116 protein-coding genes (2 of these 116 only partly in view) are annotated in these 108,829 nt (G+C 72.6%); 64 read left to right on the top strand and 52 right to left on the bottom strand.

Features of this window, described 5'->3' with window-relative positions:
• A protein-coding gene (locus HDA32_RS13955; protein ID WP_179643597.1) for a serine/threonine protein kinase crosses the window boundary here: on the top strand, window positions 1–1,669 show its 3' portion. 65 nt of this gene lie to the left of the window's left edge; only the last 1,669 of its 1,734 coding nucleotides appear in the window; the start codon falls outside the window, past its left edge; it ends in the stop codon at window positions 1,667–1,669.
• Window positions 1,670–1,766: 97 nt separating this feature from the next.
• On the opposite strand, the gene HDA32_RS13950 is transcribed toward HDA32_RS13955, so the two are convergent.
• Together HDA32_RS13950 and HDA32_RS13945 are read right to left on the bottom strand one after the other, a co-directional pair.
• Complete coding sequence (locus HDA32_RS13950; RefSeq protein WP_179643596.1) at window positions 1,767–2,708, bottom strand: MerR family transcriptional regulator; 942 nt, start codon at window positions 2,706–2,708, stop codon at window positions 1,767–1,769.
• 34 nt (window positions 2,709–2,742) lie between these two features.
• Complete coding sequence (locus HDA32_RS13945) at window positions 2,743–3,774, bottom strand: helix-turn-helix transcriptional regulator (RefSeq protein WP_179643595.1); 1,032 nt, start codon at window positions 3,772–3,774, stop codon at window positions 2,743–2,745.
• Window positions 3,775–4,275: 501 nt separating this feature from the next.
• On the opposite strand from HDA32_RS13945, the gene HDA32_RS13940 reads away from it, so the two are divergent.
• The 3 genes from HDA32_RS13940 to HDA32_RS13930 all read left to right on the top strand — a co-directional run bounded on the left by HDA32_RS13940 (window position 4,276) and on the right by HDA32_RS13930 (window position 7,953).
• Entirely contained in the window at window positions 4,276–6,141 is a 1,866-nt protein-coding gene (locus HDA32_RS13940; protein WP_179643594.1) for a glycoside hydrolase family 15 protein, read from the top strand.
• 70 nt (window positions 6,142–6,211) lie between these two features.
• Complete coding sequence (locus HDA32_RS13935) at window positions 6,212–6,883, top strand: maleylpyruvate isomerase mycothiol-dependent enzyme family protein (protein WP_179643593.1); 672 nt, start codon at window positions 6,212–6,214, stop codon at window positions 6,881–6,883.
• A gap of 125 nt (window positions 6,884–7,008) precedes the next feature.
• Window positions 7,009–7,953: a threonine ammonia-lyase gene (locus HDA32_RS13930; RefSeq protein ID WP_179643592.1), complete on the top strand. Its 945-nt coding sequence runs from the start codon at window positions 7,009–7,011 to the stop codon at window positions 7,951–7,953.
• Window positions 7,954–8,195: 242 nt separating this feature from the next.
• On the opposite strand, the gene HDA32_RS13925 is transcribed toward HDA32_RS13930, so the two are convergent.
• Window positions 8,196–8,411 carry a hypothetical protein gene (locus tag HDA32_RS13925; RefSeq protein ID WP_179643591.1) on the bottom strand — a complete coding sequence of 72 codons (216 nt, stop codon included), beginning with the start codon at window positions 8,409–8,411 and terminating at the stop codon, window positions 8,196–8,198.
• 298 nt (window positions 8,412–8,709) lie between these two features.
• Between HDA32_RS13925 and HDA32_RS13920 the strand changes: the two genes are divergently transcribed.
• Window positions 8,710–9,150 (top strand): TIGR03618 family F420-dependent PPOX class oxidoreductase, encoded by a 441-nt coding sequence (locus HDA32_RS13920; RefSeq protein WP_179643590.1) that lies wholly within the window; start codon window positions 8,710–8,712, stop codon window positions 9,148–9,150.
• A gap of 119 nt (window positions 9,151–9,269) precedes the next feature.
• The gene (locus HDA32_RS13915) at window positions 9,270–10,286 is read left to right on the top strand and encodes a nitronate monooxygenase (RefSeq protein ID WP_312863184.1); all 1,017 of its coding nucleotides are present in this window, start codon (window positions 9,270–9,272) and stop codon (window positions 10,284–10,286) included.
• A 10-nt stretch (window positions 10,287–10,296) separates the two neighbouring features.
• Here the strand turns inward: HDA32_RS13915 and HDA32_RS13910 are convergent, their stop codons facing one another.
• On the bottom strand, window positions 10,297–11,157 hold the full coding sequence (locus tag HDA32_RS13910; RefSeq protein WP_179643589.1) for an alpha/beta fold hydrolase: 861 nt from the start codon (window positions 11,155–11,157) through the stop codon (window positions 10,297–10,299).
• A 155-nt stretch (window positions 11,158–11,312) separates the two neighbouring features.
• Between HDA32_RS13910 and HDA32_RS13905 the strand changes: the two genes are divergently transcribed.
• Entirely contained in the window at window positions 11,313–12,233 is a 921-nt protein-coding gene (locus tag HDA32_RS13905) for an oxygenase MpaB family protein (RefSeq protein WP_312863183.1), read from the top strand.
• A gap of 44 nt (window positions 12,234–12,277) precedes the next feature.
• Here the strand turns inward: HDA32_RS13905 and HDA32_RS13900 are convergent, their stop codons facing one another.
• The 3 genes from HDA32_RS13900 to HDA32_RS13890 are packed head-to-tail and all read right to left on the bottom strand — an operon-like array spanning window position 12,278 to window position 15,236.
• A complete protein-coding gene (locus tag HDA32_RS13900) occupies window positions 12,278–12,940 on the bottom strand; it encodes a response regulator (protein ID WP_179643587.1) in 663 nt (220 codons plus the stop codon).
• Window positions 12,937–14,202: a sensor histidine kinase gene (locus HDA32_RS13895; protein ID WP_179643586.1), complete on the bottom strand. Its 1,266-nt coding sequence runs from the start codon at window positions 14,200–14,202 to the stop codon at window positions 12,937–12,939. Before HDA32_RS13895 ends, HDA32_RS13900 begins: the two co-directional genes overlap by 4 nt.
• Window positions 14,202–15,236 (bottom strand): DUF418 domain-containing protein, encoded by a 1,035-nt coding sequence (locus tag HDA32_RS13890; protein ID WP_179643585.1) that lies wholly within the window; start codon window positions 15,234–15,236, stop codon window positions 14,202–14,204. The genes HDA32_RS13895 and HDA32_RS13890 overlap by 1 nt, the downstream gene beginning before the upstream one ends.
• Before the next feature lie 504 nt (window positions 15,237–15,740).
• On the opposite strand from HDA32_RS13890, the gene HDA32_RS13885 reads away from it, so the two are divergent.
• Window positions 15,741–15,962, top strand: coding sequence for a DUF3099 domain-containing protein (locus tag HDA32_RS13885; protein ID WP_179643584.1), 222 nt, complete (start codon window positions 15,741–15,743; stop codon window positions 15,960–15,962).
• Window positions 15,963–16,022: 60 nt separating this feature from the next.
• Here HDA32_RS13885 and HDA32_RS13880 read toward each other — a convergent pair whose 3' ends face one another.
• Window positions 16,023–17,120: a pyridoxal-phosphate-dependent aminotransferase family protein gene (locus HDA32_RS13880; protein WP_179643583.1), complete on the bottom strand. Its 1,098-nt coding sequence runs from the start codon at window positions 17,118–17,120 to the stop codon at window positions 16,023–16,025.
• Between the two features lie 166 nt (window positions 17,121–17,286).
• On the opposite strand from HDA32_RS13880, the gene HDA32_RS13875 reads away from it, so the two are divergent.
• On the top strand, window positions 17,287–17,844 hold the full coding sequence (locus HDA32_RS13875) for a GNAT family N-acetyltransferase (protein ID WP_179643582.1): 558 nt from the start codon (window positions 17,287–17,289) through the stop codon (window positions 17,842–17,844).
• Between the two features lie 163 nt (window positions 17,845–18,007).
• Window positions 18,008–19,525 (top strand): aminopeptidase P family protein, encoded by a 1,518-nt coding sequence (locus HDA32_RS13870; RefSeq protein WP_179643581.1) that lies wholly within the window; start codon window positions 18,008–18,010, stop codon window positions 19,523–19,525.
• A 131-nt stretch (window positions 19,526–19,656) separates the two neighbouring features.
• Here HDA32_RS13870 and HDA32_RS13865 read toward each other — a convergent pair whose 3' ends face one another.
• The gene (locus HDA32_RS13865) at window positions 19,657–20,328 is read right to left on the bottom strand and encodes a lysophospholipid acyltransferase family protein (protein ID WP_179646687.1); all 672 of its coding nucleotides are present in this window, start codon (window positions 20,326–20,328) and stop codon (window positions 19,657–19,659) included.
• A 244-nt stretch (window positions 20,329–20,572) separates the two neighbouring features.
• Between HDA32_RS13865 and HDA32_RS13860 the strand changes: the two genes are divergently transcribed.
• Window positions 20,573–20,878 carry a 4a-hydroxytetrahydrobiopterin dehydratase gene (locus HDA32_RS13860; protein WP_179643580.1) on the top strand — a complete coding sequence of 102 codons (306 nt, stop codon included), beginning with the start codon at window positions 20,573–20,575 and terminating at the stop codon, window positions 20,876–20,878.
• 22 nt (window positions 20,879–20,900) lie between these two features.
• On the opposite strand, the gene HDA32_RS13855 is transcribed toward HDA32_RS13860, so the two are convergent.
• Window positions 20,901–21,830 carry a threonine/serine dehydratase gene (locus HDA32_RS13855; protein ID WP_179643579.1) on the bottom strand — a complete coding sequence of 310 codons (930 nt, stop codon included), beginning with the start codon at window positions 21,828–21,830 and terminating at the stop codon, window positions 20,901–20,903.
• 224 nt (window positions 21,831–22,054) lie between these two features.
• Between HDA32_RS13855 and HDA32_RS13850 the strand changes: the two genes are divergently transcribed.
• Window positions 22,055–22,963, top strand: a complete 909-nt coding sequence (locus HDA32_RS13850; RefSeq protein ID WP_179643578.1) for a LysR family transcriptional regulator — start codon at window positions 22,055–22,057, stop codon at window positions 22,961–22,963.
• A 55-nt stretch (window positions 22,964–23,018) separates the two neighbouring features.
• Here HDA32_RS13850 and HDA32_RS13845 read toward each other — a convergent pair whose 3' ends face one another.
• On the bottom strand, window positions 23,019–23,672 hold the full coding sequence (locus tag HDA32_RS13845; RefSeq protein WP_179643577.1) for a TetR family transcriptional regulator: 654 nt from the start codon (window positions 23,670–23,672) through the stop codon (window positions 23,019–23,021).
• Between the two features lie 51 nt (window positions 23,673–23,723).
• On the opposite strand from HDA32_RS13845, the gene HDA32_RS13840 reads away from it, so the two are divergent.
• Window positions 23,724–24,227 (top strand): GNAT family N-acetyltransferase, encoded by a 504-nt coding sequence (locus HDA32_RS13840; RefSeq protein ID WP_179643576.1) that lies wholly within the window; start codon window positions 23,724–23,726, stop codon window positions 24,225–24,227.
• 388 nt (window positions 24,228–24,615) lie between these two features.
• Here the strand turns inward: HDA32_RS13840 and HDA32_RS13835 are convergent, their stop codons facing one another.
• The 8 genes from HDA32_RS13835 to HDA32_RS13800 all read right to left on the bottom strand — a co-directional run bounded on the left by HDA32_RS13835 (window position 24,616) and on the right by HDA32_RS13800 (window position 34,868).
• On the bottom strand, window positions 24,616–25,266 hold the full coding sequence (locus tag HDA32_RS13835; RefSeq protein WP_179643575.1) for a trimeric intracellular cation channel family protein: 651 nt from the start codon (window positions 25,264–25,266) through the stop codon (window positions 24,616–24,618).
• A 158-nt stretch (window positions 25,267–25,424) separates the two neighbouring features.
• The gene (locus HDA32_RS13830; RefSeq protein WP_179643574.1) at window positions 25,425–27,155 is read right to left on the bottom strand and encodes a dihydroxyacetone kinase family protein; all 1,731 of its coding nucleotides are present in this window, start codon (window positions 27,153–27,155) and stop codon (window positions 25,425–25,427) included.
• Between the two features lie 97 nt (window positions 27,156–27,252).
• Entirely contained in the window at window positions 27,253–28,128 is an 876-nt protein-coding gene (locus HDA32_RS13825) for a dihydrodipicolinate synthase family protein (protein ID WP_179643573.1), read from the bottom strand.
• Window positions 28,129–28,183: 55 nt separating this feature from the next.
• Complete coding sequence (locus tag HDA32_RS13820; RefSeq protein ID WP_179643572.1) at window positions 28,184–29,707, bottom strand: tripartite tricarboxylate transporter permease; 1,524 nt, start codon at window positions 29,705–29,707, stop codon at window positions 28,184–28,186.
• Window positions 29,704–30,216 (bottom strand): tripartite tricarboxylate transporter TctB family protein, encoded by a 513-nt coding sequence (locus HDA32_RS13815; RefSeq protein WP_312863182.1) that lies wholly within the window; start codon window positions 30,214–30,216, stop codon window positions 29,704–29,706. Before HDA32_RS13815 ends, HDA32_RS13820 begins: the two co-directional genes overlap by 4 nt.
• Before the next feature lie 5 nt (window positions 30,217–30,221).
• Window positions 30,222–31,199, bottom strand: a complete 978-nt coding sequence (locus HDA32_RS13810) for a tripartite tricarboxylate transporter substrate binding protein (RefSeq protein WP_179643571.1) — start codon at window positions 31,197–31,199, stop codon at window positions 30,222–30,224.
• Window positions 31,200–31,661: 462 nt separating this feature from the next.
• Window positions 31,662–32,330 (bottom strand): GntR family transcriptional regulator, encoded by a 669-nt coding sequence (locus HDA32_RS13805; protein WP_179643570.1) that lies wholly within the window; start codon window positions 32,328–32,330, stop codon window positions 31,662–31,664.
• 219 nt (window positions 32,331–32,549) lie between these two features.
• The gene (locus HDA32_RS13800; protein ID WP_179643569.1) at window positions 32,550–34,868 is read right to left on the bottom strand and encodes an FdhF/YdeP family oxidoreductase; all 2,319 of its coding nucleotides are present in this window, start codon (window positions 34,866–34,868) and stop codon (window positions 32,550–32,552) included.
• 367 nt (window positions 34,869–35,235) lie between these two features.
• Between HDA32_RS13800 and HDA32_RS13795 the strand changes: the two genes are divergently transcribed.
• Window positions 35,236–35,439 (top strand): cold-shock protein, encoded by a 204-nt coding sequence (locus tag HDA32_RS13795; RefSeq protein WP_179643568.1) that lies wholly within the window; start codon window positions 35,236–35,238, stop codon window positions 35,437–35,439.
• An 82-nt stretch (window positions 35,440–35,521) separates the two neighbouring features.
• Complete coding sequence (locus HDA32_RS13790; protein WP_179643567.1) at window positions 35,522–36,004, top strand: AAA family ATPase; 483 nt, start codon at window positions 35,522–35,524, stop codon at window positions 36,002–36,004.
• 478 nt (window positions 36,005–36,482) lie between these two features.
• Here the strand turns inward: HDA32_RS13790 and HDA32_RS13785 are convergent, their stop codons facing one another.
• The 5 genes from HDA32_RS13785 to HDA32_RS13765 all read right to left on the bottom strand — a co-directional run bounded on the left by HDA32_RS13785 (window position 36,483) and on the right by HDA32_RS13765 (window position 42,701).
• The gene (locus HDA32_RS13785) at window positions 36,483–37,082 is read right to left on the bottom strand and encodes a TetR/AcrR family transcriptional regulator (protein WP_179643566.1); all 600 of its coding nucleotides are present in this window, start codon (window positions 37,080–37,082) and stop codon (window positions 36,483–36,485) included.
• An 86-nt stretch (window positions 37,083–37,168) separates the two neighbouring features.
• Entirely contained in the window at window positions 37,169–37,594 is a 426-nt protein-coding gene (locus HDA32_RS13780; protein WP_179643565.1) for an ester cyclase, read from the bottom strand.
• Window positions 37,595–37,692: 98 nt separating this feature from the next.
• Window positions 37,693–38,547: an SAM-dependent methyltransferase gene (locus HDA32_RS13775; RefSeq protein ID WP_179643564.1), complete on the bottom strand. Its 855-nt coding sequence runs from the start codon at window positions 38,545–38,547 to the stop codon at window positions 37,693–37,695.
• A 147-nt stretch (window positions 38,548–38,694) separates the two neighbouring features.
• Entirely contained in the window at window positions 38,695–39,537 is an 843-nt protein-coding gene (locus HDA32_RS13770; RefSeq protein ID WP_179643563.1) for an SWIM zinc finger family protein, read from the bottom strand.
• A complete protein-coding gene (locus tag HDA32_RS13765; RefSeq protein ID WP_179643562.1) occupies window positions 39,534–42,701 on the bottom strand; it encodes a DEAD/DEAH box helicase in 3,168 nt (1,055 codons plus the stop codon). Before HDA32_RS13765 ends, HDA32_RS13770 begins: the two co-directional genes overlap by 4 nt.
• A gap of 264 nt (window positions 42,702–42,965) precedes the next feature.
• On the opposite strand from HDA32_RS13765, the gene HDA32_RS13760 reads away from it, so the two are divergent.
• On the top strand, window positions 42,966–43,958 hold the full coding sequence (locus tag HDA32_RS13760) for an ion channel (protein ID WP_179643561.1): 993 nt from the start codon (window positions 42,966–42,968) through the stop codon (window positions 43,956–43,958).
• Window positions 43,959–44,243: 285 nt separating this feature from the next.
• Here the strand turns inward: HDA32_RS13760 and HDA32_RS13755 are convergent, their stop codons facing one another.
• Window positions 44,244–45,134, bottom strand: coding sequence for an NAD(P)-dependent oxidoreductase (locus tag HDA32_RS13755; RefSeq protein WP_312863181.1), 891 nt, complete (start codon window positions 45,132–45,134; stop codon window positions 44,244–44,246).
• Between HDA32_RS13755 and HDA32_RS13750 the strand changes: the two genes are divergently transcribed.
• The gene (locus HDA32_RS13750) at window positions 45,123–45,296 is read left to right on the top strand and encodes a hypothetical protein (protein WP_179643560.1); all 174 of its coding nucleotides are present in this window, start codon (window positions 45,123–45,125) and stop codon (window positions 45,294–45,296) included. The two genes, HDA32_RS13755 and HDA32_RS13750, sit on opposite strands and share 12 nt — an antisense overlap.
• Window positions 45,297–45,443: 147 nt before the next feature.
• Here HDA32_RS13750 and erm read toward each other — a convergent pair whose 3' ends face one another.
• Window positions 45,444–46,271, bottom strand: coding sequence for an ErmE/ErmH/ErmO/ErmR family 23S rRNA (adenine(2058)-N(6))-methyltransferase (gene erm, locus HDA32_RS13745; RefSeq protein WP_179643559.1), 828 nt, complete (start codon window positions 46,269–46,271; stop codon window positions 45,444–45,446).
• Between the two features lie 566 nt (window positions 46,272–46,837).
• On the opposite strand from erm, the gene HDA32_RS13740 reads away from it, so the two are divergent.
• On the top strand, window positions 46,838–48,172 hold the full coding sequence (locus HDA32_RS13740; RefSeq protein WP_179643558.1) for a DUF5685 family protein: 1,335 nt from the start codon (window positions 46,838–46,840) through the stop codon (window positions 48,170–48,172).
• Window positions 48,173–48,362: 190 nt separating this feature from the next.
• Here HDA32_RS13740 and HDA32_RS13735 read toward each other — a convergent pair whose 3' ends face one another.
• Together HDA32_RS13735 and HDA32_RS13730 are read right to left on the bottom strand one after the other, a co-directional pair.
• Window positions 48,363–48,770, bottom strand: coding sequence for a DUF3037 domain-containing protein (locus HDA32_RS13735; RefSeq protein ID WP_179643557.1), 408 nt, complete (start codon window positions 48,768–48,770; stop codon window positions 48,363–48,365).
• Entirely contained in the window at window positions 48,770–49,432 is a 663-nt protein-coding gene (locus HDA32_RS13730) for a HipA family kinase (protein ID WP_218883052.1), read from the bottom strand. The genes HDA32_RS13735 and HDA32_RS13730 overlap by 1 nt, the downstream gene beginning before the upstream one ends.
• Window positions 49,433–49,627: 195 nt before the next feature.
• Between HDA32_RS13730 and HDA32_RS13725 the strand changes: the two genes are divergently transcribed.
• The 3 genes from HDA32_RS13725 to HDA32_RS13715 all read left to right on the top strand — a co-directional run bounded on the left by HDA32_RS13725 (window position 49,628) and on the right by HDA32_RS13715 (window position 51,297).
• Window positions 49,628–50,344, top strand: a complete 717-nt coding sequence (locus HDA32_RS13725; protein ID WP_179643555.1) for a class I SAM-dependent DNA methyltransferase — start codon at window positions 49,628–49,630, stop codon at window positions 50,342–50,344.
• A 126-nt stretch (window positions 50,345–50,470) separates the two neighbouring features.
• Window positions 50,471–50,905, top strand: a complete 435-nt coding sequence (locus HDA32_RS13720) for a MarR family winged helix-turn-helix transcriptional regulator (RefSeq protein ID WP_312863180.1) — start codon at window positions 50,471–50,473, stop codon at window positions 50,903–50,905.
• Between the two features lie 152 nt (window positions 50,906–51,057).
• Window positions 51,058–51,297, top strand: coding sequence for a hypothetical protein (locus HDA32_RS13715; protein ID WP_246334337.1), 240 nt, complete (start codon window positions 51,058–51,060; stop codon window positions 51,295–51,297).
• An 80-nt stretch (window positions 51,298–51,377) separates the two neighbouring features.
• Here the strand turns inward: HDA32_RS13715 and HDA32_RS13710 are convergent, their stop codons facing one another.
• Window positions 51,378–52,502, bottom strand: coding sequence for a 5-methyltetrahydropteroyltriglutamate--homocysteine S-methyltransferase (locus HDA32_RS13710; RefSeq protein ID WP_179643554.1), 1,125 nt, complete (start codon window positions 52,500–52,502; stop codon window positions 51,378–51,380).
• 384 nt (window positions 52,503–52,886) lie between these two features.
• Between HDA32_RS13710 and HDA32_RS13705 the strand changes: the two genes are divergently transcribed.
• The 4 genes from HDA32_RS13705 (at window position 52,887) to HDA32_RS13690 (ending at window position 58,735) form a co-directional block, all read left to right on the top strand.
• A complete protein-coding gene (locus HDA32_RS13705) occupies window positions 52,887–54,149 on the top strand; it encodes a multidrug effflux MFS transporter (protein ID WP_376766959.1) in 1,263 nt (420 codons plus the stop codon).
• 384 nt (window positions 54,150–54,533) lie between these two features.
• On the top strand, window positions 54,534–55,808 hold the full coding sequence (locus HDA32_RS13700) for a multidrug effflux MFS transporter (protein ID WP_179643552.1): 1,275 nt from the start codon (window positions 54,534–54,536) through the stop codon (window positions 55,806–55,808).
• A 192-nt stretch (window positions 55,809–56,000) separates the two neighbouring features.
• The gene (locus HDA32_RS13695) at window positions 56,001–57,947 is read left to right on the top strand and encodes an AMP-dependent synthetase/ligase (RefSeq protein WP_179643551.1); all 1,947 of its coding nucleotides are present in this window, start codon (window positions 56,001–56,003) and stop codon (window positions 57,945–57,947) included.
• 167 nt (window positions 57,948–58,114) lie between these two features.
• The gene (locus HDA32_RS13690; protein ID WP_312863179.1) at window positions 58,115–58,735 is read left to right on the top strand and encodes an SRPBCC family protein; all 621 of its coding nucleotides are present in this window, start codon (window positions 58,115–58,117) and stop codon (window positions 58,733–58,735) included.
• Window positions 58,736–58,895: 160 nt separating this feature from the next.
• Here the strand turns inward: HDA32_RS13690 and HDA32_RS13685 are convergent, their stop codons facing one another.
• Together HDA32_RS13685 and HDA32_RS13680 are read right to left on the bottom strand one after the other, a co-directional pair.
• Window positions 58,896–59,549: a response regulator transcription factor gene (locus tag HDA32_RS13685; RefSeq protein ID WP_179643550.1), complete on the bottom strand. Its 654-nt coding sequence runs from the start codon at window positions 59,547–59,549 to the stop codon at window positions 58,896–58,898.
• Between the two features lie 128 nt (window positions 59,550–59,677).
• Entirely contained in the window at window positions 59,678–60,940 is a 1,263-nt protein-coding gene (locus HDA32_RS13680) for a sensor histidine kinase (protein WP_179643549.1), read from the bottom strand.
• Window positions 60,941–61,186: 246 nt separating this feature from the next.
• Here HDA32_RS13680 and HDA32_RS13675 point away from each other — a divergent pair, with 246 nt between their 5' ends.
• Window positions 61,187–61,945: an SDR family oxidoreductase gene (locus HDA32_RS13675; protein ID WP_179643548.1), complete on the top strand. Its 759-nt coding sequence runs from the start codon at window positions 61,187–61,189 to the stop codon at window positions 61,943–61,945.
• Window positions 61,946–61,999: 54 nt separating this feature from the next.
• Here the strand turns inward: HDA32_RS13675 and HDA32_RS13670 are convergent, their stop codons facing one another.
• Together HDA32_RS13670 and HDA32_RS13665 are read right to left on the bottom strand one after the other, a co-directional pair.
• The gene (locus HDA32_RS13670) at window positions 62,000–62,167 is read right to left on the bottom strand and encodes a hypothetical protein (protein WP_179643547.1); all 168 of its coding nucleotides are present in this window, start codon (window positions 62,165–62,167) and stop codon (window positions 62,000–62,002) included.
• Window positions 62,158–62,349 (bottom strand): hypothetical protein, encoded by a 192-nt coding sequence (locus tag HDA32_RS13665; RefSeq protein WP_179643546.1) that lies wholly within the window; start codon window positions 62,347–62,349, stop codon window positions 62,158–62,160. The genes HDA32_RS13670 and HDA32_RS13665 overlap by 10 nt, the downstream gene beginning before the upstream one ends.
• Window positions 62,350–62,499: 150 nt before the next feature.
• Between HDA32_RS13665 and HDA32_RS13660 the strand changes: the two genes are divergently transcribed.
• The gene (locus tag HDA32_RS13660; RefSeq protein ID WP_179643545.1) at window positions 62,500–62,721 is read left to right on the top strand and encodes a GntR family transcriptional regulator; all 222 of its coding nucleotides are present in this window, start codon (window positions 62,500–62,502) and stop codon (window positions 62,719–62,721) included.
• Here the strand turns inward: HDA32_RS13660 and HDA32_RS13655 are convergent.
• Entirely contained in the window at window positions 62,684–63,082 is a 399-nt protein-coding gene (locus HDA32_RS13655) for a MerR family transcriptional regulator (protein WP_179643544.1), read from the bottom strand. The two genes, HDA32_RS13660 and HDA32_RS13655, sit on opposite strands and share 38 nt — an antisense overlap.
• 118 nt (window positions 63,083–63,200) lie before the next feature.
• Here HDA32_RS13655 and HDA32_RS13650 point away from each other — a divergent pair, with 118 nt between their 5' ends.
• A complete protein-coding gene (locus tag HDA32_RS13650; RefSeq protein WP_179643543.1) occupies window positions 63,201–63,692 on the top strand; it encodes a DUF2243 domain-containing protein in 492 nt (163 codons plus the stop codon).
• A complete protein-coding gene (locus HDA32_RS13645) occupies window positions 63,689–64,501 on the top strand; it encodes a cytochrome c oxidase assembly protein (protein WP_179643542.1) in 813 nt (270 codons plus the stop codon). Before HDA32_RS13650 ends, HDA32_RS13645 begins: the two co-directional genes overlap by 4 nt.
• A 138-nt stretch (window positions 64,502–64,639) precedes the next feature.
• Here HDA32_RS13645 and HDA32_RS13640 read toward each other — a convergent pair whose 3' ends face one another.
• Together HDA32_RS13640 and HDA32_RS13635 are read right to left on the bottom strand one after the other, a co-directional pair.
• The gene (locus HDA32_RS13640; RefSeq protein ID WP_179643541.1) at window positions 64,640–65,227 is read right to left on the bottom strand and encodes a recombinase family protein; all 588 of its coding nucleotides are present in this window, start codon (window positions 65,225–65,227) and stop codon (window positions 64,640–64,642) included.
• A 195-nt stretch (window positions 65,228–65,422) separates the two neighbouring features.
• Entirely contained in the window at window positions 65,423–65,740 is a 318-nt protein-coding gene (locus HDA32_RS13635; protein ID WP_179643540.1) for a hypothetical protein, read from the bottom strand.
• Window positions 65,741–65,836: 96 nt separating this feature from the next.
• Here HDA32_RS13635 and HDA32_RS13630 point away from each other — a divergent pair, with 96 nt between their 5' ends.
• From HDA32_RS13630 to HDA32_RS13615, 4 genes are all read left to right on the top strand, one after another.
• Window positions 65,837–67,003: an acyl-CoA dehydrogenase family protein gene (locus tag HDA32_RS13630; RefSeq protein ID WP_179643539.1), complete on the top strand. Its 1,167-nt coding sequence runs from the start codon at window positions 65,837–65,839 to the stop codon at window positions 67,001–67,003.
• Between the two features lie 28 nt (window positions 67,004–67,031).
• A complete protein-coding gene (locus HDA32_RS13625) occupies window positions 67,032–68,555 on the top strand; it encodes an acyl-CoA synthetase (protein WP_179643538.1) in 1,524 nt (507 codons plus the stop codon).
• A 122-nt stretch (window positions 68,556–68,677) separates the two neighbouring features.
• Entirely contained in the window at window positions 68,678–70,000 is a 1,323-nt protein-coding gene (locus HDA32_RS13620; RefSeq protein ID WP_179643537.1) for an MFS transporter, read from the top strand.
• Window positions 70,000–71,178, top strand: a complete 1,179-nt coding sequence (locus HDA32_RS13615; RefSeq protein ID WP_218882448.1) for an MBL fold metallo-hydrolase — start codon at window positions 70,000–70,002, stop codon at window positions 71,176–71,178. The genes HDA32_RS13620 and HDA32_RS13615 overlap by 1 nt, the downstream gene beginning before the upstream one ends.
• A gap of 101 nt (window positions 71,179–71,279) precedes the next feature.
• Here the strand turns inward: HDA32_RS13615 and HDA32_RS13610 are convergent, their stop codons facing one another.
• Entirely contained in the window at window positions 71,280–71,756 is a 477-nt protein-coding gene (locus HDA32_RS13610; RefSeq protein ID WP_179643535.1) for a MarR family winged helix-turn-helix transcriptional regulator, read from the bottom strand.
• Between the two features lie 116 nt (window positions 71,757–71,872).
• Between HDA32_RS13610 and HDA32_RS13605 the strand changes: the two genes are divergently transcribed.
• The 3 genes from HDA32_RS13605 to HDA32_RS13595 all read left to right on the top strand — a co-directional run bounded on the left by HDA32_RS13605 (window position 71,873) and on the right by HDA32_RS13595 (window position 74,927).
• Window positions 71,873–72,784, top strand: coding sequence for an SDR family NAD(P)-dependent oxidoreductase (locus HDA32_RS13605; protein ID WP_179643533.1), 912 nt, complete (start codon window positions 71,873–71,875; stop codon window positions 72,782–72,784).
• Window positions 72,781–73,668 carry an amidohydrolase family protein gene (locus HDA32_RS13600; RefSeq protein ID WP_179643531.1) on the top strand — a complete coding sequence of 296 codons (888 nt, stop codon included), beginning with the start codon at window positions 72,781–72,783 and terminating at the stop codon, window positions 73,666–73,668. Before HDA32_RS13605 ends, HDA32_RS13600 begins: the two co-directional genes overlap by 4 nt.
• 254 nt (window positions 73,669–73,922) lie before the next feature.
• On the top strand, window positions 73,923–74,927 hold the full coding sequence (locus tag HDA32_RS13595; RefSeq protein WP_179643529.1) for an MBL fold metallo-hydrolase: 1,005 nt from the start codon (window positions 73,923–73,925) through the stop codon (window positions 74,925–74,927).
• A gap of 116 nt (window positions 74,928–75,043) precedes the next feature.
• Here HDA32_RS13595 and HDA32_RS32215 read toward each other — a convergent pair whose 3' ends face one another.
• The 3 genes from HDA32_RS32215 to HDA32_RS13580 all read right to left on the bottom strand — a co-directional run bounded on the left by HDA32_RS32215 (window position 75,044) and on the right by HDA32_RS13580 (window position 78,227).
• Entirely contained in the window at window positions 75,044–75,808 is a 765-nt protein-coding gene (locus HDA32_RS32215; RefSeq protein ID WP_246334949.1) for a Tn3 family transposase, read from the bottom strand.
• A 941-nt stretch (window positions 75,809–76,749) separates the two neighbouring features.
• Entirely contained in the window at window positions 76,750–77,028 is a 279-nt protein-coding gene (locus tag HDA32_RS13585) for a DUF4158 domain-containing protein (RefSeq protein WP_179643527.1), read from the bottom strand.
• Window positions 77,029–77,189: 161 nt separating this feature from the next.
• Window positions 77,190–78,227: a GlxA family transcriptional regulator gene (locus tag HDA32_RS13580; protein ID WP_218882447.1), complete on the bottom strand. Its 1,038-nt coding sequence runs from the start codon at window positions 78,225–78,227 to the stop codon at window positions 77,190–77,192.
• 168 nt (window positions 78,228–78,395) lie between these two features.
• Between HDA32_RS13580 and HDA32_RS13575 the strand changes: the two genes are divergently transcribed.
• From HDA32_RS13575 to HDA32_RS13565, 3 genes are all read left to right on the top strand, one after another.
• A complete protein-coding gene (locus HDA32_RS13575) occupies window positions 78,396–79,175 on the top strand; it encodes an NAD(P)H-dependent oxidoreductase (RefSeq protein ID WP_179643524.1) in 780 nt (259 codons plus the stop codon).
• 176 nt (window positions 79,176–79,351) lie between these two features.
• Entirely contained in the window at window positions 79,352–80,149 is a 798-nt protein-coding gene (locus tag HDA32_RS13570; protein ID WP_312863177.1) for a helix-turn-helix domain-containing protein, read from the top strand.
• Window positions 80,150–80,361: 212 nt separating this feature from the next.
• Window positions 80,362–80,814, top strand: a complete 453-nt coding sequence (locus HDA32_RS13565) for a DUF6653 family protein (RefSeq protein WP_218882445.1) — start codon at window positions 80,362–80,364, stop codon at window positions 80,812–80,814.
• 69 nt (window positions 80,815–80,883) lie between these two features.
• Here the strand turns inward: HDA32_RS13565 and HDA32_RS13560 are convergent, their stop codons facing one another.
• The 3 genes from HDA32_RS13560 to HDA32_RS13550 form a co-directional block, all read right to left on the bottom strand.
• Window positions 80,884–82,089: a sigma-70 family RNA polymerase sigma factor gene (locus tag HDA32_RS13560; RefSeq protein ID WP_312863176.1), complete on the bottom strand. Its 1,206-nt coding sequence runs from the start codon at window positions 82,087–82,089 to the stop codon at window positions 80,884–80,886.
• A gap of 8 nt (window positions 82,090–82,097) precedes the next feature.
• A complete protein-coding gene (locus HDA32_RS30205) occupies window positions 82,098–82,283 on the bottom strand; it encodes a YciI family protein (RefSeq protein WP_312863175.1) in 186 nt (61 codons plus the stop codon).
• Between the two features lie 407 nt (window positions 82,284–82,690).
• Entirely contained in the window at window positions 82,691–83,263 is a 573-nt protein-coding gene (locus tag HDA32_RS13550; RefSeq protein ID WP_179643520.1) for a TetR/AcrR family transcriptional regulator, read from the bottom strand.
• 99 nt (window positions 83,264–83,362) lie between these two features.
• Here HDA32_RS13550 and HDA32_RS13545 point away from each other — a divergent pair, with 99 nt between their 5' ends.
• The 6 genes from HDA32_RS13545 (at window position 83,363) to HDA32_RS13520 (ending at window position 87,995) form a co-directional block, all read left to right on the top strand.
• On the top strand, window positions 83,363–83,821 hold the full coding sequence (locus HDA32_RS13545) for a nuclear transport factor 2 family protein (RefSeq protein ID WP_179643519.1): 459 nt from the start codon (window positions 83,363–83,365) through the stop codon (window positions 83,819–83,821).
• A gap of 120 nt (window positions 83,822–83,941) precedes the next feature.
• Window positions 83,942–84,385 (top strand): SMI1/KNR4 family protein, encoded by a 444-nt coding sequence (locus tag HDA32_RS13540; RefSeq protein ID WP_179643518.1) that lies wholly within the window; start codon window positions 83,942–83,944, stop codon window positions 84,383–84,385.
• A 106-nt stretch (window positions 84,386–84,491) separates the two neighbouring features.
• Entirely contained in the window at window positions 84,492–85,463 is a 972-nt protein-coding gene (locus HDA32_RS13535; protein WP_179643517.1) for an aldo/keto reductase, read from the top strand.
• Window positions 85,464–85,650: 187 nt separating this feature from the next.
• On the top strand, window positions 85,651–86,349 hold the full coding sequence (gene def / locus HDA32_RS13530) for a peptide deformylase (RefSeq protein WP_179643516.1): 699 nt from the start codon (window positions 85,651–85,653) through the stop codon (window positions 86,347–86,349).
• Entirely contained in the window at window positions 86,330–86,629 is a 300-nt protein-coding gene (locus tag HDA32_RS13525) for a YrhK family protein (protein WP_179643515.1), read from the top strand. Before def ends, HDA32_RS13525 begins: the two co-directional genes overlap by 20 nt.
• Before the next feature lie 328 nt (window positions 86,630–86,957).
• On the top strand, window positions 86,958–87,995 hold the full coding sequence (locus HDA32_RS13520) for a zinc-binding dehydrogenase (RefSeq protein ID WP_179643514.1): 1,038 nt from the start codon (window positions 86,958–86,960) through the stop codon (window positions 87,993–87,995).
• A 66-nt stretch (window positions 87,996–88,061) separates the two neighbouring features.
• Here HDA32_RS13520 and HDA32_RS13515 read toward each other — a convergent pair whose 3' ends face one another.
• Both HDA32_RS13515 and HDA32_RS13510 read right to left on the bottom strand, forming a co-directional pair.
• Window positions 88,062–89,240, bottom strand: coding sequence for an alpha/beta fold hydrolase (locus HDA32_RS13515; protein WP_179643513.1), 1,179 nt, complete (start codon window positions 89,238–89,240; stop codon window positions 88,062–88,064).
• Window positions 89,237–90,847 carry a flavin-containing monooxygenase gene (locus tag HDA32_RS13510; protein WP_179643512.1) on the bottom strand — a complete coding sequence of 537 codons (1,611 nt, stop codon included), beginning with the start codon at window positions 90,845–90,847 and terminating at the stop codon, window positions 89,237–89,239. The genes HDA32_RS13515 and HDA32_RS13510 overlap by 4 nt, the downstream gene beginning before the upstream one ends.
• Before the next feature lie 108 nt (window positions 90,848–90,955).
• Here HDA32_RS13510 and HDA32_RS13505 point away from each other — a divergent pair, with 108 nt between their 5' ends.
• The 6 genes from HDA32_RS13505 to HDA32_RS13480 all read left to right on the top strand — a co-directional run bounded on the left by HDA32_RS13505 (window position 90,956) and on the right by HDA32_RS13480 (window position 95,563).
• Entirely contained in the window at window positions 90,956–91,747 is a 792-nt protein-coding gene (locus tag HDA32_RS13505; protein ID WP_312863174.1) for a MerR family transcriptional regulator, read from the top strand.
• A gap of 99 nt (window positions 91,748–91,846) precedes the next feature.
• A complete protein-coding gene (locus tag HDA32_RS13500) occupies window positions 91,847–92,380 on the top strand; it encodes a hypothetical protein (RefSeq protein WP_312863173.1) in 534 nt (177 codons plus the stop codon).
• Between the two features lie 178 nt (window positions 92,381–92,558).
• Window positions 92,559–92,945 carry a VOC family protein gene (locus HDA32_RS13495; RefSeq protein WP_179643510.1) on the top strand — a complete coding sequence of 129 codons (387 nt, stop codon included), beginning with the start codon at window positions 92,559–92,561 and terminating at the stop codon, window positions 92,943–92,945.
• Window positions 92,946–93,118: 173 nt separating this feature from the next.
• Window positions 93,119–93,262 (top strand): hypothetical protein, encoded by a 144-nt coding sequence (locus HDA32_RS30700; protein WP_312863172.1) that lies wholly within the window; start codon window positions 93,119–93,121, stop codon window positions 93,260–93,262.
• Window positions 93,252–94,154: a calcium:cation antiporter gene (locus HDA32_RS13485; RefSeq protein WP_312863171.1), complete on the top strand. Its 903-nt coding sequence runs from the start codon at window positions 93,252–93,254 to the stop codon at window positions 94,152–94,154. The genes HDA32_RS30700 and HDA32_RS13485 overlap by 11 nt, the downstream gene beginning before the upstream one ends.
• Window positions 94,155–94,351: 197 nt before the next feature.
• Entirely contained in the window at window positions 94,352–95,563 is a 1,212-nt protein-coding gene (locus HDA32_RS13480; protein ID WP_179643508.1) for an agmatinase family protein, read from the top strand.
• Window positions 95,564–95,635: 72 nt separating this feature from the next.
• Here the strand turns inward: HDA32_RS13480 and HDA32_RS13475 are convergent, their stop codons facing one another.
• Window positions 95,636–95,812: an HTH domain-containing protein gene (locus tag HDA32_RS13475; RefSeq protein ID WP_246334335.1), complete on the bottom strand. Its 177-nt coding sequence runs from the start codon at window positions 95,810–95,812 to the stop codon at window positions 95,636–95,638.
• A 187-nt stretch (window positions 95,813–95,999) separates the two neighbouring features.
• Between HDA32_RS13475 and HDA32_RS13470 the strand changes: the two genes are divergently transcribed.
• The 3 genes from HDA32_RS13470 (at window position 96,000) to HDA32_RS13460 (ending at window position 98,886) form a co-directional block, all read left to right on the top strand.
• On the top strand, window positions 96,000–96,563 hold the full coding sequence (locus HDA32_RS13470) for a dihydrofolate reductase family protein (RefSeq protein WP_179643507.1): 564 nt from the start codon (window positions 96,000–96,002) through the stop codon (window positions 96,561–96,563).
• A gap of 276 nt (window positions 96,564–96,839) precedes the next feature.
• Window positions 96,840–97,754: a phosphotransferase gene (locus HDA32_RS13465; protein WP_179643506.1), complete on the top strand. Its 915-nt coding sequence runs from the start codon at window positions 96,840–96,842 to the stop codon at window positions 97,752–97,754.
• A 274-nt stretch (window positions 97,755–98,028) separates the two neighbouring features.
• Entirely contained in the window at window positions 98,029–98,886 is an 858-nt protein-coding gene (locus HDA32_RS13460) for an MOSC domain-containing protein (protein WP_179643505.1), read from the top strand.
• A gap of 7 nt (window positions 98,887–98,893) precedes the next feature.
• Here HDA32_RS13460 and HDA32_RS13455 read toward each other — a convergent pair whose 3' ends face one another.
• On the bottom strand, window positions 98,894–99,541 hold the full coding sequence (locus HDA32_RS13455; protein ID WP_179643504.1) for a TetR/AcrR family transcriptional regulator: 648 nt from the start codon (window positions 99,539–99,541) through the stop codon (window positions 98,894–98,896).
• 102 nt (window positions 99,542–99,643) lie between these two features.
• Here HDA32_RS13455 and HDA32_RS13450 point away from each other — a divergent pair, with 102 nt between their 5' ends.
• Together HDA32_RS13450 and HDA32_RS13445 are read left to right on the top strand one after the other, a co-directional pair.
• Window positions 99,644–100,033, top strand: a complete 390-nt coding sequence (locus HDA32_RS13450) for a DUF1761 domain-containing protein (protein WP_179643503.1) — start codon at window positions 99,644–99,646, stop codon at window positions 100,031–100,033.
• A 57-nt stretch (window positions 100,034–100,090) separates the two neighbouring features.
• Window positions 100,091–100,498, top strand: coding sequence for a DUF1801 domain-containing protein (locus HDA32_RS13445; RefSeq protein WP_179643502.1), 408 nt, complete (start codon window positions 100,091–100,093; stop codon window positions 100,496–100,498).
• A gap of 98 nt (window positions 100,499–100,596) precedes the next feature.
• Here the strand turns inward: HDA32_RS13445 and HDA32_RS13440 are convergent, their stop codons facing one another.
• Window positions 100,597–100,740 (bottom strand): hypothetical protein, encoded by a 144-nt coding sequence (locus HDA32_RS13440; protein ID WP_179643501.1) that lies wholly within the window; start codon window positions 100,738–100,740, stop codon window positions 100,597–100,599.
• 211 nt (window positions 100,741–100,951) lie between these two features.
• On the opposite strand from HDA32_RS13440, the gene HDA32_RS13435 reads away from it, so the two are divergent.
• Window positions 100,952–101,206 (top strand): sigma factor-like helix-turn-helix DNA-binding protein, encoded by a 255-nt coding sequence (locus tag HDA32_RS13435; RefSeq protein ID WP_179643500.1) that lies wholly within the window; start codon window positions 100,952–100,954, stop codon window positions 101,204–101,206.
• A gap of 50 nt (window positions 101,207–101,256) precedes the next feature.
• Window positions 101,257–101,424 (top strand): aldo/keto reductase, encoded by a 168-nt coding sequence (locus HDA32_RS13430; protein WP_218882444.1) that lies wholly within the window; start codon window positions 101,257–101,259, stop codon window positions 101,422–101,424.
• A gap of 37 nt (window positions 101,425–101,461) precedes the next feature.
• Here the strand turns inward: HDA32_RS13430 and HDA32_RS13425 are convergent, their stop codons facing one another.
• Window positions 101,462–102,253, bottom strand: coding sequence for a maleylpyruvate isomerase family mycothiol-dependent enzyme (locus HDA32_RS13425; RefSeq protein ID WP_179643499.1), 792 nt, complete (start codon window positions 102,251–102,253; stop codon window positions 101,462–101,464).
• 216 nt (window positions 102,254–102,469) lie between these two features.
• Here HDA32_RS13425 and HDA32_RS13420 point away from each other — a divergent pair, with 216 nt between their 5' ends.
• On the top strand, window positions 102,470–102,739 hold the full coding sequence (locus HDA32_RS13420; protein ID WP_179643498.1) for a hypothetical protein: 270 nt from the start codon (window positions 102,470–102,472) through the stop codon (window positions 102,737–102,739).
• Window positions 102,740–102,820: 81 nt separating this feature from the next.
• The gene (locus HDA32_RS13415; protein ID WP_218882443.1) at window positions 102,821–103,456 is read left to right on the top strand and encodes a class I SAM-dependent methyltransferase; all 636 of its coding nucleotides are present in this window, start codon (window positions 102,821–102,823) and stop codon (window positions 103,454–103,456) included.
• A 103-nt stretch (window positions 103,457–103,559) separates the two neighbouring features.
• Here HDA32_RS13415 and HDA32_RS13410 read toward each other — a convergent pair whose 3' ends face one another.
• Window positions 103,560–104,201 carry a DUF4360 domain-containing protein gene (locus HDA32_RS13410; RefSeq protein WP_312863170.1) on the bottom strand — a complete coding sequence of 214 codons (642 nt, stop codon included), beginning with the start codon at window positions 104,199–104,201 and terminating at the stop codon, window positions 103,560–103,562.
• 477 nt (window positions 104,202–104,678) lie between these two features.
• Between HDA32_RS13410 and HDA32_RS13405 the strand changes: the two genes are divergently transcribed.
• Window positions 104,679–105,140 (top strand): helix-turn-helix domain-containing protein, encoded by a 462-nt coding sequence (locus HDA32_RS13405; RefSeq protein WP_218882442.1) that lies wholly within the window; start codon window positions 104,679–104,681, stop codon window positions 105,138–105,140.
• Window positions 105,133–105,501: a DUF4180 domain-containing protein gene (locus tag HDA32_RS13400; protein WP_179643496.1), complete on the top strand. Its 369-nt coding sequence runs from the start codon at window positions 105,133–105,135 to the stop codon at window positions 105,499–105,501. Before HDA32_RS13405 ends, HDA32_RS13400 begins: the two co-directional genes overlap by 8 nt.
• 66 nt (window positions 105,502–105,567) lie before the next feature.
• Here the strand turns inward: HDA32_RS13400 and HDA32_RS13395 are convergent, their stop codons facing one another.
• Both HDA32_RS13395 and HDA32_RS31795 read right to left on the bottom strand, forming a co-directional pair.
• Window positions 105,568–106,212 (bottom strand): response regulator, encoded by a 645-nt coding sequence (locus HDA32_RS13395; RefSeq protein ID WP_179643495.1) that lies wholly within the window; start codon window positions 106,210–106,212, stop codon window positions 105,568–105,570.
• Window positions 106,209–107,252 carry a sensor histidine kinase gene (locus HDA32_RS31795; protein WP_312863169.1) on the bottom strand — a complete coding sequence of 348 codons (1,044 nt, stop codon included), beginning with the start codon at window positions 107,250–107,252 and terminating at the stop codon, window positions 106,209–106,211. The genes HDA32_RS13395 and HDA32_RS31795 overlap by 4 nt, the downstream gene beginning before the upstream one ends.
• A gap of 171 nt (window positions 107,253–107,423) precedes the next feature.
• Here HDA32_RS31795 and HDA32_RS13385 point away from each other — a divergent pair, with 171 nt between their 5' ends.
• Both HDA32_RS13385 and HDA32_RS13380 read left to right on the top strand, forming a co-directional pair.
• Window positions 107,424–108,161, top strand: coding sequence for an ABC transporter ATP-binding protein (locus HDA32_RS13385; RefSeq protein ID WP_179643494.1), 738 nt, complete (start codon window positions 107,424–107,426; stop codon window positions 108,159–108,161).
• A protein-coding gene (locus HDA32_RS13380; protein WP_179643493.1) for an ABC transporter permease crosses the window boundary here: on the top strand, window positions 108,158–108,829 show its 5' portion. 96 nt of this gene lie beyond the right edge of the window; the window shows 672 of its 768 coding nt (coding positions 1–672); its start codon is at window positions 108,158–108,160; its stop codon lies off the right edge, out of view. Before HDA32_RS13385 ends, HDA32_RS13380 begins: the two co-directional genes overlap by 4 nt.

Raw genomic sequence — 108,829 nt, 5'->3', positions numbered from 1 at the left:
CGCCGGGGGAATGGGTCAGGTGTTCTTCGGTCGCTCCGCCGGCGGGCGGGCCGTGGCGGTCAAGCGGATCCACCCGCACCTGGCCACGGACCCCTCCTTCCGGGAGCGCTTCGCCCGCGAGGTCACCGCGGCGCGCCAGGTGAGCGGCGCGTTCACCGCCCCGGTCATCGACGCCGACCCCGAGGGCGAGGTGCCCTGGCTGGTCACCTCCTACGTCCCGTCGCTGCCGCTGGACGACGCCGTGCGCGCCCACGGCCCGCTGCCCGAGCAGACGCTGCGGGTGCTGGCCGCCGGGCTCGCCGAGGCGCTGACCGAGATCCACCGGGTCGGACTGATCCACCGCGACCTCAAGCCGGGCAACGTGCTGCTGGCCGAGGACGGGCCGCGCGTCATCGACTTCGGCATCGCGCGCGCCACCGACGGCACCGCCGCCACGCAGTCGGTCATCGGCACGCCCGGTTTCATGTCGCCCGAGCAGATCCAGGGCGCGCCGCTGACGCCCCGCAGCGACATGTTCGCCTACGGCGCGGTGCTGGTCCACGCGGCGGGGGGAGTCGGCCCGTTCGGCGAGGGCGCGATGCCGACCATGGTGATGCGCGTCCTGCAGCACGAGCCGGACCTGTCGGCGGTGCCGCCGTCGCTGCAGCGCCTGGTCTCGGCGTGCCTGGCCAAGGACGAGCGCTACCGCCCGGGGCCGGGCGACGTGCTCGACGCCCTGGGCGACATCCCCGCCGGGACCTCCTGGCTGCCGCCGGTGTTCATGCACGGCGTGCAGGAGCAGGTCAACAAGGTCAACGCGGCGCTGAGCGGCGCACCGGCCACGTCGCCGACCAACGCCGACGGCACCACGGCGGTCCTGGGCGCGGCGGGGGCCGCCGGCGCGGGAGCCGCCGCGGGCGCCGCGGCGGCGGGGGCGCTGGGCGACCACCAGGCGACGCGGGCGGCCACCGGGTACGGGGCGGCGGATCCGACGTCGGTCATCGGCGCGGAGTCGGGCCGGACCGCCGGCTACCCCGAGACCGCGGTCTACGGCGGGGACGGCCGGCACGCCGCGCCGACGTCGGCGATGCCGCCCACCGGCCAGGGCGCGCACACGCGGGGGGCCGCGGACGAGGACGCCTACTCCGACCTGTACCGGGGCTCGCGCAGGGACGAGCTGTCGCGCCGCCGCGGGCAGGAGGAGGAGCAGCTCCGGGCCCGGTACCGCCAGGAGGAGGAGCAGCGGCTGCGGGAGGAGGAGCGGCGCCGCCGCGACGAGGCCGAGCGCGCGCACCAGGAGCGGATCCGCGCCGAGCGGGCGGCCGCCCGGCGAGCCGAGTACAACGCCCGCACGGCCGAGCAGCCGGGCCTGTGGAGCTTCGCCAGGCTGCTGCCGCTGCTGATCATCCCGCTGATCCAGATCCCGCTGGGGTGGGGCGCCTCCCACGCCTGGCAGTGGTTCACCACCACCGATGTCTACTGGGGCGCTCCCTGGTCCTACGGGGGCATCCTGACCGGCGAAGGCTTCTTCCACGCGCTCTTCCTGGGCTACTTCCTGCTCAACAACGTGGTGGCGCTGGAGTACCTGGTGCGTTCGGCGCGCACGAGCTTCGTCACGGGCGTGATGCTGGCGCTGGCGGTGATCGCCGGCACCAACGGTGTGCTGTGGTACTTCGGGTTCTTCGGCTGATCCCGGCCGAGCCGGGATCGACCGGGACCGGACCGGTCGGCGGCCCCCGCCCGCGGATGCGGGCGGGGGCCGCCGTCTTCGCGCGGCCGGGCGCCGGTCAGCTCCGGGCTCCGGCGCGCAGGGCGGCGATGAACCACTCCCAGGCCGGGACCCGCGCCTCGAAGGGCGGCCAGCCGTTGATGATGCCCATCAACTGGTAGTACCGCTCGACGCGGGCGTCGGTGTAGGCGGCGAACTCGTCGGCGAGCTCGGCCCACCGGTCCGGGGTGTCGGCGCGGCCGTGCGCCTGGGCCAGGGCGGGCATCACCTCGGCCACGACGGCCTGTCCGGCGGGTGAGGCCGGGTCGAGGCCGGCGTTCAGCGCGGCCCCGGCCCTGCCGGAGACGAGCTCGGCGACCTCCTGCGGCGGCTGCCGGTAGACGCCCTCGGCGCGCGCACGGGCCTGGCCGAGGGCCATCTCGCGGACGCGCTCCCGGTAGGCCGGGTCGGAGACGAGTTCGGCGAGCTCGACCCAGGCGTCGACCTGTTCGGCGGTCGGCTCGTCGGGCAGGTCGGGTCCGATCGAGCGGATCCTGGCGACGAACTCATCGTCCATGTCGAGGCCGCCGAAGACGGCGTCGTGGTAGTCGTCGATGATGTGCTGCCGCTCCTCGGCGGAGAGCCGGGCGAGCTTGTTCATGAGGCTGATGTCCCTTTCTGTCGGGTCTCGGTGGGCGACGGTGCGCAGCACGGCCCGGCGCAGGCGCAGCAGGCGGATCTGGGCGTCCAGCGCATCGGCGTGCGCGGCGGCGACCTGTCCGAGGTCGGCCTCGTGCGCCAGGACCCGGCCGATGGTGGCCAGATCGATGCCGAGATCGCGCAGGGTGCGCACCAGGTCCAGGCGCGCGGTGGCCTCGGCGTCGTAGAGGCGGTACCCGGCGGGGCTGCGCCCGGTCGGCGGCACGATGCCGGCGTCGGCGTAGAACCGGATGGTCTTGACCGGCAGGCCGGTGCGTTTGGCCAGTTCGCCGATGGTGTGCAGGCCGTGGTGCGGTTCCATGGCCCCAAGCCTGGTGTCTCCCCTTACTGGAGGGTCAAGCCGGTTTTTCGGGTTTTTGGCCGGCCGCGGCGGCTCGATCGTAGAGCCGGAGGGTGGCGCGGACGGTCTCGGCCATGCGTTCGCGCAGTTCGGGTGGTTCGAGAACCTCGATCTCGGGGCCGTAGCCGCAGAACTCCACGAGGGCGTGCTCGACGGATTCGATGGGCAGCACGGCCTCGATCCGGCCGTCGCCGGCGGTGGGGGCGTCGTCATCGGGCAGGGCGGCGGCGGTGATGGGGGAGGACAGCGTCCGCACCATGTCGCGCCCGTACCGGGTGAGGCGGACCCGCGCGAGCATGCGGTGCCTGCTGAGTTCGAACTCCCGCGACCACTCGTCCCAACTGGCCGCGAGGTCGAATCCTTCGGGCCGGTGGAAGGTCCGGCCGGTGTCGGTGAGCTCACGGACGCGCGTCACCCGGAAGGTGCGCGGCGCGGGGTCGGGCCGGTCGGGCCGGTGGGAGTGCGGTCGGGCGAGGAAGTACCAGGAGCCGCCTTTGAGGACGAGGCCCAGCGGGTCGAGGGTGCGCTGCACGCGGATGGAGTCCCAGCGCTCGTAGTGCACGTCGACGGTGTGCTCCTCCCACACGGCGGTGGCGATCGCGGCCAGGTGCGGTGTCGGTTCGGGGGCGCGGAACCAGCCGGGCGCGTCGAGGTGGAAGCGGCCGCGGACGCGTTCGGCGCGCTCGCGCAGCTCCTCGGGCAGGGCGGCCAGGAGTTTGAGGTTGGCGGCGGCCATCTCCGCGCCGAGGCCGAGTTCGGCGGCCGCCGTGGGCAGGCCGGCGAAGAACAGGGAGTCGGCTTCGGCGCCGGTGAGCCCGGTCAGGCGCGTGCGGTAGCCGGCGAGGAGCTGGTAGCCGCCGCCCGTTCCGCGGTCGGCGTAGACGGGGATGCCGGCCGCGCTGAGGGAGTCGACGTCGCGGTAGACGGTGCGTTCGGAGACCTCGAGCTCCGCGGCGAGCTGGGCGGCGGTCATTCGGCCGCGGTTCTGCAGCAGCAGGAGCAGGGACAGCAGTCGGCTGGCGCGCATGGGGCCAGTCTTACCGCATCGCCTGACAGCAGGTGTCAGGTAGGGGCAGGAGGATCGATGCGGGCGCGGACGGGGGCGCCGGACGCGGGACGGCGCCGACGCGCGGCGTGCGCCTGCTGCCCCCGGTGGATCCGTTCCTGCAGGCGCGGGGCCACCGACGTCGCCGTGGACCACGCCGGCCAGCGGCAATGCGGTGAAGGTAAGAAGTGGGCGGGGCCGTCGAGGGACGTTGACGAGAAGGCCGGGATTGTTTCCAGGCCCTGCCGGACCCGTGTTGGCCCAGGTGGGACGGCGGCGCCTCGGGGGCTTCGATGCCGGGCTCCCCGCCGCCGGCAGCCCGAGGAGGCGCCGTATCGGGAGGGCCGTGAGGAGCGCATGAAGGGGGACGGGTGCGGGTAGGCGGCACGGCGTCGCCATCGCACGTGGCCAACCGTCATGAGCAGGGGGTACGGGGATGCGGGTACCGCGATCGCGCTTGGTCGAGGGGCCGGGGCGGTCCCGATGAACGGGAACGGGTGCCCGCCGATCGGTGAGTACGTGTTCCTCTCCGACTGCCACACCTGCGCGCTGGTCGGTCCCGACGGGGCGGTCGACTGGATGTGCGCGCCGCAGTTCGACTCCCCGAGTGTCTTCGGCCGGCTGCTGGACCGCGGCGGAGGAGGAGCGTGGGAGTTGAGCGTGGCCGACGCCGGCGCCCCGGAGCGCGACTACGCCGGCGCCGGCCTCGTGCTGCGCAGCCGCTGGCGGACCCCGTCGGCGACCGTGCTGGCCCACGACTTCCTGGCGGTCCGTCCCCGCGGGGCCGGACCCGACGGGGAACTGGCCTCGCGGGGATTCCTGGTGCGGCTGGTGCGCTGCGAGGAGGGCCGGGCCCGTGTCCTCTCGCGGCTGCGGGCGCGGCCGGACCACGGTCGGCGCGCTCCGCGGTGGCGGGGCGGCGAAGGCGTACTGCACACCGAGCACGGCGGCCTGTGGCTGTCGGGCGACCCCGGCCTGCTGTCGGTGGACGGCGAGGGCGACGTCGGCGTCGACGCCGACCTGCGCGCCGGCGACACCCTGGCACTGGTCATGGGCTATCGCGGGGGGACCGGCGAACGCATGGCCGTGGAGGACGCCGAGCGGCTGCTCCGGGAGACCCTGCGGACGTGGCAGGACTGGACGGACCGCTCCGACTACCAGGGGGTCGGGGCCGAGCAGGTCGAACGCAGCGCCGTGGTGCTGCGCGGGCTCCTGTTCGAGGAGACCGGCGCCCTGATCGCCGCGCCCACCACCTCACTGCCGGAGTGGCCCGGCGGCGAGCGCAACTGGGACTACCGCCACGTCTGGCACCGCGACGCGGTGCTGGTCGTGCTCGCCCTGCTGCGGCTGGGCCACAAGGAGGAGGTCGGCCGCTACCTGGCCTTCCTGAACCGGCACTGCGCGCAGGCCGAGGGGCCCGTGCCGCCCATGATGGCCCTGGACGGCGGCGTGGAGGTGCGGGAGGAGACGCTGGAGCACCTGCCGGGTTACGCCGGCTCACGCCCGGTGCGCTCCGGCAACGGGGCCAACGCCCAGGAGCAGCTCGACGTCTACGGCCACATCCTCGGCGCGGCGTGCGCCTACCACCAGGTCACCGGGGAACTCGGCGACGACGACATCGCCCTGATGTGGCGGGTCGCCGATACGGTGTGCAAGCGCTGGCGCGACCCCGACCACGGCATCTGGGAGGTCCGGGGCCGGCCGCGGCACTGGACGCACTCCAAGCTGCTCGCCTGGTTCTGCCTGGACCGCGGCATCGCGCTCGCCGAGTTCCGCGGCGACACCGGCGAGGTCCCGGTGGACACGTGGCGCAGGGAGCGCGACGCGCTGCGCCGCGACATCCTGGAGCGCGGCTACAACGAGGAGGTGGGGGCGTTCACCCAGTCCTACGGCTCCACCAACCTCGACGCCGCGCTGCTGCAGGTGCCGCTGCTGGGCTTCCTGGACGGGGACGACCCGCGGGTGCTGTCCACCCTGGACCGGATCGACGCCGAGCTGGGCGAGGCCGGCTTCCTCGTCCGCCGCTACGACCCCGTCGCCACCGACGACGGCCTGGACAGCCCGGAGGGCGCCTTCCTGCTGTGCTCGTTCGCGATGGTCTCGGCGCTGGTGCTGGCCGGGCGGGTGGAGCAGGCGAGGGAGCGCTTCGAGGCCCTGTGCCGCAGCGCCGGGCGCCTCGGGCTGTTCGCCGAGGAGATGACCGCCGACGGCACCATGCTGGGCAACTACCCGCAGGCCTTCACCCACCTGGCCCTCATCGAGGCGGCGATGAACCTGGAGGAGACGGGCCGCCGCGACGCCCTGCACGGCTGGGCGGGCCGCCACGCTGGCGCCGGGGGCGGCGGGTAGGGGCGGGGCGCGGTCCCGTCCGCCGGACCCTGCTGCGGGCCGACGGGGAGGCCCGGACTAGGTTTCCGCCATGGACACCGCACGCGTTTACGCCCGATCGCAGGCCCGCCTCCTGGACCTGGCCGCCCGGATGAGCTCGTCCCAGGAGCGGACCCCCGTGCCGGCGCTGCCCGGCTGGACGGTGCGCGACACCTACGCCCACCTGGCCGGGGTGTGCGCCGACACCGTGGCCGGCACGGCCGACCCCGACATCGGTGCTGAGTGGACCGCCGGCCACATCGAGCAGCGCCGCCACCTCGACCTGGCCGCCGTGTGCGAGCGGTGGGGCGCCGACGGCCCGGCCGTCGCCGGGATGCTGCGGGCCGCCCCCGGCTTCCCGCTGGTCCGGGCGGCGCTGGACGTCTGGCACCACGAGCACGACATCCGGGGCGCGCTGGGGCTGCCGGGCGGCCGCGAGGACGCCGCCGAGGTCGCCGACGTCCTCGCCCGCGGGCGGGCGCGCGGTTGGGAGCCCGATGCGCCCGCGGTCGTCCTGGTCGCCACCGATGCCGGCGCCCGATGGAGCCTGGGCGAGGGGGAGCGGGCCCTCGTGCTGCGCGCGACGGCCTTCGAGCTGGCCCGGATGCTGATCGGGCGCCGCAGCCGGGCCCAGGTCCTCGCGATGGACTGGAGCGGCCCGGCCGGGGCGGTCGCGGACCGGATGAACAGTTTCCCGATGCCGACCGCCGACCTGGTGGAGTGAGCCCGGCCCGGGGCGCTTCGGGCCCCGCGCCCTCCCGGCCCGGGTGTCCCCGCTCCGGGAGGGCCGCCCGAGCGGCCGCGCCCGGAAGCGGTGGCGCCGCGGTCGGGGCGGGCATACTGGCGGGCATGGAGCTGATCGGGATCGACGACGTCACCGCCGCCGCCGGGCGGCTGCGGGGCCGGGTGCTGCGTACGCCGCTGCTGGAGTGCCCGTGGGCGCCGGGCGGGCTGTGGTTGAAACCGGAGAGCCTGCAACCGGTCGGCGCGTTCAAGATCCGCGGCGCCACCAACGCCCTGGCCCGCCTGGACGAGCGGACCCGCGCGGCCGGGGTCGTCACCCACTCCTCGGGCAACCACGGCCAGGCGCTGGCCTACGCGGCCCGTGCCATGGGAGTCGGGTGCACGGTCGTGGTGCCCGAGGGCGCGCCGGAGGTGAAGGTCGCGGCGATGCGCCGGTTCGGCGCGCGGATCGTCATGGTGCCGCCGGCCCAGCGGCGCGCCAGGGCCGAGGCGCTCGCGGCCGAGCACGGCGCCACCCTGGTGCCGCCCTTCGACCACGCCGACGTCATCGCCGGGCAGGGCACGATCGGGCCGGAGATCCTTGAGGACCTCCCCGACGCCGACGTCGTGCTGGTGCCCGTGGGCGGCGGAGGACTGGCCTCGGGGGTCGCCACCGCCGTCACCGCGCTGCGGCCGGGCGCCAAGGTGATCGGCGTGCAGCCGGAGCTGGCCGCCGACGCCGCCGAGAGCCTCGCCGCGGGCAGGCTCGTGTCCTGGCCGCCGGAGCGCGCGCAGCGCACCGTCGCCGACGGCGTGCGGGTGTCGTTGTCGGAGCTGACGTTCGCGCACCTGCGGGCCCGCCTGGACGGCGTGGTCACCGTCACCGAGGAGGAGATCCTCGCCGCGATGGGCGTGCTGGCCCGCCGGGCCCGCGTGGTCGCCGAGCCCAGCGGGGCCGTCGCCGCGGCGGCCCATTTGGCGGGCCGGACCCCGCCCGGCCGCGCCGTCGCCGTCGTCTCCGGCGGCAACGTGCAGCCGGACCTGCTCGCTCGCGCCATCACCGAGTTTTGACCTCGGCCACTGGGGGCTGTGAAGCCTCAGCCGAAGGAGGGATCCGCGGTGACCGGGCGATCCCTGTCAAGGGCCTTCGGCCACGCGGGAGAATCGCCCGCCCGCGCGCCGTCCCTCCTGGGGTTGGGCTTGAAGACCCCCTGTGGCCGAGGTCAAAACCCGAGATCGAGATCGCCGCCGGACTCGTCGCCCACCAAGGGGCCGGCCCCCGACTTCTCCAGACCTCGGAAGGGGAGCCCGAATCAGGGCCGGTGGAGGACGGGCTGCCCGTCTCGGGAGGTCTGAGCGGTCGCGGTGCGGGCGTCCTCGGCGGGAGCGGCCGCGGCGGCGGAGCCGCGGGGGCCGCGGTCGTTCCGGAGCCGTTCCCTGATGACGACGACCGCGCCGCCGGCGAGGACGACTCCGATGCCGGCGAAGGCGATGGCGAGTACGCCGGTGATCAGGCCTGCGTCGATCATTTCCGCTCGTCCCTCCTGCGCCGCGCCGGCGGATCGCGCGTGGACGGCCGCGGTCCGCGTCCTGCCTCCGATCGTAATCACCGTTAACTTCTCTTCGTCATGTTCTCTGAAGTGAACCGCGTCATAGGCGTGCCGGGCGCGCCCGCCACGCCGGGAAGGCACCGGTCACCGGCCCCGGTGCGGGCTTCCGCGAACGGGCGTGCGACGCGTCTCACATCGCCGCCGCGCGCTCGGTAGGGTTCACGTGTGCGGGAGGCAGAGTTCCCGCCCACGTGAACCGACCGGCAGGGAGCCCACCGTGGCCACACTCGACGACGTCCGGACGCTCATCGACCGCGGCGGCCACCGCGGCGTCGTATCCACCGTGCGCGCCGACGGCTCGATCCAATCCAGCGTCGTCGCCGCGGGCATCACCCGGCACCCCGTCACCGGCGAGGAGGTCGTCGCCTTCACCACCTCCGGCGACGCCGTCAAGCTGCGGTTCCTGCGCGAACGCCCCAAGACCACGTTCGTCGTCCAGCCCGACTACCACTGGGCGGCCGTCGAGGGCGAGGCCGACCTCATCGGCTACGGCGACGCCCACGAGGGCGTCGACGCCGAAGGGCTGCGGCTGCTGCTGCGCGAGGTGTTCACCGCGGCCGGCGGCACCCATGACGACTGGGACGACTACGACCGCGCGATGGCCGAGCAGCGCCGCAGCGCCGTCCTCATCCGGCCCACCCGCATCTACGCGATGTAGCCCGCGCCGCGGCTCCCGGCCCCCGGGCGGCTCCCGGCCGCCACCGGTGTGCGACCCTGTCCCCGGGCGAGGGCGGCGACCCGCCGCCGCGGCGCGGCCAACGGCCAAGGGAGCGAACGGTGCAGGTACTCGGTGGAGTCGGCGTCCCGGTGGTGGCGGCGCCCATGGCGGGCGGCGCGAGCACGCCCGAACTCGTCGCGGCCGTGGCCGCAGCGGGCGGGCTGGGCTTCCTCGCGGCCGGCTACCGCGGCGCCGAGGCGATGGCCGGCCAGATCGCCCGGGTGCGCTCGCGCACCGGCGCCCCGTTCGGCGTCAACGTGTTCGTCCCCGGCCCCGACGACGCCGATCCGGCGGCGGTCGAGGCCTACCGCGCCAGGATCGCCCCCGAGGCAGCCCGCCTCGGCGCCGAACCGGGAACCCCGCGGTGGAGCGACGACGACTTCGACGCCAAGGTCGATGCGCTGCTGGCCGATCCGGTGCCGCTCGTGGGCTTCACCTTCGGCTGCCCGCAGGCCTCTGCGGTCGCCGCGCTGCGGCGCGCGGGCAGCGCCGTCGTCGTCACCGTGACCGACGCGGCAGAGGCGCGCGCGGCGGTCGAAGCCGGCGCCGACGCCCTGTGCGTGCAGGGCGCCGAGGCGGGCGGCCACCAGGGCTCGTTCGACGACGCCGAGGAGCGCACCGCGCCCTTGGCGGAGGTGCTGGCCGCGGTGCGCGCCGCCGTGGACGTCCCGCTGATCGCCGCCGGCGGCATCACCGGGGCCGTCGGAGTGCGCGCCGTCCTGGCCTCGGGGGCGATCGCGGCGCAGATGGGAACGGCCTTCCTGCGCGCGCCGGAGAGCGGGGCCAACGCCACCCACAAGAACGCACTGGCCGACGGGCGCTTCACCGCCACCGCCGTCACCCGCGCCTTCAGCGGGCGCCGCGCCCGCGGCCTGGCCAACCGCTTCATGGCCGACCACGGTGCCGCCGCGCCGGCCGCCTACCCGCACGTCCACCACCTGACCGGCCCGCTGCGCGCCGCCGCGGCCCGCGCCGGTGACGCCGACAGCCTGCACCTGTGGGCCGGCACCGGCCACCGCGCGGCCGCGGAGCGCCCCGCCGCCGAGATCGTCACCGAGATCGCCCGGGGACTGTGACCCGCGCGTCTCAGGCGTGCGCGCCCAGGTGCTTCAGGAGGGGGCCGGTCACCCGGGCCGGGTCCTCCTCGGGCAGCCAGTGGCTCGCCCCGGGCAGGGGCGCGTACTCGTAGGGGCCGCTCACCCACGACGCCGTCTTCTCGGCGGCCAGGGCGGTGAAGGCCAGGTCGTCCTCGCCCCAGGCGTACAGGGTCGGCACGGTGATCGCCGGCACCTCCGAATCGGCGCCGCGCAGCGCCCGGTACCAGTTCAGCGCCGCCGTCAGCGCGCCGGGCTCGCGCAGCCGGCGCACGTTGTCGGCGACGAGGTCCTCGGGCACCCGCCCCTCGTAGACCGCGCCGAGCCCGGCCGCGCCGTCCTTCAGCAGCACGTCCTCGGCCTTGCCCTCCTGGCGGAAGAGCTGGATGTAGGCCAGGCGTTCGCGCTGCTCCGCCGAGGTCGCCGCCGCCTCGGTCAGCGCCTTGGGGTGCGGCGTCGACAGCACGCTCAGCGTGATCAGCCGTTCGGGGCGGCGCGCGGCGGCCGGCCAGGCCAGCACGCCGCCCCAGTCGTGGCCCACCAGGTGGAAGCGCTCGGCGCCGAGCGCGTCGGCGAAGGCGAACACGTCGGTGACCAGGTCGGCCACCGCGTAGTCGGCCGTCCGCGCCGGGCGGGCCCCGGGGGAGTAGCCCCGCTGGTCCACGGCGACCGCCCGGTAGCCGGCCCGGGCCGCTGCGGCGATCTGGGACCTCCAGGAGGTCGCGAACTCGGGAAAGCCGTGCAGGAACAGCACCAGCGGCCCGTCGGCCGGGCCGGCGGCCAGGGCGTCGAAGGTCATGGCGGCGTGCTCGATCGTGCACGCTTGGGCATCGGGGACGAGGTCGTGGGACATGGTCCGCCTCTCGCTGGGGAACAGACCGCCGGACGGGGCGTCGGCGGGCAGTACGACCGCGCCCGCAGCCTATGTCCGACCGAGCGGTCGCTAAAGTGGGGGGTGGCCGACCGCGCCGCCCCGTGGGCACGAGCGCGAGTGGGAGTGTGCCAGCCGTGAGACCGACCGTCGCCCCGCCCGAGAGCGTCACCTGGCGGGTCCAGACCGACCGGGCCATGTGGGTCGCCGGGGTCCGGGGTCTCATGCTGCAGGCGCTGCACCCCGTCGCGATGCAGGGCGTGTGGCAGCGCTCGGACTTCATGGACGACCCCATCGGGCGGCTGCTGCGCACCGCCGACTTCGTCGCCACCACCACCTACGGCAGCCCCGAGGAGGCCGAGGAGCTGGGCCGGCGGGTGCGCGCGGTGCACCGGCGGCTGCGCTTCACCGACCCCGCCACCGGTCGCGGCCACCGGGCCGACGATCCCGACCTGCTGGTCTGGGTCCACTGCGCCGAAGTGGTCTCCTATCTGGAGGTCGTGATGCGGGCCGGACTGCGGCTCACCCGGGCCGAGGCCGACCGCTACTTCGCCGAGCAGACCGCCACCGCCGGATACGTCGGGCTCGACCCCGGCGACGTGCCCGGCTCGGTCGCGCAGATGCGCCGCTACCTCGCCGGCGTCCGCCCGCGGCTGAGGGCCACCGAGGAGGCCGCGGCGGCCGTGCGGTTCCTGCTGTGGCCCAAGATCCCCCGGCGGCTGAGGTGGCTGGTCCCGCTCAAACCGCTGTGGCTGCCCGTCGGCTCCCTGGCCTACTACGCGCTGCCCGGCTGGGCGCGGCGGGAGTACCGCGTCCTGCCCGAGCTCCCCGGGGGGCAGGCCGCGGCGACGGCGGCCCTGCGCGGCCTGCGCGCGGGCCTGAACGCCACGCCCGACCCGATCTATGACCGGCTCTTCGACGAGGTCACGGTCTGGCGCGCCGCGGCGGCCCGCGAGCGGCTGGCCGCGGCCGGCTACGACGTCAGCGGCGGCTTCGTCGGCCTGAGGCATCCCCGGACCTGGCCCGCTCGCGCACGCGGGCGCCCCTCGCCGGCCTGAGCGGGCGCTCCGACCGCGCGGGCCGGTGGCGCGGGCGGGCGGCGTCAGGGGCCGGGTTGGACGATTCCGCGCTCGTAGGCGTAGACGACGGCCTGGACGCGGTCGCGGCAGCCCAGCTTGGTGAGCAGGTTGGCCACGTGGGTCTTGACGGTGGAGACGCTGACGAAGAGCGACTCCGAGATCTCGGCGTTGGACAGGCCGCGGGCGACCAGCACGAGGATGTCCCGTTCCCGCTCGGTGAGCCTGGGCACCGGCCCGGTACGGAGGGCCGGCCGCGCCGTCCGGGCGAATTCGGAGATGAGCCGGCGGGTCACCTGCGGCGCGACCAGCCCCTGCCCCGAGGCCACGACCCGGACCGCCTCCACGAGCCGGTCGGGTTCCACGTCCTTGAGCAGGAACCCGCAGGCCCCCGCGCGCAGGGCGGCGAACACGTACTCGTCGAGGTCGAAGGTCGTGATGACGAGCACCGCGAGCGGATCGCGGACGGCGGACCCGGCGAGCCGCTCGGTCGCGGCGATGCCGTCGAGCCCCGGCATGCGCACGTCCATGAGGACGAGGTCGGGGCGGGTCTCCTCGGCGACCCGGACGGCCTCGGCGCCGTCGGCGGCGGCACCGACGACCGCGATGTCGCCCTCGGACTCCAGGATCACCGTGAAGCCGGCCCGCACGACGGCCTGGTCATCGGCGAGTACCACGCGGATGGTCACGGCCGCTCCGGTGCCGGGACGGTGAAGCGGGCCTCCACCCGCCAGCCCCCCGCGGCCAGGGGGCCGGCGATGAGGCTGCCGCCGGCGTGCAGCACGCGTTCGCGCATGCCCAGCAGCCCGTGCCCGCCGGGCGAGGAGTCGTTCCACGCGGGTTCCCTCGCCGGTGTGTTGCGCACGGCCACGCGCAGCTCCTCCTCGTCGAAGACCGTCGACAGGGTCACCGTCGCCCCCGGCGCGTGCCTGCGGGCGTTGGCCAGCCCCTCCTGGACGATACGGGAGGCGGCGAGGTCGACGGCGGGCGGCAGCGGACGCGGCGCGCCGCGGGCCTCCACCTCCACGCGCATGCCGCTGTCGCGGGCGCGCCGCACGAGCTCGTCCAGGCGGGCCAGCGTCGGCTGCGGGGCGCGGTCGTCATGGCCGGGGTCGTCGCCGGGGCCGTCCGCGCGGGGATCGCCGCGCATGATCCCGACCAGGCCGCGCAGCGCCGTGAGGGTCTCGCGCCCCTGTTCGCGGATTCCGCGCAGGACGGCCCTGGCGGCGTCGGGGTCCTGGTCGAGCAGGCGGTCGGCGGCTCCCGCCTGGACGACGATCGCCGACAGGTCGTGGGCGGCGATGTCGTGCAGCTCGCGGGCGATCCGGGTGCGCTCCTCGGTCACCGCGGCGCGGGCGCGCTCCTCCCGCTCCCGTTCGAGGCGGGCGGTGTGCTCGGCGGCGTAGGCCCGCCGGGTCCGCGCGTAGGAGCCGATCAGGGCCGCCACGAGGTAGGGCGCCGCCGGCGCGACGACCCTGTCCAGGAGGTCTCCGTGGGCCGCGCCCCAGAACGTCAGCAGCCCGCCGAGGTCGCCCCCCGCACTCGCCACGGCGACCCCGCCGAGCACGTGCGCCGCCAGGCACGCGGCGATCAGCGGGGCGGCCTCGCGCCGCGGCAGCAGGGCGGCGACGGTGTAGGAGCAGACGGCCAGCCCCACACCGATCAGCGGCGGGCGGGTGGGCAGGACGGCGCTCACCAGCGGGATCACCGTTGCGATCACCAGCGCGGCGCGGGGGTGGCTGCGGCGGACGGCGATGGTGCCGAAGTCGAGCGTGGCGAGCAGGTGGCCGGCGAACAGCGCCCAGAGCGCGAAGGGCGGGGCAGGGGCGAGGACGGTGACCAGGGGCAGCCGGGACAGCCCCACCGCCGCGAGCACGGCCGCGGCCGCGGTGTCCCGGCCGGTGGCCGTGCGGATCCCCAGCCGCGCCGACCGGTCACGCCACCAGGTCATCACGCTCCGTGTGCTCGTTGCACCGGCCGCGGCCCTCGCCGTCCCCGGATCGGCAGCGGTCGCCAGTAGGTGACGCACCGCCACGCCCACTCCAGGGGGCCGTAATCGAATCTCTGCAGCCAAAGGATACTCCAGACCCCCTGCACGACCAGGATCGCGGCGCCCAGCAGCGACGCGGTCGCCCAGTCGGCGGAGCCGCGCAGCCCCAGCGCCGCCCCGATCGGGACGAACAGCAGGGCGGCGGAGAAGTAGTTGGTCAGCGCCATCCTGCCCATGGGGGCCAGCGCCCGGAGGAGCAGCGGCGCCGCCGGCGTGCGCAGCAGCAGGAGGAACAGCGCGGCGTAGGCCGCGGCCATCGACACCGACAGCGCCATGCCGATCCGGATCTGGGCGGTGTCGGGCAGGTCGGCGAAGGCGAGCCCGGCCGAGACCAGGGCGGCGGCCACCGCCGCGGCGGCGACCGCGGCCAGCTGCGCACTCCGCTCGTGCAGCGTCTCCGGCACCCGCAGCTCGGCCAGCGCGAACCCCAGGGCGAACAGGCCGGGGAGCAGTCCCAGGCCGCCGACGCCGGCCAGCAGCCCCGCCACGGTGAGGAGCACCCCGGCGACCAGGACGGCGCGCCCGCGCAGGAGGCTCAACGGCAGCAGGACGACCAGGCCGGCCACCGCGAACGGCAGCAGCACCTCGCCCGGTTGCAGCAGGTGCAGGACCGCGCCCAGGACCGCCAGGGCGACGAACCGCCGGACCAGCAGCACCCGCGGCCTGTCCGTACGCCGGATCGCGGAGCGGAAGAAGATGCCGAAGCCGACGCCGAACAGCAGGAAGAAGATCGGGTAGAAGCGGCCGAGGACGAACAGCCGCAGTCCGTCCGGCATTTGGCCGGCGTAGGCGAACATCTCCATGGTCTGCGGGATGTTGATGAAGACGATCCCGCAGAGCGCGAAACCGCGCAGGGCGTCGAGAGCCTCGATGCGGGCACCGGGCGCAGCGGGAGCGGGAGCCCCGGCAGCGGGCGGGGCCGGTCGGTCTGCCATGTCCACCATGATCCCCGCCCGGGGCGGTGCCCCGCCTCCCCCTCCCGGCCACTCCCCCTCCGCCTGCGGGACTAGACCACCGAACCGGACCGCGAGAAAAGGGACATTACCGAGGTCTGCGGAAGTTGCGCTTGGTCGGCCTCGGACCGTCTGCGGTCGGCGGCCACGCTCTGCTGTGCGGCCGTGTGGTCGGCCGGGTGAGGGGGCGCCGTCAAGAGAAGCAGCGGCGAGGGCGGTGGCTTTCTCACCGACCTTGACCTTGGATTCCAACCTCGGCCCCGGGATGGAGTGGGCACACGGGCGGGCCCCCTCCACCTCGACCCCCGATGGCCGAGGTCAAAACTCGCGTTGAAGATATGGGGCCTGAAAACGTCGCGATAGCCCCGACAAGGCCAAGACCGCCGGAGGAAGGCCCGGGGTACAAGGCCGCACAGCAGACCTGAGCCGCACATTCACCGAAAGCCGAGGCCACGCGACTTTCGCAGAGCTCAGTAGGCTGGCGGTATGAAACGGCGAGTCCGCCGCTACGGGTGGCTCATGGGGGCCTGTCTGACGCTGTTCGCCGGGTCGCTGCCGGTGTGGTACCTGTTCGGCACCGGCTGGGCGGTGGCGATGTGCCTGGTGGCGATGGTGATCCCGCCGATCGCGGTGATCATCGCCAACTCCTCCGACCCCACCGACCCCGCCGACCACGACGCCCGCTACGGCCCCAACGCCGAGGAGTAGCGCCGCGGGGTCCGAGCCCCGGGCGGCGCCGATGCCGCCCGGGCGGGCCCCTGCGGCCCGTCAGCGCCGCAGCACCCGGCGCAGCGCGCCCAGCACCAGCTCGGCGCGGTCCATCCGGGCGTTGTGGCCCATCAGCCCGATCCGCCACACCGAGGACGCGTACTCGCCGGCGCCCGCGCCGATCTCGATGCCGTACTCGGTGAGCAGCTGCTCGCGGACCTTCGCCGAATCGACGTCGCCGGGCACCCGCACCGTCGTCAGCTGCGGCAGGCGGTGGCCCTCGGCGGCGAACAGCTCCAGGCCCATCTCGACCAGGCCCTCCTGCAGCCGCCGGCCCGCAGCCCGGTGGCGCTCGGCGACGGCGTCCACGCCCTCTTCGGCGATCCGCTCCAGCGCGGCGTCCAGCGACGCGATCATCGCCACCGGCGCGGTGTGGTGGTAGGTGCGCCCGCCGGGGCCGCCGCGCACGTAGGCGCCGAGCAGGCCGAGGTCGAGGTACCAGATCGGCGGCGCCGTCACCCGCCGCTGCCAGGCCCGCTCGGAGAAGCTGAACGGCGCCAGGCCCGGGGCGACCCCCAGGCACTTCTGGGTGCCGGAGTAGGCGATGTCGACGCCCCACGCGTCCAGTGCGATCTCGGTGCCGCCCAGCGAGGTCACGCAGTCGGCCAGCAGCAGCGCCTCGGGCGAGCGCTCCCGCAGCGCCGCGCCGAGCGCGGCGATGTCGCTGCGCACGCCGGTGGAGGTCTCGGCGTGCACCGCGGCCACGATCGCGGGGGCCGGGTGCGCGGCCAGGACGCGTTCGACGTCGACGGGCTCGCCCCACGCGTGGTCGACGCGCACGACCTCGGCGCCGTAGCGGGCCGCGACCTCGCACATGCGCGCGCCGAAGAGGCCGTTGACCGCGATCACGGCGACGTCACCGCGCCGCACGGTGTTGGCGAACGCGGCCTCCATGCCGATGGATCCGGTCCCCGACAGCGGCAGCGTCAGGGGGTTGGCGGTGCCCCATACGGCGCGCAGCCGGTCGCAGGTCCGCTCCAGGAGGCCGATGAACTCGGGGTCCAGGTGGCCCAGCAGCGGTGCCGACAGCCCCGCGGTCGCCTCGGGGTAGGGGTTGCTCGGCCCGGGGCCGAGGAGGGTGCGCTCGGTCAAAGCCATGGCGATCACTCTAGGACCTCGCATCGGGTGCGGCCGACACCACCCCCGACCGGCTCCGGAAATAGCACCCGCCCCTCCGGCGTTGCCGACCGTTGGCGGTGCGCCCGGATCCGGCGGGCGCCGGCGCGGCGGAGCGGCAGCGGAGCAGGAGCAGGAGGCGGCCGGCATGACGGTGGGCGAGGTGCGGCGCGGCGCGGACGGATCCGGCGGCGACCCCGGCGGCGGCCCGGGCGGCGGCCCCGCCATCCGGGCCGTCGCGGTGACCGACCCCGCGGCCCGGCCCATGATCAGCGACCTGATCGCCGAGTACACCGACCGCTACGGCGCCGAGGCCGCGCGCGAGGAGATGGCCGCCCACCCCGCGTCCGACTTCGCCGCCCCGCACGGCGCGTTCCTGCTTGCGGTGGCCCGCGGAGCGGCCGTGGCCGGCGGCGCCTTCCGCCGGTTCGACCCGCGCACCGCCGAACTCAAGCGGATCTGGACCGCCGCGACCCACCGCCGCCGCGGCCTGGGGCGGCGCATCGTGGCCGCCCTGGAGGCCGAGGCGGCCGCGCGCGGCTACACCCGGGTGTTCTTGACGACGGGTCCGCACCAGCCCGAGGCCGTCGCGCTGTATGCGGGGCTGGGCTACCGGCTGCTCGAAACCGAGGGCACCGACGAGGCCGGGCGCCGCCGCTACTACGCCTTCGACAAGGAGTTGGGGCCGGACCCGGACGGTGCGTGAGGCGGCTCCGCCCGGGCGCGCCGCCCCGGACCCCGCCGCACCGCCCGGCCGCCCAGTCGGAAGCCGCAGACCCTTCGCGCGCCCGCGCTCACTACGATGGGAAGCGGGCCGCCACAAGCGGGCCGACCACCGCACGCACTTTTCGACCGAGGAGAGCCGAACCGTGACCGAACACCAGCGTCCCCGTGCCGAGACGGAACAGAGCAGCGCCGCCGGCGGTGACGCCCCGGTGTTCAAGCCCCGCAAGAACGGCCAGTACCAGAGCGTCTCCGAGGAGCTCGCCGCGTGGATGCGCACCGGCTGGGCCGACACCGAGCGCCGCGGCCTGGAGCCCCTCGACCAGGCCCCCTACGCCGCCAAGCGCCGCGCCGCGCTGAGCGCGCGCTTCCCCGGCGAGCGCATCGTCGTTCCCGCGGGCAACCTCAAGGTCCGCTCCAACGACACCGAGTACCCCTTCCGCGCCGCCTGCGACTACGTCTACCTCACCGGCGACCAGTCCGAGGACGGCTGCCTGGTGCTGGAGCCGCGCGCCGAGGGCGGCCACGACGCCACCGTCTACCTGCTGCCGCGCTCCGACCGCGGCAACGGCGAGTTCTGGCTGGACGGCCACGGCGAGCTGTGGACGGGCCGGCGCAACAGCCTCACCGAGGCGAGCCGGCTGCTCGGCCTGGCCTCCCGCGACGTCCGAGAGCTGCCCGAGGTGCTGCGCGAGGCCCCGGCCGCGCCCACCCGCATCGTGCGCGGCCACGACGCGGCCCTGGAAGAGGTGCTGGCCTCCCTGCGCGAGGGCGGCGACGAGGCCGAGGGGGCCGCGGCCGAGCGCGACGGCGAACTGAGCGTCCACCTGCACGACGTCCGCCTGGTCAAGGACGACTGGGAGGTCGGCCAACTGCAGCGGGCCGTCGACTCCACCGTGCGCGGCTTCACCGACGTGGTCCGCGCGCTGCCCGAGGCCCAGGCCACCTCCGAGCGCTACATCGAGGGCACGTTCTTCCTGCGCGCCCGCGTGGAGGGCAACGACGTCGGCTACGGCACGATCGCCGCCTCCGGTCCCAACGCCACCACGCTGCACTGGGTCCGCAACGACGGCCCGGTGCGCGCGGGAGAGCTGCTGCTGCTGGACGCCGGGGTGGAGACCACCACGCTCTACACCGCCGACGTCACCCGCACGCTGCCGATCTCGGGCACCTTCACCGACGTCCAGCGGCGCGTCTACGACCTCGTCCACGCCGCGCAGGAGGCCGGCATCGCCGCCGTCGCCCCGGGCCGGCCGTTCCGCGCCTTCCACGAGGCCGCCCAGCGCGTGCTGGCCGAGGGGCTGATCGAGTGGGGCCTGCTGGAGGGGCCGCTGGAGCGCGTGCTCGAACTGGGGCTGCAGCGCCGCTACTCCCTGCACGGCACCGGCCACATGCTCGGCCTGGACGTGCACGACTGCGCGGCCGCCCGCACCGAGGGCCACGTCGACGGCGTGCTCGAACCCGGCATGGTGCTCACCGTCGAGCCGGGCCTGTACTTCCAGCCCGACGACGAGACGGCGCCCGAGGAGCTGCGCGGCATCGGCGTGCGCATCGAGGACGACGTGCTCGTCACCGCCGAGGGCAGCCGCGTGCTCTCCGCCGCGCTCCCGCGCGCCTCCGCCGACGTCGAGGCGTGGCTGGCCGACCTGCTGCCGCGGGGCTGACGCTCGTCGAGCTTCGAGCGTTGAGTCCGCGGGGCGGGGCGGAACCTCCAGGGCGCGGATCCGCTGTGCCGCCGGCGGCTTGCGCGCACTGCGACAGCCGGCCCTGTGCGCACCCGATCGTCGAACATCGGTCAGGCGTCGCCGCCCCCGTGGTTGTTGTACTCTCCGGCCTGCTCCTGGCCGGAGAGGGCGTGGATCGCGGCCATGACCTCGTCGGTGATCACACGGCGGGCCCGCCCGGGCTTGAGGTGGCCGTAGCCGGTGGAGAAGTCCAGCGGGGCGCCGAAGCGGATCGTGATCGGACGCACGCGCGGCAGCCGCGCGCCGATCGGCTGGATCTCCCGGGTCCCCGCCAGCGCCACCGGCACCACGGGTGCGCCCGACGTCAGCGCCAGGTGCGCCACGCCGGTGCGGCCGCGGTACAGCCTCCCGTCGCGCGAGCGCGTCCCCTCGGGGTAGATCGCGAAGACCTCCCCGTCCTTGAGGACGCGCAGGCCCAGGTCCAGGGCGTCCAGCGCCTCGCGGCCGGTGCCGCGCCGCACCGGCACCGCGCCCAGCGAGGCGAACGTCGCCTCCGACAGCCGTCCCCGCAGCCCCGTGCCCTCGAAGTACTCCGCCTTGGCCAGGAACCGCACCCGGCGCCGCACGGCGAGCGGGATCACCACGCTGTCGCAGAAGGACAGGTGGTTGCTGGCCAGGATCACCGGCCCGGTGTCCGGGATGTGCTCCAGCCCTTCGATCCTCGGCCGGTACAGCGCCCTGCCCACGACCGAGCCGACCCTCCGGAGCGTCTCGTAGAGCACCCGGTCTTCCCCCCCGTCCTCAAGCATCCCCGACCAGCGATCGCGTAGCTAGAACCTACCCGCAGCGGCTCCCCGGCGCAGGCCCGGGGGCAGGGGGTCACCGGTGGTCATCGCGCGTGCGCTTATCGGACCGGGCGCGCGTCCGCTGGTTCGCGGCCGCCCAGGACGGGGGATTGCCCGGCGGCTCCTGGGTAGTGGGCGGGCGCAAGGCAGCACCGACCGACATCGACGAGGAGAGCCGACGATGCGGACCCTGACCGACAACGAGATCTCCGTCGCCCTGGCGAGCCTGGCCAACTGGGAGCACCAGGTCGACACGCTCGCCCGGCTCGCCCCCACCGACGACCCCAAGGGCTTCGACGAGGTCATCGAGCGGGTCGCGGGCGAGGACCGCGACCACATCTCCACCGTCGACACCCCCAACGGGGTGGTGTTGCGCGTGGCCACGCCCGAGGCCCGGGGGATCACCGCCGTGGACGTCGAACTCGCGGCCCGCATCGAGCAGGCGATCGAGATGGGCGGCGCCGACGCCGTGCCGCCCTCCGCCTGACCGGTCCCGGCGCCGGGACCGGTCAGGCCGGGGTCCAATCGGTGTTGGCGCCGCAGATCACCAGGCAGGGGTGCTCGCCGGGAACGCGCCCGGCGAGCCATGCGGCGAAGGGGACGGCCGCGGCCGGTTCGGCGGCGATGCGGAACTCCTCCCACAGGCGGTCCCGCGCGGCCAGGATCTCGGCGTCGTCGACCAGCACCGGCGTCACCGGATGCTCGCGCAGCACCGCGAAGGGGACGTCACCCAGCCGGGAGGCGCCCAGCGCCGAGGAGGCCACGGAGTCGACGGGGGTCTCCACCGGCTCGCCTGCGGCGAGCGCGGCGTGCAGGCTCTGGCATCCCTCCGGCTCCACCGCGACCGCGCGCCGGTCCGGCCCGATCGCCACGCTGACCCCGGCGACCAGCCCGCCGCCGCCGACGGCGACCACCACCGAGTCGCACTCGGGCGCGTCGGCCGCGATCTCGTGGCCGAGCGTTCCCTGCCCGGCCACCACGTCGGGGTCGTCGTAGGCGTGCAGGTAGCGCACGCCCTCGGCGTCGGCGCGCCGCCTGGCCGTCGCGGCGGCCACGGCGTAGTGCTCGCCGACGCGGACCAGTTCGGCCCCCGAGTCCGCCAGCCGCCTGGCCTTGGCCTGCGGAACGGTCTCGGGCACGTACACCACCGCCTCGATGCCGAGCAGCCGCGCGGCGGTGGCCACGCCCAGGCCGTGGTTGCCGCCCGAGGCGGTGATCACCCGCTCGGTCCGCTCCCCGGCCAGCAGCGCGTTCAGCGCGCCGCGCAGTTTGAACGCGCCGGTCAGTTGGAGGTGCTCCAGCTTCAGCGACAGCGGCCGCCCGTCGATGCTGGTGCGCAGCATCGGGGTGCGGCGGGCGTAGCCGGCGATGCGCCCGGCCGCGGCTTCGACGTCGACGGCCGACGGTACGGGTGTGGGGACTGCCGTGCTCGGTGTCATGTTCTCCACTCTGCCTGCACTCATCATTAAGTTAAAGTTGGGTCTACTAGGGATGCGTTAAGCAGATCTTTGCACCGGAGGATGTCGCGCCGGCGGGCCGCGGTCGGTCGGCCCGCCGTGGCCGGGGGACGCCCGGCCACGCGAATCCGCACAGCCTGGCTGCACGCACCCGCGGGCGGGGGCGGTTTCGCCGCTCCGGTCGGCGGCGCAGGGAAGGGGCGCGCATGGTCTTGGACGCCAACCGGCTGCGGGTGCTGGTGGAGGTCGCGCACACCGGCTCCATCGCCGCCGCGGCCAAGCGCATGTCCTTCACCCCGCCGGCGCTGTCGCAGCAGTTGACCAAGCTGGAGCGGGAGCTCGGCTGCGTCCTGGTCGAGCGGGGCCGCACCGGCGTGCGCCTCACCGAGGCGGGCCGGGTGCTGCTGGAGCACGGCGAGCGCGTGCTCGGCGAGCTGCGCGACGCCGAGGCGGCGGTGCGCGCCACGGCGGGGGAGCGGCCGCACCGGCTCTCCCTGGGCGCGTTCGCCAGCGCGGGCAAGGCCCTGGTGCCCAGCGCGCTGGCGGCGTTCGGCCGCGCCCAGCCGCACGTGCGCCTGGCGCTGTCCGACGTCGAGCCGCCCGACGGCTACGGGCTGGTCGCCTCCGGCGACCTCGACCTGCTCATCACCCACCGCTACCCGGGGGTGGCGCTGCCCGCGGTCACCGGCCTGCACCGCGAGGAACTGCTCGTCGACCCGCTGCTGCTGGTACTGCCCGAGGGGCACCCGCTGGCCGGCGCCGCCGAGCCGCGCCTGGCCGACCTCGTCGACGAGGAGTGGATCTGCGGCGCCCCCGGCATCTCCAACCGCGTCGCGCTGGACACCGTCGCCCGGGCCCAGGGCGCACGGCTCAACGTGGCCTACGAGACCCGCGACTACGAGGTCACGCTCGCCCTGATCCGGGCGGGCGTGGGGGTGGGCCTCATCCCCCGCACCATTCTGGGCGCGGCCCCCTCCGGCGGCTGGGTCCACCGCACCCTGGCAGGTGCGGACCTGGCCCGCGAGATCTACCTGGTGCACCGCAACCGCCCCCGCGACCCGGTCCTCACCATGGTCGCGACCCTGCGTCAGGCGGCGCGCGGCGCCTTGGCGTGAAGGCGCCGGGCGGTGCTTCTCCGAACGGGTGGCGGCGCGGAACCGGATCCGGGGTTCACCGGTCCGGTCGACGGGTGTGCCCGGTTGCGGCCGTCGGCGTGTCGCCGTCGGCGCCGGAAGGGCGCTCGGAGCGCAGAACCGCGAGCTGGGTCCGGACGGCGGCGGTGGTGCGTTCCTCGTCGCCGGTGGCCAGCAGATCCAGCAGCGCCCCTCGCAGCACGGCGAGCACCAGGGTCCGCTGCCGTGCACCGAGGGGGGCGTCGCGGTGCTCGGGCGGTTGTGCCGCAGCCAGCACGTCGAGCCAGTCCTCGACGGTGGCCCGGGCGAAGCCGCCCCAGGGCCCCTCGGGGTCGATCAGCGAACGGCTGTAGCCCTCCGCCCACAGAGTCAGCAGCGGCCGGTGTTCCGGCGCGGCCAGCCAGGCCCAGATCTGCTCGGCGACCGTATCGAGCCCCAGCGGCCGCCGGCCGTTGAGGTCGCGGAGCCGGTCCAGGAGGGCGAGCTCATCGGCGCGGGCCCGGGCCAGCAGAGCGCGCACGAGACCGTCCTTGCTGCCGAACAGATACAGCAGGACCCGGGGACTGGACCCGATCGCCGAGGCCAGCGGGCGCAGCGAGAGTTCGGCCAGACCGTGGTCGAGCGCGTACCGGTAGGCGCGTTCGACCAGGTCGATCTGGCGCGCGGAGGGGGGTGGTCCGTCGCCGGGCATGACGCTACCGTAGCAGCACTGAAACAGTCGTGTCAGTGAGGAGCTGTCGGGATGCACTCCATCGGCGAGGGGCGAGTGACGGTGCGGCCGCTGGACCGGCCCGGCGATCTGGGATGGGTGGTGCTGGCCCACGGGGAGGTCTACGCCGACCAGTACGGGTGGGACACCGGTTTCGAGGTCCTGGTGTCGCGAATCGTCGCCGACTACGCCGGCGACCACGATCCGGCACGGGAGGCGGCCTGGATCGCCGAGGTCGACGGCCGGCGAGTCGGCTGCGTCTTCTGCGTCGCCGCGGATGCGCGCACGGCCAAGCTGCGGATCCTGCTCGTGCACCCGTCCGCGCGGGGAATGGGCATCGGTTCCCGGCTGGTCGACCGATGCCTGCGGTTCGCCGAGGAGGCCGGGTACCGGCGGATCACGCTGTGGACCAACGACGTACTGGTCTCGGCCCGACGGATCTACGAGGCCGCCGGGTTCGAGCTCCTCGACGAGGAGCCTCACCGCAGCTTCGGTCGCGACCTCATCGGACAGAACTGGTCCAGGGAGCTTCACTGAGCTTCGCGGAAGTCGCTCGGGCCGTCGATGATCAGGCGGTTACGGTCTGCTGTGCGGCCTTGTGCGCTGCCGGGCGGCGGGTGGCCTGCACGGGAAAAGCAGCGGCGAAGGCGGCGGCGGACCCGGGCAGGCGCGCAGGGGACTCTCTCGGCGATCTTGACCTTGTAAGGCCTGAAATCGCTCAAATAACCCTGACAACGTCAACGTGAGTTGTGACCTCGGCCTCAGGGGGCTGTGAAGCCTCAGCCGAAGGTGGGATCCGCGGTGACTGGGCGATGGTGCACGCCGTCCCCGGCCCCAGGGGGTCGTGAAACCTCAGCCCAAGGTGGGATCCGCGGTGACTGGGCGATCCTCTCGCGTGGCCGAAGGCCCTTGAGGCGAAAGTGCGTCAGTAGCGGTCCTCGGCGCCGGACGGGCGGGTGCCCGGCGGGCCCGGGGCGTTCCACCGGTAGCGCAGTGCGACCACGCGCACGGTGAAGCACACCGCCGCGGCCAGGACCGCGGCCCACGCGCCCTGGCCGCCGGCCGCGGCCGCCAGGACCACGATCGCCGCGCCGAGCAGGGCCGGGGTCGCATAGATGTCGCTGTCGCGCGACAGCACGGTCGGCAGCCTGTTGATCAGCACGTCGCGCAGGGTGCCGCCGCCGACGCCGGTGACCGCGCCGAGGATCGTCGCCTGCACCGGCCCGAAACCGTACTCCAGGGCCTTGGTCGCGCCGATGACGCAGAACAGGCTCAGGCCGGCCGCGTCCAGCAGCGCGATCGGCATCGCCAGCCGCTCCAGGACGCGGTTGAGGAAGAACGCCAGCAGCGCGCCCGCCAGCGCGACCGCGATGTAGCGCCAGTCCTGGAACGTCGCCGGGGTCACGCCCAGCAGCAGGTCGCGGATGATGCCGCCGCCCATCGCGGTGGTCAGGCCCAGCACGATGGCGCCGACGATGTCGATGCGCGCCGAGCGGATGCCGGTGAGGGCCCCGTCCAGCGCGAAGGCGAACACGCCGGCCAGGTCCAGGACGAGCAGCAGGGTCGTGGCGGACATCGGCGTCAGCGGAGCTCCGCCGACCGCCGTGCGCCATCGGTCCCGGCCGCCGCAGCGGCTGTACTCGCGTTCACCTGATCGACCTCCGCGGACAACGATACGGGCGCCGCACGAGTCCGAGGAGCCCGCCGCCCCGGGGGAGGCGGCGGGCCGGGCACTCAGGCCAGGTGGTCGCTGACCTCCTCGACGAAGCGCAGCACCGCCACCGAGCCGGGGTCGCGCTCTCCGATGCTGCGCTCGCCGACCCAGGCGGCCCGGCCGCGCGCCGAGGGCAGGTCCGCGGTCTCCTCCACCACCCGGGCGGCCGCGGCCGCGGCGCGCCCGGCGGCCCCGGCCGCCGAGCCGCCGGGGTCGCCCGCCAGCGCTTCGCGCACCGCGGCCAGGACGTCCAGCAGGGTCTTGTCGCCGACGCGGGCGCCGCCGCGCTCCTGGACGCGGTCGGCGACCGCCCCGGCGATCAGCGCGGTCCCGGCGACCGCGACCTCGTCGAGGTCCCCGGTCCGCTCCGCCGCGGCCAGCAGGCCCGATCCCACGAGCGCGGCGAAGGTGGAGGGGTTGGCCGAGGCGAAGGCGATCCCCGCGGTCCGCAGGACCTCGCTGGGATGGGCGTCGTCGGGCAGACCCACCAGCGCCTCGCGCACCGCTGCGGCGCCGGAGGAGACGGTGATGCCCAGGTCGCCGTCGCCGAGCCGGGCGTCCAGCGCGCGCAGCTCGTCGGCGTGCTCGGGCATGCGCTCCAGCACCGGCAGCAGCAGCGCGCGCAGCCCGCTGGGCGTGCCCGTGCGGCGCACCTCGGCCTCCGGCGCCTGCGGGGCCGGCGCGGGCGCGCCGGAGGCCGCCGGGCGGGCCGCGGCCGCCGCGCTCGGCGCAGGCGGCTCCGCCCCGCCCTGGGCGAAGAACGGGGAGGCCGCGGGTGCGTCGAGCAGTTCGGCGAGCTCGTCGTCCAGCCGCAGCACCGACAGGGACGCCCCCGCCATCTCCAGGCTGGTCGCGAACTCCCCGATGTACCTGCGGTGCACGACCACGCCCCGCTCGGCCAGCACGTGGTGCACCCGCCGGTAGATCAGGTAGAGCTCTTCGAGAGGAGTCGCTCCGAGGCCGTTGACCAGGACGGCGACCCGATCGCCCGGCCCGGGCTCCAGTTCGGCCAGGATCTCGGTGAGGAAGCGGTCGGTGATCTCGTCGGCGGTCTCCAGGGAGCCGCGGTGGCTGCCCGGCTCGCCGTGGATGCCGATCCCCACCTCCATCTCGCCCTCCTCCAGGGTGAAGGTGGGCTCGCCCGCAGCGGGCAGGATCGTCGGGGACAGTCCCACGCCCATGGTCCTGGTGCCCTCGACGGTGCGCCGCGCGATCTCGCTCACCCCCTCCAGGGAGCCGCCGCGGCGCGCCGCGGCACCGGCGGTCTTGTAGGCGAAGAACAGCCCGGCCACGCCCCGGCGGGTGGACTCCCTGCCCCGCGGCGCGGACAGGACGTCGTCGGTGCCCAGGACGGTCGCCGTCCGAATGCCCTGCGGGGCGACGATGTCGGCGGCCAGGTCGAAGTTGTAGACGTCGCCGCCGTAGTTGCCGTACAGGTAGAGGACGCCGGCTCCGCCGTCGCAGGCGCGGGTCGCCGCGGCGATCTGCTCGGCCGAGGGGGAGGAGAACACGTTGCCCACGGCCACGCCCGTGGCCAGGCCCTGCCCCACGTAGCCGAGGAACAGCGGCAGGTGCCCCGACCCGCCCCCGGTGACGATGCCCACCTCGCCCGCGACGGGGGCGTCGGCGCGGACCAGGGCGCGCCGGTCGGCCGATGCGGCCCGCAGCCGCTCGGGGTGGGCCAGGAGCAGCGCCTCGGTCAACTCGTCGACGAAGTCGGCCGGCCGGTTGATGATCTTCTTCAACGCCACGTCCGCTCACTCACTTCCGGTCACAATCGCGATCATCGAATCGGATGCCGGTCCCCGGGGGCGGCCGTGCGGCCGCCCCCGAGGACCGGCGACGGGGTCAGCCCAGGTCCCGCGCGGTGTCCCTGAGGACCTGGAGGTCCTGCTCCGACACCGACTCCGAGCTCACCCGCACGGGGCCGGCGGGCAGACCCCGCACCTCCAGGCCGGCCTTGAGGTGGGCGATGCTGCCGCCCTTGACGGCCGCCACCGCCCGCTCCACCCGGGGTTGGGCCGCGGCGGCCGCGTCGGCGTCGCCGGCGCGCAGGGCGTCGCGCAGCGCGATGAAGGGCTCGGGGAACACCGAGGAGACCCCCGACACCACGCCGAGGCCGCCGGCCCGGATCAGCGGGCCGAACGAGACGTCGTTGCCGGAGATGACCGTGAAGCCCTCCGGGGCCGCGGCGAGGAACGCCTCGACCGAGGCGTCGCTCTCCCCGCTGATCTTGGCGCCGCGGACGCCGACGTCGGCGAGCCGCCGCAGTGCCTCGGGGGCGACCTCGGTGGTCGAGCGCAACCGGAACAGGTAGGCGAAGACCTCGGCGCCGTCGGCCGCGGCGACGAGGCGCTCGTAGTAGCGCAGCAGCGCGTCCTCGGGCGCGGGCAGGAAGAAGGGGGTGACGGCCGCGAGCCGCCGGGCGCCGGCGTCGACGGCCCTGCCGGCCAGGCGCTCGGCCTGGCGGGCCGTCGCCGCCCCCACGTGGGCGTAGGTCCCCTCGGGGCCGAAGACCTCCAGCGCGGCCGCCAGGACGTCGATGCGCTCGTCGTCGTCCAGCGCGGTGAACTCGCCCGTGGTGCCCGCGGCGAAGACGCCGTCGGCGCCGCGCGCGCGGATCGCGTCGAACAGCGCGTCGACGCCGTCGCGGTCGAGCCGCTCGTCGGCGGTGAAAGGGGTCGGGGCCGCGGTGATGACCTGGGCTCGCTGCTGGGTGGGCATGTCTCTCTTCTCGTGTCGGTGACGGGTGTCGGGGCGGGGCGGGCCGTGTCGGGCCCTACCCCACGTGTTCGCCGCTGCGGGCGGTCTCGGTGTCGGCGGCGCGGGCGGAGCGGCGGCGCCGCAGGCCCTCGCGCAGCGGCGGGACGACCAGGGCCAGCACGCTGACGGTCAGGATGGCCACGGCGATGGGGCTGGTCGCGATGTTGCCGACGCCGCCGATCTCCAGGGCCCGGCGCAGGTTGCCCTCGGCGAGTTCGCCCAGGAGCAGACCCAGGACGATGGGGCCCGGGGGCACGCCGAACCGCCGCAGGAACAGGCCGACGAGGCCGAAGACCAGCATGACGCCGACGTCGAAGACGTTGTTGTTGACGGCGTAGGTGCCGACCATGCAGAACACCAGCACGACCGCCCACAGGAAGTGCGGCGGCAGCTCAAGGAGCTTCACCACGCCGCGCATCCGCAGCAGGCTGATGCCCAGGGTCAGCACCGTCGCCACGAGCATGAGGCCCGCGATGCTGTAGACGAGTTCGGGGCTGCCGGTGAACAGGGACGGCCCCGGTTGGATGCCCCAGATCACCATGGAGCCGATCATCACCGCCATCACCGAGTCTCCGGGGATCCCCAGGGACAGCGTGGTGGTCAGCGACCCGCCCAGCGTGGCGTTGGAGGAGGTGTCGGCGGCGGTGATGCCCTCGAGGGACCCCTTCCCGAACCGCTCGGGCCGCTTCGACCGGCGCCGGGCCTGGTCCCAGGCGATGATGCCGGCGATGTCGCCGCCGGTGGCCGGGACGGCGCCGACGACGCTGCCGACGCCGCCGCCGATCACGAGCGGCTTGCCCATCTCGCGCCAGTCCTCGCGGGTCGGGAACCATTTGCCGAACTGGGTGATCGGCTTCACCTTGGAGGGGCGGTGGGTCAGGACCTGCTCGAAGACCTCGGCGATCCCGAACAGGCCGATGATCGCGGCGATGAACGGGACCCCCTCCGACAGCTCGGGGATGCCGAAGGTGAACCGCGCGGCGCCGGTGATCGGGTCGCGCCCGACCGCTCCGAGCAGCAGCCCAAGCACGCCGGCCATGAGCCCCTTGGTGATCCTGCCGCCGGAGACCCCGATCATCATCGTCAGGCCGAAGACCACGAGGGCGAACATCTCGGCCGGGCCGAACTGCAGCGCCAGCCGCGACAGCGGGATCGCGGCGACCATCAGCAGCACCACGCCCACGACCGTGCCGATGGCGGAGGCGAAGGCCGACGAGGTCAGCGCCAGGCCGGCCCGACCCTGCTTGGCCATGGCATAGCCGTCGAAGGTGGTCGCGATGGAGGCGGGGGTGCCCGGCGTGTTGACCAGGATCGCCGGGACCCGGTCGCCGAAATTGGCCGAGACGTAGATGGTCAGCAGCACGGCCAGGCCGGGAATGGGGTCGAGCGCGAGAGTGAACCCGCTGGCCAGGGCCACCGCCATGGTGGCGGTCAGCCCCGGGAACGCGCCGACGAGCATGCCCAGGACCGCGCCGGCCAGGACGCACAGGGCGACGGTGGGGTCCAGCAGCGCGCTGAAGCCCTCGACGATCGGACTCATAGTGGAACCCTCAGGAGAACGCCGAACAGGAGGTAGAGCACTCCGGTGGTGACGACGGGGAAGACCAGCAGCGCCTTCCAGCCGCGCCCGCCGGTGAGGTAGGTCAGGGCGGCGAACAGCACGACCGTGGAGACCCGGAAGTCGATGAAGTACCAGAGCACCCCGTAGCCGAGGATCGTCAGCACCAGCGACACCAGCCGCAGCGCGCCGGTGCGGGTGGCCTCGGAGGGCGCCTCCCCGGCCCCCGGACGGGCCCAGGACAGCGCGGCGTGCACGACGCTCAGGACGATCAGCAGCAGGGCCAGGCCCTCGGGCCACCAGCGCGGGCTGAAGCCGGTCAGCCCGGCGCCCTCGGGGATCTGCGCGGTGAGCACCAGGACAGCGAGGCCCAGGGCCAGCCCGGCCAGGGCCGGCACCAGCTCACGGAGCCGGGAACGGGGCCGGGAGGGGCCCGGCGCCGCCTCGGCGGCGCCGGACTCCCCCGGAGCGGGGATCGGTGCGGCGGGCACGGGAATCAGGACCCGTCGGCGAGCAGTCCCTCGAAGCGGGACAGCTCGGAGTCGTAGAACTCGGCGAACTCCCCGGCGCCGACGTTGACCGGGATGTTGCCGGAGTCGGTGATCACGCCGGTGAACTCCTCGGAGTCGGCCGCGGCGGTGAAGGCCTCCTCCAGCGTGGTCCTGACCTCCTCGGGCAGCCCGGCGGGCGCGCCGATGCCGCCCCAACCGCCGATGGTGACGTCGACGCCCTGCTCGGCGGCCGTCTCGACGCCGGGCAGCGACTCCGAGGGCTCCTCGTCGAAGACCGCGAGGACCCGGAGCTGCTCGTCGGCGTGGGAGGGCGCGGTCTCGGAGACGCCGGCGACGACGGCGTCGACCTCGCCGCCGACGGCCGCGGTGACGGCGGGGGCGCCGCCGTCGAAGGGCACCGGATTGAACTCGGCGCCGGTCGCCTCGCCGAGGGCGTTGGTCGCGGCCTCCCAGATGGAGCCCGCGCCGGAGTTGGCGACGGTGATCGTGCCGGGGTCCTCCTCGGCCGCCTCGACCAGGTCGCCGAGGCTCTCGTAGGGGCTGTCGGCGGGGACGGCGATGGTCGCGGGCACGGAGACCATCTGGCCGATGAGGTCGTAGGAGTCGGGGTCGACCTCGTAGCCCTGGTGGCCGAGCATGACGGTCTCGACCGGCAGGTATCCGATGGTGTAGCCGTCGGCGGGTTGGCCGGCGAGGTGCTGCAGGCCGACGGAGCCGGCGCCGCCGGTGCGGTTCTCCACGATGATCGACCGGCCCAGGGTCTGCTCCATCTCGGTGGCCAGCGTGCGGGCCGAGAGGTCGGAGGCCCCGCCCGCCTGGTAGGGGACGACCAGTGTGATGTCCTCGGCGGGGTAGTCGGCGGCGGATTCGGCGCTCCCGCCGCGGTCGGCGCAGCCGACGGCGGCCAGCAGGGCGGTGAGCGCGAGCGCTCCTCCCGAGATCCGGATCGTGTTCGTGCGCATGTCGTTCCTTTCACTGCTTCGGTGAAATCCGTGTGTCCGTCCGGTGTCGGTTCCGCGGTTTCCGGCGGGACTGTTTTGTGGATGTGGACGGGCTGTAACCGGGTCCAGCGGGGAAGGCGGGCCGGGCGGTACGTGGATGGGCGGCGCCGGGGGGGGCTATGGCGGGCCGGAGGCGGCTGCCTCTGGACCGGTGGCGTGAATTGGGAGGCTGTGGTCGCAGTCCTCCGTTTACCGCCGGTGACGTGGGAAGGCTGCCGTCGGCGCGCCGGCGGTGGCGGTGCTGGAGGTCGCGCCGCACGGTCTGCGCCGGTCGCCCGCCGCAGGCGGCCGGGGTCCTGAGCGGCCGGTGTTCCCACGGCCTTTCGCGCTGCCAGACACTCCGTGCCCGGCAGCAGCCTCGACAGGTCGGCAGGACCGCAGCAGGGCCTGGAAGCGGTCTCCGCCTTTTCCCATCACCGGTCTCTAGTTCCTTCGCTCCTGCGAGTACGGTTCGCGCAGCCTGCGCCGGGCGTTGTCGAGGTGGGAGTGGAGCTCGGCGAAGACCTCTTCGGGATCGGCCGCGCCGATGAGGCCGGCGAGCACCTCGTGGGCCTTGACCGAGGGGCGCAGGTCCTCGTAGCGCTCGTTGGAGGCCAGCAGCAGCATCTCGATGGTCGGCCGGTACTGCGCCCAGACGTCGCCCAGCCGCCGGTGCTCGGCCGTGCTGTAGAAGACCGAGTGGAACTGCAGGTCGGCCACTGTGTAGGCCTCGGGGTCCGCGGTCTCCGCGGCCCGGCGCATGGTGTCCAGGGTCTTCTCCAGCTCCGCCTTCAGCGCCGGCCGGTTCGTGCGCAGCGCGATCTCCAGCGCGAGCCGCTCCATCGACTCCCGCAGGGAGAACAGCTCGTCGATGTCGTCCACGCTCAGGCCGACGACGGTGGCGCTGCGCCGGTTGGTGTCGAGCAGCCCTTCGGCGGCCAGCGTCTTGATCGCGTCGCGGATCGGGCCCCGGCTGAGGTTGAACTGCTCGGCCAGGTGGCCTTCGACCAGGGAGGTTCCCGGGGCGTAGCGGCCGGTGATGATCAGGCGCCGGAGTTCGTGGGCGACCTGGTCGCCCAGCGCCGACTGCTTGATCGGGTGTATCTCCGACATTGCGGCCTTTCGGTTAACCGTTAACGGTTAACCACCCTGAACCACGGGGTGACCCGTGTCAATACCTGGGAAGACCTGAGATGATCTGTGACTTTTCCGAGTCCTGGCCGCCATCTCTTCACATCCCGTGCGCGGCCCCGGCGGCGTCCGTGCGCCCGTGCGCGAAAAAGCCGGCGGCGGGCCGCTGGCCCGCCGCCGGCATCGGCTCCTCCCGCGGTCTCAGATCACGGAGGGCTCCCCGCTGTCGGGCTCGAAGCGCACGACCACCGACTTCGACGTGGGGGTGTTGCTCACCTCGGCGGTGGAGTCCAGGGGGACCAGGACGTTGGTCTCGGGGTAGTAGGCCGCGGCGCAGCCCTTCGCCGTGGGGTAGTGCACGACCCTGAAGTGCGGCGCGCGGCGCCGCACCCCGTCGTCGAACTCCCCGACGAGGTCGGCGTAGTCGCCGTCGGCCAGGCCGAGCTCTGCGGCGTCGGCCGGGTTGACCAGCACCACGCGGCGGCCGTCGCGGATGCCGCGGTAGCGGTCGTCCAGGCCGTAGATCGTGGTGTTGAACTGGTCGTGGGAGCGCAGGGTCTGCAGCAGCAGCCGCCCCGGCGGCACCCGCAGCACGGCCGCCTCGTTCACCGTGAAGTTGGCGTATCCGGTGGCGGTGGGGAAGCGGCGGTCGTCGCGCGGGGCGTGCGGCAGCGCGAACCCGCCGGGCTCGCGCACCCGGGCGTTGAAGTCGGCGAAGCCGGGGACGACGCGTTCGATCCGGTCCCTGATGCGGTCGTAGTCGGCGGCGAACTCCTCCCACGGCACGTCGTCGTCGGCGCCCAGCACCCGCCGGGCCAGCGAGGCGATGATGTCGACCTCGGAGCGCATGTGCTCCGACAGCGGCGCGACGCGGCCGCGCGAGGCGTGCACCATCCCCATCGAGTCCTCGACCGTGACAAATTGCTCGCCGCCGGCCCGCACGTCGCGGTCGGTGCGTCCCAGCGCGGGCAGGATCAGCGCGCGGGCGCCGGTGACGACGTGGGACCGGTTCAGCTTGGTGGAGACGTGCACGGTCAGCCGGCACCGGCGTACGGCGTCCTCGGTGGCGCGGGTGTCGGGCGAGGCGGAGACGAAGTTGCCGCCCATCGCGAAGAACACCGTCACCGCGCCGTCGCGCATCGCGCGGATCGAGCGCACCACGTCGTGGCCGTGGCGGCGCGGTGGCTCGAAGCCGAACTCCGCGCCCAGCGCGTCCAGGAACGCCGGCGCCGGCCGCTCGAAGATGCCCATCGTCCGGTCGCCCTGGACGTTGCTGTGCCCGCGCACCGGGCACACGCCCGCGCCGGGCCGGCCCACGTTGCCGCGCAGCAGCAGGAAGTTGACGACCTCGCGGATGGTGGGCACCGAGTGCCGGTGCTGGGTCAGGCCCATGGCCCAGCACACCACGATCCGCTCCGACGCCAGCACCATGGCCAGCGCCTCCTCGATCCGTTCGCGCTCCAGCCCGGTGGCCTCGCCGACCTCGGCCCAGAACGCCTCCTCGTCGGCCTTGAGCAGGGTGCCGGCGAAGTCGGTGAAGCCGCGGGTGTGGGCGTCGATGAAGCCGTGGTCGAGCACCGTGCCCGGGGCGCCCTCCTCCGCCTGCAGCAGCATCCGGTTCAGCGCGCTGAACAGCGCGAGGTCGCCGCCCAGCCGGATCTGCAGGAACAGGTCGCTGAGCCGGGTGCCGCGCCCCAGCAGACCGCGCGCGGCCTGCGGGTTCTTGAAGCGCCCGGTGCCGGCCTCGGGCAGCGGGTTGACGGTGATGATGCGCGCCCCGGAGCGCTTGGCCTTCTCCAGCGCGGTGAGCATGCGCGGGTGGTTGGTGCCGGGATTCTGGCCGGCGACGATGATGAGGTCGGCCTGGTGGATGTCGTCCAGCAGCACGCTGCCCTTGCCCACGCCCAGCGTCTCGGTCAGCGCCGACCCCGAGGACTCGTGGCACATGTTGGAGCAGTCCGGCAGGTTGTTGGTGCCGAACCGGCGGGCCAGGAGCTGGTAGAGGAAGGCCGCCTCGTTGCCGGTGCGTCCGGAGGTGTAGAAGACGGCCTCGTCGGGGGAGTCCAGGCCGGTGAGCTCCTCGGCGACGAGCCCGAGGGCCTCGTCCCAGTCGATCGGCGCGTAGTGGGTCGCGCCCTCGGCCAGGTACATCGGCCGGGTGATGCGGCCCTGCTGCCCCAGCCAGTACCCGGAGCGCCGCGCGAGGTCGGCGACGGGGTGGCGGGCGAAGAACTCCGGGGTCACCGCACGGCGGGTGGCCTCCTCGGCGACGGCCTTGGCACCGTTCTCGCAGAACTCCGCCGGGTGCCGGTGGTCGGGTTCGGGCCAGGCGCAGCCGGGGCAGTCGAAGCCCTTCTTCTGGTTGACGTTGAGCAGCGTCAGCAGGCCGCGTTTCGGGCCGGCCTGGGCGTTGACGAAGCGCAGGCCGTTGGTGACGGCGGGCAGTCCGACGGAGGAGCGTTTGGGCGCACCGACGCGCGGCGCGTCCTGGCGCGGGTCGTCCTCGGGCGCGGTGGACATGCGGCAACCCCCTGCGTGCGGTCATGATCGGATCGTGCGGCGCGCGTCCCATGGCGGCGGGCGGCGCGCCGCCACCATTGTCCCAGCAGCCGCCGCTCGGAGGGCGGGGAGGGGAGCGGGCCGCGGGCCCGGCGGGGAGGCGAGACTTCTGGTGGAAGACTTGACCGGTGAAGGCGAGAGACTTGACCTGTGAAGATGAAAGTGTGCTAATTTAACAGGTGGGTTGCAGTCGTTGATTTCGCCTGATCGCATGTGATCGCCCGCGGAGTTTTTGACCAGCGGGCGTTTTTCTTTTGAGGAAGGTTCGCAGCACCCGCAGATACCGCAGGGTGCGGTTCTGGAACTGATCTCAGAACTGGGAGATCGCATGACGCAGGGAACCGTCAAGTGGTTCAACGGCGAAAAGGGCTTCGGCTTCATCAGCCAGGACGCCGGTGGCCCCGACGTTTTCGTGCACTACAGCAACATCGCCGGGTCCGGCTTCCGTAACCTCGAAGAGGACCAGCGCGTCGAGTTCGACGTCACGCAGGGCCCCAAGGGGCCGCAGGCCGAGAACGTCCGCGCGCTCTAAGCGCGTTGCCGAGCACCGCGGGGGCCGTCCGGTTCGTCCGGGCGGCCCCCGTGCCCTTTCTCCCGACCCCCTTGGCGCCGACGTGCTGACGCGGGGAGCGGGCCCGGAGGTCGCCGTCCTCATCGGACTGCAGGCCTCGGGCAAGACCACCTTCTACCGGCGGTCGCTGGCGGCGACGCACGAGCACGTCAGCAAGGACGCCTTCCCCAACGCCCGGCGGCGGCAGCGCCGCCAGATGCGCATGATCACCGACGCCCTCGCGGCGGGGCGCGACGTGGCGGTGGACAACACCAACCCGGCCCCCGAGGAGTGGCGGCCCATCATCGAGGCCGCCCACGAGCACGGGGCCGAGGTCGTCGGGTACTGGTTCCCCCCGGACCTGGCGGGCTCGCTGGAGCGCAACGCCGCGAGGCGGGGGCGGGCCAGGACGCCCGATGTCGGCGTCTACGCCACGTTCAAGCGGCTGCGCCGCCCGCGCCCGGCCGACGGGTTCGACCGGTTGTACGCCGTCGGCTTCGACGGAACCGGCGGATTCACCGTCCGGCGCGACGACGGCGACGCCTGATCGAGCTCTGACCGCCGCGTTCGCGGAGCGAGGCGGGAAATCCAGGGCTCGGACCTGCTGTGCCGCCGGCGCTACGCGCACTGCGACAGCCGACCCCTTGTGCGGCCCCGATCGTCAGACATCAGTGAGGCCGCGCGGCGAAGAAACGTCACCCCCGCCGTCTAGCGTGTGCGCGTCGGTTTCTTCTTTTTCCGCGTGCGCGCGGACACGGCGGCAAGGGGCGCTCGATGGCGACGTTCGTACTGTTCCGGGCTTCTGGCTGGGCGGATGGGCCTGGGACCGGGTGGCCGCTCCGCTGCGGGAGGCCGGGCACGAGGTCCGTCCGCTGACGCTGACCGGCCTGGGCGACGGCGCGGCGCCGGCCGCCTCCGACACCGACCTCGACACCCACACCGCCGACATCGTGCGCGCCGTCGAAGCCTGCTCGCCGAGATCGCCCGCGGCCGGTAGCGCGCAAGGTATCCGTTCTGCAGTGGTTCTATCGTGCCCCCCACGCGCGCTCGAAGGAGGCGCGCATCAGCGCGTGCGGGTCGTTGCCGGTGCCGCGCAGCTCGGCGGCGAAGACCACCGCCCCCGCGCAGTCGTCCAGCAGGGAACTGGCCAGCCAGCGCCGCGGCAGGGACGGATCGAGCAGGCCGGCGGCCTGGGCGCGGCCCACCGCCGCCTCCAGCGGCTCCAGGCAGTCGGCGTAACCGGCGTCGATCCCGCCCTCGCCCACCATCATGTCCAGTCCCGGGCCGTTGATCAGCACCGGGTAGGTCTCGACCGCGCCCATCACGGCCGCCACCGTCCGGTCCAGCAGCTCCGGGACGGGGCAGTCGTGCAGCCGGGAGTCGTGAAACATCTGGCGGGCGCCTTCGAACGCGGTCCGGTAGACCTCGGCGACGAGCTGCTCACGGGTGTGGAAGTGCCGGTAGACGGTGGTGCGCCCCAGGTCGGTGGCCGCGGTCAGCTCATCCATCGTGGCCGCGGGGTGCTCGGCGAGCAGCTCGGTGGCGGCGCGGATGATGCGCTGGTGATTGCGGTGGGCATCGGCGCGCAGGCCCCGGACCTCGGATTTGGCTGGCTCACCGGTCATATTCGATATGCTCCCACGGCCGCGCGGCCCCTGACCGCCGCGTCGCAGGTCCTCGTGGCGCGCGCGTGCGCGCGGCTCGCGCCGGGTCACTCCCGGAACGCCACCGCGCCCAGTTGCAGCATGCAGGAGAGGTTGTCGCCCTGCGGCCAGTACTCGCAGAAGCGGCCGTCGCGGACCCGGAGGGTGTCGGCGCCCTGGAACCGGATGACGGTGCCCGGCGCCGCCGTGGCCGCGGGCAGGAGGGCGCCGGTGAAGGACCACCGGGTGGCGACGAGGTCGCCGTCGACGATGGGGCCGACCTCGGCCTCGGTGCGGATGTCCGCGAACATCCGCGTCGTGGCGCGCAGCCGTTCGGCCACCCCGGCGGGGCCGTGCACGGTCTCGCCGTTCCAGTGGGCGACGGCGTCGGCGGTGAACACCTCGCCGGCCAGGCGGTCCATCTCCTCCGCCTCGGCCTGCCACATTCCCGGCAGCCAGCGCCGGTACAGCTCGTGGAGATCGTCGGTGCCCATGGCCGCTCCTCACGCCCTGCTCGCCGACCCTTCCACCGGCCACCGTACCGGCGGGCCTCGGCTGCCGCATCCGCGCCGCCCGAGGCGTCCCGGAAGGTTCAGGGCTTGACGGCGACCCCCGCGTGCTCCCACAGCTTGACGTCGAGGTCGGCGGGGCGGGGCTCGGGAGAGGCGTCGCCGTTGCGCCAGGTCGAGCACTCCACCGGAACCGCAGGGTGCCGGCCTGCGGCGTCGGGGGTGACGAGCTCCAGGCCGGTGAACGCCCGGGCGGCCTCCTCGGGGGAGCGCACCCGGCCCCAGGTGGTGCCGAAGGACAGGACGCGGTCGGTGAACTCCCGCGCGGCCTTCTCGTCGTCGGAGACGATGTGGGAGTAGACGAGGTGGGAGCCGGAGGGGAGCCGGTCGAAGTAGCCGCGCACGATCCCGAACGGGTCGGCGTCGTCGGGGATGCAGTGCAGCAGGCTGACGAGCATGACGCACACCGGCTGGTCGAAGTCGATCAGCCTTTGGGTGTCCTCTGCGCCGAGGACCGCGTCGACGTCGCACAGGTCGGCGGTGGCGACCGAGGTGGTGGGGTTGTCGGCCAGGATCGCGCGGCCGTGGGCCAGCACGATCGGGTCGTTGTCGATGTAGACGACGGAGGCGCCGGAGTGGGTGCGCTGCGCGATCTGGTGGGTGTTGTCCGCGGTGGGCAGCCCGGACCCGAGGTCGAGGAACTGGCGGACACCGGCCTCTCTGGCCACGTGGTCCACGGCGCGGACGAGGTAGGCGCGGTTGGCCCGGGCCAGGGCGATGGTGCCGGGATTGACCTCCTCCAGGAGATCCATGCCCCGGCGGTCCGACGTGAAGTGGTCCTTGCCCCCGAGCATCGCGTCGTACATCCGGGCCACGCTGGGGGTGTTCATGTCGATGTCGGGCGGGAAGCGGCCAGCGGCGTTGGCGTGATCGGCCATAGGGGAAGCACCTCGCGGTCGTGCGGACACGGCTGCGGCCGCCGGTTCCGGCCGCGGTTTACCGGCATCCTAACCATCGGGGCCCCCGTCAACGGGGGGTTTCCGCCGCATTGCCGTGGCCGCAGGCGGCCGCGCCGCCGCGGACGGTCACGGCGCCGCGGCCCCGGCCTCCGGGTCGACCAGTCGGGCGTACAACGGGGTCAGCGCCTCGACCGGGTCCGGACCGCAGGTCGAGGCGCCGCTCCGCGCCGCCGGAGCGTCCACGGTGCCGATGACCGGGAGCGCGCGGGAGAGGGGCGGCGCGGGCAGCGGCGCGGCCGACCAGAACCGCGCGGCCGCCTCTTCCGGCGCGTCCGCCCCCGCCGACCCGTCGGCCTCTCCGGTCGCGGGGGCATCGGCCCCGGTGTCCGGCTGCACGCGCACCGGCGGGGCGACGTCGCCCGTCGGCGTGCCGCCGGGGGCGGCGCGGCCGTGCCGCCGCAGCGCCGACAGGAACGCGCCGCGCTCCCGGCCCAGCCACGTCAGCAGCAGGAACGGGTCGCCGTCCAAGGAGTCGGCCAGCACGTACAGCGTCGCGGCGGCGTGCTTGCAGGGGTGCCCCCAGTCGGGGCAGGAGCAGGTGAGCACCAGGTCGTCCAGGCCGCGGGGGAACAGCGCCAGTCCCAGGACGCCGAAGACCCGCTCGGTCTCGGGCGGGAGTTCGCCGGAGAGCAGCTTCGCCCGGAACAGCGGCTGGCCGGCCAGCGCGGCCGTCACGGTGGCCCACTGGTCGTCGTCGAGGACGGGCAGCATCAGGCTCACCCGGTAGGGGCGCGGACGCGAGCCCTGCACCTTGGCGAGCACCTCGCCCGGACCGACCCTGAGGTCGCGCACGGCCCCCGTGGCGGCGTAGCCGCGGCCCCGCTCCAGCCGGCCGGTCTCGGCGCCCGACTCCAGCGCGTCGACGAACCGGCCCGACCACCAGATGCGTCCGCCCTCCCACCCGCTCACTGCGCCACCGCCTCGGGGGCCAGCCGGACGACCTCGCGCAGCCTCGCCGTCGACAGCCCGGTCAGCCAGTCCTCCCCGGTGCCCACCACGCTCTGCGCGAGCGCCTTCTTGCGCTCGATCATCTCGTCCACGCGCTCCTCCAGCGTCCCGACGCAGATCAGCTTGCGCACCTGCACGTCGCGGCGCTGGCCGATGCGGAACGCCCGGTCGGTCGCCTGGTCCTCCACCGCGGGGTTCCACCACCGGTCGATGTGCACCACGTGGTTGGCCGCGGTCAGGTTCAGCCCGGTTCCGGCGGCCTTCAGCGACAGCAGGAACACCATGGGCTCCGCTGAGTCCTGGAACCGCGCCGTCATCTCCTCGCGCCGGTGCCGGGGCGTGCCGCCGTGCAGCCACAGCACCGGGCGGCCCAGCCGCGCGGCGAGGTAGGGCGCCAGGCGGTCGCCGAACGCCGTGTACTGGGTGAAGCACAGGGCCTTGTCGCCTTCGGCGGTCGCCTCGGCGAGCAGTCGCTCCAGGCGCTCCAGCTTGCCCGAGCGCCCCGCCAGCGCCGACCCGTCGCCGAGGAACTGCGCCGGGTGGTTGCAGATCTGCTTGAGCCGCGCCATCGTCGCCAGCACCAGGCCCTTGCGCTGGATCCCCTCGGCGCCGTCGATCCGCTCGGTCATCTCGTCGACCGCGGCCTTGTACAGCGACGCCTGCTCGGGGGTGAGCGTGCACCAGGTCCGCATCTCCAGCTTCTCGGGCAGGTCGGAGATGATCGACCGGTCGGTTTTGAGCCTGCGCAGGATGAACGGGCCGGTCAGCCGCTTCAGCAGGGCCGCGCCGCCGTCGCCGCCGTCCGCGCCGCCGGAGGCGGTGTCCTCCCCGCCCTCGGCGGCGTGGGCCCTCTCGATTCGGCCTGCGTGCCGGCGGAACCCCGCCTCCGAGCCGAGCAGGCCGGGGTTGGCGAACTCCATGATCGACCAGAGCTCGCCGAGGTTGTTCTCCACCGGCGTGCCGGTGAGCGCGATGCGGGTGTCGGCCGGCAGCCCGCGCACCGCGCGCGCCTGCCGGGTCCCGCTGTTCTTGATCGCCTGCGCCTCGTCGCAGACCACGCGGTGCCAGGGCATCGCGGTCAGCTCCTCGGCGTCGCGCAGCACCACCCCGTAGGTGGTGATGACCAGGTCGGTGCCTGCCAGCAGCCTGGCCAGGCCGTTGCCGTGCGGGCGGTCGGGACCGTGGTGGACGTGCAGGCGCAGGGAGGGGGCGAACCGCGCGGCCTCGCGCTGCCAGTTGCCCACGAGCGAGACCGGGCAGATCAGCAGCGTCGGACCGGGGGAGGAGCCGCGGCCGCCCGGGTGCGGCCGCGCCCTTTCCCCGGTGAGCAGCGCCAGCAGTTGGACGGTCTTGCCCAGCCCCATGTCGTCGGCGAGGACCGCGCCCAGGCCGAGGCCGCCCAGGAACCGCAGCCACGCGGCGCCGCGCTCCTGGTAGGGGCGCAGCGCGCCGGTGAAGCCCTCCGGAGTGGGCATCGGAGCGATCCGCTGCTCGGTGGAGCCGCCGAGCAGCGCGCCCAGCGCCCCGTCGGCGTCCACGCCGGTGATCGGCAGCGTCGTGGGCTCCTCGGGGGAGAGCACCGTCCGCACCGCCTCCCCGCGCCGCATGGTCCCGCGGCCGCGGCGGCGCAGGAACTCCAGCGCGGTGCGCAGGTGGGCGGGGTCGGCCTCCACCCACCGGCCGCGCAGCCGCACCAGCGGCTGCTTCAGCCGGGCCAGTTCGGCCAGCTCCTCGATGTCGAGCGCCTCCTCGCCGAGTACCGCGTCGAAGGAGAAGTCGACCAGCTCGTCCGCGCCGATCCCGCCGCCCGTCGCGGGCGGCTGCTCGCGGGTGGTGAGCCTGAGGCCGAGCGCGCGCCGGCCCGCCCAGTGGGGCAGGACGATGGCGAATCCGGCGGCGTCCAGCCGCGGCGCGACGTCCTTGATGAAGGCGTGGGCGCCGCCGGTTCCCATGGTGACCTCGGCGGGGGCGAGCTCGCGCAGCGCCGCGCCCAGGGCGGGGTAGTGCCGGGCGGCCCGGCCGAGGTCGCCGAGCATGGCGGTCTCGACGTCGTCGGGCAGCCACGCCGCGCCTTCGCCCAGCCACAGGTCGCGCAGCGGGAGCTGGAGGCTGGGGTCGGTGCCCGAACGCACCCAGAACTCCACCCGCCAGGTCTCGCCGCGGCGCTCCCCGGCCCGCTGCTCCCGCTGCCGTCGCCCGTCCGCGTCGGCGGCTCCGGTGTCGGCGGCCGGTTCGGCGTCGCGGTCGGGTTCGGCGAGCCGGAAGACCAGCCGCGCGCGCTCGCCCTGCCGGTGCGCGGCGTCGTACCAGGCCCGCAGTCGGTCGGCGAGGTCGCCGGCCGCGGCCTCCCGCCCGCCCGGAGCGTCGAGCCGGGCATCCTCGCCGGTCAGCGCCCGCGTCCAGTGCGGGCCGCCGCGCCGGTTCCGCGTGCCGAAGCGGGCGCGGGCGGCCGCGTCGACCAGCGCGCTCAGGGCGGTGAACACGAGGCCGTCGGCCCGCGGAGCGGGGGAGGGCAGGTGGGCGCGGGCGACCGGGGGCAGTGCCGTGGTCAGCGCCCGGAAGTGCCGGGCCTCGGCCCCGGTGAGCACCGGCCGCCACCGCGCGCTGGGAGGGTCGTCGATGAGCAGGGGCAGCAGTCGGCCGGCACCGACGAGGAGGTCGGCGAACTCCTGGACGGCGATGAGGTGGCGCAGGCCGGGGCCCTGCGCGACGTCGCCGGTGGCCGCGTCGCGCAGCGCCGGCAGCAGCGCCGCGGCCGTCGCCGGAGGGAACAGGCACGCCGGGACGCGCCAGGGGCGCGGGGCCGCCGACCGCACGGCCGGTGCGTCGGCGAGTGGTTCGAGCCCGGGGGAGGGGAGCGGGTGCCCGGCGGATCCGGGCAGCCGCAGCTCCAGTCCGACGGCGTCGGCCTTGGCGACGTCGGCCGGCGAGCCGGGCAGCGGCGCCGCCGGCGCGGTGTCGAGGGCCTCGACCAGGCCGGCGACGGTCTCGCGCAGCGCGTCGGCCGCCGCGGCGTAGGGGTGCGGCCGGACCGCGGCCCGCGAGGCGGTGCGCGCGGGCGCGCCGGAGTCCTCGGCCCACAGCGTCAGGCCCTCTTCGGCCCACGCACCGTGCAGTACCAGCACGCAGCCTCCCTCCCGTCACCGGTGATCGCCCGGTCCAGTATGGCGACCACCGGTGACGCCCGGCGCCCGCCCCGAGCGGGAGGGAGCATCCGGAGGACGCGTCTCCTGTTTCAGATAATGAATCTACGATGTAAAGGTGATGTCTGTTTTCAATCTACAGATGTGAGCGACGGCGTGGCGGGGTAGGGGGCGCGGGGTCTCCCGCAGCGAAGCAGAGACGCTGGGAAGCACCGGTTCCCGGACGCGCATCGAAAGGCGGAGCAGATGGCGGTCGTCATGTTCGTGGCGGGCCTCGCGGTACTCGTCATCACCGCGCGGGAGGTGTTCATGACCGCGGTCACCGTCACCGGCGGCGGGGGACCCGTCACCAGTGTGCTGACCTCGCGGATGTGGCGTGTCGTCCGCCGCCTGGCCGGTGGTTCGCACCGTGTCCTCGCTGGGCTGGGCCCCGCCGTGGCCTGCGGCGGGCTGTTTCTGTGGATCAGCGGGGCGTGGCTGGGGTGGGGGCTGCTGTTCCTGTCGGGCGCATCGGTGGAGGCGTCGACGAGCGGCCGGCCGGCCGGGGCGTGGGAGCGCCTCTACTTCGTCGGCTACAGCCTGACCACGCTGGGCAACGGCGAGTTCAAGCCGGCCGGCGCCGGCTGGCAGCTGGCGACGGTCCTGGTCAGCGCGACCGGGCTGACGCTGGTGACGCTGACGCTCACCTATATCATCTCGCTGGTCAGCGCGGTGGTCGATCAGCGCTCCGTCGCCTCGCTCGTGCACGCGCTGGGCGAGACGCCGGAGGAGATCTGCGCCCGGGTGTGGAACGGCGACGACTTCCGGGCGATCGTCCCGCAGCTCGACTCGTTGAACCCCGCCGTCTCCAAGCTCGCCCAGCGCCACCTGGCCTACCCGGTCCTGGCCTACTTCCACAGCCGGCGCAGGGCTGAGGCGTCGGCGCCCAACCTCGCGGTCCTCGACGAGGCGCTGACGCTCATGTGCCGCGCGGTTCCCCCGGGCCACCGGCTGGAGGGGCTCGCGGTCACGCAGAGCAGGGCCGTCATCGCCGGGCTCGCCGCCACGGTGGACAACGGGCGCGAGTCGCCGTCGGCGCCGCCGGTCCCCTCGCTGGAGTCGCTGCGCGAGCGCGGCATCCCCACCGTGGGGCGCGCCGAGTTCGAGGCGGTCTTCCGGGAGCACGCCGGGCGGCGCTCGGCGCTCGCGACGCTGGTCCGGTACCAGGGGTGGGGCTGGGATAACGTGCGCCCCTCCTGAGCAGGCGCGGACGGGGCGGTCTGCGCCGCGCGGGGCTCCGGCGGCCGGGGTCGTGGAAGACCTCCTGGTCGGCGGGGAGCGTGGCGGTTCGCAGTCGGTCACCGGTGCCGAGGTTGCGATCGTAGCGCGGATGGGCGGCGCCGCAGACCTGCGGCCTGATCCGGTGGCCGCGCTCGGCGATCATGCGGGAGGTGAGCGCGGTCCCGCGCCGAGAGCCCGCTGCGGCCTCGCGACTCCGGCTCGCAGCGGTCCGGGCCTTTCGGTGCGGCCCGGCTCACGTCTCCGTCACGCGGCCGGGCCCTGCGCCACCGTCTCGACCAGCCGCGCGAACGAGTCCTCGCCGTGCTCCGCCGCGATCGCCCGGTCCGCGAGGTCCTTGGCCGCCGACAGCACGCCCGTGTCCAGTCCGCGCGCCTTCGCCGCGTGGACGATGTGCTCGATCCCCGCGGCCGCCGACACCAGTGACGAGTCCTCGCCCGGGTACTCGCCCGCCTCGGCCTGCCGGGCGAGTTCGGCCATGATTTCGGGCAGGATGTCGACGATTCCCCGCGCGAACGGCACCAGCGTCGACGGCGGGATTCCCTCGGACCGCGCCAGTGCCAGCGCGTGCACGTAGCCGCTCATGGTGGACCAGAACAGGTCCAGCAGGGCCACGTCGAACGCCGCGGCGCGTCCCGGGTCGGTCCCCAGGTACACGGCGGCCCCGCCGATGTCGGCCAGTGCCGCGCGGTGCCGCGCATAGACCTCCTGCGGTCCGCTGTAGAGCACCTGCGCGGCCGGTCCGCCGATCGTCGTGGTCGGGGTCATGATCGACCCGTCCAGGTAGTCCACCCCGCGCTGCTCCGCCCACGCCGCCACCTCGCGCGCCCGCTCCGGGGAGTCGGTGGTCAGGTTCACCACCGTCCGGCCCTTCAGCGCATCGCCGGCCGAGTCGAGGACCGCCAGCGCCGCGCGGTCGTCCAGTACGCACACGACCACCAGCGGACTCGCCTGCGCGGCCTCCGCCGCCGACGGCGCCGGGGCCGCGCCCTTGGCCACCACCGGTTGCGCCCGGGCCGCCGAGCGGTTCCACACCGTCGTCGGGTGCCCGCTGTCGATGAACGCGCCCGCCAGTGCCCGGCCCATCGGGCCCATGCCCAGGACCGTCACCGGGGTGCGGTCCGCTTGGGCGAGCACGACCGCATCGCCGCGGCCATCGGCGAGCTTGAAACCGCGCGCACGCTGCTCAGGGCCATCATCAGCACCCCCGTGCCCGCCCAGGCCTGCACCGACGAGGGCGGGCGGCGGGACGCGGAGGGGCCGGTGCGCGGCACCGACCACCGTCCCGCTCTGCGCTGAGAATACGCATCGTTCAGATTCACCGACCGCTCCAGCCTCACCCAGGGCGAGGTGGCCGAGGAGGTCGGGGTCAGCGGCAGCAGGTCCGGGCCGAACGCGGCAGGAGCTGACCTCCTCGCCCGCTCCCCTGTTCAGGGCCCGGCGGTTTTACGAGGGCTCCTCCAGGGCGGTGAAGAGCGCGATCCAGCGGTCCGGCGGCACGAAGCCGACCACCACCCGGGGGTCGAGGCCGGCCGCCCGGAAGGCCGCGTCGACCCGCCGGGCGGGGTGGCGTCGGCGCAGCGAGGCGTGCAGGGATCCGCCGACACCGGTGAACCCCAGGTCCACGAGGCGGCGGTAGGCGCCGAGCGACTTCTTGGGCAGCAGGTCCGATCCCCGCCGCTCGATCCGCAGCACGGCTGAGTCGACGCCGGGCACCGGGCGGAACCGGTCGCGGGGGATGCGGCCGGTCGCCCGCCAGTCGAAGCGCGGCCACGTCTGCACGGTCAGCCGGCTCCAGCGCCCGTAGCCGCCGGTCCGCTTGCGCGCGTACTCCCGCTGGGTGATCAGCGTGGCCGAGGTCAGCCCCGGTGCCCGCAGGCACCAGTCGACGATCGGTGAGGTGATGGCGTAGGGGATGTTGCCCACCACGGAGAAGGGGCCGTCCGGCGGCACGGCCTTCAGGAAGTCGCCGCGCACGATCCGCACGCCGGGGTCGTCCCGGTGGCGTGCGGTGAGATTCGCGGCGAACACCGGATCGATCTCGTAGCACAGGAGCCGGCGGCAGGCCGGCGCCAGTGCGCGGGTCAGCATCCCCTCGCCCGCGCCGACCTCGACGACGAGCCCGTCCGGATCGATCCTCGCGGTCCGCACGATCCACCGGGCCACCGCGGGATCGGTGAGGAGGTTCTGCGAGAGCGAGCGGCGGGCCCGGCCGCGTCCGGTGCTGCGGGGCTCGGGGGAGGGGGAGGTGCGGTGCTTTGAATTGGACGCCACGGTTTGTCCGTTCCTGCCGCCCGGATCGGGCGGCACAGGGGGACGGGCGGCACGGCACGGCCGCGGGGCGGCGTGGAAAACGGGAACCGGACGCCCGTCCGAGATGGTCGAGGACGCATCTGGACCCTGGACGTCGGGAAGCACGGCGGAAGGCGCGCCGAGTGCGTCGGCGCGGCAGGAGAGTGCGCGGTGGAATCGCGACCGGCGGCCCGCTCGGGGCGGGGCCGCCTCAGACGCCGGCGTGTCCCGGGAGGTCCAGGGCGGCGAACCGGTGGCGGGGCCGACGCAGAAGCGCGGCGCTGCACCGGATCGCCCGAACGGCGTCGGTAACGCTGGAGAAGGCCGCGCAGGCGGCGGAGGCTGCACTCATGACGCCGTCAGGCTAGATCGCCGCCCGCGCCCCGGGCAACCGGTTTTTCCGGCCACTGGAGGCGGTGCCGCCCCCCTCGCCTCCGGAGGGCGCGCGGGCGGGGCGGCGCCGTCGAAACGGACGGAACCGGACGGGAGCGCGTGGCATCGTATCCCCGTCCGATTTTCATGATCATTGACGGGAAGCGGTTGTAGCGTTGTTCGGAATCCTGCGTCCCTGCCGGCACGTGCTCGGGGATCTGGCCCCTGCGTGGATGTCCCATCTGTGCGGGCTGTGCCTGGCACTGCGCGACGACCACGGCCAGATGGCGCGCGTGGCCACCAATTACGACGGTCTCGTCATCTCTGCGCTCGTGGCGGCCCAGTCCGCGCCGGACGCGGGCAGGCGCGCCGCGGGGCCGTGTCCTCTGCGGGGGATGCGCCGCGCCGAGGTGGCCGAAGGGGAGGGCGCCCGGTTGGCCGCGGCGGTGTCGCTGATGCTGGCTTCGGCCAAGGTCGACGACCACGTGAGCGACGGTGACGGAGCCTATGCGCGTCGGCCGGTGCGCGGTGTCGCGCGGCGGGTCGCGAACCGGTGGGCCGGGCAGGCGCGAAAGTCGGGATCGGACCTGGGGTTCGACAGCGGTGTGCTGCTGTCGGTCATGGAGCGCCAGCGCGAGGTGGAGGAGGCGGCCGGGCCCGGTACCGGCGTCCTCGCCGTCACCGCGCCCACGGAGGAAGCGACGGCGCAGGCGTTCGCGCACACCGCGACGCTGGCCCGGCGGGCGGGCAACGAGGCGCCGCTGGGGGAGGCGGGGCGGCTGTTCGGTCGGGTCGCGCACCTGCTCGACGCGGTCGAGGACCAGGAGGAGGACCGCCGCAGCGGTGCCTGGAACCCGATCACCGCGACGGATGCCGATGTCGCCGAGGTGCGGCGGCTCTGCGACGACGCGGTGCTGGGGGTGCGGCTGGCCCTGGAGGAGGCGGACTTCACCGACGGCAGGCTGGTGCACGCGCTGCTGGTACACGAGTTGGAGCGCGCGGTGGCTCGGACCTTCGCCCGGGCCGGGCATCCGCCGCCGCAGGGGCCGGGCCGGGACTCCCACCCCTCGGGGCAGCCGCAGCGGTACCCGCGGCACGGGCACCCGCACCCGCAGCGGCACGGTCAGGTGCCGCCGCCGCAGGGGCCTCCGCTCCAGCACGGCCACGGAGGCTCGCACGGCGGTCACCACGGAGGCGGGGGCGGCTACGGCGGCGGCCGCCACCACGGCGGGGGAGGGGGGTCCGGCGGGAGGCGGCCCTACGTCGAGGGGAACGGGGATTCGTGCTGCGGCTTCGACTACAAGTACCCCAAGCTCTACGACCCTCCCAAGCGCCGGGGGCCGCTGGTCGGCTGCGGGGTCGCGGTGTTCATGGCGAGCACGTGCCAGTTCTGCTGTCGGGAGTCGTATCCGGGCCCGTGGTCGGGGAGGCCCTACGACGGGTGCTGCACGGACTGCAGCTGTTGCGATTGCTGCGATTGCAACTGCTGTGACTGCTGCTGCTGCGATTGACCTCTTATAAATCTACGCTGTAAAGGCAGCCGCTTTTTTGTTTGAAAAACTGATCGAAACAGAGAAATCGAAGCGGCTACGCCGCACCCGTCACAGAGGAATCGCCGCCCGGGCCGCCCGCCGACCTGCGGGCAGAGGTCTGCGGTAACGCTCCGGCCCCGGCGGCGGGGCCCTGCGCCGGTACGGCGGGTCAGCGGTGGGCCGGGCGTTGGGTGGTGGGGTGGTGCACCAGGAGTTCGAGCAGCCGGCGGGCTTCGGCGTCGGGGTCGTCGGTGAGGCCGGTGTGGATGGGGCCGGGCTGGACGATGGTGCTGCGGGGGGCGGTCAGCCAGCGGAACCGTCGGCCGGCGTCCTCGTGGCGGGTGGGGCCGGCGTCCTCGGCCGCCCGGCACACGAGTTCCACGGCGTGCAGGGCTCGGCGGACGCCGTCGATGTCGGCGTCGGGGTCGAGCGCGCGCAGCCGTTCGGTGTCGAGGTGGCAGTGGGCGGCGAGGTAGGAGCGGGGTTGGCAGTAGAGGATGACGCCGGCGTTGATGGCCTCTCCGCGTTCCAGGCGGGGGATGACGCGCAGCAGGGCGTATTCGAAGACGTCGCGCATCAGTGCACCTCCGGGAGCCAGGTGCGGTCGTTGGCGCGGGCGAGCAGGTGGCTGACGTAGGCGTCGCGGACGGCGTCGGAGCCGTCGAAGCCGGGTTCGTCGACGAGCCATTCGTCGGGGACGAGTGCGGTGACCTCGTGGAGCAGGGCGGGGGTGAGGCGGGGGGCGAGGTCGGCGTCGGCTGCGGCGAGGTCGGGGTGGGCGTCGATGAGGACGTGGTCGGAGGCGTCGTAGTCGCGGGTGACGGCTCTGGCCGCGCCCTTCCAGTTGTGGTGGAAGATCAACGTGGCCCCGTGGTCGATGAGGTAGGGCCGGCCGTGCCAGAGGAGCATGTTGGGGTTGCGCCAGGTGCGGTCGACGTTGTCGACGAGGGCGTCGAACCAGAGGATGCGGCCGGCGAGGCGGGGGTCGGTGTCGTAGACGAGCGGGTCGAAGCCCAGTGAGCCGGGCAGGTAGTCCATGCCGAGGTTGAGGCCGCCGCTGGCTTTGAGGAGTTCTTGGACCTCGGGGTCGGGTTCGGCGCGTCCGATGACGGGGTCGAGGTGGATCAGTGCCAGTTCGGGGACGGGCAGGCCGAGGCGGCGGGCGAGTTCTCCGGCGATGATCTCGGCGATGAGGGTTTTGCGTCCTTGGCCGGCTCCGATGAATTTGACGACGTACATGCCGAGGTCGTCGGCTTCGACGAGGCCGGGGAGGGAGCCGCCTTCGCGTAGCGGTGTGACGTAGCGGGTGGCGGTCGCCTCTGGGAGCACGTCGTCAGCTTAGGGCAGTGGTGGGGGCGGGTGGACGGTGGGCGGGGTGGTTGGGGGGGTGAAAACGTCTGGAGTGGCCGTTGGGGCCGTTGTTAGCTTGAGCGCATGGTGCGTTTTGCGGATTTCGACTCGCGTGGTTATCGGATGGTGGACGTGCGGACCGGCTACGGGCAGTGGGTCGGTACTTATGAGCAGACGGTGGAGGATGCGATGGATGTCGCCCTCCTTGAGGATCTGGTGGAGCCGTCGTGGGGTTCGGTGCGTCGCGCGGTGGATCTGGGGTGTGGTACGGGCAGGACCGGGGCCTGGTTGCGGTCCAGGGGTGTGGCGTCGGTGGACGGTGTCGATCTGACGCCGGAGATGTTGGGGGTCGCGCGGTCCAGGGGTGTGCACGATCGCCTGGTTGAGGCCGATGTGGTGGCGACGGGGCTTTCGGGTGGTGCTTATGACCTGGTGGTGGCGTGTTTGATCGATGAGCACCTGGCGGATCTGGGGCCGTTGTATGCGGAGGCGGGGCGTCTGGGTGAGCCGGGGGCGTTGTTCGTGCTGGTGGTGTTCCATCCGCATTTCATCATGGCGTCGGGGATGCCGACGCATTTCACCGATGGGTCGGGGGAGTCGGTTGCGATCACGACGCATGTTCATCTGTTGAGTGAGCATGTGATGGCCGGTGTGGGTGCGGGGTGGTCGCTGGTGGAGATGCGTGAGGGTGTGGTGGATGAGCGCTGGTTGGCGGTGAAGCCGAAGTGGGAGCGGTTTCGGGGGCATCCGGTGTCGGCTGCGCTGGTGTGGCGCAGGCAGGGGTGGTCGGTGTCGGTCTGAGCGCGCGAGTGGCCGTATGCGGTTCGCGGCTTCTGTGGTCGCGGCGGTTTTTCTCGGGTTCCGGGTTGGTGCGGGGGTCCGGTCGGCGATTTGGTTAGCTAGGCTAGCTAACGTTATGCTGGCGGGGTGCGATCACCTTCCCAGGAGTCCCGTGAGGTGGCCCAGGAGTTCTCCCTGGTCCTGCGTGACATGGTCCTGCTGCTGCGCCGGGTTTCGGCCGATCAGGCCGTTTCGGCTCAGCAGTTGGCGATTTTGGGTTCGTTGGAGCGGGGGCCGCGGCGTGTGACGTCGCTGGCGCGCGAGCACGGCGTGCGCACGCCGACCATGACCGCTCACGTTTCGCGGCTGGAGGAGGCCGGGGCGCTGAGCCGTGGCGGTGACGCCGACGACGCCCGTGCGGTGGCCGTGGAGCTGACCGCGCACGGTGCGGAGCTGCTGCGGGTCGGGCGGGCGGCGCGCGTGGCCTATCTGAGTGAGTGCCTGGAGGCGTTGACGTCGCGGGAGCGCGCCGCGGTGGCCGCGGCGCTGCCGGTCCTGGCCAAGATCTGCGCCGATCGCTGAGGGCGTCGGGGGCTCGCGGCGGGCGCCCGTTCTCTGATTTCTCCGATTTGACCGAAAGGTGGCGGACAGCCATGTCCAGCGGCATTGACGCGCCGTGATCCGATCGCGGCCCGGGCCGGTCCGGCGCGGGGGTGTGGCGCCAGCCGTTGTCGGTGTGGGCGACGGCTTTCGCGGAGGTCTCCGATGCTCCGCGTCCGGTGGCCTCGGCCGGCTACAACTTCGTGCGCTGGCTGGGTGGTGCGCTCGCGCCGTTCGTCGCCACCAAGCTGGGTGAGGAGGTGGATCCGGCGCTGCCGTATGTGGTGGGTGCGCTGTGCTGTGTGGTGGGGATGGCGATCCTGGTGCTGGGCCGCCGCCACTTGGGGGCGTTGAACCGGGCCGCGGCGGCCTGAGGCGCCGGCTGTGCGGGAGCGGTGGCCGGGGAGGCCGCGTGGTGGGTGCCCCGGCCACCGGGGTGCCCGGTCGGGAGTGCTCAGCCCCACACCTCGTGGGCGGTCTCGACGATGAGGCGGAGTTTGGCGACCTGTTCGGCGTGGGTGAGGGCGTTGCCTTCGACGGTGGAGGAGAAGCCGCACTGGGGGGACAGGCACAGCTGGTCCAGGGGGACGTGTTTGGCGGCTTCGTCGATGCGGCGTTTGAGTTCGTCCTTGGATTCCAGTTCGCCGCGTTTGGTGGTCACCAGTCCCAGTACGACCTGTTTGCCTTTGGGGACGTAGCGCAGGGGTGCGAAGGTGCCGGAGCGGGCGTCGTCGAACTCCAGGAAGAAGCCGTCGACGTCGAGGCGGGTGAACAGTTCCTCGGCGACGAAGTCGTAGCCGCCTTCGGCGACCCAGGAGGAGCGGAAGTTGCCGCGGCACATGTGGGTGGTGAAGCGCACGCCCGGGGGCCGGTTGTGCAGGGCGGCGTTGATCTGGGCGATGTAGCGCTGGTGCAGGTGGTCGGCGTCGTCGCCGCGTTGGGCGGCTCTGGCGCGTTCGCGGGGGTCGTTGAGGTAGGCCAGGCTGGTGTCGTCGAGTTGGATGTAGCGGGCGCCCAGGTCGGCCAGGCCGCGGATCTGGGCGGCGTAGGCCGATGAGAGGTCGGCCCAGAACTGTTCGATGTCGCTGTAGACGGCCGGGTCGATGGCTGCCTGGCCGCCCCGGTAGTGGATCATGCTGGGGGAGGGGATGGTGATCTTGGGCGTGGCCGTGGTGGTGGTCTGGCTCAGGAATCGGAAGGCGTCGGCGAAGATGGTGTGTTCCAGCCGCAGGGGGGCGTCGATCTTGAGTGCGGCGGGGGTGAATTCGATGTCGCCGTCGGCGTTGTGGAAGGTGACGGTGAGGTCCTGGCCGGCCTTGGTGACTCCGCCCAGGGCGTAGATGAAGTCCATGTGCCAGGAGGAGCGGCGGAATTCGCCGTCGGTGGCGGCGCGCAGCCCGATCTCCTCCTGCATGGCCACGGCGTCGCGGATGGCGGTGTCTTCGGCCTGGCGCAGTTGGTCGTCGTCGATGGCGCCTCGGGCGTGGTCGCTGCGGGCGCGCAGTAGTTGGGGCGGGCGCAGCAGGCTGCCGACGTGGTCGGCGCGGAACGGCGGGGCTGGGGTGGTTTCGGCGGCCATCTGCTTCCTTTCGCCGGTGCGGTGTTGTTTGCGGGCGCCCTGTGTGGTCGGGGCGGGTGCGGGCCGGTGCGTTCGCGTGTGGTCGGCCGGTCTGCTGGTCATCCCCGCTGGGGTGGCGGGCAATCCTTGCGGGGGCGGGTGGAGGCGGCCGGGGTCGGGGTTGCCGGGGCCGGGGCCGGGGGTAACGCACATCACGGCGGTGGAGGTGGTGGGCGCGGATTGCCTGCGGTTGCGGCGATGTTGAGCAGTGTGGCGGCCGGGTGTCCTTCGGGTGGTGCCGCGCCCGGGGTGAGGCGTCCCACCATCGGATCTTGTTGTGTCGGGGTGCCCGGTGCTCCCGTCCGCCCGGCCGTTCGCCCCTTTTTTCTTCAGTGGAGGAGTGCAGTGACGCACACCGTGTTACGTCCCCGATCCGCCGACGGTGCCGATGCGTCCGCCCGCCCGCGGCGTTCGGTCGCCCTGCTGGTCCTGGTGCTGGGCACCCTGACCGCGACGGGGCCGCTGGCCACCGACCTCTACCTGCCGGCCTTCCCTCAGATCGCCGCTGATCTGGGCGCTTCCGAGGCGCGCATCCAGTTGACGCTGACCGCCGTCATGGTGGGCATGGCGGTGGGCCAGATGGTGATCGGCCCGATGAGTGACGCCTGGGGGCGCAGGCGGCCGCTGCTGATCGGCGTGGCGGTGTTCACCGTCGCCTCGTTCCTGTGTGTGCTGGTGCCCTCGGCGGGGGTGTTCGTGGTGCTGCGTTTCGTGCAGGGGGTGGCCGGGGCCGCCGGTGCGGTGATCTCGCGCGCGGTGGTGCGCGACCTGTTCGACGGTGACGCCGCGGCCCGGTTCTTCTCCCGGTTGATGCTGGTGGTGGGGTTGGCTCCGATGCTGGGGCCGATTCTGGGCGGCCAGTTGCTGCTGCTGGGTCCCTGGCAGCTCAGTTTCGCGGTGCTGGGGGTGGTCAGCGCCGTGAGTTTCGTGGTGGTGCTGGTGGGGTTGCCCGAGAGCCTGCCGGCGCACCGGCGCAGCCCCCAGAGTCCTTCGGTGCTGCTGGCCACGGTGGGGCGGCTTTTGCGCGATCCGCGTTTCATCGGTCCGACTCTGACGTTGGCGTTGAGTTTCGCCATGATGTTCACCTACATCTCGGCGTTCTCCTTCGTCTCCCAGAACGAGTTCGGTGCCTCGGCCCAGCAGTTCAGCGTCATGTTCGCGGTCAACACGGTCGGGATGATCCTGGGCACGCAGGTCAACGCGGCCCTGATCGGCAGGGTGGGCACGTCGCGGCGGCTGCTGGCGGGCCTGGCCGGGGCGCTGGCGGCGGTGGCGGCTATGGCGGTGCTGGGGGTGGCCGGGCTGGCGGGCCTGGTCTCCTTGACCGCGGTGTTCTTCGTGATGATGTTCAGCGTGGGTCTGGTCTTTCCCAACGCCACCACGCTGGCGATCTCCAGCCAGCCGGCGTCGGTGGCGGGGACCGCTTCGGCGCTGGTGGGGTCGCTGCAGTTCGCGCTCGGCGGCGGGCTGGCCGCCACGGCGGGGCTGACCGCCACCGGTGAGGCGAGTCTGGCCAGCATGACCGTGGTGATGTTGAGTACGGGCGTGGTGGCGGCGCTGGTCTTCGTGGGGGTGGCGCTGCGCGGGCACGCCCGCAGTGCGGCCTGACCTTCACCTGCTTCCCGTTGTCTTTTTCGGGGCCGGCGCGGTGCGCGCCGGCCCCGGTCTTTTTCCTGGTGTGTCCGGGGCCGCCGCTGCCCGGGGAGGGGGCGGTGCCGGGTGCGCAGCGGGGGCCGCGGGCGGGTGGGGCGGGGTGTGGTTCGGGGGTGTGATCGGGGCCGGGGCGGCCGTAGTGCACATCACGTCGGGAAGGCGGCCGGGCCGGGACTAGGTGCCCGGGGTGCGGTGTTGCAGGCAGGGTGTCCCGGAGTCGCGGGGCGCGTTCTTCTTCCCCCGCATACTCCGTCTCCGGGTTTCTCCGGATCCTTGTCATGCCTTGACGCATGCCTCTATGCCCTTTTCGTCATCATTTGAGTGTGTTCTGGAGAGTCGATGACGCACACCGCCGTACGTCCCGCAGTGCAGCGCTCCCCGGCCTCGGCCCCGGCCCCCGCCCCCCGCAGGCGGCGCTTCGTGGCGCTGCTGGTCTTCGTCCTGGGGATCCTCACCGCGACGGGGCCGCTGGCCACCGACCTCTACCTGCCCGCCTTCCCCCAGATCGCCGCCGAGCTCGACGCCCCGGCCTCCCAGATCCAGTTGACGCTGACCGCCGTCATGGTGGGCATGGCGCTGGGCCAGATGGTGATCGGCCCGATGAGCGATGTGTGGGGCCGCAGGCGGCCGCTGCTGATCGGCGTGGCCGTGTTCACCGTCGCCTCGCTGCTGTGCGTGGTGGCGCCCTCGGCCCCGGCCCTCATCGCCATCCGGTTCGTCCAGGGCCTGGCCGGCGCGGCCGGCGCCGTGATCTCCCGGGCGGTGGTGCGCGACACCTTCGAAGGCGACGCCGCCGCCAAGTTCTTCTCCCGGCTGATCCTGATCGTCGGGCTGGCGCCGATGCTGGGGCCGATCCTGGGCGGCCAGCTGCTGCTGCTGGGTCCCTGGCAGCTCATCTTCGCGGTGCTGGGCGCCGCGGGCCTGCTCAGCTTCGCCCTGGTGCTGTTCTGCCTGCCCGAGACCCTGCCGGCGCACCAGCGCAGCCCCCTGCAGGCCGCGGCCATGGCGCGCACGTTCGCCCGCCTGCTGCGCGACCCCCGTTTCCTCGGCCCGACCCTGACCCTGGGGCTGAGCTTCGCCATGACCTTCACCTACATCTCGGCGTTCTCCTTCATCTCCCAGAACGAGTTCGGCGGCTCCGCCCAGCAGTTCAGCCTGATCTTCGGCGTCAACACGCTGGGCATGGTGCTGGGCACCCAGGTCAACGCGGCCCTCATCACCCGGATGCACACCTCCCGGCGGCTGCTGGCCGGGCTGGCGGGCAGCGTCGCCGCCGTGGCGGCCCTGGCCGCCCTGGCCATGAGCGGGCAGGCGAACCTGGTCTCGGTCACCGCCGTGCTGTTCGTGATGATGTTCTGCACCGGGTTCATCTCGCCTAACGCCACCACGCTGGCCATCTCCAGCCAGCCCGCCGAGGTCGCCGGGACCGCCTCGGCCCTGCTGGGCACCCTGCAGTTCGCGCTCGGCGGCGGGCTGGCCGCCACCGCCGGGCTGACCGCCACCGGCGAGGCCAGCCTGGCCAGCATGACCGCGGTGATGCTGGCCACCGGCGTGGCGGCCGCGCTGGTCTTCGCCTGGACCGCGGCCCGCGGGCACGCCCGCACGGCGCTGTAGCGCCGTGCGGGCCGGGCGCGGCCGGGAACCGGCAGGGCGCCCGGCCCGTCTGAGGCGGCGACCGCAGCCGGCCCCCCGGTTGCCCAACGGTGACAGCAGCGTGCACAGTAGGGCACATCCAGGTGATGTGTGAGGGGACCGTGATCGGCGCCTGCGCTGCTGGCCCCTACTGCGCGGAGGAGAAGTCAGGGCATGCCCCAGTCCCGGTCCACCCCCGTTTCCCGGGCCCCCCAGCTCAGCGGGCTGGGTGAACTCGTCTACCACAACGCCCACGAGGCGCCCCAGGCCCCCCTGTTCAGCCGCAAGGCCGACGGCCAGTGGCACCACGTCAACGCCACCGAGTTCCTGCGCGACGTCACCGCCGTGGCCAAGGGCCTCATCGCCGCCGGTGTCGGCGCCGGCGACCGCGTCGTGCTGGGCTGCGCCACCGGCTATGAGTGGACCCTGGTCAACTTCGCGATCTGGGCGGTGCGCGGCGTCGTGGTGCCCGTGCATCCGGCGTGCTCGCGCCGCCGGCTGCACCACATCCTGCGCGACTGCCGGCCCGCCGCCGCCGTCGTCGAGAGCGACCGCCACGCCGCGGCCATCGCCGAGATCCAGCACGAACTGCTCGACCTGGGCCGCACCTGGCGGCTGGCCGACGACTCGGGTCTGGAGGCCGTCACCAAACCCGGCGCCTACATCGACGGCTCGGCGGTGCGGCTGCGCCGCGACGAGACCACCCGCGCCGACCCCGCCGCCATCAGCTACCCCGTCACCACCGCGCCCGACGCGCCCGGCAGCGTCTTGACCCACGGCAACTTCCTCGCCGGCGCCGAAAGCCTCATCCAGCGCCTGAGTCCGCTGCTGGCCGGCGGCGAGCAGGCCAGCACGCTGATGCACCTGCCGCTGGCCGATGTGTTCGGCCACAGCGCGCTGGTGGGCTGCGTCATGGCGCGCGTGCGCGTGGGCTTCTGTGAGCGAGGGGCGCAGGTGCGGCGCGAGGTGCGGATGTTTCGCCCCACTGTGCTGCTGGCCCTGCCCCGCCTGCTCGAACAGGTCTATGCCGTGGAGAAGGCCAAGGCCAAGGAGTCGGGCTGGGACAACCTCAACGCCTTCAACGCCGCCACCGAACTCGCCGTGGACTTCGACAAGAGCGGGCGCCGCGGCGCCTGGCGCCGGGTGTCGCGGGTGATGTACGAGTGGATGTACTCCCGGATCAAGGAGGCGCTGGGCGGGCGGGTCCGCTTCATCGTGGTCGGCGGCGGGCAGCTGCCGGCGCGCCTGACCCACTTCTACGGCGGCGCCGGGCTGCCGGTGCTGCAGGGGTTCGGCACCGTCCAGACCACCGGCGCGTTCGTGCTCAACGCCCCAGGCGAGGTGCGGGTGGGCACCGTCGGCCGGCCGGTGCCGGGCGTGGAGGTGCGGCTCTCCCGCGAGGCCGAGGTGCTGGTGCGCGGCGCGACCGTGTTCGCCGGCCACCACGGCCGGGCGGCCGGGGCGGGCCCGGGGCGCGACGGATGGCTGGCCACCGGGGTGTTCGGGCGCCTGGACTCCGAGGGCTACCTCGTCGTCGACGAGCGGCCCTCGCGTCCGCGGCCGCGGCCCGAAGTCGACGCCGGCCCCGGCCCCGGGGCGGGTGAGGCCGGGAGGGGCCCGGCGCCCGCACCGGCCGCGGCGCAGGCGCCGGGCCCCCAGCCCGCCGCCCCGGCCGCGCCTCCGGCCGGGCCCGCGCCCGTCGAGGGCGGCATCGATGCCGCGTGCGCCGGACTGGAGACGAGGCTGGGCGAGCATCCGCTGATCAGCCAGGTGCTGGTGATGGCGCAGGGGCGCCCCTACGCCACCGCGCTGATCACCCTCAAACGCGACCAGTTGGAGTACTGGCGGCTGGTCAACAGCAGGCCGCTGTCCACCCCGCTCACCGAGATCGCCGCGGACCCCCAGCTGGGCTGGGAGATCCAGCGCGCCGTGGAGCAGGCCAACGCCGCCGCGCCGGCCGAGGCCGCGGTGCGCGCCTTCCACATCCTGGGCGAGGAGTTCTCTCCCCGCAGCGGGCTGCTGCTGCCCTCGGGCCGGCTGCGCCGCGATGCGATCCTGCGCGCCTTCGCCGAGGAGATCGAAGCCCTTTATCAGGGCCGCGGTGCAGGTCAGCAGCGGTGAGCCGCGAATCCGTGGTGCGGCTTCGTTAACCGCGGCCCTGCCCGGGTAGCGGTGAGCCCAGACGCGCACCGCCGCCCGGGCAGGGCCGCAGGCCCGCTCATCGCACCGGGTCCCGTACCGGTGGCGACGCGGCGGACGCGCGGCGCCGAAAGAGGGAAGGGACAACCGTGTCCGAGGTCATCGAAACCGTCGAGGTCAACGTGCCGGTGCGCACGGCCTATGACCAGAGGGAAGGGACAACCGTGTCCGAGGTCATCGAAACCGTCGAGGTCAACGTGCCGGTGCGCACGGCCTATGACCAGTGGACCCAGTTCGAGAGGTTCCCGGAGTTCATGGAGGGGGTCTCCCGGGTCCACCAGAGGGACGACACCCACACCTCCTGGGTCATCGACATCGGCGGGCGGCGCCGCGAGTTCGACGCCGTCGTCACCGAGCAGATCGCCGATGAGCGCATCGCCTGGCGCAGCACCGACGGCGCCACCCACGCCGGCGTCGTCACCTTCCACAAGATCGAGCCCGAGCGCGCCCGGGTCACCCTGCAGCTCAACGCCGTCCCCGAAGGCGTGGTCGAGCAGCTCGGCGACAAGCTCGGCCTCGTCAAGCAGCGCGCCAAGGGCGACATGCAGCGCTTCGCGCGCTTCGTCGAGTCCCGCGGCGCGGCCACCGGCGGCTACCGCGGCGAAGTCCCCCAGGACCCCACCGGGCCCGGCGGCGAGGGGGCGCCGCTGGGTGCGCCCCCGCAGCAGCCGGGACAGGTGCCGCAGGTGCCGCCGGAGCGGCCCCGCTGACACCTGGAGAGCGTTCCCCCGTCCCCTCTGCGCAGCCGGCCCGCGCCGGGCGCGCGGCGCGAGGGGGCACCACCTGGTGCCGGCGCGGACCGTCCCCGCGCCGGCACCGCTCCCACCTCTTCGGCGGGTTTTGCGGGAACGGAAGACCCGGTGGGGCGGCTCAGCCGTTTCCCCCGTTGAGGTAGGCCAGCACCGCCAGCACCCTGCGGCTGTCGTCGGCCGAGGGCGGCAGGTCCAGCTTGGTGAAGATGTTGTTGATGTGCTTGCTGACCGCTTTCTCGGTGACGAAGAGCCGGCCGGCGATCGCGGAGTTGGAGCGGCCCTCGGCCATCTCGCCCAGGACCTCGCGCTCCCTGGCGGTCAGCGTGGCCAGCGGGCCGGCGTCGGTGTGCTTGGCCAGCAGCTGGGAGATGACCTCCGGGTCCATGGCGGTGCCGCCGGAGGCCACCCGCCGCACCGCCTCCACGAACTGGCCCACGTCGAAGACCCGGTCCTTGAGCAGGTAGCCCACCGCGCCCTCCCCGCCTGAGAGCAGCTCGCGGGCATAGAGCTGCTCGACGTGCTGGGACAGCACCAGCACCGGCAGCCCCGGCACCTGCGCCCGCGCCGCGATGGCCGCCTGCAGGCCCTCGTCGGTGAAGGTCGGCGGCAGCCGGACATCGACCACCGCCACGTCGGGGCGGTGCTCCAGCAGCGCCTGGTGCAGTTGCGGGCCCGTCTCCACCGCGGCCACCACCTCGCAGCCGTTGGCCTGCAGCAGCCGGATCAGCCCGTCGCGCAGCAGGGCGAGGTCCTCGGCGATGACAACGCGCACAGCAGCCAGCTCCACTCAAGGTTCGTGCGGACCGCGGAGCCGCCCGTGCGGTCGGCCGCGCCCGCCGTCATCGTAAACCCCTGCGCGCCCGCGCCGGCCCCCGGCCGGCGGCGCACGCCGCACCCTCGTCACGCCGGGCGGTGCGAGGCCCGCACGGACTCGGCCAGCGGCAGCGACACCGTGATGATCGTGGGCCCGCCCGCCGGGCTCATCACGTGCAGCGCGCCGTCGAAGGCCGAGAGTCTGCGTCTGATCCCCTTCAGGCCGGTGCCGTCCTCGGCCGAGGCGCCGCCCACGCCGTCGTCGCCGATCACCATGACCAGGCGGTCCTCGCCGCAGTTGATGCGCACCCAGGCCCGTTCGGCCCGGCTGTGCTTGGCGGCGTTGGTCAGCAGCTCGGCGACGGTGAAGTAGGCGGCCGACTCCACCGGGTCGGGCAGCCGGCCGGGCAGTTCGATGTCGACGGCGATGGGCATCTGCTGGGTGACCGCCAGCGCCCGCACCGCACCGTCCAGGCCGCGCTCCACCAGCACCGGCGGGTGGATGCCGCGCACCAGGTCGCGCAGTTCGGTCAGCGCCTGGCGGGTGGACTCGCGCGCCTCGGTGAGCAGCCGCTGCGCCGCCTCGGGGTCCCTGGCCAGCATCTCCTCGGCCATGCCCAGGCTCATGCCCAGCGCCACCAGCCGGGCCTGGGCGCCGTCGTGCAGGTCGCGTTCGATCCGGCGGACCTCGGAGGCCTGGGCGTCGACGGTGTCGGCGCGCGAGGTCGCCAGGTGGGCCACCCGCGCGGCCAGCAGGGAGCGGGCGGTGGGCGCCAGCAGCCAGCGGCTCATCCGCGCGTAGCCGCGCAGCGCCGGCGGCGCGCTCAGCCAGAACACCAGCAGCGAGGCCAAGCCCTGGGGGATGGTCCAATAGGTGTCGGTCTGGTCGGTGACGTGCACCAGCCCGAACCAGGCGTCGTCGCCGATGAAGCGCCAGTAGTAGGGCACGAGGAAGTCGTTGACGGCGTTGGCCAGGAACGCCGCCGGAAGCAGCACCACGGTCAGGCCGACGGTGGCGTTGAACAGCAGCCACGCCGCGTCGCGCCAGGTGGCCGGGTCGGTGAGGAGTGAGCGGACCCGGCCGGTGACGCCGTCGTGGCGCCGCGGCAGGTAGGGGGAGGGGATGGGTTCGTCCAGCCAGCGCCCCAGCATCGAGCGGTGCGCGTTGGCCAGCCCCCGCACCAGTGTGGCGGCCAGCAGCAGCAGCGGCAGGCCGATCCACACCGCCGTCAGCACGCCGGCGACCAGCATCAGCACCAGCAGCACGACACCCACCAGCGACAGCCCGGCGAAGGACAGCGACCAGCCCAGTAACCGCAGGCGTCCGGCCCGGTAGTCCTCGGCCGCCATGGTGCTCCCCTCGCTGTGGTCCGCGCCGCCGCGCCCGCGGGTGCGTCCGCGGTGCGCGGGTCCAATTCTGCTCCACCGCGTCCGCGGGTGCAGTGGTGCTATGACCACTTCCGGCCTGCGCGGGCCCGCCCCGGGAGGGGCGGGCGGGTCCGGGGCGCCGCGGTGCCATAGGCTGGCCGGTCATGCGGTGACGTCTGCGGCGCCCGGTCCCAGCGGTGCCGGCGGCCGTGGAGGGGAGGGTGTCCAATGGCGGTGCGCGAACGCGTCGCGGTGGTGACGGGCGCGGGAAGCGGGATCGGCCGCAGTGCCGCCCTGGCCCTGCTCGCCGACGGCTACGCCGTGGCGCTGGCCGGGCGGCGCGCCGACCCGCTGGCCGAGACCGTGCGGCTGGCGGGCGGGGACGGCCACCGGGCGCTGGTGGCGCCGACCGACGTCGGCGACCCCGGTGCGGTGCGCGCCCTGTTCGCCGCGGTCGCCGACCGCTTCGGCCGCGTCGACGTGCTGTTCAACAACGCCGGCGCGATGCCGCCGCCGACCCCGCTGGAGGAGGTCACCGACGAGGCCTGGCGCAGCGTCGTCGACGTCAACCTCACCGGCGCGTTCCTGTGCGCGCGGGAGGCGTTTTCGATGATGCGCGGCCAGGATCCGCAGGGCGGGCGCATCATCAACAACGGCTCGGTCTCGGCGCACGCCCCCCGGCCCGGCTCCATCGGCTACACCGCCACCAAGCACGCCGTCACCGGCCTGACCAAGTCGATCTCGCTGGAGGGCCGCCGCCACGGCATCGCCTGCGGCCAGATCGACATCGGCAACGCCGCCACCGGGCTGACCGCGAACATCGCGGCGGGCACCCTGCAGGCCGACGGCGGCCTCGCCCCGGAACCGACCTTCGACGCCGTCCACGCGGCCGAGGCCGTGCGCTACATGGCCGGCCTGCCCTTGGAGGCCAACGTCCAGTTCCTCACCATCACCGCCACCGCCATGCCCTACATCGGGCGCGGCTGAAAGAGGGGTCCCGGACCGGCTCTTCCGGCGGTCCGGGACTCATCCGTCGGCCGGTCAGTGCGTTCGGCCGTCGGTCTCCTCGACCATCCCGGCGATCCTCTCCCGAAGCTCCAAAGACGTCTCGCGGACTCGACCCAGCCAGAACTCATGATCGTCGGTCAGCGCGATCAGGTCGTCCAGGAGCTCCTTGAGCGCATCGCGTTCCTGCGGCGTCAGCTCCACCGCGACCACGCCCTCACCGCGGCGTCGTCGAGCCGCCGGGCACGTGCGGCGGTGCGGCGCGCGTCCTCGGCCCGGCGGCGCTGCTCATGGGCCAGGAGGTAGGGCCGGACCATCGATGCCTGCCGGGCGTGGCGGGGCAGGTACGGGCGTCGGGCAGGGGTGGATAGGGTTGTGGTCGTCACCGGGTCTCCTTGTGTTCGGTGGCCGTGCCCCGGGGCGGTTGCAGCCGTCGCCGGGGTCTCCTGTAATGGCAGCGTACCCAACCTGTAAACAGATATCTACTGAAGTCTGTTTCTATGCCTGCAGTTCAGCTCCTGCGTACTGTCCGGCACGTGATCGAGTTCGACGAGACAAGACCGAAGTGGCGGCAAGTCGAGGAAGTGATCCGCGGACGGATCGAATCCGGCGAGTACCCCTCAGGGCACCGGCTCTCCGAAGTGGCATTGGAAGCCGAGTTCGGCGTGTCTCGACTCACAATCCGCAAAGCCACGAAGGCGCTGCGTGAGGCCGGTCTGATCAGGACCGAGCCGGGCATGGGCTCCTTCGTCCGATGACAGCGCGGACATGACAGGCCCCCGCCAACGCTCGGTTCCAGAGCCGCCTCGCTGCGGACAGGGCCGGGTCCGGCGGGGGAGCCTCAGGCGCCGCGACCGCGAGCTTGTCGGGGGCCGGATCGGCCGCGGCCACGTCGCCGTCCAGGCAGGGCGGGAAGTGCCGCACGTCGTCGAGGGTGAGCCCTGCCGACAGCAGGTAGCGGATGTTGCGCACCCGCACCAGGGCCACCTCGTCATAGACGCGGTAGCCGCTGTCGGCGCGCCGCGACCGCAGCAGCCCCGCCTGCTCGTAGTGCCGGATCGCCCGGGCCGTCGTGCCTGCTGCGCGGCCTCGCAGGAGGAGCCGCGCCGACGGCGGCATCCGGTGCGGTGCGGGCGAGGTTTTCCTCCCTGCGCCGTGGGCAGCCGGGTGGTGACGCCGGGTGTCCGGTCGGGTACGGGTCTCCCGCCGCGGCGCGAGGAGAGGGAAGGGGGCCGCCATGGCCGCCGCGAGAGGCGACGGGGGAGGGGGCGCGCGGTTCGGCCGGTCGCTGGCCGCCGCGGCCGTGATCGGGATCGGCCTGATGGCCGCGGTCGACGAGATCGTGTTCCACCAGATCCTGGCCTGGCACCACTTCTACGACCGCTCCACCCCGGCGGTGGCGCTGCTGTCGGACGGGCTGCTGCACGCCGGTGAACTCATCGCGCTGGTCGCGGGCTTCTTCCTCTTCGCCGACCTGTGCCGGCGCCGTGCGCTGCACCGCCGGGCCGCGTGGGCGGGACTGCTGCTGGGCCTGGGCTGCTTCCAGCTCTTCGACGGCGTCATCGACCACAAGGTGCTGCGGCTGCACCAGGTCCGCTACGGCGTCGACCTGCTGCCCTATGACCTGGCGTGGAACGGCGCGGCCGTGCTCCTGCTGGTCGCCGGGGCGGCCGCGACCTGGTGGGCCCGCCGCGCCCCCGGCGCCGGCGCCACGGCCCGGCCGCGGTGAGCCCGGCCCACCACGGCGGCGCGGTCGTGGGTTGGCTGCCGGTCCTGGTCCTGCTCGCCGCCGCCCTGGTCGTCTACGCCGGCGCGGCGCGGCGCGCCCGGCGCGCGCCCCGGGGCTGGAGCGGCCTGCGCACGGCCTCCTTCGCCGCCGGCGTGGTGCTGCTGGCCGCGGCCCTGTCTCCGGCCGTTGTTCAGGGCGCCCACCACGACCCGCGCGGCCACATGCTCCAGCACCTGGTCATCGGCATGTACGCGCCGCTGGCGCTGGTCCTGGCCGCGCCGGTCACCCTGGCGCTGCGCACCATGGCGCCGGCGTGGCGGCGCCGGGCCGCCCGGCTGCTGCGCAGCAGGGCGCTGCACGTGCTCGGCCACCCGGTCACCGCCCTGCTGCTCGACATCGGCGGCCTCTACCTGGTCCACCTCACCCCCGTCTACGCGGCCATGCAGGCCTCCCCGGCGGTGCACGCCCTGGTCAACCTGCACTACTTCGCCGCCGGATACCTGTTCGCCTGGGCCGTGGCCGGCCCCGACCCCGCGCCGCGCCGCCCCGGCACACCCACCCGGCTCGCGGTCCTCTTCGCCGCTGTCGCCGCCCACTCGCTGCTGGCCAAGCTCCTCTACGCCTACCCCGGCACCTGGCCGCCGGGAGCCGACCACGCCGCGGCGATGGGCGAGGCCGCGAAGCTGATGTACTACGGCGGCGACCTGGCCGAGGTGCTGCTGGCCGTAGCCCTGTTCGCCGCCTGGTACCGGCGCCGCGGCCGCAGGTTCGCGGCGCGCCGCCCCGTCCCCGCAGCCGGGGGGCCGTGAGGCGGCGACGGTGCGCGGCGCCCGCGCGCCCGGGGCGCCGGGATCGGTGGTCGAGACGGCGGTGCCACGGCGGGACAGGATGGCCTGGGGTCTGGGGAAGAACCGGGAGAAATTGAACGCTAAGCCCTTGATCGCAGGTCAGCGTGCTTGCCTGTTCGGGTCTCGTTGCAGGGTGCGGTAGACGGTGGCCCTGCCGATCGAGAACAGCTCAGCGAGATCGTTGATGCTGTAGTCGCCGGTGCCGTGCATGCGTCGTAGTTCGGCCTGTTGCTTCTTGCTGAGCTTGGGCTGTTTACCGCACAGCTTGCCCTTCGCCTTGGCCACGGCCATGCCTTCGCGGGTGCGCATGCGCAGGAGGTCGACCTCGAACTCGGCGAACGTAGCCAGGATGTTGGAGAACATCTTGCCCATCGGGTCGGCCGGGTCGTAGATCTGCCCGCCCAGCGACAGCTTGATCCCGCGGTCCGCGAGGTCGTCGCCAATGGCGCGAGCGTCCGGCACCGAGCGGGCCAGTCGATCGAGCTTCGGCACGACGAGCGTGTCGCCGCTTCGTACCGCGGCGAGTGCTTGGTCGAGGCCGGGCCGGGCTCGTTTGGTTCCGGTCAGGCCGGGGTCGAGATACATCCGCTCGCTGCTGACGCCGAGTTCGGCCAGGCGCTGGCGTTGGGCGGTGAGGTCTTGCTCGTCGGCGGAGCAGCGCGCGTAGCCGATGATCGTCGCGCTCATGGTCGCCGACCGTACGGTTAGCCCCCGACAAATGAGAATTTCACCGGACCAGGTATCTGAGACACCGCAGGTCCAGGCCACGCCCCGTCGGACTCTGTCTCAGCGGGTGTCCGGTGGGGGTTCCCCGAACGGACGGCGGTCGACGTCAGCCTGCCCCTTGGCCAGCGTCCCCCGTCTGGCTCAGCACCTAAACCATCAGTCACACCTAACCTGCATGTTTCGCGTGGCTATGCCCACGCCTTCAGCGAGCAAGGCACGGATGGCCGCGTAGCGCTCCCGCGTTCGAGTCGCGATCCGATCTGTCCTGTCTTGTGGCTGGACAGCCGCCGCCGGCGCCGCGACGTGATTGTCTTGGCCGTGCTGGTGATCAGCATCGCTATCGGTATCAGGGTCGGCATCAGGTCCACCGCCGCACTCAAGCATTCCTGGTGTCGAGCTACCCGCGCCAACATCCTTGATACCTGCCTTGGTTGACATTATCAATGATTGCTGTTCTCCTGTGATCTGCAGCATAGGCAGATTCTGGGACGCGATGGCGCGAGCTCGACAGCCCAGACTGTCCGTGGTGTCGCCACCGGGCCATCGAGGCGCCCCGAGGAGAGGAGGGCCATGCACCCGGCCGCTCTGCACAGAACGATCTTCGACTCCGACCACGAGGTGTTCCGGGACACCGCGCGGGCGTTCGCCGAACGCGAGGTCGCCCCGCACTTGGACGCCTGGGCCCGCCAGGGCCACGTCGACCGCGAGCTCTACCGTCGTGCCGGTGAGTTGGGTCTGCTGGGCATCGGCGCCGAGGAGAAGTACAACGGTGGCGGTATCGACGATTTCCGGTTCCACGCCGTGCTCATTGAGGAGCTCTGCCGGGTGGGCGCCACCGCGGTGACCATGAGCCTCAGCGGCTTCAACGACCTCGTCGCCCCCTATCTGACCTCTCTGGCCGACAACGAGCAGAAGCGGCGCTGGCTGGCTCCGCTGTGCTCCGGCGAACTCATCGGTGCCCTGGCGATGACCGAACCCGGCGCGGGCAGTGACCTGGCGGCCCTGACCACCACGGCCGTATCGGACGGCGACGAGCTGGTGCTCAACGGGGCCAAGACCTTCGTCAGCACCGGCATGACCGCCGATGTCTTCCTCGTCGTGGCCCGCACCGACCCCGCTGCCGGCCGGCAGGGCTTCAGCATCGTGCTGGTTGAGGCCGACACCCCCGGGTTCACCCGCAGCGGCCCGCTGCACAAGGTCGGCCTGTCCGCGCAGGACACCGCCGAGCTCGTCTTCGACGACGCCCGCGTGCCCAGGGCCAACGTCCTCGGCGAAGAGAACGAGGGATTCGGTTATCTGCGGGGCAATCTGCCGCAGGAGCGGCTCAGCGTGGCGGTCACGGCGATGGCGGCGATGCGGCGCACCTTCGAGCAGGCCCTGGACCACACCCGTAACCGCACCGCTTTCGGCACGCGGATCGCCGATTTTCAGGCTAATCGCTTCTACCTCGCCGAACTGGCCACCGAGATCGAGATCGCCCAGACCTTCGTCGACCGGTGCGTTCTCGACGCCTCGCACGGAAAGCTCGACGAGGTCACCGCAGCGATGGCCAAGTGGTGGGTGACCGAACTGCAGCAGAAGGTCGTCACCCGCTGCCTGCAACTGCACGGCGGCTACGGATTCATGACCGAATACGACGTCGCCAAGGATTACCTGGACTGTCGCGGCAGCACGCTGTACGCGGGCACGACCGAGATCATGAAGGAAATCATCGGCCGCAAATTGACCCGGGAGTGATCCACCTTTCCCGCAAGGAGAACCCAGCATGCGCAACGAAGGTGTGGGGTCCTGGCCCTACCGCAGGGTCCGGCTAGCTCCGGACAAGACCGCGATCACATTCCGCGAGCAGAGCCTGACCTACACTCAGCTCGACGAGCGGGTGACACGCCTGGCCCATGCCCTGCGCGAACTCGGGGTCGGTAAGGGAGACCGGGTGGCCCTGCTGAGCAGAAACCATCCCTCCTACCTCGAGGCGCTGTTCGCCTCGGGGCTACTGGGGATGATCTTCGTCCCCCTCAACGCGCGCCTGACCACACCTGAAATCGTCTACTCCCTCCAGGACGCGGGAGTGACGGTACTGATCCACTCCGCCGAGCTGTCCGAGGTCGCAGTCACCGCCACCGAACAGGCCGGAACTCCGCAGCGCGTCGTCGTTGACGGCGAGCCCGACGACGACGCGGTGGGCTACGAGGAAATCATCGCCCGCTCGGGCACCGAGCGCCTCGACGAGCCGGTCTCGCACGACGATCCCTGCTTCATCATGTACACCTCGGGCACCACCGGACGCCCCAAGGGCGTGGTGCTCACCCACGGCAACATCGTGTTCTCGGCGATGAACGCAGTCATCGACCTGGACCTGCTCAGCGACGAGGTCTCGTTGGTGTGTGCGCCGCTGTTCCACACCGCAGCGCTGGATTTCGTCGCGCTGCCCACCCTGCTCAAGGGCGGGACCGTGTGCATCGAGGAAGGTTTCGACGCGCAGCGGGTCCTGCATGTGATCGAGCGTGCGGGCATCACCTACATGTTCGGCGCACCCACGATGTGCGACGCCCTTACCAGTCATCCGAACTGGGACGCCACGGACCTATCGTCGATCCGGCGGATGATCGTCGCCGCCGCGCCGGTCCCCCCGCGTACCCTGCACGCCTATGCCGAGCGTGGCGTCAAGCTCTGCCAGGGATACGGCCTGACCGAGACCGGACCCGGCGCGCTCGTCCTCACCCCCGGCAACGTCGAGCGGAAACTGGGCACCGCCGGTGTCCCCCACTTCTTCACCGACGTCACCCTGGTCGATCCCTCGGGTGAGCCGGTCGAACCCGGGCAGCGCGGCGAGATCCGGATCTGTGGACCTAACGTCACGAGCGGCTACTGGAACCGCCCGGATGCTACCGCCGACGCCTTCGACGAGCGGGGGTGGTTTTGTTCCGGGGATATCGGGGTGGCCGATGAGGACGGCTTCGTGGCCGTGGTCGACCGGATGAAGGACATGATCATCTCCGGTGGGGAGAACATCTACCCGGCCGAGGTGGAGGCCACGCTGCTGGACATGCCCGGAGTGGCCGGGTGCGCGGTCTTCGGCGTTTCCGACGAGAAGTGGGGTGAGGTCGGCCGCGCCGCCGTCACCCTCGACAACGGTGTCCGCCTGTCCGAACAGGACATGGTCGATTTCCTCGCCGAACGTGTCGCCAAGTACAAGATTCCCAAATCATTCTTCGTCCTCGACGAGATTCCGCGCAATGCCAGCGGCAAAATCCGCAAGCACGAACTCCGCGAACGCTACGCCGGATAACCTCGCACGCCGGCGTGTTCGGTCGTTCCTGCACGTCGTGTCCCTCGGCAACGGCCAGGCAACAGCCGTTCTTGGTATCTCCGTGCGCCCAAAAACCGTCCACCACCGACCGGGAGCCCCCTTTGACGGTCACCGACGTCGCCGGCGCCATGCCGGCCGCGCAACGCAGAAGAGAATTCCGAAGGGTCATTCTGTCGAGCTATCTCGGCAGCGCGATCGAGTTTTACGACTTCCTGCTTTATTCCACTGCCGCCTCGCTGGTGTTCGGGCCGGTGTTTTTCTCCAATCTCGCCCCGTTGGCGGCCACGGTGGCCTCTTTCGGCACCTTCGCCGCCGGCTACCTCGCCCGCCCACTCGGCGGTGTGGTTTTTGGCCACTTCGGTGACCGCCTCGGACGCAAACGGATGCTGGTCGTGTCGATGACCGTCATGGGCACGGCCTCCTTTCTCATCGGCCTCATCCCGCCGGCTGCGGTCATCGGGTCCTGGGGTGCGGTCATTCTGGTGCTGCTGCGGATCTGTCAGGGCATCGCCGTCGGTGGCGAATGGGGCGGTGCCGCACTGATGTCGCTGGAACACGCGGACAAAAAGCGGCGCGGGTTCGCCGCTTCGTTCACCAACGCAGGTGCCCCCACCGGCGCGGTGCTGGGCACCATGATGATGGGCCTGTTCTCCGCACTGCCCCGGGAAGAGTTCCTGGCTTGGGGCTGGCGCATCCCGTTCCTGTTCTCCGCGCTGCTGCTGGTCCTCGGTCTGTTCGTGCGCTCGCGGGTGTCGGAAAGCCCGCTGTTCCAAGCCGCGATGGAGCAGTCGGGCGAGAAGAAGCCGTCCGTGCCGATCCTGCAGGTGCTGCGCAGGCCGAAAAACCTTGTGCTGACAGCCTTCGGCAGCAGCGCCATGTTCGCCCTCCAGGTCATGCTGGCGACGTTTGCGATGACCTATGCCGTGGAGCAGGGTTCCGGGCAGCAAACGGTGCTGTTCTGCTTCGCCTTGAGCTCCGTCACCCAGATCTTCACGGTCATCGCTTGTGGTCGGCTGTCGGACATCGTGGGGCGACGCCCGGTCATGATCAGCGGAATCGTGCTTTTCGTGGCTCTGTTGTACCCGATGCTGCAGTGGTGGGCTTCGAGCAGCGTGCTGCTGATCTTCCTGGCTTTCTTGCTCGGCAAGACCACCTTGGGGCTGGTGTACGGCCCGATGGCGGCCTTCATCTCCGAACAGTTTGGCACCACGGCCCGCTACACCGGTGCCTCCCTGGGCTATCAGCTCGCGACACTGCTCGGTGCGGGTCTGACCCCGATGATCCTCACCTCGCTGTACGCCGCCACCGGCCGCGACGTCATGTCGGTGGTGTGGTTCCTGGCCGCGGTGGGGCTAATCAGCACGGTGGCCATCCTGCTCACCCGCGAAAGCAAGGGCACCGAACTCACCCAGGAAAACTTCTGATGGCCGGGTCGCTCGGTCCGGCGCGGATCGGACCGGAAAGGTGGAACATGGGCGCGAAGTCACGGATGAGTCGGCGCGCGATGCTGCGCGGGTCGATCACCGCGGGGACCGCCACGGCAATGTCGGTCGCGGCGGGTGCCCCTGCATCGGCAGCCGATCCGTCGCCGCCTCACCCGATCGGAGCGCATACCAGAGTGGTGCTGCTCGGCACCGCTGGTGGGCCTTTTCCAGCCCGGGGTCGTAGCGGGATCGCCTCAGCGGTGGTCGTCGGCGATCGGACCTACCTGGTGGACGCGGGCCATGCAGCCACTCACCAACTGTTCCGGTCCGGGCTGCCATACGACTCGGTGCGGGGCGTGTTCGTAACGCACCTGCATTCGGATCACATCGCTGACCTGTACAACCTGATCTGGCTGAACTGGGCACCGCGGCAACCGGAGGACACCGCCCACACTGTGGAGGTGTTCGGTCCCGGCAGGGCGGGTGGGCTGCCGGACAGCGGCTCGGAGTCCCCGACCCCCACGGTCGCGCCGGAGAACCCGACGCCGGGCACCGTCGACTACTTCACCGGCGCGATCGCGGCCACTGCTTACGATGTCAACGAGCGCATGCGCGACACAGAGCGTCGCGACATTCGCCAGGCGTTCAGCGCCCACGACATCACCGTGCCGGAAGTCGGTGCCGGCCATGCCGGACCGTTCGCCCCACCGATGGAGCCGTGGATGGTCCACTCCGACGAGGTTGTCACGGTGAGCGCCATCCTGGTGGACCACCGGCCGGTGTACCCGGCGTTCGCGTTTCGCTTCGACACCGCCGAAGGGTCGGTGGTGTTCAGCGGAGACACCGCACGCTGCGACAACATCGTCCGTCTGGCCCGTGGCGCCGATGTGTTGGTGCACGAGGTCATCGACCTCGACTACTACGCCGATCAGAACATGCCGCCGAAAAAGAGGGAGCATCTGCGCAAGTCGCACACCGGCGTCGACGAGGTCGGTGAGCTGGCCGCGACTTCCGGAGTGCGCACTCTCGTCCTCGATCACCTGGTGCCTGCGGACGTGACCGCGGTCTCCGACTGGGAATGGAAACGCAAGGCACAACGAGGATTCGGCGGCGAGGTCATAGTCGGACGGGATCTGATGGAGATCGCGCTCGGTGCGCGGGTACCACCACACCGTTGAGCCCGCTGCCGATGAGCCTCACCACACCGGTGAAGGCAGCCCTCCAACCATCACGGCCCGGCCACGGAGCCAGGGCACCTGACGCCGCAACGGTGTGTCCGTCACTCCCCCGCTGTCGAGGGTTCGGCTGTCTGCGCGGTGGATGTTCCGTCGGGGAAGGCGATCTGTTGCAGCAGGCGCCGCAGCCGGTCGAGATCGCTCTGGGAGATGCGGGCGAAGTAGCCGATGTGGGCCTGTTCCACCTGCTGCTGGGCCTCGCCGCGGAGCCGGTGGCCCTGCTCGGTGTTGACGATGAGCTTGTTGCGGCGGTCGGCCGGGTCCGGGGTTCGGGTGACCAACCCCCGGCTTTCCAGATCGTCGACCAGAGCCACGATCTGGCTGGGGTCCAGCCCCATGGTGGCGGCCAGGCGCCGCTGCGTCACCCCGCCACCGTCCTCGCCCACGAGGTCCAGCACCGAGTAGGAACGAACCCGCAGGCCCAGTGGGGCCAGCGCCTCACTGGCGGACCGGGCCAGCACACCACTGGCACGGGACAACAGGAAACCGAGGTCTTCGGTCAGCGGCTGATTCGCATGCATCGGAGGTCCTCCCGTTCGTACCGCGAACACTCTACCATCTATCAACGATTGACTTTATCAATTATATGTGTTTTTATCTGTTCTCAGTAAGCGGACACGAGCAGCGGGGAGTTCCCATGGATCTCAGCAACAAAGTCGCGATCGTCACCGGCAGCGGCCGGGGACTCGGCCTGGCCTACGCGCAGCAGCTGGCTCGCTGTGGCGCCTCGGTGGTGGTCAACGACGTCAACGCCGAAACCGCCGAGACCGCCGTCGCCTCGATCACCGCCGAAGGCGGCAAGGCCCACGCCGTCGTCGGCGCCGTGGGCAGCACCGAAACCGCCCAGGCCCTGGTCGACGGCGCGGTCGAGGCCTTCGGACGGCTGGACATCCTCGTGACCAACGCGGGCGTCCTGCGCGACAAGGTCATGTGGAAGATGAGCGACGAGGACTTCGACCAGGTCCTCAACGTCCACATGCGCGGCACCTTCACCTGCGTGCGCGCCGCGGTGATCAGGATGCGCGAACAGGGCGCGGGCGGCCGCATCATCTGCATCGGCTCGCCGGCCGGCCAGCGCGGCAACTTCGGCCAGACCAACTACTCCGGCGCCAAGGCCGGCATCGTGGGCATGGTTCGCACCTGGGCCATGGAACTGCAGCGCGCGGGCATCACAGCCAACGCGGTCGTTCCGGTCGCGGCCACCGCGATGACCGAGACCGTGCCGTTCCTCAAGCCCTACGTCGAGGCCATGCACAACGGCGAGGAACTGCCCGCCTTCGCCCGCCGTGAGCTCGGCTTCGGCAGCCCGCAGGACGCGGCCGGCATCGTGGCCTACCTCGCCGGCGATGAGGCCGCTGAGATCACCGGACAGGCCGTTGCGGTCGGCGGGGACCGCCTGGCGCTGTGGTCGCACCCCGACATGACCGCCACCGCCTACCACGACGGCGGCTGGGACCCCGACGCGATCGCTGGGGAATGGCCGGTCACCTTCGCCGAGCACCTCGAATCGGTCGGCGAGAAGCTCCCCGAGAAGGCAACCGCACAATGAGCCGCTACCGCTACGGCATCGACGTCGAGGCCATCACCGCGCTCGACGTCCATACCCACGTCGAAATCGACGGCTGCGGACACAAGTCGCTGGATGACGACCTGATCGCGGCCTCGGAGAAGTACTTCAAGTCCAGTCAGGAACGCACCCCGAGCATCGACACGATGGCCGAGCACTACCGCGAGCGCAACATGGCCGCGATCGTGTTCACCGTCGACGCCGGCTCCGCCACCGGTCACCCGGTCAACTCCGTCGAGGAGGTCGCCGAGAAAGCCGCCCAGCACAACGACGTGCTCATCCCGTTCGGCTCCGTGGATCCCTGGCAGGGCAAAGTCGCCGTCAAACGGATGTGCACGCTGGTCGACGAATACGGGGTCAAGGGATTCAAGTTCCACCCCAGCCTGCAGGGGTTCGAACCCAACGACCGCGACTTCTACCCGCTCTACGAGGCCATGGCCGAATGCGGCGTGCCCGCCCTGTTCCACACCGGGCAGACCGGGATCGGTGCCGGGCTGCCCGGCGGGCACGGCATCAAGCTGCGCTACTCCGACCCGATGCTGCTCGACGACATCGCCGCCGACTTCCCCGAGCTGACCATCATCATGGCGCACCCCTCGGTGCCCTGGCAGGACGCCGCCATCTCCATCGCCTCGCACAAGCCCAACGTCTACATCGACCTCTCCGGCTGGTCACCGAAGTACTTCCCGCCGCAACTGGTGCAGGCCGCCAACTCGTTTCTGCGGCACAAAGTCCTGTTCGGCTCGGACTTTCCCGTGTTCCACCCCGACCGCTGGATGCGCGACTCCGACAAACTCGAGATCAAGGACGAAGTCCGCCCACTGATCTTCAAGGACAACGCGCTGAAGGTCCTGGGCCTGCGGTAACGAAACCTTCCGGTCTTTTTCACACCACCGATGCATGGAGGCACTGTGTCCGTCGACGCCGCCATCGAACTCGAAGGCAGCGAACGCCCCGCCTGCGCGGTGGAAGCCATCTACCGCATGTTCGAGTGAGAGATCTGTGAATTCAGGTTGGCTCGGCGCGCGGCGGCGCCGGTTGCCTACGGGGTGAACAGCGGCTACGCCGCTTGCTTGCCTGATGTGGGTTGCATTTCCGTAACTGGGATCGAGGGAAAGGGATGATGATGTCCGGATCGGCCGAAGTGGTCCTGCTCGGCACCTCGGGAGGGCCGCGCTGGCGGCGCGACCGCACCGGTATCGCCTCGGCCGTGGTCGTGGGCGATGCGGTCTACCTCGTCGACTGCGGCTACGGCGTCGGCCGCCAGATGATCCGGGCCGGGTTCGGCATGGATCGGTTGCGCGGGATCTTCGTGACCCACATGCACTCCGATCACACGGTGGATTTCCTCAGCCTGCTGCTCTACGGCTGGTACGAGAACCTCGAAGGCGTCGACCGGCCCGTCACCGCGCTCGGCCCCGGTGACCGCGGCACCGTTCCACCCGCCTCACCGCACGCGGTGAAAACGCCGCCGACGTTCTCCCCGCAAGAGCCCACACCGGGGCTGTCCGGCATGGCCCGTCACCTCATGCGCGCCTACGCCACCGACATCAACGACCGCCTGCGCGACAACCTGCGCCGCCATCCCGACGAGCTGTTGTCCGTGCGCGACATCGAACTGCCGGGCGACGTCGGATTCCACCCCGATACCAACCCGTGCCCACCCATGCGGCCCTTCGACATCTACGAGGACGACCGGGTGCGCGTCACAGCCACACTCGTGCAACACTCCCCGATCGCGCCCGCCTACGCTTTCCGCTTCGACACCGACAACGGGTCGGTCACCTTCTCCGGCGACACCGGCGTCTGCAACAACCTGCTCGGACTCGCCTCCGACACCGACGTCCTGGTGCACGAGGTGATCGACGAGCAGTGGGTTCACCAGCGCTACGAGAACGGACGCACCGAGCAGCAACGCTCCATGATCGACCACCACCTCACCGCCCACACCTCCATCCCCGACACCGGCCGGGTGGCCGAGAAAGCCGGCGCACGCACGCTCGCGCTCAACCACTTCGTACCCGGCGAACTGGAAACCCCGCGCTGGCACACCGCGGGCGCGTACTTCTCCGGCAACCTCGTCATCGGCCAGGACCTGCACCGGATCCCTCTCGGCGGAAGCTGAACTGGCCCGAACATCGCGGTCTCGTTCGTGGGATGGACTGTCAGCCCAGACTTCCTCGGCGGTCCCGCCTCCGAGCCAGCGACTGAGTTCGTAAGGGGATCCCCTCTGTACAGAGTTCAGAGCTCGTCGTCGGGGTCGCGTAGAGGTCGCAGCTCGCTTGGTGGGCTGCTGATGAAGGCGTAACGCCCCTGGAGGTTGATGTGTCGCCATCCGAGCGGGGACAGGCGGGCGAGGTCCTCATCGCGGACGGGATAGCCCTGGCTGCGGAGGTGATTGATGATGGCGTCGAGGTAGACGGTGTTCCAGAGCGCGACCATGTTCAGCACCAGTCCGAGCGCGCCGAGTTGGTCTTCCTGGCCTTGGCGGTAGGGCTGATACAGCTGGCCGCGTTTGCCGTGAAAGATCTGCCGGGCCAGCGCATGGCGGGATTCCTGGGTGTTGAGTTGGGTGTGGATGCGGCGCCGGTAGGTCTCGTCGGCGTCGACGAAGGCCAGCATGTGCAGGGTTTTGGCGATGCGTCCGTACTCGGCCAGGGCCTTGCCCAGGGTCGTCGGACTCCCGCCGCCCTGGGTGATGCGCATCAGCGAGGCCACCGCCCCGGTGCCCCACTGGCTGACCAGGTCTATGTCGGCTTGGTTCTCCGGTAGACGGGCGTTGGCCGCCCGATGGGTGTCGGGCCGCAGGTAGTTCTGCTGCACGTGCGAGAGCCGGGATCGGCTCAGTGCGGAGTGTCCGGGCTGAATGACCGGGGTGAAGCCCACGTTGCAGGCCTCGGCGACCAGGCAGGCCGCCACCGAGGTCGGCAGCTCGCTCATGCGAGCGTCGGCTTCGGACAGATGCGTGTACTCGTCCAGGCACCCGGTCCAACCGTGCACCTCCATGATCAGGTCCGGCAGGTCGATCTGCGGCAGCATCGCCGCACATACCCGACTCAGTTCCGTCTGCTCGTCGGAGACCTCCCGGGGGTCCGGTTTGTCCAGATGCAGCCGACCGTCCGCACCGACCGTCGCTGGCTGTTCCTCGCCGTCCTCGGCGCGGTCGGCCACGACCCGGTAGGCGGTGTCGAGCTTGCCGGTCAGCTCGGTCAGGTGCGGCTGCGGGTCCTCGGGCAGTTCCAGGCTGGTGAGCACGTCGTGCTTGGCGGTCTGCCATTGCTGGGCGTCCAGCAGCTTTGCGCGCGGGTCAGCCCAGCGCAGTCCACCGCAGGCGAACACGTCCCCGCGGCGGAGTCGGCTGTGGAAGGTTTCGGTGACCGCGGAGATGTAGGCGCGTTGGTCGACCTGGTCGGCGGCCGGATCCGGATTGCCCAGCATCAGGCGGCGCCAGGACGAGCCCACCAGCTCGGAGGAGATCTGCGCGGTCGACAGCTTGCGGCACCGTGCGGGAAACAGCTGCGGCAAGCGACCGAACTCGGCCAACACCTCGCTACCACCCTCGGCCGCGCCGGACGGGACCTCAACCAGCGAGGCGACGGCTTTGCGGATGGTGGGAAACCGATCCAGCAGCTCGGCCCGGGCGGCGGCATCCGGATCGCCCTGGTCGACGGTCAGCTCCTCGACCGCGTTCAAGGCGTCGGTCAGCTGGGTCTGGCCCACCGCGGCCTCCAGTGCGGCCCACACCGCGTCGGCGTTCAGGCTCTGGCCCGACTCGCGCAACTGCCCCAGCACCGTCTTCAGCCCCGTAGCCACGGTGATCGAGGCCCGTGACAGCCTCGGCAACGACTGCAACCTGGTCTTGGCCGACTCGCGTTCGGCACGGCGGATCAGGTTCTCCCGCACCAGGACGTCGAACACATCCAGGACATCGTCGGTGGCCTGCTGGGTCACGCCCGCACCATGGCCACCAACGTGGCCGTCTTCCGCGCCGGGCTCAGCCCGCGAATCGTGGACGCCTTCGACCCGAGCCCGTAGCGGGCCAAGTGCCACAGCCGGTTCGGTTGCACGGCAAACCCCAGCCGGTTCTGCGGACGCCGCCGCTGCCGCACCCTGGCCACGTCGGTATCGCTGAGCAGGCAAAACCGGTCCAACTCCGACTGCGATGGCGCACCCGTGAACCGGCCGAAGGCCTCTACCCGCGCAGCGCTCAAAAACTCCAGCGACACGACCCCGCCTCCCACACCGCACGCTGACCTGCGATCAAGGGCTTAGCGTTCAATTTCTCCCGGTTCTTCCCCAGACCCCGGCCTGGCTGACGCCGAACGTGGCCGCCGAGGTGATCGCGCCGGGGGCCACGGCCGCCACCCGGATGCCGCGCGGCGAGCGCTCACACCGCGACGGGGCAGGCCGGGCCGCGGAAGGTGGTGCGGTAGGCGCTGGGGGAGACGCCCAGCGCCGTCTGCAGGTGCTGGCGCAGCGAGGCGGCCGTGCCGAAGCCCGCCTGCGCCGCGATCCGGTCGACGGGCAGGTCGGTCTCCTCCAGCAGCTGCCGGGCGCGCTCGATGCGCTGGCGGGTCAGCCACTGCAGCGGGGAGACCCCGACCTCCTCGCGGAAGCGGCGGGTGAAGGTCCGCACGCTCATCGCCTCCCGCGCGGCCAGTTCGCGCAGGGTGAGCGGCCGGTCCAGGCGCTCCAGCGCCCATTCCCGGGCCGCGCCGGTGGAGGAGACCCGGGGCTCGGGGACGGGCCGCCGGATGAACTGGGCCTGGCCGCCGTCGCGGTGCGGGGAGACCACCGTGCCGCGGGCGACCTCGTTGGCGACCGCCGCTCCGTGGTCGCTGCGGATCATGTGCAGGCACAGGTCGATGCCCGAGGCGACCCCCGCCGAGGTGAGGATGTCGCCGTCGTCGGTGTAGAGGACGTCGGGGTCGAGGTCGACGGCCGGGTACAGCTCGCAGAAGCGCGCGGCCGACCTCCAGTGCGTGGTCGCCCTGCGGCCGTCGAGCAGCCCGGCCGCCGCCAGCACGAAGGAGCCCGTGCAGATCGAGGCGATCCGGGTGCCGGGCCGGATGCGGGCCAGGGCCTCGGCCAGCGGAGCCTCCAGGGGGCCGGTGCGGGGCTCGTGGTCGACGCGGGCGTCGGGGACGGCCTCGTCGGGGGTGTCGGGGCCGTGGGCGGCCGGGACGACCACGGTGTCGGCCTCGCCCAGGATCTCGGGGCCGTGGGCGACGTTGATGCTGAAATCGGCCTCGGTGTGGATCTCGCCGGGGGTGAGGGCGCAGGTCACGACCTCGTACAGCGGTTCGCCCCCGGCCGTGGCCGCCTGGCCGAACAGCCGGTGCACGATGCCCAGCTCCATCGGCAGCAGACCGTTGCGGACGAGGACGGCGACCCGGTGCCGACCGGGGTGACTGAAAACGGACATGGCTCGATTCTTGCACATGATGACCATCGGGCCACTCGTTTCGGCCGGGCCGACTGCCGATGATGGTGCATGCGGCGCGGGGCGGCCCCCGCTCGGCCGGAACCGGCCGCGCAAGCGCCCCCGCCCGCGCACACGACGTTCACCACCGAAGTGAGAGAGGGCCGAAACGTGAAGGTGCTGTGGATCTACGCCCACCCCGAGCAGCGCTCGCTGAACGCCGCGCTCAGGGACGAGGGGATGCGCGCGCTGGCCGAGCACGGGCACGAGGTCCGGCTGTCCGACCTCTACGCCATGGGCTGGGACCCCGTGGTCGACGCCGGCGACTTCGGCCACGACCGCGGCGAGCGCCTGGTCGTCACCCGCGCCTCCAAGCACGCCTACACCTCGGGCGGGCTCAGCGACGACATCGCCGCCGAGCACGGCAAGCTCGCCTGGGCCGACACGGTCGTCCTGCAGTTCCCGATGTGGTGGGCCGGCATGCCCGCCATCCTCAAGGGCTGGTTCGACCGCGTCTTCGTCAAGGGCTTCGCCTACGGCGTCACCGACCCCGGCGCCGGCGGGCGGACCCTGCGCTACGGCGAGGGCGTCCTGGCGGGCAAGCGCGCGATGGTCGTGGTGACCATCGGCGCCCGCGAGGCGGCCATGGGGCCCCGCGGGATCAACGGCGAACTCAACGCACTGCTGTTCCCCCTGCAGCACGGCACGCTGTGGTACAGCGGCATGTCCGTGGTCGAGCCGCTGGCCGTCTACGGCGCCGACCGCCTCGGCGACGCCGACTACAAGGACTCGGCGGCCCGGCTGCGCGAGCGGCTCCTGGCGCTGCCCACCAGTGACCCCATCCCGTTCCGTTACCAGAACCGCGGCGACTACGACGACGACCACGTGCTGCGGTCCGAGCTCGCGCCGGGCCGCACCGGCCTGGCGGTGCACGACGCCCGCACCGCCTGACCCCGCCCCGGCGCGGAAAAAGGGGGGACGCCCGGGCGCCCGAGTCACCGCCTCGATTACCTCAGAAGTCATGGCCGGGCCGGGGCGTCCTGCGTAGCGTGGTCACCGTGACGGCGACACGGGAGACACGGGAGACACGGGAGACACGGCAACGGCGGCAGGCGCACCGGCGTCCGGTGGGCGAGCTGATCCGGCAGTGGCGGGAGCGCCGCAGGCTCAGCCAGCTGCAGTTGTCGATCCAGGCCGACGTCTCCACCCGGCACCTCAGCTTCGTGGAGACCGGCCGGTCCAGGCCAAGCCGCGACATGGTGCTGCACCTGGCCGAGGAGCTGGACCTGCCCCTGCGGGAACGCAACCACCTGCTGCTGGCGGCGGGGTATGCGCCGGTCTACGCCGAGACGGCGCTGGAGTCGCCGAAGATGGCGGCGGTGCGCGGGGCGGTGAGCCAGATCCTGCGCGGGCACGAGCCCTACCCGGCCGTGGTGGTGGACCGGGCCTGGAACATGGTCGACGCCAACGCCGCCGTCGCGCTGTTCACCGGGGAGGTGGCGGCGGAGCTGATGGCGCCGCCGGTCAACGTGCTGCGGGTGAGCCTGCACCCCGACGGGATGGCGCCGCGCATCCTGAACCTGGGGGAGTGGCGGGGCCACCTGCTGGCGCGGCTGCGCCGCCAGGTGGCGCTGACCGGGGACGCCGATCTCGGCGCGCTCCACGACGAACTGGCCGCCTACCCCGGCGCCCGGTCCGGCCCCGCCCCCGAGGCGCCCGGCCCGGGCGACCTGGCGGTGCCGCTGCGCGTCGCGCACGAGGGCGCGGAGCTGACGTTCATCAGCACCGTGGCCACGTTCGGCACGCCGCTGGACGTCACCGTCGCCGAACTGGCCATCGAGTCCTTCCTGCCCGCCGACCGGCACACCGCGGACGTGCTGCGCCGGTGGCAGGCGGGTCGCCCGCAGCAGGCGGCGCCCCACTGAGGCGGGTGGGAACCGCGCCCGGCCGACCACAGGCCGCACAGCAGACCATGGCCGTACGTCCGCTGAAGACCCACCCCACGAAACTTCTGCAAACCTCAGGAGAGCCGCGTCCGGAACCGTTGACGGGTGCACGGGCGGGGCGTAGCGTCACCTCCGGTGTGCCGGGAAGTCTGGTCGGCGTTTCGTTGGACGGTTCCGGATGGAGCGCACGCATGGACACCACCCCCTCAGGCGCGTTCGCGCGGCTGCGCCGCGCGGTCTTCGCCCGGCACGCCAATCCCTGGAGCGCGTGGACTCGGTGGGCGAGCACTCCGCTGGTGCTGGTGCCGGTGTGGACGCGCAGCTGGAGGCACGCGGCGATCGTGGCCGCCTGGTTCGCGGTCAACCCCGTGGTGTTCGCGGAACCGGCCGACGACCGGGCCTGGGCGAGCCGTGCGATGCTCGGCGAGGAGCAGTGGCTCATCGACCGGCCCAGGGACGCGGCGCTGGGCGTCAACGCCGCCGTCACGGCGGCCGGCGTCGTCGCGGTCGTCGCCGCCCGCCGCCGTCGACCGGTGCCCGCGGGCGCGGCCACCGCCGCATCGATGGCGCTGCTGCTGGTGTACTGGGAGCTGATGGCCCGCTACTACGGCCGCCACCGGCAGCAGCAGAGCGCGTCTGAGTAGACGACCGCCGCCGGACGGCCGCCATCGCCCTCAGGGGCCTGGGCCGCGGCGGGCCGGATCCGCGCCGCCTCAGGTCCGGGGCAGCGCATTCCTGCGGCGCCGCAGGAAGGCGCGTTCGGCCGCGTTGCCGGTGCGGGCGATCGCCGCCTCGTAGGCCGATGCGGCCTCGGCGCCGCGGCCCAGGCGCCGCAGCAGGTCGGCGCGGACGGCGTGGAACAGGTGCCGGCCGCCCAGGTCGAGGCCGTCGACGAGGGCGAGCGCGGCCTCCGGCCCTTCGACCTCGGCCACGGCGACCGCGCGGTTGAGGGCCGCGACCGGGTTCGGGGCCAGCGCCAGCAGCTGGTCGTACAGCGCCAGGATCTGGCGCCAGTCCGTTGCGGCCGCGCTGGGCGCATCGCTGTGGACGGCGTTGATCGCCGCCTGGACCTGGTAGGGGCCCGGCCGGTTGCGCCGCAGGCACTCCCGCACGATGGCCTGGCCCTCGGCGATGAGGCCGCGGTCCCAGCGGGTGCGGTCCTGGTCGGCCAGCAGCACCAGACCGCTGTCGGCGGTGGTGCGGGCGGCCCGGCGCGACTCGGTCAGCAGCATGAGCGCGAGCAGCCCCTTGGCCTCGGGTTCGTCGGGCATGAGCTCGGCCAGGAGCCGCCCCAGGCGGACGGCTTCGGCGCACAGGTCCTCGCGGACCAGCCGCTCGCCCGAGCTCGCCGTGTGGCCCTCGGTGAAGACGAGGTAGACCACGGCCAGCACGGCCCGCAGGCGGTCGGGCAGGTCGGCCTCGTCGGGGACCCGGTAGGGGATGCGCGCGTCGCGGATCTTGCGCTTGGCCCGCACCAGCCGCTGGGCCATGGTCGGCTCGGGTACCAGGAAGGCGTGCGCGATCTCGGCGGTGGTGAGCCCGCCCAGCAGCCGCAGCGTCAGCGCGACCCGGGCCCCGGTGGCCAGCGCGGGGTGGCAGCAGGTGAAGATCAGGCGCAGCCGGTCGTCGTGCACGGCGCCCTCCTCGGCCGGTTCGTCGCGGGCGTGCAGCAGGGCGGCGCGGGAGGCCTCCCGGCGCAGCCGGTCGATCGCCCGGTTGCGGGCGGTGGTGATGATCCAGCCCGCCGGGCTCGGGGGCAGCCCTGTCGACGGCCACCGCTGCGCGGCCGCGGCGAACGCGTCCTGGACCGCCTCCTCGGCGACGTCGATGTCACCGAAGTGGCGGGCCAGGACGGCCACCGCGCGGCCGGACTCCTCGCGGAAGACGCGTTCGATCTCCGAGGCGGGCGGGACCGGCACGGCGGGCGTCAGTCCTCGCCCTGGAACGGCCGCACCTCGATCGGCAGGCCGGTCGCCCGGGCGATCCTGCGGCCCCATCCCAGCGCGGAGTCCAGGTCGGGGGCCCTGACGACGGTGAACCCGCCCAGGTGCTCCTTGCCCTCGGCGAACGGGCCGTCGGTGGTGAGCACGTCGTCGCCGTGCGGGCGCAGCACGGTGGCGGTGTCGGGGGCGTGCAGCCCTCCGGCGAACCACCCACGCGCCCGCGGCCCGGATCTCCCGGTTGATCGCGTCGAGGTCGCGCATGATCGGCTCCAGGACCTCGGGCGGGGGCGGGTCCCCGACGGGCTGGTACATGCTGAGCAGGTACTGCTTCATGACCGTTCCTCCTTGGCGCCGCCGGCACCGTGCCGGCTCTCACCCTCTACACGAACGGCTCCGGGCCGGATCGACACCGCGGGCGGCGCGCCGCGAAATTCTTCTCCCGCGCCCGGGCGCGCACGTGCCCGTTGCGCGGTGGTCCCCTCGTCGATCTTGAACTTGCGATTCAACCTCGACCGCCGGGCCGCGCGGCCTTTTCGGGCGGGTGCGGCGGTCCGCGCGTGCCCGACCTACTCGCCGGTCACCCGTCCTGGTCCGGGTCCAGGACGCCCAGCAGTGCGGCCGCGGCCTGCTGGGCGTCCTGGGCCGCGCGGGGGTTGAGGCCGGTGGCGGCGGAGACGATGGCGCCGTCGATGAGCAGGAGCAGGTGCGCCGCCGCGGTCTCGGGGGAGGCGGCCCCGTCCTGGCGCAGCAGGGCCGTCAGGTCCTCGCGCAGCCGCTCCTTGTGGTCGCGGGCGGCCCGGGCGACGGCCTCGGAGCCGCCGAGCTCGCCGAAGGCGTTGATGAAGGCGCACCCCCGGAAGTCGGGTGAGGCGAACCAGGCGGCCAGGTAGCCGAACACCGCGGCCGTGCGCGGGCCCCGGCCCGCGTGGGACTCGACGTGCTCGGCCAGCGCCGCGCGCCAGCGGTGGTCGCGCCGCTGCAGGTAATCGGCGACGAGCGTGTTTTTGGCGGGGAAACATTGGTAGAGCCGCTTGAGGGAGACGCCGGCCTCGGCGCGGATGGCGTCCATGCCCACGGCCTGGACGCCCCGGCGGTAGAACAGCGCCTCCGCGGCGTCGAGCACGCGCTCCCGCGCGCGGTCCGCGTCCACGGCTCCCCTTTCGTTGACGCCCTTGCCGGAGAGAACGGTCGTTCTCTACACTACCGGAAGAATTGGAGAACGACCGTTCTCCGCTGGTCTGGAGGAGAGATGACAGCACGTCCGCCGCTTCCGCCCTTCGACGAGGCCGGCGCCCGGCGCAAGGTGCAGGCCGCCGAGGACGCCTGGAACACCCGCGACCCCGAACGGGTCGCGCTGGCCTACACCGAGGACTCCGTCTGGCGCAACCGCCAGGAGTTCATCAAGGGGCGTGTGGAGATCGTGGACTTCCTGACCCGCAAGTGGAAGCGGGAGCTCGACTACGCGCTGCGCAAGGAGCTGTGGGGCTTCCGCGGCAACCGCATCGCGGTGCGCTTCCAGTACGAGTGGCACGACGAGTCCGGCCGCACCTGGCGCAGCTACGGCAACGAACTGTGGGAGTTCGACGACATGGGCCTGATGCGTCGGCGCGAGGCCAGCATCAACGACGTCGAGATCAGGGCCGAGGAGCGCCGCATCCACGGCCCCCGGCCCGAGTCCGAGCACGGGGCGGCGCTGCCGGTCCGGTGAGCGCGGGCGCGCCGCCCGCCCGGCCGGCCGCGCGGCGCGCCGTTTGCGGCCGGATGAAAACCGGTGCGCGAATATCGGGACTCGCCCCCGTTGATTTCCCGCGTCTCGGCACGAGCTGTGATGATTCAAGATGTGTGGCGTGAAATGATTGGTGACCTGTACCCCGAAGCGGAGCTGGCCGAGCCCGCCGACGAGGCGCTGTTCGCGGAGATCGAGAAGGTCCTCGATCTCCCGCTGCCGCTGGAGTTGGCCGCTCTGCTGCGCGAGACCAACGGAGTGCACAACGAGTACGGCGACGCCGTCGTCTGGCCGGCGGAGCGGATCGTCGAGGACAACCTCGCCATGCGCGCCGAGCCCGACTACCTGGAGTTGTACGCGCCGTTCGAGCAGTTGATGTTCTTCGGCGACAGCGACATGGGGCCGCAGTTCGCCTATGTCCACACCGACTACGGCCCCGGCGTCGTCTTCTGGGACCACGAGACCGACCAGCGGCGCCTCGTCTCGGTGTCCCTGCGCGACTACCTGGCCCGCTGCCTCACCGAGGGAAACGCCTGGTTCCGCTGACCCGCGCGCCCGGGGGAGCGGGCGCCACCGCCCGCCGGGCGCGCCGATACCGTGGTGGCGCGCAGCCGCGGCGCGCGGTGCGGACACGCTGGGCGAGGAGGAGCGGATGGAGTACGTGAAGCTGGGCTCGACGGGCCTGGACGTCTCCCGGATCTGCCTGGGCTGCATGAGCTACGGCGAACCCGGGCGCGGCAAGCACGCCTGGACCCTCGGCGAGGAGAGCGGCAGGCCGTTCATCAAGCGCGCGGTCGAGGCCGGCGTCAACTTCTTCGACACCGCCAACGTCTACTCCGACGGCAGCAGCGAGGAGATCGTCGGCCGGGCGCTGGCCGAGTACGCCGACCGCGACGAGATCGTGCTGGCGACCAAGGTGCGCGGGCGGATGCGCCCCGGCCCCAACGGCGGAGGGCTGTCGCGCAAGGCGATCATGGCCGAGATCGACCACAGCCTGCGGCGGCTGGGCACCGACTACGTGGACCTGTACCAGATCCACCGGTGGGACCCCGCGACACCGATCGAGGAGACCGTCGAGGCGCTGCACGACGTGGTCAAGGCCGGCAAGGCCCGCTACGTGGGCGCCTCCTCGATGTATGCCTGGCAGTTCGCCAAGGCGCTACGCGTGGCCGAACGCAACGGCTGGACGCGGTTCGCCACGATGCAGAACCACTACAACCTGCTCTACCGCGAGGAGGAGCGGGAGATGCTGCCGCTGTGCGCCGACGCCGGCGTCGGCGTGATCCCGTGGAGCCCCCTGGCCCGCGGCCGCCTCACCCGCGACTGGGGCACGGCCACGGCGCGCACGGAGACCGACGAGTTCGGCAAGACGCTGTACCGCGACGACGACCGCGCGATCGTCGAGGCCGTCGCCAAGGTCGCCGACGAGCGCGGCGTGTCCCGCGCGCAGGTCGCGCTGGCGTGGGTGTCGCGCCACCCGGCGGTCACCGCGCCGATCGTGGGCGCGACCGAGCCGCACCACCTCGACGACGCGATCGCCTCGCTGTCGCTGGAGCTGACCGACGAGGAGGCCGCGATGCTGGAGGGCCCCTACACCGCCAGGGAGGTCCGCGGCTTCGCCTGATCGGACCCCGCCCCGGCGCCGTCCTCCGGCGGGAAGAGGCCGCCCCCGGAGGCGCGGCCGCGGACGGGCGGGCCCCTGCCTGAACAGCGGCCCGAATTCCTGGTCCGGGGGGTGAGCGGGTACCTTGCAAAGGGCGCCGCGGTGGCGACCCAAGGTTTTTCGGATCAGGTGAAAGACGAGCGAAGCAATGTCCGAGCAGCACGTTTCCGACCACCCCGCCGACACCCGGGTCAGGGTGCAGGGCGAGCCGGTGGACTCCTACCCCGAGATCGCCCCGGAGGCCCGGCGCGGCTCGGTGCTGCGGGTCACCGCCGTGGGCGAGGACGCGCTGCACCGGCGCAACGCCGACGTCACCGAGTTCGGCACGCCCGAGCTGGCCAAGCTCATCGACGACATGTTCCTGACGATGTATGTCGCCGAGGGCGTGGGGCTGGCCGCCAACCAGGTCGACGTCGACCTGCGCCTGTTCGTCTACGACTGCCCCGACGACGACGGGGTGCGCCACGTCGGCCACGTCGTCAACCCGGTGCTGGACGAGCGCGACCCCGGCGAGGGCGGCCTGCTGGTGGAGAGCGAGGGCTGCCTGTCGGTGCCCGGCCCGCACGCCGACCTGGCCCGCGCCGAGCACGCGGTCGTGCGCGGTTTCGACAAGGACGGCAGGGCGCTGGCCATCGAGGGCACCGGCTACTTCGCCCGCTGCCTGCAGCACGAGACCGACCACACCCTGGGCCGGCTCTACATCGACCGACTCCCCAAGCGCGAGCGCAAGAAGGTGCTCAAGCAGATGAACGAGATGCGCAACGACGTCTTCGCCCGCCGCGAGGCCAACGCCGAGAAGCTCGGCGAGGTCCTGGCAGACTCGAAGGATGACGCGATCCGGAGATGACGACGCCCTGACCATACGCATCGGCCGCGACGAACTCGTCGTCCGGCGGCGCTACGAGGTCCTCAGCATCGCCAACGACATCCTCATCGCCGTCTGGTTCGTCACCGGCAGCACCATGTTCTTCTCCGAGTCCCTGATGACCGCCGGCACCTGGATGTTCCTCGCCGGCAGCGTGGAGCTGCTCATCCGCCCGGTGATCCGCCTCTTCCGCCACCTGCACCTGCAGCGGATGCGGGCCGGGGTCCCCGGCTCGGTCGGAGGGTCGGGCCAGGACTTCTGAAGGCGCCCCGGGCGCGCCGGGCGCTGCTCGGCCCCGGTCGATCTCCGGTTCGGGCGGGGCGGCCTCGGCGGGGTCGGCCTCGATGACGAGCTCGGCCGGGGCGCGCCGGGCGTGCAGGCGCACAGCGCGATCAGCGCGGTCACCGCCATGCCCGCCGCGGCGAGGACGGTGCCACCGACGACCAGCGGGTGCGGGCCTGCGCGTGTAACGGTTGCCGATCCCGCACCGATCCGCCGTACCATTCGGTTGACGAGCGCCATGCGAGTTCGGCTGGTGCCGCTGTGTCCGCTGCTTAGAGCCATGCCAGGGTGTACGGGTGGATGAAGTAATGACGGCTGCCGTCTTGGTGGCTCACGGCGAGCTCGATGCCCTGCATCTGCGTCATGATGTGCCCGTACCACGGCCGGGTGCCGGGGAACTGCTGGTGCGGGTGACTGCTGCGGCGGTGAACAACACCGACATCTGGACCCGGCAAGGCGCCTATGGCCTGCCCGGACAACCGGACGCGCTTGCGGGGTGGCGTGGCGCGATCGCGTTCCCGCGCATCCAGGGCGGCGACATCGCCGGCACGGTGGCCGCCGTCGGCTCCGGCGTGGCCGAGCACCTCGTCGGGCGACGGGTGCTGGTCGATCCAGCGCTGTATCGCGACGAGAGCGCGCAAGCCCCACCTGTCGGATTGCTGGGCAGCGAGGCCGACGGCGGGTTCGCCCAATACGTCGCGGTGTCGGCCGATCAGGCCCACAACATGACCGACTCGCCGCTCTCGGATGAGCAGCTGGCGTGCCTGCCGGTGGCCTACGGCACCGCGATGGGCATGCTCGAACGCGTCGAACTCCACGACGGGGAGACGGTGCTGGTCACCGGCGCCTCCGGCGGAGTGGGGCTGGCGCTGGTACAGCTCGCGGCCGCCCGCGGCGCCACCGTCATCGCGGTCACCAGCCGCGCCAAAGCCGACCAGGTCAGCGCCGCTGGCGCTGCCCACGTCCTCGCCCGCGACGACAACGACCTCGCCTCGCAGGTCCGGTCACTAAGCCCCGCCGGGCTCGCGGTCGTCGCCGACGTCGCCGGCGGACCCCTGGTCGAACAGCTCCTCCCCCTGCTGGCCGACGACGGACGGTGGGTGATCGCGGGGGCCGTCGCCGGGCCAGTGGTGCCGTTCGACCTGCGGCGCCTCTACCTGCACAACCGGCGGCTGATCGGTTCGTCCATGCACACCCGCGAGCACTTCGCCGAGCTCGTCCAGACCGCCCGCACCGGACGGATCAGGCCCCGCATCGCCGGACGCTATCCGCTCACCGAGATTCACCAGGCGCAGCGGCTGTTCGTCCAGAGCCGGCACACCGGTAAGATCGTCATCCGTCCCTGAAGTGCCTCACCGACCCATCCCCGGGCGAAACGGGCGCTTCCGGCCAGAACCCCGAAGACCACCAGCTCAGCAGCCTGACTCAGCCATATCCGCCCGGTTTTCGGCGAGTACTACGGCGACCCCCACCTGTGGACACCGGCCGCGGGCGGCCCGCGGAGAGACCGCTACGGCGCGGCGGGGTCCTCGGCGCGGGCGGCGGGCGAGCAGGGCGCCCACGCCGCGGGCCGCGCCGGTGACGACGGCGACCTGGCCGTCGAGGCTGCTGTGCCTGCTCACGTCGTCTCCTCCTGGGCGGCGGGGGTGCGGGGGGGCGCCGGCCTCGCCCGACCGGGCGGCTGGGGTCTCCAGGTGGGCGCGGACGAGGTCGTCGATCATGGCGGCGACCCGGTCCGGGGTCTCCAAGGGGGTCATGTGCCCGATGCCGGGCAGCTCGACCAGTTCCTCCAGGTGCGGCAGTCCTCGGGCGAGGCGGCGGGCGTGCGGGGGCGGGGTGAGCCGGTCGGCCGAGCCGACGAGGACGGCGGCGGGGACGTCCAGGCGCGCCACGGCGGCCTCCAGGTCCAGGCCGGCCAGGACCCCGGCCCAGCGGGAGCGCACCGGCGGCGGGCAGGCGTGCACGATGCGGGCGCAGAGGTCGATCGCCTCGGGCCCGGCGCCCGGCCCCATGGTGACGTAGCGCAGCACCGAGCGGCTGAGCGGGGTGACCGGGCCCAGCGGCACCGGGGCCTTGAGCAGCAGCCGGTGGGTCGCGGCGCGCAGCCGCGGCAGCCGCCCGGCCAGGGGAAGCACCCGCAGCTCCCGGACCAGGCGGCCGCTGCCGGTGTTGGCCAGCAGCACCGCTGCGGTGCGGGCGCGCAACTGCGGGCGGTCGGCCGCGGCCAGCAGCGTCATGCCGCCCATGCTGTGCCCGGCCAGCACGGCCCGGGTGCCCTCGGGCACGCACGCCTCCAGCACGGCGCACAGGTCGTCGGCCAGGGCCGCGGTGCTGTAGCCGTCGCGGCCGGGGGCCGCGCTGCGCCCGTGCCCGCGCTGGTCGTAGACGACGACCTGCATCCGGGGCGGCAGCGCGCGCAGCAGCGGGGCCCAGAACAGGGTCGAGCAGGTCCAGCCGTGGCTGAGCACGACCACGGGGGCGTCGGAGGGGCCGTGCACCTCGGCGTGCAGGCGGGTGCCGTCGGCCGAGGCGACGTCGAGTTCGCGGCGGGGCCGGGGCGCGGCGGCGGTGGAGCGGGCGCGGGCGCTCATCGGGAGGCCTCCACCGCGATGGTGTGCTCGGGGGCGGCCGCCGGCGCGGTCGGCGGGGAGGCGGGCGGGGCGATGGGGGAGTACTCCGAGGGTTTGAGCCGGCGGGTCGCGCGCCGGAACCGCATGGTGGAGCCGGGCCACAGCGTGGTGTTGCGCCCGTTGGCGTCGAGGTACCAGCTCGCGCAGCCGCCCGTCGACCACACGGTGCGCCCCATCCTGCGGTGCAGGTCGTCGTTCCAGGCGCGCTGGGCCTCGGGTTTGGGCTCGATCGCGGCCACCCCCGGCGCCTCCAGGCGGCGCAGCGCGTCGATCACGTAGTTGAGCTGGGACTCGATCATGAAGATCATCGAGGTGTGGCCGAGCCCGGTGTTGGGGCCCACGATCGTGAAGAAGTTGGGGAAGCCGGCGACGGCGGTGCCGCGCAGCGCCTGCATGCCGCTCCGCCACTCCTGGGCCAGGGAGCGGCCGGCGGCGCCGAAGACGCGCTCGCCGATGGGCATGTCGGTGACCTGGAAGCCGGTGCCGAAGACGATCGCGTCGACCTCGTGCTCGGTTCCGTCTGCGGCCACGACCGTGCTGCCCCGCACCTCCGCCAGCCCCGAGGCCACCACGTCGACGTTGGGCCGGGCCAGCGCCGGGTAGTAGTCGTTGGACAGCAGGATGCGCTTGCACCCCATGGTGAAGTCGGGGGTGAGCTTGGCGCGCAGCCCGGGGTCCTTGACCGCGCGGCGCAGGTGTCGGCGCGCCAGTCCCGAGGCCAGGCGCAGCAGGGCGGGGAAGCGCACGAACGCGCCGACGGAGGACTCCCGGGTCAGATAGATCCCGCTGCGGCTGATCCGCTGGGCCAGCGGGACGTTGCGGTACATCCACTGCTCGGCCCGGGTGATGCGGCGGTCGGCCCGCGGCATCACCCAGGCGGGGGTGCGCTGCAGCAGCACGAGCCGTTCGACCTCGGGCTGGATGCTGGGCACGATCTGGATCGCCGAGGCGCCGGTGCCCACCACCGCCACGCGCTTTCCGGTCAGGTCGGTGTCGTGGTCCCAGCGCGCGGAGTGGAAGACGGTTCCGGGGAAGGCGTCGATGCCGGGGATGTCGGGGATGGCGGGGTCGGACAGCGCGCCGGAGGCCGAGACCAGCACGTCGCAGGTGAGCTCGGAGCGGGAGGTGCGCACGTGCCAGCGCGCGGCGGCGGCGTCCCAGCGGGCTTCGAGGACCTCGCTGTCGAACTCCAGGTGCGGCCGCAGGCCGTGGCGCTCGGTCACCTCCTCCAGGTAGGCGCGGATGTGCGGCTGGCCGGAGAAGCTGCGCGGCCAGTGCGGGTTGGGGGCGAAGGAGAAGGAGTACAGGTGCGAGGGGACGTCGCAGGCGCACCCCGGGTAGGTGTTGTCACGCCAGGTGCCGCCCACGGAGTCGGCGCGCTCCAGCACCGTGAAGTCGGTGATCCCGGCCTGGCGCAGCCGCACGGCCAGGCCGAGCCCGCCGAAGCCGGCTCCGATGGCCGCCACGCGCACGTGCCGGACGGTGCCGTCGCCTCCGGCGGCGTCCTGCCGCGGCCCCGGGGCCGCGGACCGCGGGGGCGCCGTGGACGCGTCTTTTCCCGATCCCATACCAATCCCTCTCGACCACGATCATTGAGCCAGTGTTTACTGGCAGGATCTTGAGCGTAAACCATGACAATGAGCATTGGAAGAGTTCGGCGCGACTATGCTGGCGTCGTGGTTGACGAGGGGGCGGACGAGCCCGGAACGCGCGAGTACCGGATCGACGACCTCGCGGAGGCCGCCGGCGTCCCCGTCCGGACCGTCCGCTACTACCAGGAGCGCCGCCTGCTGCCCGCGCCCCGGCGCTCGGGCCGCCTCGCCTGGTACTCCGAGGCCCACCTGGCCCGGCTGCGCGTCATCGCCCGGCTGCTGGAGCGCGGCCACACCCTCGGCGGGATCGCCGAACTGCTCAGCGCCTGGGAGAAGGGCCGCGACGTCGCCGACCTGCTCGGCTTCGAAGAGGCGGTCACCGCCCCCTGGGGCGACGACGCGCCCGTGCGGATGAGCTGGGAGGAGCTCTCGGCGGCCTACGGCCACCAGGTGACGCCCGAAGCGCTGCGCGAGGCCGAGGAGCTCGGCTACATCCGCGACGAGGGCGCCCACGTCGCCCACCTCAGCCGCCGGCTGCTGGAGACCTCGACCACGCTGGTGCGCGAGGGCATCCCCCTGTCGGCGGTGCTGCGGGCCGGCCGCGACGTCCAGGACCACGCCGACCGGCTCGCCGCGCTCTTCGTCGACCTGGTGCGCCGGCACCTGGTCGAGGAGCGGGACGAACTGCCCTCCACCGAGGAGATCGCCCGGCTGACCCGGATCGTGGAGCGGCTGCGCCCGGTGGCCGAGACCACCGTGCTCGTCGAGTTCGCCCGCGCCATGGACCGGCGCATCGGCGACGAACTCGGCGAGATCCTGCGCTCCCTGCACGCCCCCGGCGGCGAGGCGCAGGACGACGGGGCGGCGCGGCGGTGAGCGCGCCCCGGTCGCGCGCGCCCATGCGGTAGCGTCGCTGCGAGGAGCGGGTGGGGGAGAAGGACGGGCCCATCCGGGCGCGACGAGGGGGAGCGGCACGTGGACACCGGCGACGCGGGAGCCGCGCGCATCCCGCACAGCGTGGCGCTGCAGGACCTGCTCGCCGCGATCCCGCTCTACGCCCCCGTCGACGGCCCGGAGCAGGGCCGCATCACCGCCACCACGACGCATCCGGGCGAGGAGCTGCCGGCCAAGGTCGTCGTGGACTTCGCCGGGGAGGCCGGCGTGGAGATCGCGACGCGCCGCTGGGACACCGGCACCGGGCCCGACCCCCGGCACGTCCGCGGGTTCTGCGTGGAGCGCGACTTCATGCAGCGGCGGATGAACGGCGCCCTCGACGCCCGGCCGCTGCCGCTGCCCGAAGGGTCGGCCTGGTCGCAGCGCCACATCGCGCTCGACGGCGCCGCGCAGGCGTTCACGGTGCTCAGCACGCCCGATTCCTGGGTGGCCGCCGCAGCGGTCCCGGGCCCCTTCCTCATCCGCCTCTTCGCCACCGCCCCGCGGCCCGGACTCACCGCCCTGCGGCGCATCACCTCGGCCACCGAGCTGCAGCCCCTGCGCGGCCGCGCCTGACCGCAGGCGTACTCCACCCAATCCGCCGGCCGGCCAGGCGAAAAACCCACTGAGGTCTTCAAAGGCCGTGTGCTCTGCCGCCGCCGGAACACACCCCTGAACCGCGGACGGCCGGCCTCTTTCGAGCCGGGGCCGCTCGGGGGAATGGAAACCGCCGATCGGCGGAAGAACCACCGGCATGAACGTTCTCAGCAGCCGCATCCTGCTCCGCCCCACCGACCTGGAGCGCAGCCGCGCCTTCTACCGCGACACACTCGGCCTGGCCGTCTACCGGGAGTTCGGGACCGGACCCCGGCGCGGCACCGTGTTCTTCCTCGGCGGCGGGTTCCTGGAGGTCTCCTCCGGCGCCGACCGGCCGCCCGAGGCGTCGGCGACCCAACTGTGGATGCAGGTGCCCGACGCCGAGGAGGCCCACCGGGAACTGGTCGGGCGCGGCGCGGCCATCCTGCGCGAACCCCGCAAGGAGCCGTGGGGGCTGGTCGAGATGTGGATCGCCGACCCCGACGGCCTGCGCATCTGCGTGGTCGAGGTCCCCGAGGACCACCCGATCCGGTACCGCCCCTGACGAGCCCAGCAGGCCGCCGCAGGAGGCCGGCCCCAGCCAGGTGTGCGGGTTGCCGGCCCGGCACCGGCCCCGACCCCGGCGAAGCCCGCAGGGAGCGGGTCTACACCGCCCTGTTCCGCATCACCGAGCGCCACGCCGACGGCGAGGCCCGCAGGCGCTGGGAGGAGCGCCGCATGCCCATGGAGCCGCTGGACGCCGTGCGTCGCATCACCGATCTGGCCGCCGGCAGCGCCCAGATCGGACCGGAGGAGCCGCCTCTGGACGCCGCCGACCTCACCGCGGCGCTGACCGGGGGTCGAGTCGATCGTGGTGATTGAGGTGGTGCTCATCGCTGCGGTCATGCTGGGCCCCGGCGAGCACACCACCATCGCCCGGGACTCGGTGATGGCCGTGTCGATGATCATCCTCAACGCGGTCATCGGCCTGTCACTTCTCGTCGGCGGCATCAAGCACGGTGACCTCAGCCACAACCGCACTGGTACCTCCGCGTACCTGGCCCTGCTCGTGGTGCTCTCCGCGCTGGCCCTCGCGCTGCCGGCCCTGATCGGCCGCGACGGCGCCTACACAGTGGGGCAGGAGACTCCCGTCATTGTGCTGACCCTCGGCCTCTACGCCTTCTTCCTCGTCCGCCAGATGGGCAAGCAGGCCGCTGACTTCCGGGAGGTCGATCCACGGCTGACCGTCCGCCTCGCCGGGCACGACTCGGCCGGTCCCGAGACTGAGCACACCAACATCGTCCAGGTCATCGCCGAGCACCGCTCCGAAGTGCTGCTGCGGATGGGACTGCTCGTCGCGACCGTCCTGCCCATCGTGCTGCTCTCCCACGACATGGCCACGCTGCTCGACGACGGGCTCGGTCGTGTCGGGGCACCGGTCGCACTCTCCGGCATCCTCATCGCGATCATCGTCTTCCTGCCCGAGTCGATCACGTCGGTGCGCGCTGCTTTACAGGGTGAGATCCAGCGCGTGAGCAACCTGTGTCATGGCGCGCTGGTCTCGACCGTCGGATTGACCATCCCGGTCGTCCTCGTCATCGGACTGCTCACCGGTCAGGCCGTCGTGCTGGCCGAGTCCCCGGCCAACCTGCTGCTCCTGGGCGTCACGCTGCTGCTGTCGGTGACGACGTTCGCCGCTCAGAAGGTGACCGCGATGCACGGCGCAGCCCATCTCGTGGTCTTCGCGGTCTATGGCATCGCAGTGTTCTCCTGAGCCTCCCCGGGCGACCGGGGCTGCGCCGGAGGATCGGGAGTCGTGGCTCCGCGGTCGGACGTTCCTGCTGGTGTAGCGGCGGGCGATGGACGCCCCGACGGCCGCGGGCTAGTCTCGGTACAGGATCAAAGCGTGGCCCTGTCGATGAGGACGGCCGCACCCGGAGGCGCAGCCAGGCGGCCGGGACGGAGGATGTCATGTCCGATCACGAGCACCCGGAGGGTAACCCGGACAGCCATTCCCACGGCCCCGGCGGGCACTCCCACAGCGATGCCTTCGCGCAGAAGGAGGGCAAGTGGGCAATGGAGGCGGAGGCGCGCCTCTCGCAGTTCCGCCACGACGAGGAGATCCAGCGGGGTCTGGCCTACGGCCTATCGGGTTCCCCGACACTGGTGGACCGGACGATCCCGACCTTCTCCCGCGGGGAGCTGCCGCACTTCGCCGGTGAGCGCGGAACATTCCTGAACACCCCCTACCTGGAGGACGTCAACGAGGTCGAGGACGCCGAGGTCGCAGTGTTCGGTGCGCCGCTGGATTCCGGGGCCACCTACCGTCCCGGTGCCCGATTCGGCCCCCAAGGGATCCGGCGCTCAACCAACGTGTTCGGTACCTACAGCTACGAGCTGGGGGTAGATCTGCGTGAGCAGCTGAACATCGTCGACATCGGCGACATCTTCACGATTCCGGGCAATCTGGAGAAGTCTTTCGACCAAATCAGCCAAGCGATGGCCCACGTCTACCAGCGCGGGGTCTTCCCGGTCGTCCTGGGCGGGGACCACTCGATCGGATACCCCACGATCCGCGGCATCTCCCCACACGTGGACGGCAACATCGGGATCATCCACTTCGACCGCCACGTCGACACCCAAGAGACCGACCTGGACGAGCGGATGCACAGCACCCCGTGGTTCCACGCCACCAACCTCACCAACGCCCCGGCCACCAACCTCGTGCAAATCGGCATCGGAGGCTGGCAGCCGCCCCGAGCGGGGGTCAAGGTCAGCCGTGAGCGGGGCACCACCATCATCACCGTCGGTGACATCGAAAGGGTGGGCATCGAAAAGGTCGCCGAAACCGCGCTGGAAGTCGCCTGGAAGGACGCCAAAGCGGTCTATTTGTCTTTCGATATCGACGTGATCGACTCCGGATTCAGCCCCGGCACCGGTTGGCCGGAACCGGGCGGGTTGCTGCCCCGGGAAGCGCTCAACCTCATCCGCATGGTCTCCGCACCCGGTCTGGCCGGGCTCGAGGTCGTCGAGTGCGCCCCGCCCTACGACTGGGCCGAGCAGACCGCGCTACTAAGCTCACGCGTGGTCATGGACTCGCTGGCGATCCTGGTGCGGGAGGGTCACCTGGGCAAGAAGCCCGCCTTGAGGAACCGCCACGCCTGGGGACCCCAGGCAACCTGACACGCGAGCCCACTCCGGTCTCCATAGATGGTGTCCGCTGAAGGATCCGCTTGTGGGGACGGCTCCGCCGGCTCACTTGCCTCGGGCCCGGGACAAGAGCTTGCGCCCGTCCTCGCGGAGCTCGCCGGTGGGTGAGACGTGGCGGTAGAGGGTCTGACGGGTGACGCCTAGCTCCTTGCACAGGTCGCCGACGTTGGTGTCGGGCTGCCCCATGGACACCCTGGCGAGGCGGAGCTTGGCGGGGGTCATGTCGTCCGGGATGCCGAGGGTGCTCAGGTCATCGCGAATGCGTTGGAAGGTCGCCTCGCTGCAAGTCAGGGCCGAGAGGCGCGATTACTGCCGCGACCCCAACCGGCCCTCGGTGTGGTCTGACCGATGAATTATCCGCGCCGTTTTGGTCTGTACGCCGAATACGGACTCACGGGAGACTGACGCCATGCGGAAACTGACCTTTGGCATGAACCTGAGCCTGGACGGCTACATCGTCGCGCCCGGCGACGACCTCGGCTGGAGCGTGCCGAGCGACGAGCTGTTCCAGTGGTGGTCCGACCGGGTGGGGGCGACGGGCCTGGCGCTGTACGGGCGCAAACTGTGGGAGACGATGAGCTCCCACTGGCCGACCGCCGACCAGCAGCCTGGCGCCACACCGGCGCAGACCGAGTTCGCCCGCCGCTGGCGGGACATGCCGAAGGTGGTGTTCTCCTCGACGACCAGCGCGGTCGACTGGAACGCCCGCCTGGTCACCGGCGATGCTGTCACCGAGATCACCCGGCTCAAGACTGAGGATGGCGGTCCCATGGACGTCGGCGGCGCCACCCTCGCTGCGGCGGCCATGCGGGCCGGGCTGATCGACGAGTACGCGATCGTCGCCCACCCGGTCCTGGTGGGCGGCGGCACGCCGTTCTTCACGGCCCTGGACAACTGGGTGAACCTGAACCTGGTGGAGACCCGGACGTTTCCCGACGGCGTGGTCCTGACCAGGTACGAGACCAGGCGCTGAATACCCGACCTCGGATCGGCGCGGGCTCGGGCCACCCAAGGATCCCGTGGCCGTTAGGGGATCCCGCCGAGAGCCAGGCGCTGCGTGAGATCGCCCGCTCCGAGGATCAGTGCCTCCTTCAAGTGCGCCATGGCGTCTCCGAGCTCGGCGGGAAGCCGCCCTTCGGGTCGGGGTGCGGGCCCTGCGCGACAAGGACGCCACCGACGAGGGATGACAGCGGGAACCTCCGTACCGCGAGGGGGAGCGGTCGGGCGGCGCCGACTATGGTTGCCCTGCATGACCGTCACCGAGATCGAGATCACCGCGGAACTGGTCCGGGATCTGTTGCGCGACCAGCACCCCGACCTGGCTGACCACCCTCTGAGGCTCGGCGCGCGTGGCTGGGACAACCAGTTGTGGCGGCTCGGCGACGACCTCGCCGTCCGGTTGCCCTGGGCGACGGAGTCCGCGGACGTGCTGCTGCGCAAGGAGCACGCCTGGCTGCCCTCCCTCGCCCCGCATCTTCCTTTGCCGGTCCCCGTCCCGCAGCGCCTCGGCGAGCCCTCCGAGCGGTTTCCGCGGCCCTGGATCGTCACCACCTGGGTACCGGGCACACCCGCCGACCGCGCCCCCGCCACGCGTGCTGCGGACGCGGCCGACAGCTTGGCCGCCTTCCTTACGGCTCTTCACCGGCCTGCCCCCGGCGGGGCGCCCGCCGGCCGCGGCCGCGGGGGGCCACTGGCTGACGCCGCCGAGCAGTTCGCCGAGCAACTCGCCTCGGCCACCGAGCTGGGACTGATCCCCGACCCGGATGCCGTCCGCGCCATCTGGGAAGACGCCGCCGCCGCACCCAACTGGGCGGGCCCGGCACTGTGGCTCCACGCCGACCTGCATCCGGCCAACGTCCTTACCGCGGACGGCGCCTTCTGCGGCGTGATCGACTTCGGGGACCTCTGCGCGGGCGATCCAGCCTGCGACCTTGCCGCCGCTTGGATCCTGCTGCCGGACGGTGCCGCCGACCGCTTCCATGACGCCTACCAGCCGGCCCCGGACGCCGCGACCCTGCGCCGCGCCCGCGGTTGCGCGGTGCTGCGCGCCCTCGTCGGCATCCTCATCGGAGAGGCTGGCCTCCAGGGCCGCCCAGGCGGCAAGCCCACCTGGGGGCCGCCCGCCCATACCGCCCTGCGACGCCTCATCGCAACGGCCCGCTGAACGACCGGCCGAGCAGGCCGCCGAAGCAGGAGTGCCGGTAAGGAGCGTGTCACCAGGTGCCAACTGACCTACGGGGAACCGGCAGGCGGCGCGGCAGCCGGAGGGCGCGGCGCTCGAGCTCGTCACGCAGGCCGGGATCGGCGCCGTGGGCCTCGTCCGTATCCGGTTCCCGTCCTCCATCGGACGGCGAACCGGCGGCCGCGCACGGGACTGCGCGGCCGCCGCTGCGGACCCGGGGCGCCATCGGCGCGGCGGCGGGTAGTAGCGTCGGCGCGTGGCCGTGATCGACGAACTGACCTGCTACCCCGTCAAGGGATGCGCCGGGACGTCGGCGCGCGACGCGGTGCTGACGCCCGCGGGACTCGCGCACGACCGCGGTTTCATGGTCATCGGCGAGGACGGCGTGTTCCGCAGCCAGTGGCGTGATCCGCGGCTGGCGCTGATCCGCCCCGAGGTCGGCGACCGCGGCGGGCGCCTCACGCTGCGGGCCCCCGGCGTCGAGGCGGTGGGCATCGCCGTGGACACCGGCGCCGCCCGGCGCGACGTGGAGCTGTTCGGGACGCCGTACAAGGGCATCGACCAGGGCGACGCGGCCGCCGAGTGGCTGTCGGAGGTGCTCGGCGCCAGGAGCAGGCTCGTGCGGGTGCCGCCCGAACACGAGCGGGTGACCGGCGGTGCGACGCCGGGCACCTCCGGCTACGCCGACAGCTGCCCCCTGCTCGTCGTCTCGCGGTCCTCCCTGGACCTGTTGAACGAGCGGATCGCCGAGCGGGGCGGAGATCCGCTGCCGATGGCGCGCTTCCGCCCCAACATCGTGGTCGCCGGCTGGGCCGAACCCCACACCGAGGACCGCGCGCGCCGGATCGGCGTCGGCGGTGCCGAACTGGGCTATGCCAAGCTCGCGATCCGCTGCGCCGTCACAACGGTCGACCAGGAGACCGGCGTGCGGGCGGGGCCCGAACCGCTCCGCGCCCTCGCCGGCTACCGCAGGGCTGCCGAGGGCGGCGTCGCCTTCGGCGCCAAGTTCGCCGTGCTGCGCTCCGGCGCGCTCTCCGTCGGCGACGAGGTCGCCGTCGCCTCCTGGGACGAGTCGGAGCTGCGCCGGGGGCCGCGCCCGGAGCCGTCCTTCTGACGACGGGTCAGCGTCCGGTGCCGGCCGGGGGGTGGGCGGCGAGGAAGACGCGGGCGCCCTCGTCGGCGATGGCGTCGAGTTCGGCCTGGGTGTAGGTCGCGGTGTTGCCCATGAAGGCGGTTCGCTGCAGGGGTATGGACACCACGAGCCAGGTGAACATGTGGGCGGCCCGCTCGGGGTCGGAGACGGTCAGCAGCCCGCGTTCGGCGAGGCGGGCGAGGGACCGGGCGAGCAGTTCAATGGTGCGGCCCCAACTGCGCCGGTAGTAGTCGCGGCCGATGTCGGGGAACCGGTCCGCCTCGGCCATCACCAGGCGGCGCATCTGCAGGACCTCGGGGTTCATGATCCCGGTGACCGTGATGCGCGCCTGGCGCCGGAACGCCTCGTCGAGGTCGTCGGCCTCGGCGAGGGCGAGGATCGACGGCCGGAAGTACTCGTAGCCGCGGTCGACCGTGTCGAGGACGACGCTGGCGAACAGCTCCTCCTTGTCCGCGAAGTACTGGTAGACGGTCCGCTTCGACGCCCCGGCCGTCGCCGCCACGGCGTCCATGCTGGTGCCCAGGTAGCCGTGTGCGGTGAAGACACTGCGCGCTGCGGTCAGGATCTCGGCGCGCTTGCGTACCGACCGCTGCTCGGCGCGGGTCGGATCCGGCATGGGCAGGCCCTTTCTTGACGTAGAACACTAACCAGTTTAGTTTACCTCTATGAACACTACCCGGTTTAGTTTCTTTTGTTCCGCGGCGGCGGGTGGAGAGGCGTGAACCCCGCCGCCGCCGTCGCCATCGCCGCGGTGACGGCGTTCGTGCTCAGCTCCGTCTGGTACGCCGTCGCGGCGCCCATCGAGGCCAGGCGTCTCGCCGGTCGCGCGCCGGCCCGCGACCGGCCGTCCCCGTTGCATGTTCTCCTGGAACTGGGACGCAGCACCCTCACAGCGTCGGTCATCACCGGCCTGGCACACGGGATGCACCTGCCGGGGGTCGGGCCGACGCTGCTGCTCGCCCTCGCACTGTGGGCCGGGTTCCCCTTCGTCCTGCTGACCGGGTCGGTCATGTGGGACAAGGTTCCGGTGACCACCGCGGTCGTGCACGGCGGCGACTGGCTCGTCAAGATGCTCGCCATGGGGACGATCGTCGGCGTCTGGCTCTGACCCGACCACAGGACGTCCCGACGTGAGACCCACGTCCGCGAACGAGGAGGATGCTCGATGCCCTACGTCGCCGATCCGCGCGTTGACGCCTACATCGACGCGCTACCCGAATGGCAGCGGGACATCTGCCGCCAGGTCCGAGAGCTCGTCCACGCCGCCGACCCCGACGTCGTCGAGACGATCAAACGAACCACCCGGCCCTACTTCGTGCTCGACGGGAACATCTGCGCGCTGCTCGCGGCGAAGGACCACGTCAACGTCTTCCTCTACGACGGCGCCATCGTCCCCGACCCCGAAGGCATCATCACGGCCGGCCACGACAACAAGACCGCCCGCACGGTCGCCTTCCGCAGGGGCGAGACGATCAACGCCCCTGCCCTCACCCGGATGATCCGCCACATCATCGCCGACAACCGCGCCGGCGGCTGGCGCAGACTCAAGGCCCGGGGCCGAACCGGGCGCTGACGCGGGCCGGGTCCGGGGTGAGGAGCATCGGAACGGGATCCGGCGCTGAGGATCCCCCTGTTCATGGGGCGCAGGGAGAAGACGGCCGGCGGCGGCCATCAGGGGAGGGGGCGCCAGGCGGGGCCGTCGCCGCCCCGGCGGACGCGGCCGAACCCCGCGTCGATCAGCAGCGCGCGGTCGCCGTGCTCCACCAGCAGCCCGCCGCGGGAATCCGACTTCCCGGGCGGGACGGTGTGTTGCAACCGGGGCGGCGGCGGGTAACGTTGGCCCCAGGTCCGGAAGCGCGGCCGTGTAACCCTGATCTTGTTCCCGTGTCCTCGGGCAGAGGTCGGCAGGGTGGTCCGCAGGTCGCACCCAGTCCCCGCACCCGCCTTCCCCGCCCCTCCTCTTCGCCCCGCGCGCCGATGGCCCGAGAGGCACCGGGACCCGACCTTCGAGAAGGCGGTGGAACCGATGGAGACCTCTGGCACCTCTCGCACACTGCTGCCGGACAAGCCCGTGCACGCGCCGGGCGGCGCGTCCGGCCGGTCCGCGCTGGAGGAGTCGCTGACCGGTCTCTCCCGGCGCGAGCGCCGCGCCGTGGTGCTGTGCTTCTTCGGCCACAGGAGCCAGGCGCAGATCGCCTCGGCCATGGGGCTGCCCCGAGCACACGTCTCCCGACTGCTGTCCCGGGGCCTGGCCCGGATGCGGGCCGACCTGCTCGCCTGAGGGCTCGGCCGCACCCGCTCCCATCCGTCCGCGCGGATCCGGCGGGCCGGATGGACGAGGCCTTCATGGTGCCCGCGGCACACCGCCGGGTGTGGGACTTCTCGCGCGAAGGCGTCCTGCGCAGCGTCGAGGACTCGCTCACCCGCATGGGCACCGACCGTATCGACGTGCTGCTCCTCCACGACGCCGAGGACCGTTTCGGCACTGCGCCGCGCTGAACGCGCAGGACGGACGCTGCCGTGCGTCGCTCGCTGATCACCCGAACCCGACCCGCTCCAGCCAGAAGTCGAGCAGCTCCGCATCGCCGAGGATCTCGATGTCCCTGCTGCGGGCGGGCCGCCGTCCGTAGACGACCAGCAGCAGATCGGTCAGCGGGCCGCGCACGGTCACGGCGGCCTTCTCATGCGCTCGGCGCCAGGCGATGGCGTCGCCGGTGAGGTCGACCAGCCACTCCGCTGCCGCCTCCGGCGCGGTGTCGGTGGCGTGGAAGTGCAGGGTGCGGCCGGGACCGAGCAGCTCGCGCTTTTCCGGATGGAACTCCAGCATCTGCGGCAGCGAGCCGAGCTCCATCCACTCGTCGAGGGCGTCGAGGGCGACCTCCTCGGCGACGGTGAACTCCGCGCCGAGCGCCAAGGCCGCGTCGGCCCGGTGAACGACCGTCTCGTGCGCGAAGCGGCGGGCCCAGAACGCCGCGGTCCTCCCCGGAACCGCGGTCCACATCTGCGCGTCGGGCCCGGCGGAGCGCAGCGTGTCGGCCAGCTGCGCGGCGCCCTCGGCGAGCCAGGGGCCGAGCACGGCGGGGTCCTCGTCGGTGTAGCCGGACAGGTCGCGGAAGTGGTCGTCGGCGGGAGGCTGTGCCGCCCGGGTCCGCACGATCGTCTCGGTCCAGCGGTGGCCGCCGCCGAGATGGCGCAGCAGTTGGCCGAGGCTCCAGCCGGGACAGGAGGGGACGGGGTCCGCAAGGTCCGCGCCCTCGATGTGGGACCTCAGCAGGTCGGTCTGCGCGACGATTTCGGCGCAGTGGCGGTCGTGGTCCACGAGTGTCATGGCGCCACGCTAGACCGCGCCACCGACAGCAGGCGGCCGCCGCCATCCGGCCGGACTCCGGGGCGGTGCGCGGCGCGTCGCGGCAGCGGCGGGCTTTACGTCCGCCGGTTCGCTGCAGGGCCCCGTGGCGGCGCCCTCAGATCCGGAGGCCGACCGGTCTTCGGTTGCGGCCGGGACTCCGGTACGAACGAGTCCGGGCGGATCTGGGAGGCCACGATGCGACACGTTCCCCTTCCCGATCCGGCTGAGGACGACGCGCCCGGGCCGGTGAACTTCACCGGCCGGGACCGCATCACCGCGATCCTGACGGAGGCCGGTTTCACCGACGTGTCCGCCGCGGCCTCCGGCACCGTCATGGTGCACGGCCAGGACGCCGAGGACGCCGCCGAGTTCCTCTCCGGCATGGGGCCGGTCCAGCAAGGAGGGCGGCGTGGGGCTGCGGGTGCCCGGCCGCGGTTCGCCGCCGTCCGCGGCCCCGGAGCCTGAACGCGGGGCGCGGCCTCGCCGGCCCGGGGCGGGAAGTATCGTCGAGGCGGATGCCGCGCTCAGGGGGAGGTCGAGGACACGGTGGACGGACACGGGAGCCGGTGGGCCGAGATGACGGGAGGCGGCCAGGGCGCGCGCTACGCCGCCCGGTTCGCCGAACTCGCCGACTCCGGCGCCGACGTGCACGGTGAGGCCCGGTTCTGCGCCGGCCTGCTGCGCCCCGGTTCCCGGGTCCTGGACGCCGGGTGCGGGACCGGCCGGGTCGCGATCCGGCTCGCCGAACTCGGGCACGCGTGCGCGGGCGTGGACCTCGACCCCTCCATGCTGGCCGAGGCGCGCCGCCGCGCGCCCGCGATGACCTGGCTGGAGGCCGACCTGACCGACGTGGCGTCGCTGGGTCTGGAGCCGGGCTTCGACATGGTCGTGGCCGCAGGCAACGTCATCCCGCTGCTCGCCCCCGACACCGAGGCCGCGGTCGTGGGCGAACTGGCCTCGATGCTCGGACCGGGCGGCCTCCTGGTCGCCGGATTCGGCCTCGACGCCCGAAACCTTCCCCTGGCCTCGGCCCCGACCACGCTGGCCGACTACGACGCCTGGTGCGCCGCCGCCGGGCTCGCCCTGGTGCGGCGCCACGCCACGTGGGACGGCGATGACTACGACGGCGGCGGCTACGCCGTCAGCGTGCACCGCCTGACCGGCGCCGCCGGCACCGGCTGAGCGCGCTCCGGACCGCCTCCGTGGGTTGGTCGGTCGCGGCCCGGGCCGCGACCGACCAACCCCTCTGCCGGGGTGACTCAGACTTCAGGCGGGGGGCCTGCGGTCACTCGTCGCACTGCTTCCAGGAGAACTGGTAGGTGGTCGAGATGCTGCCGTCCGTCGAGTCCATCGTCATGAAGCTGGTCTCGTCCGAATCGCCCGCGTCCACCCGCAGTTCGGTGTTGATGTTGAAGTTGCGGATCGCGTCGCAGGGCGCGTAGACGTAGAGTCCGGCCTCGTCACTGAACTGCCAGTTGTTGGCGTGGGGACCGTTCAGTTCGTGCATGACGGGAATGGTCTGCTCCATTCCCTGGAAATAGTAGCTCGCCTTCTGTGTTCCGGTGGCGCCGTCGGCCAGGTCGGCGTATCCGCGGTAGTCGGCCCGGGCGATGGCGTAAGTGTATCCCTGCGGAACGTTGACCCGCACGGCGAGCTGGCAGTTCTTCCGTGAATCGATGGGACTGCTGTTTCCGCCGGCCTGGGCGAGGTATTCGCTGTAGGTGACGGTGAAGGCCGTGTTGTCGGGGGCGACGGACACGGCGGCCGTCCCGGGGGCGCAGCCCGAACCGTTTATGGTGACGAGGTCGATGGTGATCCCTCCGGGCGGGGGCGGGGGGATCACGATGGTTTCGGCGCTCGCGGGTGCTGCGAGCAGGGCGGATGCCGCGAAGAGCGATGCGGCGGCAGCGGAAATTGCCTTGAACACGGGGGGATCACTTCCGATCATGGAGGTGGGGGACTGGAGGGGGTGATCCGGCGGGCGATCGGAATGCATTTGCGCACGACGATCAGGAGATCAGGGGAATAAAGATCTTCGGCGAGACGGGCGCTTCGCTGCGAATGTAGGGGATGTGGGAAATTCGCGCCGGATCGTACTTGGCATGGTATTCACGCGAACACGGTGCGTCAACGCCTTGTTTTTCGGGTTTTCAGGAATCGGAAGAGTTTCCAAATAGCATTTCCCATACCGTTCGTCATCCGATCGTGGGGCGAATCTGCACCGAAATGGATTCTGTTTCAACGTGCGGTCCGCGGGCGGCCGGGGCGACCGACCTGCCCGAGGTCGGGGCGCGGCACGGTCGAGCTACGGGTCAGGTCCCGCCATGCGGTCACCCGCCCATGGCGTGCGCCACAGTACAGTAAAGTTCCCTATCATTCCCTCCATGGTCTAGATTAGGGAATGATGAGCGAAGAAATGTACTCGGTTGAGCAGGTGGCCGACCGGCTCGGCCTGCATGTGCGTACCGTGCGCGGCTACATCCGCTCCGGCCGGCTGAAGGCGGTGCGGATCGGCAAGCAGTACCGGATCGCCCGCGCCGACCTCGAGGCGCTGATCGGGCGGCCGCAGCCGGAACCGGCCCGGCCCACCGGCGCCGCGGCGGTGGAGGTGTCGAGCATCGTGCAGATCGACGGCGTCGACCGGACCGCCGCCGACCGGCTGAGCACGCTCGTCCTCGCCGGGGCGAACACCGCCCGCGACTCCGCGCCGCCGCTGCGCATCCAGACCGTCCACGACGAGGAGCGGAACCGCATGAAGATCGTGATACTGGGCGGCGCCGCCGCCACCGCCGAGGTGCTGCAACTGCTCGAAGCCGTGCTCGACGGCGACAACGGCCTGCTCGCCCCGGAGGCCGACGATGCCTGACGTGGTGCAGGAGCGGGCCGGGGTCCAGGTGCTGGTGTGCGATCCGGCCGGGCCGCGGGTGACCACCGTGCAGGACGCGCTGGACCTGATCGGCGCGGCCTTCCTCGGCGCCGAGGTGGTGGCCGTGCCCGCGAGCCGACTGGACGAGCGCTTCTTCTCCCTGGGCACCCGCTTCGCCGGCGAGGTCATGCAGAAGTTCCTCAACTACCGGCTGCGCCTGGCCGTCGTCGGCGACATCTCCCGGCACCTGGCGGCCAGTTCGGCCCTGCGCGCCCTCGTCCACGAGTCGAACCGGGCCGACCACGTGTGGTTCGTCCCCGACCTCGACGCCCTCGACGCCCGGCTGCGCGCCGTCGCCTGAGCGGCCGGGCCGAAGATCCGGCCGGGGCGGGGAGGGGCCGACCGGACAGAGGTGAGCGGGGGCTCGCTATCGCAAGATCCCCTCGTGGAGGGCCCGTAGGACGGCGTTGGTGCGATCCCGGGCACCGAGTTTGAGCAGGATGGTCGAGACGTGGTTCTTCACCGTGCCCTCGACGAGGAACAGCGCCTCGGAGATCTCGCGGTTGCTGTAGCCCTCGGCCACCAGCCGCAGTACCTCTAGCTCGCGTTCGGTGAGGTCCTGCACCGGCGGGGCGTCGGCGCCGACCGGTGACGGACCCGAGCGGATCGCCCGCAGCAGCCGGTCGGTGATCGACGGGGCGATGAGCGTCCCGCCCTCGGCCAGGGTGTGCACCGCACGGGTCAACTGCTCCAGCGTCACATCTTTGAGCAGGTAGCCGCGTGCCCCGGCGCGCAGGGCGTCGAGTACGAGAGTGTCGTCGGCAAAAGTCGTCAGCACGAGCACCGGGATCCCGATGCCGCGTCCGCGTAGCTGCTTGAGCGTCCAGATTCCGTCGTACCGGGGCATCCGGAGGTCGAGCAGGATCACGTCCGGCGCGGTCGCCGCGATGACGTCCAACGCCGACTGTCCGTCGTCGGCCACGCCCACCACCTCGACCTCGGCGACTTCCAGCAAGCCGCGGATTCCCTGGCGTACGAGGGCCTGGTCGTCGACCACCACGACCCGGGTCACGATGCCGGCACCCGGGCGGTGACCCGGAACCCTTCGCCGCCGTCGAATGCCACGTCGCCGCCGAGCGCTTCGAACCGCTCGGTGAGCCCGCGCAGGCCGTTGCCGAGCACCGGCTCGCATGCTCCGCGTCCGTCGTCCACCGCGGCCAGGACGGCGCCGGACCCGTCGGAGGAGACCTCGATCCGCAGCTCGCGGGCGTCGGCGTGCCGGATCGTGTTGGTGACGATCTCCTGCACGGCCCGCACGAGCGCAGCGGTCTGCTCCTCACCGACCCGCACATGGGAGTCGACGTCGATCGACACCTCGAGGCCGGGCAGGTCCCGCACCACCTGACGCAGCGCCTCGGTGAGGTCCGACGACTCGGCCCGCAGCTCCCCCACCGTGGCCCGCACATCCGCCAGCAGGTCACGCGCTACTCGGTTCGCCCGGTCGACGTGCTCGCGTGCCCGCTCGCCCTCACGGTGCCGCGCCGCCTCCAGCTCCAGTGTGAGGACGGTCAGCTGATGGCCGATGAGGTCGTGCAGATCGCGCGATATCCGCAGTCGCTCGGCGGTGCGCGCCGACTCCGACAACAGAACCGTCGCCGCCTGCAGTTCGATATGAGCCTCGGTCAACTCCCGGCGCATCCGCTGCTCACGGATGAGCGTGACCGAGCTCAGCAATGTCGCCAGCTGGATCAGCAGATAGAAGCCCGTCACGATCACCGCCTCAGTGACCGCACCCGCCCGCTGCACCATGACGGACGCGAGGACGGCCGTGTTGAGCCCGACGACGGCGAATCCCACGCGCAACGGCACGATGTAGACGCTCACCGCCGCTGTGAGGACCAGCAGGACCGGCAACAGCCCCATGCTCGGCGCGGTCAACACCACCGCCCAGGACGACACGACCGCCACGGCGAAAGCCGCGTATCTGAGCCCGGCCGGACGTTCGCCGACGCCAGCGATCGGCAAGGCGACGATGAGCACCGCGAACAGTACGATCCACCAGCCGCGGGGGATCGTGGTCTCGGCTGCGCCGATCAGGATCGGTCCGGCCACCGCGACCGATACGACGAGCATCGCCAGGCCCGACCACTCCTCCGGCCCGAGTCTACGCATGACGTCACCCTAGATTCTGTGTGGGGACGGCGCAGGTGCCGGAAGTCATGGGCGGCAATGCTGACTTCCGGCACAGGTGCGACGCCGACCCGGCCGCCTAGCGTCGTCGCCATGAGCAGCACAGCACCAGCGGTCCACGCCGAGAACCTCCGCAAACGGTACGGCGACAAGGTCGCCGTCGACGACGTGAATCTGCGGGTCGACACGGGAACGGTGCTCGGCGTCCTCGGCACGAACGGCGCGGGCAAGACCACAACGGTCGAGATGATCGCAGGGTTGCGCACGCCCGACCGCGGACGCGTCAGCGTCCTCGGCCTGGATCCCCGGCGCGACCGCGCGAAGGTCCGCCAGGTCCTCGGAGTCCAGTTGCAGCAGGCCTACCTGCACCACGCGTTGACCGTCGCCGAACTCATCGCCTTATACCGCAGCTTCTACCCCGCCCCCAGGCCCACCGAGGAACTCCTGGAACTGGTCGATCTGGCCGAGCAGCGCGGCATCCGGTTCGAGAAGCTCTCCGGCGGCCAGCAGCAGCGGCTGTCCATCGCTCTCGCGCTCGCCGGACGACCCCGCGTGGTGATCCTCGACGAGCTCACGACGGGTCTCGACCCGCGGGCCAGGCGCCGAATGTGGCAGGCGATCGAGCGCCTCCGCGACGAGGACGTCACCGTCTTGCTGGTGAGTCACGCGATGGAGGAGGTCGAGCGCCTCTGCGACCGCGTCGCCCTCATCGACGCCGGGCGCGTCATCGCCCTCGACACGCCCTCCGGCCTGATTTCGCGAGCGGGAGCCGAGGACCTCGACGGCGCATTCGTCGCACTCACCGGAAAGGAACTGGAGGACGCCGAATGAGCATCGAGATCGAGACCCGCCGCCCGGGCCTGGGAGCCTGGCTGACCCTGATCCTGTGCGAGGCCAGGATGGTCGCACGCGACACCGCCGGTCTCGTCGTTCCCGTCGGCCTACCTCTACTGATTCTGGTGATGAGCGCCTCGGCGGCGAGCGACGAGGTCGTGACCAACGGGCGTACCGCACTGGACGTGTTCGTCCTGCCGCTGGTGCTGACCATGGTCATCGCCACCATCGGCGTCATCAACATGCCGAGCTTCCTGGCGTACTACCGCCGCACCGGGATCCTGCGCAGGCTCTCGGTCACCCCGGCGTCACCGGCCATGGTGCTCGTGGCTCAGGTGGTCGTGAGCGTGATCCAGGCGATCGTCGGAATCGCCGCGGCGCTCGCCGTGGCGGTCCTGGTGTTCGGCGCCAATCCGCCGGCCCACCTCGGTGCGGCCCTCGGCGTCTTCGTACTCGCGATGGCGGCGATGTATGCCGTCGGCATGATCGTCGCGGCGATCGCGCCGACGCCCAACTCGGCGGTGGCGATCGGACTCATCGTGTTCTTCGCCCTCGGCGCGCTCGGAGGCATGTTCGGCGGGCGCGGCGCCCTGCCCGACGCGGTCGCGACCGTCGGCGAGTGGCTGACCTTCGGTGCCGGGGTCGAAGCCCTGTCCGCGGCCTGG

The organism is Spinactinospora alkalitolerans (assembly GCF_013408795.1).
Taxonomy (GTDB): Bacteria; Actinomycetota; Actinomycetes; order Streptosporangiales; family Streptosporangiaceae; genus Spinactinospora; species Spinactinospora alkalitolerans.
This window is presented reverse-complemented; position numbering and strand designations above follow the sequence as displayed.

What these genes read in the sequence shown, in the direction of transcription:
- HDA32_RS13700 (WP_179643552.1), top strand. Translation starts at nt 54,534, where the DNA reads ATGACGCACACCGCCGTACGTCCCGCAGTGCAGCGCTCCCCGGCCTCG.
- HDA32_RS13780 (WP_179643565.1), bottom strand. Translation starts at nt 37,594, where the DNA reads ATGGGCACCGACGATCTCCACGAGCTGTACCGGCGCTGGCTGCCGGGA.
- HDA32_RS32215 (WP_246334949.1), bottom strand. Translation starts at nt 75,808, where the DNA reads ATGGAGGTGCACGGTTGGACCGGGTGCCTGGACGAGTACACGCATCTG.
- HDA32_RS13775 (WP_179643564.1), bottom strand. Translation starts at nt 38,547, where the DNA reads ATGGCCGATCACGCCAACGCCGCTGGCCGCTTCCCGCCCGACATCGAC.
- HDA32_RS13950 (WP_179643596.1), bottom strand. Translation starts at nt 2,708, where the DNA reads ATGGAACCGCACCACGGCCTGCACACCATCGGCGAACTGGCCAAACGC.
- HDA32_RS13515 (WP_179643513.1), bottom strand. Translation starts at nt 89,240, where the DNA reads ATGAGCGCCCGCGCCCGCTCCACCGCCGCCGCGCCCCGGCCCCGCCGC.
- HDA32_RS13540 (WP_179643518.1), top strand. Translation starts at nt 83,942, where the DNA reads ATGATTCAAGATGTGTGGCGTGAAATGATTGGTGACCTGTACCCCGAA.
- HDA32_RS13930 (WP_179643592.1), top strand. Translation starts at nt 7,009, where the DNA reads ATGGAGCTGATCGGGATCGACGACGTCACCGCCGCCGCCGGGCGGCTG.
- HDA32_RS13895 (WP_179643586.1), bottom strand. Translation starts at nt 14,202, where the DNA reads ATGACCTGGTGGCGTGACCGGTCGGCGCGGCTGGGGATCCGCACGGCC.
- HDA32_RS13430 (WP_218882444.1), top strand. Translation starts at nt 101,257, where the DNA reads ATGGACGAGGCCTTCATGGTGCCCGCGGCACACCGCCGGGTGTGGGAC.
- HDA32_RS13945 (WP_179643595.1), bottom strand. Translation starts at nt 3,774, where the DNA reads ATGCGCGCCAGCCGACTGCTGTCCCTGCTCCTGCTGCTGCAGAACCGC.
- HDA32_RS13425 (WP_179643499.1), bottom strand. Translation starts at nt 102,253, where the DNA reads ATGACACTCGTGGACCACGACCGCCACTGCGCCGAAATCGTCGCGCAG.
- HDA32_RS13455 (WP_179643504.1), bottom strand. Translation starts at nt 99,541, where the DNA reads ATGCCGGATCCGACCCGCGCCGAGCAGCGGTCGGTACGCAAGCGCGCC.
- HDA32_RS13630 (WP_179643539.1), top strand. Translation starts at nt 65,837, where the DNA reads ATGCACCCGGCCGCTCTGCACAGAACGATCTTCGACTCCGACCACGAG.
- HDA32_RS13845 (WP_179643577.1), bottom strand. Translation starts at nt 23,672, where the DNA reads ATGCCCGGCGACGGACCACCCCCCTCCGCGCGCCAGATCGACCTGGTC.
- def (WP_179643516.1), top strand. Translation starts at nt 85,651, where the DNA reads ATGTCCGAGCAGCACGTTTCCGACCACCCCGCCGACACCCGGGTCAGG.
- HDA32_RS13565 (WP_218882445.1), top strand. Translation starts at nt 80,362, where the DNA reads ATGGACACCACCCCCTCAGGCGCGTTCGCGCGGCTGCGCCGCGCGGTC.
- HDA32_RS13795 (WP_179643568.1), top strand. Translation starts at nt 35,236, where the DNA reads ATGACGCAGGGAACCGTCAAGTGGTTCAACGGCGAAAAGGGCTTCGGC.
- HDA32_RS13595 (WP_179643529.1), top strand. Translation starts at nt 73,923, where the DNA reads ATGATGATGTCCGGATCGGCCGAAGTGGTCCTGCTCGGCACCTCGGGA.
- HDA32_RS13925 (WP_179643591.1), bottom strand. Translation starts at nt 8,411, where the DNA reads ATGATCGACGCAGGCCTGATCACCGGCGTACTCGCCATCGCCTTCGCC.
- HDA32_RS13710 (WP_179643554.1), bottom strand. Translation starts at nt 52,502, where the DNA reads ATGGCCGCCGAAACCACCCCAGCCCCGCCGTTCCGCGCCGACCACGTC.
- HDA32_RS13525 (WP_179643515.1), top strand. Translation starts at nt 86,330, where the DNA reads ATGACGCGATCCGGAGATGACGACGCCCTGACCATACGCATCGGCCGC.
- HDA32_RS30700 (WP_312863172.1), top strand. Translation starts at nt 93,119, where the DNA reads ATGCCCATGGAGCCGCTGGACGCCGTGCGTCGCATCACCGATCTGGCC.
- HDA32_RS13810 (WP_179643571.1), bottom strand. Translation starts at nt 31,199, where the DNA reads ATGCGCACGAACACGATCCGGATCTCGGGAGGAGCGCTCGCGCTCACC.
- HDA32_RS13725 (WP_179643555.1), top strand. Translation starts at nt 49,628, where the DNA reads ATGGTGCGTTTTGCGGATTTCGACTCGCGTGGTTATCGGATGGTGGAC.
- HDA32_RS13420 (WP_179643498.1), top strand. Translation starts at nt 102,470, where the DNA reads ATGCGACACGTTCCCCTTCCCGATCCGGCTGAGGACGACGCGCCCGGG.
- HDA32_RS13835 (WP_179643575.1), bottom strand. Translation starts at nt 25,266, where the DNA reads ATGTCCGCCACGACCCTGCTGCTCGTCCTGGACCTGGCCGGCGTGTTC.
- HDA32_RS13695 (WP_179643551.1), top strand. Translation starts at nt 56,001, where the DNA reads ATGCCCCAGTCCCGGTCCACCCCCGTTTCCCGGGCCCCCCAGCTCAGC.
- HDA32_RS13940 (WP_179643594.1), top strand. Translation starts at nt 4,276, where the DNA reads ATGAACGGGAACGGGTGCCCGCCGATCGGTGAGTACGTGTTCCTCTCC.
- HDA32_RS13675 (WP_179643548.1), top strand. Translation starts at nt 61,187, where the DNA reads ATGGCGGTGCGCGAACGCGTCGCGGTGGTGACGGGCGCGGGAAGCGGG.
- HDA32_RS13825 (WP_179643573.1), bottom strand. Translation starts at nt 28,128, where the DNA reads ATGCCCACCCAGCAGCGAGCCCAGGTCATCACCGCGGCCCCGACCCCT.
- HDA32_RS13855 (WP_179643579.1), bottom strand. Translation starts at nt 21,830, where the DNA reads ATGACACCGAGCACGGCAGTCCCCACACCCGTACCGTCGGCCGTCGAC.
- HDA32_RS13655 (WP_179643544.1), bottom strand. Translation starts at nt 63,082, where the DNA reads ATGCCGCCGTCGGCGCGGCTCCTCCTGCGAGGCCGCGCAGCAGGCACG.
- HDA32_RS13605 (WP_179643533.1), top strand. Translation starts at nt 71,873, where the DNA reads ATGGATCTCAGCAACAAAGTCGCGATCGTCACCGGCAGCGGCCGGGGA.
- HDA32_RS13520 (WP_179643514.1), top strand. Translation starts at nt 86,958, where the DNA reads ATGACGGCTGCCGTCTTGGTGGCTCACGGCGAGCTCGATGCCCTGCAT.
- HDA32_RS13635 (WP_179643540.1), bottom strand. Translation starts at nt 65,740, where the DNA reads ATGCTGCAGATCACAGGAGAACAGCAATCATTGATAATGTCAACCAAG.
- HDA32_RS13760 (WP_179643561.1), top strand. Translation starts at nt 42,966, where the DNA reads ATGGCGGTCGTCATGTTCGTGGCGGGCCTCGCGGTACTCGTCATCACC.
- HDA32_RS13935 (WP_179643593.1), top strand. Translation starts at nt 6,212, where the DNA reads ATGGACACCGCACGCGTTTACGCCCGATCGCAGGCCCGCCTCCTGGAC.
- HDA32_RS13640 (WP_179643541.1), bottom strand. Translation starts at nt 65,227, where the DNA reads ATGAGCGCGACGATCATCGGCTACGCGCGCTGCTCCGCCGACGAGCAA.
- HDA32_RS13600 (WP_179643531.1), top strand. Translation starts at nt 72,781, where the DNA reads ATGAGCCGCTACCGCTACGGCATCGACGTCGAGGCCATCACCGCGCTC.
- HDA32_RS13610 (WP_179643535.1), bottom strand. Translation starts at nt 71,756, where the DNA reads ATGCATGCGAATCAGCCGCTGACCGAAGACCTCGGTTTCCTGTTGTCC.
- HDA32_RS13545 (WP_179643519.1), top strand. Translation starts at nt 83,363, where the DNA reads ATGACAGCACGTCCGCCGCTTCCGCCCTTCGACGAGGCCGGCGCCCGG.
- HDA32_RS13785 (WP_179643566.1), bottom strand. Translation starts at nt 37,082, where the DNA reads ATGACCGGTGAGCCAGCCAAATCCGAGGTCCGGGGCCTGCGCGCCGAT.
- HDA32_RS13890 (WP_179643585.1), bottom strand. Translation starts at nt 15,236, where the DNA reads ATGGCAGACCGACCGGCCCCGCCCGCTGCCGGGGCTCCCGCTCCCGCT.
- HDA32_RS13880 (WP_179643583.1), bottom strand. Translation starts at nt 17,120, where the DNA reads ATGGCTTTGACCGAGCGCACCCTCCTCGGCCCCGGGCCGAGCAACCCC.
- HDA32_RS13860 (WP_179643580.1), top strand. Translation starts at nt 20,573, where the DNA reads ATGCGGACCCTGACCGACAACGAGATCTCCGTCGCCCTGGCGAGCCTG.
- HDA32_RS13475 (WP_246334335.1), bottom strand. Translation starts at nt 95,812, where the DNA reads ATGACCCCCGCCAAGCTCCGCCTCGCCAGGGTGTCCATGGGGCAGCCC.
- HDA32_RS13435 (WP_179643500.1), top strand. Translation starts at nt 100,952, where the DNA reads ATGGAGACCTCTGGCACCTCTCGCACACTGCTGCCGGACAAGCCCGTG.
- HDA32_RS13875 (WP_179643582.1), top strand. Translation starts at nt 17,287, where the DNA reads ATGACGGTGGGCGAGGTGCGGCGCGGCGCGGACGGATCCGGCGGCGAC.
- HDA32_RS13465 (WP_179643506.1), top strand. Translation starts at nt 96,840, where the DNA reads ATGACCGTCACCGAGATCGAGATCACCGCGGAACTGGTCCGGGATCTG.
- HDA32_RS13805 (WP_179643570.1), bottom strand. Translation starts at nt 32,330, where the DNA reads ATGTCGGAGATACACCCGATCAAGCAGTCGGCGCTGGGCGACCAGGTC.
- HDA32_RS13495 (WP_179643510.1), top strand. Translation starts at nt 92,559, where the DNA reads ATGAACGTTCTCAGCAGCCGCATCCTGCTCCGCCCCACCGACCTGGAG.
- HDA32_RS13885 (WP_179643584.1), top strand. Translation starts at nt 15,741, where the DNA reads ATGAAACGGCGAGTCCGCCGCTACGGGTGGCTCATGGGGGCCTGTCTG.
- HDA32_RS13625 (WP_179643538.1), top strand. Translation starts at nt 67,032, where the DNA reads ATGCGCAACGAAGGTGTGGGGTCCTGGCCCTACCGCAGGGTCCGGCTA.
- HDA32_RS13615 (WP_218882448.1), top strand. Translation starts at nt 70,000, where the DNA reads ATGGCCGGGTCGCTCGGTCCGGCGCGGATCGGACCGGAAAGGTGGAAC.
- HDA32_RS13400 (WP_179643496.1), top strand. Translation starts at nt 105,133, where the DNA reads ATGCCTGACGTGGTGCAGGAGCGGGCCGGGGTCCAGGTGCTGGTGTGC.
- HDA32_RS13730 (WP_218883052.1), bottom strand. Translation starts at nt 49,432, where the DNA reads ATGTACGTCGTCAAATTCATCGGAGCCGGCCAAGGACGCAAAACCCTC.
- HDA32_RS13405 (WP_218882442.1), top strand. Translation starts at nt 104,679, where the DNA reads ATGAGCGAAGAAATGTACTCGGTTGAGCAGGTGGCCGACCGGCTCGGC.
- HDA32_RS13470 (WP_179643507.1), top strand. Translation starts at nt 96,000, where the DNA reads ATGCGGAAACTGACCTTTGGCATGAACCTGAGCCTGGACGGCTACATC.
- HDA32_RS13580 (WP_218882447.1), bottom strand. Translation starts at nt 78,227, where the DNA reads ATGTCCGTTTTCAGTCACCCCGGTCGGCACCGGGTCGCCGTCCTCGTC.
- HDA32_RS13535 (WP_179643517.1), top strand. Translation starts at nt 84,492, where the DNA reads ATGGAGTACGTGAAGCTGGGCTCGACGGGCCTGGACGTCTCCCGGATC.
- HDA32_RS13820 (WP_179643572.1), bottom strand. Translation starts at nt 29,707, where the DNA reads ATGAGTCCGATCGTCGAGGGCTTCAGCGCGCTGCTGGACCCCACCGTC.
- HDA32_RS13800 (WP_179643569.1), bottom strand. Translation starts at nt 34,868, where the DNA reads ATGTCCACCGCGCCCGAGGACGACCCGCGCCAGGACGCGCCGCGCGTC.
- HDA32_RS13510 (WP_179643512.1), bottom strand. Translation starts at nt 90,847, where the DNA reads ATGGGATCGGGAAAAGACGCGTCCACGGCGCCCCCGCGGTCCGCGGCC.
- HDA32_RS13910 (WP_179643589.1), bottom strand. Translation starts at nt 11,157, where the DNA reads ATGTCCCACGACCTCGTCCCCGATGCCCAAGCGTGCACGATCGAGCAC.
- HDA32_RS13840 (WP_179643576.1), top strand. Translation starts at nt 23,724, where the DNA reads ATGCACTCCATCGGCGAGGGGCGAGTGACGGTGCGGCCGCTGGACCGG.
- HDA32_RS13385 (WP_179643494.1), top strand. Translation starts at nt 107,424, where the DNA reads ATGAGCAGCACAGCACCAGCGGTCCACGCCGAGAACCTCCGCAAACGG.
- HDA32_RS13680 (WP_179643549.1), bottom strand. Translation starts at nt 60,940, where the DNA reads ATGGCGGCCGAGGACTACCGGGCCGGACGCCTGCGGTTACTGGGCTGG.
- HDA32_RS13445 (WP_179643502.1), top strand. Translation starts at nt 100,091, where the DNA reads ATGCCCTACGTCGCCGATCCGCGCGTTGACGCCTACATCGACGCGCTA.
- HDA32_RS13650 (WP_179643543.1), top strand. Translation starts at nt 63,201, where the DNA reads ATGGCCGCCGCGAGAGGCGACGGGGGAGGGGGCGCGCGGTTCGGCCGG.
- HDA32_RS13480 (WP_179643508.1), top strand. Translation starts at nt 94,352, where the DNA reads ATGTCCGATCACGAGCACCCGGAGGGTAACCCGGACAGCCATTCCCAC.
- HDA32_RS13735 (WP_179643557.1), bottom strand. Translation starts at nt 48,770, where the DNA reads ATGCGCGACGTCTTCGAATACGCCCTGCTGCGCGTCATCCCCCGCCTG.
- HDA32_RS13850 (WP_179643578.1), top strand. Translation starts at nt 22,055, where the DNA reads ATGGTCTTGGACGCCAACCGGCTGCGGGTGCTGGTGGAGGTCGCGCAC.